Source organism: Paenibacillus marchantiophytorum (genome assembly GCF_014640555.1).
Classification (GTDB): Bacteria; Bacillota; Bacilli; order Paenibacillales; family NBRC-103111; genus Paenibacillus_E; species Paenibacillus_E marchantiophytorum.
The window spans coordinates 115,344-221,698 of record NZ_BMHE01000009.1 but is presented as its reverse complement, the minus strand read 5'-3'; the positions used below and the strand labels follow the sequence as shown (position 1 = coordinate 221,698).

Annotated in this window: 100 protein-coding genes and 1 pseudogene; 64 read left to right on the top strand and 37 right to left on the bottom strand. The window is 46.0% G+C overall.

What is annotated here, in order from left to right; translation table 11 throughout:
- The 5 genes from IEY34_RS12120 to IEY34_RS12100 form a co-directional block, all read left to right on the top strand.
- The coding region (locus IEY34_RS12120; protein ID WP_189011745.1) for a GrpB family protein at positions 1–215 on the top strand (215 nt) is incomplete at its 5' end.
- Between the two features lie 236 nt (positions 216–451).
- Positions 452–1,246 carry a 6TM ABC transporter family protein gene (locus tag IEY34_RS12115; protein ID WP_189011743.1) on the top strand — a complete coding sequence of 265 codons (795 nt, stop codon included), beginning with the start codon at positions 452–454 and terminating at the stop codon, positions 1,244–1,246.
- Positions 1,247–1,851: 605 nt separating this feature from the next.
- Positions 1,852–2,376, top strand: coding sequence for a GNAT family N-acetyltransferase (locus IEY34_RS12110; RefSeq protein WP_189011741.1), 525 nt, complete (start codon positions 1,852–1,854; stop codon positions 2,374–2,376).
- Positions 2,377–2,522: 146 nt separating this feature from the next.
- Positions 2,523–3,014 (top strand): nucleoside deaminase, encoded by a 492-nt coding sequence (locus tag IEY34_RS12105; protein ID WP_189011739.1) that lies wholly within the window; start codon positions 2,523–2,525, stop codon positions 3,012–3,014.
- A gap of 642 nt (positions 3,015–3,656) precedes the next feature.
- Positions 3,657–4,061: a GNAT family N-acetyltransferase gene (locus tag IEY34_RS12100; protein WP_079418176.1), complete on the top strand. Its 405-nt coding sequence runs from the start codon at positions 3,657–3,659 to the stop codon at positions 4,059–4,061.
- A 760-nt stretch (positions 4,062–4,821) separates the two neighbouring features.
- Here IEY34_RS12100 and IEY34_RS37820 read toward each other — a convergent pair.
- Positions 4,822–5,232 carry a DUF4179 domain-containing protein gene (locus IEY34_RS37820; protein WP_189011806.1) on the bottom strand — a complete coding sequence of 137 codons (411 nt, stop codon included), beginning with the start codon at positions 5,230–5,232 and terminating at the stop codon, positions 4,822–4,824.
- A 280-nt stretch (positions 5,233–5,512) separates the two neighbouring features.
- On the opposite strand from IEY34_RS37820, the gene IEY34_RS12090 reads away from it, so the two are divergent.
- The 5 genes from IEY34_RS12090 to IEY34_RS12070 all read left to right on the top strand — a co-directional run bounded on the left by IEY34_RS12090 (position 5,513) and on the right by IEY34_RS12070 (position 10,028).
- Positions 5,513–6,547, top strand: coding sequence for an aminoglycoside phosphotransferase family protein (locus tag IEY34_RS12090; RefSeq protein WP_189011737.1), 1,035 nt, complete (start codon positions 5,513–5,515; stop codon positions 6,545–6,547).
- A gap of 430 nt (positions 6,548–6,977) precedes the next feature.
- Positions 6,978–7,379, top strand: a complete 402-nt coding sequence (locus IEY34_RS12085; protein WP_189011735.1) for a hypothetical protein — start codon at positions 6,978–6,980, stop codon at positions 7,377–7,379.
- Positions 7,380–7,984: 605 nt separating this feature from the next.
- Positions 7,985–8,548 carry a MarR family winged helix-turn-helix transcriptional regulator gene (locus tag IEY34_RS12080; protein WP_189011733.1) on the top strand — a complete coding sequence of 188 codons (564 nt, stop codon included), beginning with the start codon at positions 7,985–7,987 and terminating at the stop codon, positions 8,546–8,548.
- Between the two features lie 107 nt (positions 8,549–8,655).
- Complete coding sequence (locus tag IEY34_RS12075; protein ID WP_189011731.1) at positions 8,656–9,159, top strand: hypothetical protein; 504 nt, start codon at positions 8,656–8,658, stop codon at positions 9,157–9,159.
- A gap of 2 nt (positions 9,160–9,161) precedes the next feature.
- Positions 9,162–10,028, top strand: a complete 867-nt coding sequence (locus IEY34_RS12070) for an SDR family oxidoreductase (RefSeq protein WP_189011729.1) — start codon at positions 9,162–9,164, stop codon at positions 10,026–10,028.
- A 101-nt stretch (positions 10,029–10,129) separates the two neighbouring features.
- Here the strand turns inward: IEY34_RS12070 and IEY34_RS12065 are convergent, their stop codons facing one another.
- Together IEY34_RS12065 and IEY34_RS12060 are read right to left on the bottom strand one after the other, a co-directional pair.
- Positions 10,130–11,899, bottom strand: coding sequence for a sensor histidine kinase (locus tag IEY34_RS12065; RefSeq protein ID WP_189011727.1), 1,770 nt, complete (start codon positions 11,897–11,899; stop codon positions 10,130–10,132).
- Positions 11,896–12,630, bottom strand: a complete 735-nt coding sequence (locus tag IEY34_RS12060; protein WP_189011804.1) for a response regulator transcription factor — start codon at positions 12,628–12,630, stop codon at positions 11,896–11,898. The genes IEY34_RS12065 and IEY34_RS12060 overlap by 4 nt, the downstream gene beginning before the upstream one ends.
- Before the next feature lie 302 nt (positions 12,631–12,932).
- On the opposite strand from IEY34_RS12060, the gene IEY34_RS12055 reads away from it, so the two are divergent.
- The 13 genes and pseudogenes from IEY34_RS12055 (at position 12,933) to IEY34_RS11995 (ending at position 23,605) form a co-directional block, all read left to right on the top strand.
- The gene (locus tag IEY34_RS12055; RefSeq protein WP_189011726.1) at positions 12,933–13,244 is read left to right on the top strand and encodes a YbjQ family protein; all 312 of its coding nucleotides are present in this window, start codon (positions 12,933–12,935) and stop codon (positions 13,242–13,244) included.
- Between the two features lie 521 nt (positions 13,245–13,765).
- Positions 13,766–14,176, top strand: coding sequence for a hypothetical protein (locus IEY34_RS12050; protein WP_189011724.1), 411 nt, complete (start codon positions 13,766–13,768; stop codon positions 14,174–14,176).
- Positions 14,173–14,646 (top strand): cache domain-containing protein, encoded by a 474-nt coding sequence (locus tag IEY34_RS12045; protein ID WP_189011722.1) that lies wholly within the window; start codon positions 14,173–14,175, stop codon positions 14,644–14,646. The genes IEY34_RS12050 and IEY34_RS12045 overlap by 4 nt, the downstream gene beginning before the upstream one ends.
- Positions 14,647–14,719: 73 nt before the next feature.
- Positions 14,720–15,172 carry a response regulator gene (locus IEY34_RS12040; RefSeq protein ID WP_189011720.1) on the top strand — a complete coding sequence of 151 codons (453 nt, stop codon included), beginning with the start codon at positions 14,720–14,722 and terminating at the stop codon, positions 15,170–15,172.
- A 25-nt stretch (positions 15,173–15,197) separates the two neighbouring features.
- Positions 15,198–15,443: a hypothetical protein gene (locus IEY34_RS37815; RefSeq protein ID WP_189011802.1), complete on the top strand. Its 246-nt coding sequence runs from the start codon at positions 15,198–15,200 to the stop codon at positions 15,441–15,443.
- A pseudogene (locus tag IEY34_RS37810) lies at positions 15,397–15,763 on the top strand (polysaccharide lyase family 8 super-sandwich domain-containing protein); the annotation flags it as partial. The gene IEY34_RS37815 and the pseudogene IEY34_RS37810, both read left to right, overlap by 47 nt.
- 30 nt (positions 15,764–15,793) lie before the next feature.
- Entirely contained in the window at positions 15,794–16,366 is a 573-nt protein-coding gene (locus IEY34_RS37805) for a discoidin domain-containing protein (RefSeq protein WP_373291234.1), read from the top strand.
- A gap of 190 nt (positions 16,367–16,556) precedes the next feature.
- Positions 16,557–17,345: a response regulator transcription factor gene (locus tag IEY34_RS12020; protein WP_189011714.1), complete on the top strand. Its 789-nt coding sequence runs from the start codon at positions 16,557–16,559 to the stop codon at positions 17,343–17,345.
- Positions 17,346–17,352: 7 nt separating this feature from the next.
- Positions 17,353–19,146 (top strand): sensor histidine kinase, encoded by a 1,794-nt coding sequence (locus tag IEY34_RS12015; protein WP_189011711.1) that lies wholly within the window; start codon positions 17,353–17,355, stop codon positions 19,144–19,146.
- Between the two features lie 120 nt (positions 19,147–19,266).
- The gene (locus tag IEY34_RS12010) at positions 19,267–20,211 is read left to right on the top strand and encodes an ABC transporter permease (protein WP_189011709.1); all 945 of its coding nucleotides are present in this window, start codon (positions 19,267–19,269) and stop codon (positions 20,209–20,211) included.
- A complete protein-coding gene (locus tag IEY34_RS12005; RefSeq protein WP_189011707.1) occupies positions 20,205–21,065 on the top strand; it encodes a carbohydrate ABC transporter permease in 861 nt (286 codons plus the stop codon). Before IEY34_RS12010 ends, IEY34_RS12005 begins: the two co-directional genes overlap by 7 nt.
- A 95-nt stretch (positions 21,066–21,160) precedes the next feature.
- The gene (locus IEY34_RS12000; RefSeq protein ID WP_189011705.1) at positions 21,161–22,699 is read left to right on the top strand and encodes an extracellular solute-binding protein; all 1,539 of its coding nucleotides are present in this window, start codon (positions 21,161–21,163) and stop codon (positions 22,697–22,699) included.
- A 102-nt stretch (positions 22,700–22,801) separates the two neighbouring features.
- On the top strand, positions 22,802–23,605 hold the full coding sequence (locus IEY34_RS11995) for a phytanoyl-CoA dioxygenase family protein (RefSeq protein WP_189011697.1): 804 nt from the start codon (positions 22,802–22,804) through the stop codon (positions 23,603–23,605).
- Between the two features lie 42 nt (positions 23,606–23,647).
- Here IEY34_RS11995 and IEY34_RS11990 read toward each other — a convergent pair whose 3' ends face one another.
- On the bottom strand, positions 23,648–25,285 hold the full coding sequence (locus IEY34_RS11990; RefSeq protein WP_189011695.1) for a GMC oxidoreductase: 1,638 nt from the start codon (positions 25,283–25,285) through the stop codon (positions 23,648–23,650).
- Positions 25,286–25,347: 62 nt separating this feature from the next.
- On the opposite strand from IEY34_RS11990, the gene IEY34_RS11985 reads away from it, so the two are divergent.
- The 3 genes from IEY34_RS11985 (at position 25,348) to IEY34_RS11975 (ending at position 26,978) form a co-directional block, all read left to right on the top strand.
- Positions 25,348–25,899, top strand: a complete 552-nt coding sequence (locus IEY34_RS11985; RefSeq protein WP_189011693.1) for a hypothetical protein — start codon at positions 25,348–25,350, stop codon at positions 25,897–25,899.
- A gap of 41 nt (positions 25,900–25,940) precedes the next feature.
- Positions 25,941–26,471 (top strand): GNAT family N-acetyltransferase, encoded by a 531-nt coding sequence (locus IEY34_RS11980; protein ID WP_189011691.1) that lies wholly within the window; start codon positions 25,941–25,943, stop codon positions 26,469–26,471.
- 174 nt (positions 26,472–26,645) lie between these two features.
- Positions 26,646–26,978, top strand: a complete 333-nt coding sequence (locus IEY34_RS11975; protein WP_189011689.1) for a hypothetical protein — start codon at positions 26,646–26,648, stop codon at positions 26,976–26,978.
- 140 nt (positions 26,979–27,118) lie between these two features.
- Here IEY34_RS11975 and IEY34_RS11970 read toward each other — a convergent pair whose 3' ends face one another.
- Genes IEY34_RS11970 through IEY34_RS11955 form a run of 4 tightly spaced genes read right to left on the bottom strand, consistent with a single transcriptional unit; the run spans position 27,119 to position 31,148 of the window.
- On the bottom strand, positions 27,119–28,213 hold the full coding sequence (locus tag IEY34_RS11970) for a GerAB/ArcD/ProY family transporter (RefSeq protein WP_189011687.1): 1,095 nt from the start codon (positions 28,211–28,213) through the stop codon (positions 27,119–27,121).
- 4 nt (positions 28,214–28,217) lie between these two features.
- Complete coding sequence (locus IEY34_RS11965; RefSeq protein ID WP_189011686.1) at positions 28,218–28,466, bottom strand: hypothetical protein; 249 nt, start codon at positions 28,464–28,466, stop codon at positions 28,218–28,220.
- A gap of 3 nt (positions 28,467–28,469) precedes the next feature.
- Positions 28,470–29,660, bottom strand: a complete 1,191-nt coding sequence (locus tag IEY34_RS11960; RefSeq protein ID WP_189011683.1) for a Ger(x)C family spore germination protein — start codon at positions 29,658–29,660, stop codon at positions 28,470–28,472.
- Between the two features lie 24 nt (positions 29,661–29,684).
- Positions 29,685–31,148 carry a spore germination protein gene (locus IEY34_RS11955; RefSeq protein WP_189011681.1) on the bottom strand — a complete coding sequence of 488 codons (1,464 nt, stop codon included), beginning with the start codon at positions 31,146–31,148 and terminating at the stop codon, positions 29,685–29,687.
- A gap of 256 nt (positions 31,149–31,404) precedes the next feature.
- On the opposite strand from IEY34_RS11955, the gene IEY34_RS11950 reads away from it, so the two are divergent.
- From IEY34_RS11950 to IEY34_RS11940, 3 genes are all read left to right on the top strand, one after another.
- Positions 31,405–33,231, top strand: coding sequence for a sensor histidine kinase (locus IEY34_RS11950; protein ID WP_189011679.1), 1,827 nt, complete (start codon positions 31,405–31,407; stop codon positions 33,229–33,231).
- Positions 33,209–34,357, top strand: a complete 1,149-nt coding sequence (locus IEY34_RS11945) for a response regulator (RefSeq protein ID WP_189011678.1) — start codon at positions 33,209–33,211, stop codon at positions 34,355–34,357. Before IEY34_RS11950 ends, IEY34_RS11945 begins: the two co-directional genes overlap by 23 nt.
- A 1,016-nt stretch (positions 34,358–35,373) precedes the next feature.
- Positions 35,374–36,219, top strand: coding sequence for an ATP-dependent DNA ligase (locus IEY34_RS11940; RefSeq protein ID WP_229757603.1), 846 nt, complete (start codon positions 35,374–35,376; stop codon positions 36,217–36,219).
- Positions 36,220–36,288: 69 nt separating this feature from the next.
- On the opposite strand, the gene IEY34_RS11935 is transcribed toward IEY34_RS11940, so the two are convergent.
- From IEY34_RS11935 to IEY34_RS11925, 3 genes are all read right to left on the bottom strand, one after another.
- Complete coding sequence (locus IEY34_RS11935; protein ID WP_189011676.1) at positions 36,289–36,510, bottom strand: alpha/beta-type small acid-soluble spore protein; 222 nt, start codon at positions 36,508–36,510, stop codon at positions 36,289–36,291.
- A 56-nt stretch (positions 36,511–36,566) separates the two neighbouring features.
- A complete protein-coding gene (locus tag IEY34_RS11930) occupies positions 36,567–36,728 on the bottom strand; it encodes a hypothetical protein (protein WP_189011674.1) in 162 nt (53 codons plus the stop codon).
- Between the two features lie 83 nt (positions 36,729–36,811).
- The gene (locus IEY34_RS11925) at positions 36,812–38,713 is read right to left on the bottom strand and encodes a sensor histidine kinase (RefSeq protein ID WP_189011672.1); all 1,902 of its coding nucleotides are present in this window, start codon (positions 38,711–38,713) and stop codon (positions 36,812–36,814) included.
- Between the two features lie 225 nt (positions 38,714–38,938).
- Between IEY34_RS11925 and IEY34_RS11920 the strand changes: the two genes are divergently transcribed.
- The 7 genes from IEY34_RS11920 to IEY34_RS11890 all read left to right on the top strand — a co-directional run bounded on the left by IEY34_RS11920 (position 38,939) and on the right by IEY34_RS11890 (position 52,885).
- Positions 38,939–39,394: a CBS domain-containing protein gene (locus IEY34_RS11920; RefSeq protein ID WP_189011798.1), complete on the top strand. Its 456-nt coding sequence runs from the start codon at positions 38,939–38,941 to the stop codon at positions 39,392–39,394.
- A gap of 317 nt (positions 39,395–39,711) precedes the next feature.
- Complete coding sequence (locus IEY34_RS11915; protein ID WP_189011670.1) at positions 39,712–45,714, top strand: fibronectin type III domain-containing protein; 6,003 nt, start codon at positions 39,712–39,714, stop codon at positions 45,712–45,714.
- Positions 45,715–45,882: 168 nt separating this feature from the next.
- Positions 45,883–48,093, top strand: coding sequence for a helix-turn-helix domain-containing protein (locus tag IEY34_RS11910; protein WP_189011668.1), 2,211 nt, complete (start codon positions 45,883–45,885; stop codon positions 48,091–48,093).
- Between the two features lie 213 nt (positions 48,094–48,306).
- Positions 48,307–49,842 carry an extracellular solute-binding protein gene (locus tag IEY34_RS11905; RefSeq protein WP_189011666.1) on the top strand — a complete coding sequence of 512 codons (1,536 nt, stop codon included), beginning with the start codon at positions 48,307–48,309 and terminating at the stop codon, positions 49,840–49,842.
- Positions 49,843–49,922: 80 nt separating this feature from the next.
- A complete protein-coding gene (locus IEY34_RS11900) occupies positions 49,923–50,831 on the top strand; it encodes an ABC transporter permease (protein ID WP_229757601.1) in 909 nt (302 codons plus the stop codon).
- Positions 50,832–50,844: 13 nt separating this feature from the next.
- Entirely contained in the window at positions 50,845–51,711 is an 867-nt protein-coding gene (locus IEY34_RS11895) for a carbohydrate ABC transporter permease (RefSeq protein ID WP_229757600.1), read from the top strand.
- Positions 51,712–51,862: 151 nt separating this feature from the next.
- Positions 51,863–52,885: an alpha/beta hydrolase family protein gene (locus IEY34_RS11890; RefSeq protein ID WP_189011663.1), complete on the top strand. Its 1,023-nt coding sequence runs from the start codon at positions 51,863–51,865 to the stop codon at positions 52,883–52,885.
- A 533-nt stretch (positions 52,886–53,418) separates the two neighbouring features.
- On the opposite strand, the gene IEY34_RS11885 is transcribed toward IEY34_RS11890, so the two are convergent.
- The 3 genes from IEY34_RS11885 to IEY34_RS11875 form a co-directional block, all read right to left on the bottom strand.
- Positions 53,419–55,155, bottom strand: a complete 1,737-nt coding sequence (locus IEY34_RS11885; RefSeq protein ID WP_189011785.1) for a DHA2 family efflux MFS transporter permease subunit — start codon at positions 55,153–55,155, stop codon at positions 53,419–53,421.
- A 12-nt stretch (positions 55,156–55,167) separates the two neighbouring features.
- A complete protein-coding gene (locus tag IEY34_RS11880) occupies positions 55,168–55,809 on the bottom strand; it encodes an HlyD family secretion protein (RefSeq protein ID WP_229757599.1) in 642 nt (213 codons plus the stop codon).
- Between the two features lie 77 nt (positions 55,810–55,886).
- Positions 55,887–56,447 carry a helix-turn-helix domain-containing protein gene (locus IEY34_RS11875; protein WP_189011662.1) on the bottom strand — a complete coding sequence of 187 codons (561 nt, stop codon included), beginning with the start codon at positions 56,445–56,447 and terminating at the stop codon, positions 55,887–55,889.
- A gap of 148 nt (positions 56,448–56,595) precedes the next feature.
- Here IEY34_RS11875 and tdh point away from each other — a divergent pair, with 148 nt between their 5' ends.
- From tdh to IEY34_RS11860, 3 genes are all read left to right on the top strand, one after another.
- Entirely contained in the window at positions 56,596–57,636 is a 1,041-nt protein-coding gene (gene tdh, locus IEY34_RS11870) for an L-threonine 3-dehydrogenase (protein ID WP_189011660.1), read from the top strand.
- 27 nt (positions 57,637–57,663) lie between these two features.
- Complete coding sequence (locus IEY34_RS11865) at positions 57,664–58,842, top strand: glycine C-acetyltransferase (protein WP_189011658.1); 1,179 nt, start codon at positions 57,664–57,666, stop codon at positions 58,840–58,842.
- Positions 58,843–59,028: 186 nt separating this feature from the next.
- Positions 59,029–59,781 carry a 6-phosphogluconolactonase gene (locus tag IEY34_RS11860; RefSeq protein WP_308423005.1) on the top strand — a complete coding sequence of 251 codons (753 nt, stop codon included), beginning with the start codon at positions 59,029–59,031 and terminating at the stop codon, positions 59,779–59,781.
- Between the two features lie 21 nt (positions 59,782–59,802).
- Here IEY34_RS11860 and IEY34_RS11855 read toward each other — a convergent pair whose 3' ends face one another.
- Genes IEY34_RS11855 through IEY34_RS11835 form a run of 5 tightly spaced genes read right to left on the bottom strand, consistent with a single transcriptional unit; the run spans position 59,803 to position 64,944 of the window.
- The gene (locus IEY34_RS11855; RefSeq protein WP_189011654.1) at positions 59,803–60,897 is read right to left on the bottom strand and encodes a GerAB/ArcD/ProY family transporter; all 1,095 of its coding nucleotides are present in this window, start codon (positions 60,895–60,897) and stop codon (positions 59,803–59,805) included.
- Positions 60,898–60,909: 12 nt separating this feature from the next.
- Positions 60,910–61,137, bottom strand: coding sequence for a hypothetical protein (locus IEY34_RS11850; protein WP_189011651.1), 228 nt, complete (start codon positions 61,135–61,137; stop codon positions 60,910–60,912).
- A gap of 12 nt (positions 61,138–61,149) precedes the next feature.
- Positions 61,150–62,346 carry a Ger(x)C family spore germination protein gene (locus tag IEY34_RS11845; RefSeq protein ID WP_189011649.1) on the bottom strand — a complete coding sequence of 399 codons (1,197 nt, stop codon included), beginning with the start codon at positions 62,344–62,346 and terminating at the stop codon, positions 61,150–61,152.
- Positions 62,343–63,431, bottom strand: coding sequence for a GerAB/ArcD/ProY family transporter (locus IEY34_RS11840; RefSeq protein ID WP_229757598.1), 1,089 nt, complete (start codon positions 63,429–63,431; stop codon positions 62,343–62,345). Before IEY34_RS11840 ends, IEY34_RS11845 begins: the two co-directional genes overlap by 4 nt.
- On the bottom strand, positions 63,424–64,944 hold the full coding sequence (locus IEY34_RS11835) for a spore germination protein (RefSeq protein ID WP_189011645.1): 1,521 nt from the start codon (positions 64,942–64,944) through the stop codon (positions 63,424–63,426). Before IEY34_RS11835 ends, IEY34_RS11840 begins: the two co-directional genes overlap by 8 nt.
- A gap of 176 nt (positions 64,945–65,120) precedes the next feature.
- Here IEY34_RS11835 and IEY34_RS11830 point away from each other — a divergent pair, with 176 nt between their 5' ends.
- The 15 genes from IEY34_RS11830 (at position 65,121) to IEY34_RS11760 (ending at position 77,845) form a co-directional block, all read left to right on the top strand.
- The gene (locus IEY34_RS11830) at positions 65,121–65,567 is read left to right on the top strand and encodes a tellurite resistance TerB family protein (protein ID WP_189011643.1); all 447 of its coding nucleotides are present in this window, start codon (positions 65,121–65,123) and stop codon (positions 65,565–65,567) included.
- Positions 65,568–65,680: 113 nt separating this feature from the next.
- Positions 65,681–66,280, top strand: a complete 600-nt coding sequence (locus IEY34_RS11825) for a TerD family protein (RefSeq protein ID WP_229757597.1) — start codon at positions 65,681–65,683, stop codon at positions 66,278–66,280.
- A gap of 39 nt (positions 66,281–66,319) precedes the next feature.
- The gene (locus tag IEY34_RS11820; RefSeq protein ID WP_189011641.1) at positions 66,320–66,901 is read left to right on the top strand and encodes a TerD family protein; all 582 of its coding nucleotides are present in this window, start codon (positions 66,320–66,322) and stop codon (positions 66,899–66,901) included.
- Positions 66,902–66,927: 26 nt separating this feature from the next.
- Entirely contained in the window at positions 66,928–67,515 is a 588-nt protein-coding gene (locus IEY34_RS11815; RefSeq protein ID WP_189011639.1) for a TerD family protein, read from the top strand.
- A gap of 71 nt (positions 67,516–67,586) precedes the next feature.
- The gene (locus tag IEY34_RS11810) at positions 67,587–68,846 is read left to right on the top strand and encodes a TerD family protein (RefSeq protein ID WP_189011637.1); all 1,260 of its coding nucleotides are present in this window, start codon (positions 67,587–67,589) and stop codon (positions 68,844–68,846) included.
- A 32-nt stretch (positions 68,847–68,878) separates the two neighbouring features.
- The gene (locus IEY34_RS11805; protein WP_189011635.1) at positions 68,879–69,616 is read left to right on the top strand and encodes a TerC family protein; all 738 of its coding nucleotides are present in this window, start codon (positions 68,879–68,881) and stop codon (positions 69,614–69,616) included.
- A gap of 66 nt (positions 69,617–69,682) precedes the next feature.
- Entirely contained in the window at positions 69,683–70,786 is a 1,104-nt protein-coding gene (locus IEY34_RS11800) for an HpcH/HpaI aldolase/citrate lyase family protein (protein WP_189011633.1), read from the top strand.
- Entirely contained in the window at positions 70,731–72,152 is a 1,422-nt protein-coding gene (locus IEY34_RS11795) for a phosphoribosyltransferase family protein (protein ID WP_308423004.1), read from the top strand. The genes IEY34_RS11800 and IEY34_RS11795 overlap by 56 nt, the downstream gene beginning before the upstream one ends.
- Complete coding sequence (locus IEY34_RS11790) at positions 72,125–73,258, top strand: cysteine protease StiP family protein (protein ID WP_189011631.1); 1,134 nt, start codon at positions 72,125–72,127, stop codon at positions 73,256–73,258. The genes IEY34_RS11795 and IEY34_RS11790 overlap by 28 nt, the downstream gene beginning before the upstream one ends.
- Positions 73,255–74,082, top strand: a complete 828-nt coding sequence (locus IEY34_RS11785; protein WP_189011629.1) for an HAD family hydrolase — start codon at positions 73,255–73,257, stop codon at positions 74,080–74,082. Before IEY34_RS11790 ends, IEY34_RS11785 begins: the two co-directional genes overlap by 4 nt.
- Entirely contained in the window at positions 74,079–75,101 is a 1,023-nt protein-coding gene (locus IEY34_RS11780) for an ATP-grasp domain-containing protein (protein ID WP_189011627.1), read from the top strand. The genes IEY34_RS11785 and IEY34_RS11780 overlap by 4 nt, the downstream gene beginning before the upstream one ends.
- A 253-nt stretch (positions 75,102–75,354) precedes the next feature.
- The gene (locus IEY34_RS11775; RefSeq protein ID WP_189011625.1) at positions 75,355–75,930 is read left to right on the top strand and encodes a hypothetical protein; all 576 of its coding nucleotides are present in this window, start codon (positions 75,355–75,357) and stop codon (positions 75,928–75,930) included.
- 24 nt (positions 75,931–75,954) lie between these two features.
- The gene (locus IEY34_RS11770; protein WP_189011623.1) at positions 75,955–76,563 is read left to right on the top strand and encodes a sigma-70 family RNA polymerase sigma factor; all 609 of its coding nucleotides are present in this window, start codon (positions 75,955–75,957) and stop codon (positions 76,561–76,563) included.
- Positions 76,564–76,602: 39 nt separating this feature from the next.
- Positions 76,603–77,247, top strand: coding sequence for a pentapeptide repeat-containing protein (locus tag IEY34_RS11765; protein ID WP_189011621.1), 645 nt, complete (start codon positions 76,603–76,605; stop codon positions 77,245–77,247).
- Positions 77,248–77,272: 25 nt separating this feature from the next.
- Positions 77,273–77,845 carry a 5' nucleotidase, NT5C type gene (locus tag IEY34_RS11760; protein WP_189011619.1) on the top strand — a complete coding sequence of 191 codons (573 nt, stop codon included), beginning with the start codon at positions 77,273–77,275 and terminating at the stop codon, positions 77,843–77,845.
- A gap of 10 nt (positions 77,846–77,855) precedes the next feature.
- On the opposite strand, the gene IEY34_RS11755 is transcribed toward IEY34_RS11760, so the two are convergent.
- The 4 genes from IEY34_RS11755 to IEY34_RS11740 are packed head-to-tail and all read right to left on the bottom strand — an operon-like array spanning position 77,856 to position 82,923.
- Entirely contained in the window at positions 77,856–79,157 is a 1,302-nt protein-coding gene (locus IEY34_RS11755; RefSeq protein WP_189011617.1) for an MBL fold metallo-hydrolase, read from the bottom strand.
- Complete coding sequence (locus tag IEY34_RS11750; RefSeq protein WP_229757596.1) at positions 79,157–80,812, bottom strand: ABC transporter permease; 1,656 nt, start codon at positions 80,810–80,812, stop codon at positions 79,157–79,159. Before IEY34_RS11750 ends, IEY34_RS11755 begins: the two co-directional genes overlap by 1 nt.
- Before the next feature lie 24 nt (positions 80,813–80,836).
- On the bottom strand, positions 80,837–81,922 hold the full coding sequence (locus tag IEY34_RS11745; RefSeq protein WP_189011774.1) for an ABC transporter substrate-binding protein: 1,086 nt from the start codon (positions 81,920–81,922) through the stop codon (positions 80,837–80,839).
- 38 nt (positions 81,923–81,960) lie between these two features.
- Positions 81,961–82,923, bottom strand: coding sequence for an ABC transporter ATP-binding protein (locus IEY34_RS11740; RefSeq protein ID WP_189011615.1), 963 nt, complete (start codon positions 82,921–82,923; stop codon positions 81,961–81,963).
- Between the two features lie 169 nt (positions 82,924–83,092).
- Here IEY34_RS11740 and IEY34_RS11735 point away from each other — a divergent pair, with 169 nt between their 5' ends.
- The 3 genes from IEY34_RS11735 to IEY34_RS11725 all read left to right on the top strand — a co-directional run bounded on the left by IEY34_RS11735 (position 83,093) and on the right by IEY34_RS11725 (position 85,992).
- Positions 83,093–83,992 (top strand): LysR substrate-binding domain-containing protein, encoded by a 900-nt coding sequence (locus tag IEY34_RS11735; protein ID WP_189011613.1) that lies wholly within the window; start codon positions 83,093–83,095, stop codon positions 83,990–83,992.
- A 104-nt stretch (positions 83,993–84,096) separates the two neighbouring features.
- Positions 84,097–84,960: a hypothetical protein gene (locus tag IEY34_RS11730; RefSeq protein ID WP_189011611.1), complete on the top strand. Its 864-nt coding sequence runs from the start codon at positions 84,097–84,099 to the stop codon at positions 84,958–84,960.
- A gap of 21 nt (positions 84,961–84,981) precedes the next feature.
- Positions 84,982–85,992 carry a hypothetical protein gene (locus IEY34_RS11725; protein WP_229757595.1) on the top strand — a complete coding sequence of 337 codons (1,011 nt, stop codon included), beginning with the start codon at positions 84,982–84,984 and terminating at the stop codon, positions 85,990–85,992.
- Here IEY34_RS11725 and IEY34_RS36735 read toward each other — a convergent pair.
- Positions 85,989–86,312: a hypothetical protein gene (locus IEY34_RS36735; RefSeq protein ID WP_229757594.1), complete on the bottom strand. Its 324-nt coding sequence runs from the start codon at positions 86,310–86,312 to the stop codon at positions 85,989–85,991. The genes IEY34_RS11725 and IEY34_RS36735 overlap by 4 nt on opposite strands.
- Before the next feature lie 786 nt (positions 86,313–87,098).
- The gene (locus IEY34_RS11720) at positions 87,099–87,947 is read right to left on the bottom strand and encodes a transposase (RefSeq protein ID WP_189011609.1); all 849 of its coding nucleotides are present in this window, start codon (positions 87,945–87,947) and stop codon (positions 87,099–87,101) included.
- A gap of 284 nt (positions 87,948–88,231) precedes the next feature.
- On the opposite strand from IEY34_RS11720, the gene yunB reads away from it, so the two are divergent.
- Complete coding sequence (gene yunB, locus IEY34_RS11715) at positions 88,232–89,005, top strand: sporulation protein YunB (RefSeq protein ID WP_229757593.1); 774 nt, start codon at positions 88,232–88,234, stop codon at positions 89,003–89,005.
- 14 nt (positions 89,006–89,019) lie between these two features.
- Here the strand turns inward: yunB and IEY34_RS11710 are convergent, their stop codons facing one another.
- Positions 89,020–90,039: a M23 family metallopeptidase gene (locus IEY34_RS11710; RefSeq protein ID WP_229757592.1), complete on the bottom strand. Its 1,020-nt coding sequence runs from the start codon at positions 90,037–90,039 to the stop codon at positions 89,020–89,022.
- A 117-nt stretch (positions 90,040–90,156) separates the two neighbouring features.
- Here IEY34_RS11710 and larC2 point away from each other — a divergent pair, with 117 nt between their 5' ends.
- Positions 90,157–90,645, top strand: coding sequence for a nickel pincer cofactor biosynthesis protein LarC2 (gene larC2 / locus IEY34_RS11705; RefSeq protein WP_189011605.1), 489 nt, complete (start codon positions 90,157–90,159; stop codon positions 90,643–90,645).
- Positions 90,646–90,673: 28 nt separating this feature from the next.
- Here larC2 and larC read toward each other — a convergent pair whose 3' ends face one another.
- From larC to larE, 3 genes are read right to left on the bottom strand one after another with little or no spacing between them, the layout of a single operon-like run.
- Positions 90,674–91,507, bottom strand: a complete 834-nt coding sequence (larC, locus tag IEY34_RS11700; RefSeq protein WP_189011603.1) for a nickel pincer cofactor biosynthesis protein LarC — start codon at positions 91,505–91,507, stop codon at positions 90,674–90,676.
- Between the two features lie 10 nt (positions 91,508–91,517).
- Positions 91,518–92,294 (bottom strand): nickel pincer cofactor biosynthesis protein LarB, encoded by a 777-nt coding sequence (larB, locus tag IEY34_RS11695; RefSeq protein ID WP_189011594.1) that lies wholly within the window; start codon positions 92,292–92,294, stop codon positions 91,518–91,520.
- A complete protein-coding gene (gene larE, locus IEY34_RS11690; RefSeq protein WP_373291231.1) occupies positions 92,291–93,139 on the bottom strand; it encodes an ATP-dependent sacrificial sulfur transferase LarE in 849 nt (282 codons plus the stop codon). Before larE ends, larB begins: the two co-directional genes overlap by 4 nt.
- A gap of 157 nt (positions 93,140–93,296) precedes the next feature.
- Here larE and lipA point away from each other — a divergent pair, with 157 nt between their 5' ends.
- Positions 93,297–94,172 carry a lipoyl synthase gene (gene lipA, locus IEY34_RS11685; protein ID WP_189011576.1) on the top strand — a complete coding sequence of 292 codons (876 nt, stop codon included), beginning with the start codon at positions 93,297–93,299 and terminating at the stop codon, positions 94,170–94,172.
- 42 nt (positions 94,173–94,214) lie between these two features.
- Positions 94,215–94,538 (top strand): YutD family protein, encoded by a 324-nt coding sequence (locus IEY34_RS11680; RefSeq protein WP_189011574.1) that lies wholly within the window; start codon positions 94,215–94,217, stop codon positions 94,536–94,538.
- A gap of 65 nt (positions 94,539–94,603) precedes the next feature.
- On the opposite strand, the gene IEY34_RS11675 is transcribed toward IEY34_RS11680, so the two are convergent.
- From IEY34_RS11675 to spoVV, 4 genes are all read right to left on the bottom strand, one after another.
- Positions 94,604–95,416, bottom strand: a complete 813-nt coding sequence (locus IEY34_RS11675) for an NAD kinase (RefSeq protein WP_189011572.1) — start codon at positions 95,414–95,416, stop codon at positions 94,604–94,606.
- Between the two features lie 11 nt (positions 95,417–95,427).
- Entirely contained in the window at positions 95,428–96,072 is a 645-nt protein-coding gene (locus IEY34_RS11670) for a flagellar brake protein (protein ID WP_189011570.1), read from the bottom strand.
- Positions 96,073–96,172: 100 nt separating this feature from the next.
- A complete protein-coding gene (gene glgP / locus IEY34_RS11665; RefSeq protein WP_229757591.1) occupies positions 96,173–98,773 on the bottom strand; it encodes an alpha-glucan family phosphorylase in 2,601 nt (866 codons plus the stop codon).
- A 1-nt stretch (position 98,774) separates the two neighbouring features.
- On the bottom strand, positions 98,775–100,013 hold the full coding sequence (gene spoVV, locus IEY34_RS11660; protein ID WP_373291230.1) for a dipicolinic acid transporter SpoVV: 1,239 nt from the start codon (positions 100,011–100,013) through the stop codon (positions 98,775–98,777).
- Positions 100,014–100,291: 278 nt separating this feature from the next.
- Here spoVV and IEY34_RS11655 point away from each other — a divergent pair, with 278 nt between their 5' ends.
- Positions 100,292–100,684, top strand: a complete 393-nt coding sequence (locus tag IEY34_RS11655; protein ID WP_189011568.1) for a globin domain-containing protein — start codon at positions 100,292–100,294, stop codon at positions 100,682–100,684.
- 46 nt (positions 100,685–100,730) lie between these two features.
- Positions 100,731–101,432 carry a DUF2225 domain-containing protein gene (locus IEY34_RS11650; protein WP_373291233.1) on the top strand — a complete coding sequence of 234 codons (702 nt, stop codon included), beginning with the start codon at positions 100,731–100,733 and terminating at the stop codon, positions 101,430–101,432.
- 66 nt (positions 101,433–101,498) lie between these two features.
- Here IEY34_RS11650 and IEY34_RS11645 read toward each other — a convergent pair whose 3' ends face one another.
- Genes IEY34_RS11645 through IEY34_RS11635 form a run of 3 tightly spaced genes read right to left on the bottom strand, consistent with a single transcriptional unit; the run spans position 101,499 to position 103,062 of the window.
- A complete protein-coding gene (locus IEY34_RS11645; RefSeq protein ID WP_189011564.1) occupies positions 101,499–102,620 on the bottom strand; it encodes a GGDEF domain-containing protein in 1,122 nt (373 codons plus the stop codon).
- A gap of 31 nt (positions 102,621–102,651) precedes the next feature.
- A complete protein-coding gene (locus IEY34_RS11640; RefSeq protein WP_189011562.1) occupies positions 102,652–102,894 on the bottom strand; it encodes a hypothetical protein in 243 nt (80 codons plus the stop codon).
- A 3-nt stretch (positions 102,895–102,897) separates the two neighbouring features.
- The gene (locus tag IEY34_RS11635) at positions 102,898–103,062 is read right to left on the bottom strand and encodes a YycC family protein (protein WP_189011560.1); all 165 of its coding nucleotides are present in this window, start codon (positions 103,060–103,062) and stop codon (positions 102,898–102,900) included.
- Between the two features lie 157 nt (positions 103,063–103,219).
- On the opposite strand from IEY34_RS11635, the gene IEY34_RS11630 reads away from it, so the two are divergent.
- A complete protein-coding gene (locus tag IEY34_RS11630; RefSeq protein ID WP_189011766.1) occupies positions 103,220–105,025 on the top strand; it encodes a M3 family oligoendopeptidase in 1,806 nt (601 codons plus the stop codon).
- Between the two features lie 59 nt (positions 105,026–105,084).
- Here the strand turns inward: IEY34_RS11630 and IEY34_RS11625 are convergent, their stop codons facing one another.
- Positions 105,085–106,335 carry a methyl-accepting chemotaxis protein gene (locus IEY34_RS11625; RefSeq protein WP_308423008.1) on the bottom strand — a complete coding sequence of 417 codons (1,251 nt, stop codon included), beginning with the start codon at positions 106,333–106,335 and terminating at the stop codon, positions 105,085–105,087.
- Positions 106,336–106,355 lie beyond the last annotated feature (20 nt).

The following is a 106,355-nucleotide window of genomic DNA, read 5'->3' as shown; positions in this document are numbered from 1 at the left end:
CTTGGCATCATCTATATGTCTGCACCCTGGATAACGTAGAGTATAAGCGTCATATCCTATTTCGAGACTATTTAAGAAGCCATCCAGAGGATGCTAAACAATATGGTGACTTAAAGGTGGAACTTGCACAACGATACCAGAACGACCGTTTGGCTTACACGAATGCCAAAGGCGACTTTGTCAGAGAGATACTACAACGTGCGGGTTTTAAATGATAAATAGTTCAGCCTAAGTTAGTACACTAACGTAAGAACGATAGCTCAATAAATTTCGAATCGGCTACCGCAGGATAAAGGACTACACTAACGGGAGACGTTTGTTCAATACACATCAACGGGAGGCTGCCGGCACGATCGGCAGCCTTTTGCTCACCTAAAAAAAGATTGACAACATAGTTACGATTTGAGATGATTGCGTAATTTCTATATGTAAATATGAGGTGATTACATTAATGGAGTCCATTCAATCTGCTGCTCAACGAATCAATTTAACTGTGCGTGATATCGTTTTAAAGCATATTAACTCTTCTTTTAGAGGATTGATAGTTCAGGGGTCGGCTATTAAAGGCGGTGTTGTTCCTGGTAGTAGTGACATCGATTACGTACTTTACGTGGATGATACTGGTCTTAATGAATTAGGAACGATACCTGCTGAAACCTGTATTAGTCTTCACAAAGCATTATCCGAAATAAACGTCCATCCGTTCCGTTATATTCAATTCAGCGTTATTACGCCAAAGACTAATAAATTTTTACCACCGATTCCTGGTAGTTATCAACTTTTAGCTGGGCAATTATTGGAGCTAGAAGCAACAAACGATCAAATTTTACAGGATGCTGTAGCCTCACTGGACAGACTAAAGCCAGAAGTCGCATTTCATCCGCATCAATTATTGGACCATGGGGAAGATCGGATTGAACGTTGCGCAAGGTTAATGTGCACGGTTGTATGGCCTGTGGTCTTTCAATTTCTGACTGTAATTCATTGTGATGGGATTCGTATATGGAATTTGAAAAAACATGACGCTGTCTTACTGCTCGCCAATGAACCCCAAGTAGGAAGCATATTGGGATCCTTCTTTCGTTCGGTACAATCTTACTATCCTCAGGAGCAATCACCGGAAAAGGCATTGCTGCTAATTGAAGAGGGTTTCGCATTTTTAAACACTGTAAAAAGCTTCTGGATGGTTCATCGTACAAGGCTCTTGTCTCGTGACGATACTTCGAACTGCTTAAACCAACTATGATTAAACTAACGGCGAACGTTAATTGAAGTTATTAAATTCATTTCATGGAGTAGTTTGTTAAAGGGCAATTAATGCGGGTTGAAGATCAGCTAAATTGGGTGGGATAACTTTGAAGTATATAATTAAGTCGGTTCCAGTTCTGTTTCTAACTATATTTTATGGATTAGTCGATACGATGATTCTGGAATATTCTATTTTTGGTGAGGGTTCTGACCCCCCAGTTATGATAAATTTGAAAGAGTTAATTTTATATCACTTAGTTTTGCCACTAATCGTTTTCTTCTTTGTTTTCATGCTCTATAGTGTGGTCTCAAAGTTTAGTATAAAGGTTTCTATTATAACAATTGCTATTTATTTTATAGTTTTTGAAATATGGATAATGAATATGGAAAATTACTACAATGGAAAAGTATGAGACAAAATCAATAACTACAAAAGTGCGGACCCTAACATAAGTAAGTAGTTATGGTTATTTCGCTAACGCGAAACGATAGTTAAACATCTGAAGGACTGCCGTGTAGTAGCCCTTTACTCCGCTGACTGGCAGTTTACTTCAATCCGCAAGTTTTATTTTGAACAATTTGATAAATGATCGGAAGTGACTAATGAACATTCGTCTATTGAATGACTCTGATGCCCAAGTGTATAGAGAAGTAAGGTTGCGTGCATTAAAAAATGACCCCAATGCATTTGGATCAACGTATGAGCAAGAAGAAACTAAACCACTGGGGCACATTATAGAAAGGATACACCATACAAAAGATCAATTTACATTGGGATGTTTTGACGACAGTAACACATTAGTTGGCATTGTCAATTTTTCACGTGAGAACAGGCTTAAGACGGCACATAAAGGAAACATTTACGGTATGTACGTAGAGCCTCAATTTCGAGGGCGGGGGGTAGGTAAAGCCCTTCTATTAGCCTTGATTGAAAGAGCAACAAAAGAATGTGAAGGGTTGGAACAGATTCATTTGACGGTTGTGTCTAATAACAAATCAGCAAAACGCTTATATGTCTCGCTGGGGTTTGAAGTTTACGGTAAAGAACCAGATGCTTTAAAGTTTGATGAACAGTATTTCGATGAAGACTTAATGATTTTAAGATTGCGACTTTTAAACTTAAGGTGAACTATAAGTGCAAAACAAGGGACAGATCGCCGCAGCCGGCAGCTGTCCCTTGTTTCATTGAAGTAAAGGGGCAGTTAACAGAGGAAGGTATAACTTCTATATTGCCGAATTAATATGATAAATACCGTAAGGGGGAGTTAGTAGCTATGGATATAGATCGATATTTCCTTGAGATTGCTTTAGAAGAGGCTGAGATAGCCTTTAGAGAGGGATCAGTACCAATAGGTGCGGTATTGGTTGATCCAGATGGTAATATTTTAAGCAAAGGGAGAAATAGAATTTTCACTAATAATGACCCCACGTGCCATGCAGAAATTGATGTAATAAGACAGGCTGGGGAGAAATTGTTAGACCCTACTTATAAAAATAAATGCACCTTATATTCTACAGTAGAACCCTGTCCAATGTGTTCAGGGGCATTAATTTTAGCCGATATCTCTAAAGCTGTCTGGGCATTAAGTGACGATTACTTGGGGGCTATGAGAATCATGAAGAAGGGAAATCACTTTAGACATAAATTCGATAAAATCTCTGTTATATCAATGCCTTATAAGGACTTGGCTATCCGTTCGCAGGAACTTCACCGCCAATGGGATGAACGTCGTGGAATAAAATATATAGTTAGTGATATTGTCTAAGTATCGTTCAACTAGGAAAATCGTTTGTTCAATAAGAAATCAGGACGAGGCTGCCAGCATGAATGGGAAGCCTAGTTAAAGTAACGGATAACGATAGTTAATGACAAAAGGAGCAGCTTTCGCGGCTCCTTTTGTCATTAAGCTATTGGGCAGTATAGTTCCAATATGTGGTATATTATTGTTATCTTTGTTAGGCAGAGGTGCTTATGACTCCTACAATAGAATTTATAGAAACTGGTTTAAAACTGTTTGTGTTTATAATAGCAATTTCACTATTCTTTAAGTTGGTAGGATTCCTAGTCAAATATATAAGTGACTTCTTTCAAGGTTTTTCAAGAATAATAATAAAAATATTTGGGTCAATTCGAAGTAATAGATAACAAAGTCCGCTATTCAACTAACGATAAACGTTAGTTCAAACAATTCTGGAGCAGTTTGCCGCGGCAGTTGCTCCTTTTGCTATTATGCTATTGGGAAGTTTAACGCTATAAGCTCTCAGGATTAGTATGTTTAAGCAAGAGAGGTGTTTTTATGAATTCTCTATGTAAATGAATACAAATGCTTCTTCAGTCAATCCATATTCTGTACATATTTTTAATGGTAATATAGGAGCCGTAGATAGTATGAAAGGAAGTTATAGGGATGAGTATTTATTACGCTTCAAGCATAGAGGATATCACTAAGGATGCACTCCAAGAGTTATTCCTTTCGGTAGAATGGGAGTCTGGCAAGTATCCAAATGAGCTTTTACAAGCAATAAGAGGGTCTCATTCAATTGTTACAGCTTGGGAAGGAGGGAAGCTTGTCGGTTTAATAAATGCTTTGTCGGATGGTGTTTTAACGGTATATTTTCATTATATGCTTATTAATCCGAGTTATCAGAGTAAAGGTATAGGTAAGGAATTAATGAATATGATGCTTGATAGATATAAAGGGTGTAAAACAAAAGTATTAATTTCTTATCCTCATGCAGTGGATTTCTACAATAAATTTGGCTTTAATACAGAGGATGGAGCCACACCAATGTTTATTTCAGAGCTGATATGATTTAACTAACGTAGAAACGATAGTTGAGCGATACGCAACAAAACACTTCAGTATTTATCAATTACAAAAACCCATTCTTACAGAAGATAATGCTATTATCAAAGCAAAAGAATATATTCAAGTAATCAACACCAAAATGAACGAAGATATAGATACACAGAAATCATCTGAATATTGTATGCTTACGAATGATACGGTTTGGAACAAAATTATAGGAAATAGGCAATGGTCTGTTATGGTTGATGGGTATGGAGTAACTATCCAGGCTAATACAGGAGAATTTGTCCAGATGATAGGACCCTTGGATGGAGTCATTTCGGAACTCCCACAATAATGGTCTCACCATTGAACTAGCGGGAGATCGATAGTTGAGGGGCTTGCCACCGGCAGCTCCTCTTTTTTTTATTCAAGTAACGGGCAGTTTGCGCAACGTAGCAGAATAATATGGTGTATATAAAGAGTAATTAAAAGGAGGGTTTTAATGGTTGGCGAATCAATTAATATTCGTGGGAAACTCTATATGTAGAGCATGTAGGTTTACAAGCGTTCTTTTGAAGCGGGAGTAAAGGCGGAATAGATATTCATCAAAACATTAGAGAACAAGATGACTTGAGTTAGGCCAGACAAGGGTTAAAGTCATTTAAATAAAAGACGAAGCCAATTATGGCTCCGTCTTTAGTAGGTTTGCATACCCTTTTAATCCTAGATAATAAGGTCCTTTTTGCAGATGAACTATTGCACCGAAAGTACGGTCTCTAGCTCAGAGATGTACTTCTTGACCATATCTTTGTCTTCCCACCGTCCTGAAACCCCAGCTGGACTTATCTATTGCCCCTTTATTGGCATCGGAATGCAGCGAATTAGGCTCCGAAGCCAGACGGTTTCCAGGAGTGGTTATGTTCATAAGAATTCGGGTCCTGTCAAATAACAACGTTGGAATATTCATAGTCACATTGCCATGGGTCACGCTTTGGTTTACGTTTGTGATGAAATCCTTGGCTTGTTGAACACCGGGATCTCCGTTTTTTTCGCCCCATAATGAATAGATTTGTCCTAGAACCGGAATTTGCTTGAATGCAACAGCCATCGCGGGCGATACAAAGCCGGAAGCAATAAGTGTAACTCCAAGGATTGCAGCGGCTGTAGTGGAAACCCACCATGAGCGGGCAATAGTTAGTGAATTAAGCTAACGGGGAACGATACTTCAATAGGGATCGCCGGCTGCCGCGCAGTCAGTAGATCTCTATTTTGCCTGAACGAAAGGGCAGAATAGTTATAACTAAAGTCTTCCCAAAATAAGGGATTACATTTGATATAATCATCTAAGAAGCAGCTGGTATAACGGCTGTCGTTTTCTCAATAGATGGGTATCTATGCCCCATAACATGATAACGAGTGTATCAAGGATAATACGCGCTACCTCATCGACAAAGAAGAAAATGGAGGAATAAATGAATATTGAACTTGAAAAGCTGATTTATGCTTTAAGCCAACGCTTCAAGACGAATATCATCTCCACCGACTGCCAAACTATACCATTACATGGCGGAACTGTGGGAAATGTGTGCCTGATAACGGGGATCGCCGAAACCGTGGATGGCGAAAAATTGCCTTACCGTATAGTGCTAAAAATCCAGAACAAATGGGAGCGTTACGGCGATCCGGATTCGTGGCGTCGGGAATATGATCTCTATTCATCTGACTTGGGAGCGACTTTCTCGCAAGCCCTTCGCTGGCCGACATGTTATTACGCTGAGTTTAATGCCGAAGTTAATGAATACCATCTGTGGCTGGAATATATCGATGGCGTAACCGGTTTAGACTTGACCGGTGACATGTATGAAAAGGCCGCGCTGGAGTTAGGGCGCTTTCAAGGCAAGCTGTATGCGGAGCAACCCGCCGTGTTGCAGAGCCTGACCAATCTGAGCCATGCGAATCTCATGAAGAATACGTATTTGCATTACCGGTCATGGCCGGTCGTCTACGATTATATACGATCGGAGGACTGCGAATTGCCTCTGCACTTACGGCAAATGCTCATCGACATCGATGAGCAAGCAGACGAGATATTCGCCCGTATTGAAAAATTACCCCTCGTGCTATGTCACCGTGACTTCTGGGTAACCAATCTTATCTATGCTGACGGGAATTTCGCGCTTATCGATTGGGATACCAGCGGATGGGGCTACCTGGGTGAGGATCTCGCAAGCCTGATCGCGGATGAACCGGATATCAATCACATGGTCGAACACTACCAGCGATGCATCCCTGCGTATTACAAAGGCTTTTCGGAGTATGCGGCTGTATCCCGAATCGCCGATCATTGTGTCTACGAGATAATCCTTCTCGTATTCGGGTACAGACTTGTAGAGGGGTATCTCCACACAGAGGCTGATGACGAGAAGACGAAGCATGTCCATACTCTCCAAAAAATCAATGAAATGAAGACCATACCCTTGTTGGTCACGTCGGGTCACATAGCCTAAACTAACGGAACGAGAGTTCAATAATAAACATGAAAAGGCAGCCAGCCCATGTGGATTGGTTGCCCTTTCTCAAGTAACGGGCAGGATTGCTCAATGATAACACTCCCGAAAGGGGATTATGAAACATATATGCCCTGTTTGTGGATATGATGATTTACAACAAGCACCATATGATGCAGATGGTAATGAATCGTTTGAAATTTGTCACTGTTGCGGTTTTGAATTTGGATTTGATGATATCCACGAGGGTCACACGTTTGAGAGTTACAGAAATAAATGGATGAGCGCAGGAGCGACGTGGTTTTATGAACAATCAAAACATGAGGTTTGGGAATTAAGTGGAGGAGTGAATACGGTCCATTCTCTCGTTTAGGTTTGTAGTTTCAGATCTCATGAGAAATACATAAGACTGTCGAAAAAAGGTGCAAATATGAAAATAAAAAAAAGATCTATATTTATGTTAGTTGCAGTATTCTCTTTGATGATACTAGTTTTTATAGGATTTAATTGGTTGAGAAATGTAACAGATCAATTCCAAAGTTTTTCAGTAACAATAAAGAACAAATCAGACTATGATATTGTTTTAATAGAGACTGGAATAATAAAAGGGGCTTCAAATGATATTTATACCAAGAAAATTATGAGTGGTGAAACTAGGAAAATTAACCCTTTATTAAATTTAAAAGGAGAAGGGGCAATATATATAAAATATACCGATTCAAGAGGAGCTACCAAAGAAGAGACTGTATGTGGTTATACAGAATATCTATCGGGAAATTCAAAGGTGACAATTAGTAATGATAAAGTAACTATTGAACAAAATTGCATGTAAAATTTTAAGTGTTTATTGATCCAAGGATATCTTCTCCTAATAGCGGATTCACATTGTGCCAGTTTTCTGGCTAGTATTTATCTGGATCTCATTAATTCCTGGTATCCATTAATGTTATTTCTCCACGGTATTAAAAAACGTGGAGAGGATATTCGTATGCTAGATGGTTACGGGCTGACTTGGATTCGCTTCAAGATCACCAGAACTATTTGCTGCTGCAGTTCCAATTTCTATTACTAAAAGATGTATCTATATGGGCTTTTCATTGTGAAGACGACGATATTGTTCCTGTTTCAAGAACAAGGGATATGGTTAAGGCTTTAATCATTGGTGATTAAGCTAACGAGAAACGATAGTTGAGCGATACGCAACAAAACACTTCAGTATTTTTTAAAAAAAGTGGTGAAAACCAATGGTCACCGTTATGCACGAGAGCAAAATGAATATAGGGCAAATATCTTTCTGGGAATATAAGAAGAAATTGACGAGGTTGTTTCTGAATATTTTGCTAAGCTTAAAAGCTAAATAATTTTCATTTTTTAGAAGGTAAATTTGAAGGTAAAAAATGTATTGACACAAAAGTAATTAGGAGCCATACTATATATATGAACAACAATAATGAACAAACAAATGACATTAATGCTATTCCCTCGCTTGTACAATCCAAGCGCCAGATTGATCGCTATAACCTAGACATAGACGCACAGGCTATACTCGTCGCGTCTAGGCTAATGGCAGCGGGAGCCAGGCTTGGTCATGCTTCGGAGATTCATTTCGCTAGATTCGGTTTATCAACAGGGCGATATCGTTTATTGGCAGACCTTGAAGATAACGAAGGAGAAGAGCTGCCTTCGCAATTAGCGGAGCATCTAGGTGTTACACGTGCTACAGTGACTGGTCTTATCGACATTCTTGAGCGAGATGGCCTAGTATCGCGACGATCAAGCTCAGAAGATGGCCGTCAGAAATCCGTCATATTGACAGAGCAAGGCGCGAAGAAGCTCCGTGAAATGGCTCCTGAGCATTTCACTCGGCTGGAAGCCATGGTGGGCTTACTTAGTATCGAGGAGCGCAGCGTTTTTCTTGATCTACTAGGCCGAGTTACACAAGGCATTTCAGCACTTACGGACGAACCGAGTGAACCAAAGCAACACATCAGTAATGAGTAGAACGGGCTAGTGAAGCTAGCCTATTTTTACCCTTATATAGTTAGGTTCCTAATTATATGTCACTGAAGCAAGCGCTGGACGATTTAAAAGAAGAAAGGAGCAACTAAATGAACAAAATGGAATACCCGAATCAGACAGATGGTGCTTACGAAATCAAGTCTGGTGGTTCTGGCGCAAAGGGTTTTGTGCTGTGGCGTGAAATACTAATGGCTTATGTTTCTCCTGCCATCATGGCAGGTATCGGGGGATTGGTTACTGCCGACAAGGGGCTCCAATTAGGGGCGTTGACCACAATTGGCGGAACATCGGCCTTGGTGGCTTGGATGCTTGGCCTTTGGCTGCGCAGCCGAGGAGTCCATAAACGGTGGATCAGCGGCGCACCTCACTTGGTTGTGGTTGGGCTGTTCGCGTTGATGGGAGCAATGTTTGGCCTATTCGCCGCATGGGCGACATCTGGTTTGCTAGAAATTATGATTCCTAGCAATGACCTAGCCTGGGTCGGTCGTGTCTGGATCGATTTCCCATTGTCTGGCTTCATAGCAAGCACGATAGTGATATGGCGGTGGCGTCTTGCCGTCACAACAAATTTTTCATCCAAAAGGAGAAGATAAAAATGATAGTTATTATTGGAGCAACAGGTACGATAGGCAGTGCGCTTTTGGAACGGTTGGTTGATCTTGGTGTACCCGCTAGGGCGCTGAGCAGAGAGCCTGAGAAATTGCGTAATCAGATCGGAGAAAAAGGCCGCTCGACTATTGAGGTCGCATCGGCTGATGCTTCCGACCCCGAATCGCTGCGCCGTGCGTTTGCAGGAGCTAGCCAGCTCTTCCTTGCCATGTCCAACAGTCCAAGACAAATCGAATTGGAAACTTCGATCATTCAGATTGCCGCCGAAGCTGGAATCAAACACATCGTAAAAATATCCAGTCCTGCCTTTGAGATAAGCTCTCCAGTGGCAGTGGCGGGCTGGCATCAAGAAATCGAGAAAGTACTGAGCGAATCGGGCCTCATTCACACGGTGTTGCGCCCTTATGCGTTCATGCAAAACTTGTTGCGCCTTGCACCAACGATCACAACCCAAAATGTTTTCTTCGGCTCCATGGGCCACTCCCCCTGTAACTTCATTGACTGTCGCGATATCGCAGATGTTGCCGCAGAAGTTCTGATCAACCGCGAGGTATCAGGCCAAGTCTATACACTTACCGGTTCGGAGATTTTCAGCTATCCCCAGATCGCGAGTCAACTATCCACTCTGCTTAATCGGCGAATAAGTTACATTAATATGGAGCCCCCAGTACTACTCCGCAATCTAATGGAGCACGGGCATATGCCTCCTTGGCTTGCGAACCACGTTGTGGAAATTCAAACTATGTCTACGGTGGTGCCAGAAAGTCCTAATGACACTGTGAAGCGTTTGCTTGGCAGAGCGCCCCGCACGCTAGACGCCTTTCTGCATGAGTATGTTGAAAATTTCCGGTAGAGACGGAGTCCATCTATTTTGAAAATTATGTCACTTAAAAGGCTACTCTTCCATCATTTAGTGATGAGAAGAGTAGCCTCTTTTACTTGATTTTTTGGATTTTACACCCGTGATACATCGGGATTTTTGGCGTATGCGGGCAGCAGGATCTCAATTTTCGTGCCTTGCCACACTTTGGATTGGACCTGGATTTCACCGCCGTGCGCTTCCACGATGGTTTTGGCGATGCTCATCCCCAGCCCTGAGCCTTCTGTGGATTCCTCGGTATTCGTTCCCCGGTAGTAGCGATTGAACAGATGATGCAGCGTTTCTTCGTCCATCCCTTTGCCATTATCGACTACGCGTATGCATGCCTTGTCGTTCATCCTGCCGACAGATACGGTGATGATCACGCCAGGCGGGTTATGCTTCACGGCGTTGGACAGCAAATTGTCCATCAGCCGCAGCAGCCAGGTTTCATCGGCCTGTATCAGCAAGGGACGCTCATCCCCAACATAGTGAAACTGATACTCGGACATCATGGTGTCGTTGACATACTTCAGTACGGAGCAGCGGACCAACTCAATCAAGTCGATCTCTCGAACCTTCATGATCGAATCACCCTGCTTGAGCTGATGAATCAAAGAAAAGTCGGAGATCAGCTCGAGCATATAATCCCCCTTCTCCCGAATCGTCGCGCCTATGATCCGCATCTCCTCATGGCTCCATTGCTCAGGCAAGCTCTCCAGCATATACCCATAACCTTGAATTGTGGCCAAGGGCGTGCGCAGATCGTGAGAGATTCCTGACATCCACTCCGCTTGCGCCTTCTCCAGCCGCTCCCGTTCCTTCTCGGTCTGAGTCAATTGATGAGTCATCTGATAGAAGGATTCGATCACTTCCTTATAGAGTCTATAGCTGATTCGCAACGTGCCGTTGCGGCGGAATACCTTGCGTACGTCCTTGGCGGTCAGTACCTGGTCGTATTGTCCCTTGCGCATACGATCGAACCAGCCTGCGAACAGAATCAGCGGCTGACCGTAGCGATAGCCATGCCAGATGGAGATCGGCAGCGCCAACAGCAGGATCAGTCCTGCAAACCAGACGAGTGCACGCGTTGCCGTTTCCATCACAGGATGCTTAAGAGGGGCTCCCGCTGTGTGGGTTGTATAGAGGATCCAGGTCATTCCGCTCAGCTTGTCCCGATGGGTGACAATATTCGTATCATAATTGCTGGGAGATTGCTGAATGGCCAGGATATCCAGCGGTCGATACGCCTTCTGCACATATGCGCCATCGCCGATGCTTTGTACGATCTGGCTTTCGGGATTGATCACCTCCAGATAACTGCCGCTTTGGCGCAGCCGCTGGTCCAAGAGGGGAACCGCCTCGCTACGCACGATTCCATGCTGTTCGTAAGCGTTGAACCAAGCCGTGAGCTGGTCAAGGTCAGGATTTTGGTAGCCCAACATATATAGAAGCGGCTCCTGGAAAGAAAAATTCAGCTGAGTGTGTACGGCATACGTCCCAAGCGTCCGTGTCTCCTGAATATCGAGCAGTTGAGCGATGGAGTAGGAGGCTGGTAGCGCATGATGCGGAGTTGTATTGACGGTGTAGATCACCGCTCCTTCGGCACTGACAACCTGCAGCCACATTCCTTTCTCCTCGATAAGCTTCTCCCACTCGGGGGAGATCTGAATCGTCCCGTCTTTGGAAGTAGCTTCTTGAGCGATCTGTTGCAGGACGCCAACCGGAAAGTTCCGGCGTATCTCATTACTCGTCATGTTCTGGAAAAATAGGATGCAGGCAACCAGAGTAATGGCCAGTATCAGCAGGGCGTAGAAAATCAATTGATACGTGAAATGGAATGCCATGCGCCGCTGGATCTTCATCGCTCCTGTGGCTCCTTCACCAGCTTGTAGCCGAGTCCGCGTACGGTAAGCAGCAGCTTCGGGTTGCCGGGGTCGATCTCGATCCGCTCCCGAATACGCCGGATATGCACCATCACGGTCGAGTCATCGCCCTGTCCGTTGATTCCCCAAACCTTGTCGTAGAGCTGTGTTTTGGAGAATACGATACCGGGAAACTTGCAGAAGTGCAGCAGCAGCTGGAACACCTGCGCTGGGCAAGGAACAGGCTGCCCAGCTACAATCAGCTCGCCCTCCGCCTCGTTGAGGGTGAAGCGGCCGAATCGGTAAACGCCCGGTTCGGTCCCCTTCACGGGACTGGTTGAGGGAGCTTCCGGCTCCAGACGGCGTATACGCGCCAGAATTCTCGCGGCCACCTCTAGAGGATTGAAGGGCTTCGTAATATAATCGTCCCCGCCCATGGCGAATCCTCGCAGGACATCAAGATCGGAAGCTTTGGCTGTCAGAAACAAAATATGCGGATTCCCGTATTCGCGGAGCTTGGAGATGAGCTCCAGACCGCTGCCATCGGGAAGCATGATATCGAGCAGGACGATATCGGGGGCTTCACGCTTTGCTACATCGAGAGCTTCGGCGCAGGTGGAAGCCGCGTACAGCTGATGAAACCCTTCCCTGCGAAGCACCATTTGCAGCATGGTGACAATCGAGGGCTCGTCGTCGACGATTGCGATTTTAATATCAGATAGACTTGTCATCATTTTCACCCTTTTCCATTTCCATAGTAGCATACTCACATGAACAGAACCTAAACGGCGGGAGCAAAATTAAGCTGATGTTTATCTAGCCGTTTAGGTTCTGTTTCATTGGGGCTGGTAGGATAGGGATGTGAAAACGATAAGGCCAACAAAGCGGGATCCTTGCATGCATATACCAACTCTTCGGATTGGGCAACCAAGGGGTAGTTCCATTGCTGGAGAAGGAAGGCTTCACGGTGGAAAGACAGTAGTACAAGCGTATCACCAAACCAAATAGTTAGGCCAATAGAGGAGGAAAATATATGATTATAACCACGACATCAACTATTGAAGGTTCCCCGATCAAACAGTATTTGGGCATTGTCACCGATGAAGTTATTATGGGAGCCAATGTGTTCAGAGACTTCAAAGCTTCAATTACCGATCTCGTAGGAGGGCGCTCGCGCGCTTACGAAGGCAAACTTCAGGAAGCGAGAGATGCGGCATTGGCTGAGATGACCCAGAAAGCTTCGGGGATGGGAGCAAATGGGATTGTCGGAGTCGATATTGATTACGAAGTTATTCGCGATGGCATGCTGATGGTCGCCGTAAGTGGGACGGCCGTGATCGTGTAAGCCACCTTACTAATGCCGCTACGTTCCAGGTAGTGGCATTTTTTATTAAAAAACATCCATAAAAGGAAATATAATCCAATAAATACTGTCAAAATGGTACCCCAGCTGCCTCGGCGCGGAGGTAAGGGAACTACAGTCCGCTATTCTAGCCAAAAGTGTCCTTTTCGCGAGGCTAAGGGAACTACAGTCCGCTATTTTTCTTTCTAGCGGGAAATTCAGCGCTTTTCGTGGAAATAAGACCCTGTAGTTCCGCTACGCCCCTCATATCCCATCTATTGCAGAAATAGCGCACTAGAGTTCCCATAGGTTTTGTCGCTACTGAGAAGCTGATCTCTCAAGGCGGCGATGCCGTTTTTTTACCTTAACAGTTATCTGAACTTGGTTAGCTAGGTTCCGCCTATTAAACTCTGGTGATGGGAAGAAATATTGGGTAACATAAATCTTGACAAAGGAGTCTGAAAGCGTAAACATCTGTTCGAGGAGGGAATGAGCATGATTCAAGCGATCCGGAGTTCATTGGAATGGAAGCTCATTCTCATTATTTTGCCATGATTTTTATGACGGTAACCGGGATCAGCACATTCAGCTTCATTAAAAGCTCTGAGGCGATCAATAATGATGTGGTGCGTTTCAGTAATCAGATTCTGAAGCAAGCCAACCTGAACTTGGGCCGATATTTAAGGGATAATGAACAGTTCTTTCATACGATTAGCGGAAGCAGAGAGTTTCAGGATTGGTTAAAGACTAGGCCCGATGATAAATATGATCTCTTCGATAGCTACCAAAAGATAGAAAAAAAATGGATTACCCCCTTTACCACCTATCATCCAGAAACTTTGTCCATCAAGTTGTATAACGAGAAGGGGAACGAGAGCACCTATCGGAACGAATATATGTGTGGGAATCCATTCTGGCACCTTAGTATTCGATGAAGAATGAATCGTGGCTGGAAAGTATGGATCTGACAGGAAAAATTTCACGCTATTATGCGATGAACGATCAGTACACCGATAAAGCAGGGAGTTCGATGAGAATCCCTATTTTAACTTATGCACAAAAGTTTCGTTTTGCCGAACAAACCGGTTATTTGGCAATCGATATTTCCCTTCATGCTAAACAGCAAATATTAAATGAAATCCAGCTGGGCGAGAACGGGCTTGGCATGATTATTGATCAATTGGGAACGATTGTATCCTACCCCGACCCTGGGCAAATCAATACAAAGCTGGATCCAGGCATTTTTATGAATATCAGCTCCAACCTCTCGGGCTCCTATTACAGCGCAAAATCGAAACAAATGTTCGTTTATCAAACGATCACAGGCACCGACTGGAAAGTTATTGTTATCGTACCTTACGGAGATTTGGCTAAAAGCATAGCGAATATTCGCCAGTTTCTGTAGAGCGATTATTGCCAGAAGGCGGGGCGCGTATTATCATTCGTTTCCCGTATCGATCCTAAGAGGGGGGTATAACATGATTCGAGTGCTTATTGTAGATGATTCCATGTTAATATGCAGCAGTTTGTCTAAATCCGTGTCGGGGTATAACGACACAACGGTCGTTTCGGGAACGGCTTCAAATGGCGTTATGGCGTTGGAATGGCTAGAAGACTATTATGCGTTGTGCATCACGGATATCCGAATGCCGGCCATGGATGGATTAGAGTTGATCGAACATATCAATCGGCTGTATCCCTGGATGAAGTACATGGTCGTTTCCAGCTACGACGATTTCCAATACGCGCAAAGCAGCATCAAGCTCTACGCGCTGGACTATATTCTGAAACCGATTGATCCGCGAGCCTTTCATGAGTCTTTGAGCTCGGCGATGGAGCGTATTATACAGGAACGAAATCATGAGGCTGCCCAATTGATTTTGCGCAAACTGCCTATGAATCGATCTTGGATGGGTATACGACTCGTATGAGCCATTTATCTACAAAGGTGCCCTGATGGATATGATCAGAGGCCGGGAAATTGGAAGAAATTATTATCAAGACCAGGTTTCAGGGCATAAAGTTATGGGAGGTATATTGCGATTGTCGCAGTCAGCACCACCCGCAGATAGCTTGAGAATGGCGAAGTCTGTGCTCAATGATTCGAATATCATTCCTAGAGGAGAAAAGGTTTTAAACGAAAGTGTATGCAGGTATGGACAGAGCTGTCCATCTGAAACCTGGCTTCGGATTCGGGGTTAGCATGTCGTCTAGCCGAATTGCTAATTATGAATCGGTTCTTTCACCGTTAGGGGATCACAGAAGGGGCAGATTTCTCTCCAACTGTAAACCTGTACTGCTTGCCCGGTACCACAGTGGATACGATGACCAGAGCCGATAATTCCAATACGAATTATTTAAGTCCCAATGCATGGACGGGGGGCAGCGAGCTTCTTAATCAATATGCGGCAGTGGGCATGGATTTGAAAGCCGTGAACAACACGCTTAAAGCGAGAAAAACCTGGTTTATGTTTGACGATGAAATCGTCGCCCTCGGCAGTGGAATTAACAGCACAGACAATCGGAAAATTGAAACGACCATTGAGAAGAGGATGCTGAATAAAGCGACCACTTCCAAAAGTATCGATATAGATTCTCCTGCTTCAACGCCAATTGCAAACGAGCCTCTGCGTCAGAAAGTGTATGCAGTAACGGACAGCAGCAACGACGGCAATGTGGCGCTGAATACACTGGACAATAATTTGGATTCCAGATGGACTTCCTTGGGCGACAATCAATGGATCCAGTATGACCTTGGCAAATCGCAGCCCATTGGTTATTTGGGCATTAACTTTCTGAGTCAGGCTTCCCTAGCAACTACATTCAATATTCAGGTGTCAAACGATAACTCCGTATGGACCAATGTATATAGCGAGAGTTCTATGGTTGGAGGAACATCTGCTGATATTAAGGTCTACGATTTTGCTGATGTGCAGGCAAGATATGTGAAAATTATCGGCCATGGCAACACGGCTAACCAATTTAAACACATTGTTGAGGTGCAAATTTATGCGCCTAATTCGCACCGGAAAGGATATTCCATTTGCTACAACGAACGCAGGGTATGTACAATTGTGGGTGAATGGAAGTACACTCAATGCGTACAGCCATTATGTGGAACTTGAAGTTTGGGCTCCTCCAGCACCTTAACCAACGCCACAGCAACGCCGCCACCACCAGCTAGAACAAGAAGCCCATCCAAACTTGAGATGGGCTTCTTGTGTGTTCACAACATTCTATATAAACAAAAGGTTAGATTATTGGTATTATTGTCATAATAGTGTGGGTGATTCCACTCATAAGGAGGAGGTCTACATGTCTATAACACCGATAAGTGTACTGATCATTGATGATGAATTGCCGTTAAGACAAGAACTCCGGTCTATGCCATGGCCTTCATTTGGGGCTGAACTGGTCGGAGAAGCGGAGAATGGAGAAGAGGCTTTGGAGCTGTGCAAGGTCTTGGAGCCTGATCTAGTTATCTCGGATATCACCATGCCCATCATGGATGGATTGGAATTGTTTCGCATCGCAAAAAAACAATTTCCACTCATCCAATTCGTGCTGTTAACCTGCCATAGCGACTTTCATTATGCGCAAGAAGCGCTGAAGTTAGGGGCTTTGGACTACTTTACGAAGCTATCGTTTGATGAAGCAGACATGAAGACAGCGATTGAAAAGGCGAGAGCGGCGATCAGACGTGAAACCGATTTAAGGGATTATGAGCAGGAACGAATACGCCGGGAGTTATCCAATCCGCAACAGACAGGAACAAGTGATGAACGGAGAATTCGAAAAGAAGTCAAACTGGCACAAAAAATTATCGTGAGCAAGCTGGGAGATCCGATTACGCTGACCTCCGTTGCGGATGAGGTGGGGCTGAGCTCGTATTACCTCAGCCGTCTGTTCCGGGAAGAAACCGGTGAATCCTTCAACGATTATGTCACTCGGATGCGCATGGAGAAGGCTGTGAACTTGCTTCAGAACACGCAGCTTAAAGTGTACGAAGTGGCCGAGCAAGTAGGGATTCCCAGCTACCGCTATTTTTCGCAGCTTTTCCGAAATTGGACCGGGGTAGCACCAACAGATTATAAAAAGGGCTGATGACAATATGAAAGCGCTTATATCCTGGTTTGGCAGTTGGGGCATGTTGGCCAAACATTTTCTTTTTTTATCACTGGGAACGCTTGTTCTGCTAGGAGGGCTTGGCTGGATCAACTTGCGCGAAGCGGAAGGATTGTTCCGGAGGCAGGTCGTGTCGGACGCCCAAATTATTATTGACCGAACCAATCTGTATATGAATGCTTATCTGGACAATGTGCAAAATATTCTTATGCTTATCTCGACCCGTGAAGATTTGTTGAACGAAGGCAAAGAGAAGGAGGCAGCGGATGTTCTGCGTTCGTATGCGAATATGAACAGAACGCTGTATAAATCGCTCTATTTGGTCGGTGAAGATGGTCATGTTATTTCCAACTCTCAAACCACCTTCGATATTATTGGCAATCCTCAAATTCCCATACTGCTCACGAAAGCCAAGCAAACCTACGGGATGTTTATCACTGAGCCCTATCAGTCCCCTATGTCGGGTAAAACTGTAGCCTTCGTTCTGCCGATTCAATCCTCTTCGACGAAATTATTCAAAGGGATTGCTGTCGTGGAAATCGATCTTGTTCAATTAACGAATCTAATCGCTCAATTCATGAATACGAAGAATCAAACATTTGCGATCATCACCAACAAAAAGAATGTTGTTCATTCGTTCGATGCCGGGCTCCCGCTTAGCTCCTACCGACTGCTTCCGTATAATACGTCTGTGTTCCCGCCGGAGCTGGATGCAGGCTTTGTCGACAAGGTGTCAGAACTTCCTCTAGGAGCAGCGGAGATTACAGGCTCGGAAGGCGATTTGGTTGCTGTGAAGTCCGGGATGAATAAGCTTGGCTGGTATTTTATTGCTTTCTATGAAAATAGTTTTTTTTATCAAAATATTCGCAGCCTTTACCGAAATTTCAGCACGGCGGGCGTTTTCTGGATATTCCTTGTCTTAATCAGCACCTATATGATAAGCCGGTATATTACGCTGCCTGTACGTACACTGGTTGCGAAGATGGACCGGGTTCGAGATATGGAAGTTCTTCACACCCTACACGCGACTGGAAATGATGAAATCGGCCGATTGGCCCGAAGCTATAACGCCATGATGGAGCGGATCCATCATCTGCTGCAGGAAACGAAGGAGGCGGAACGCCGCAAGAAGCATTTCGAGCTGAAAATGCTGCAGAGTCAAATCGCCCCCCACTTTTTGTATAACACATTGGCTTGTATTAGTTCTTTGGCCAAGCAGCACAAAATCGATGAGGTTCGGGAAACGATCAAGACACTTGTTGGCTTGCTGTCTTTCAGCTTTGATAAAAGCACGGAGTTCGTCACTTTGGCGGACGAGTTGGAAGGGCTGCGCATGTATGCGTACATTCAGAAGGTAAGATACGGTGATAAGTTCACGATGGAGATCGACGCCGCTTCTGAAACGCTATCCAAAACAATTCTGAAGCTAACCTTGCAGCCGCTTGTGGAAAATGCCATTTTCCATGGAATTGTTCCGCTCAAGCGTGAGGGAACGATCCGTATTCGGACGAAGTGCGTGAAGGATAAACTGATTATTACGATCAGGGACAACGGGCTTGGGATGAACTCAGAGGTCTTGAACAGTCTGTTTGAAGAGCGGCACAAAGCGCCGAGTAAACATAGATTCACAGGAATCGGGATTATGAATGTCCAAGAACGAATTGGGCTGCATTTCGGAACGGAGTACGGATTGTCTATTTTCTCCCGGCCAGAAAGCGGTACGTTGATTCGAATCGAACTTCCCGCTGTGGAACATGAACAGGTAGAAAAAACCAAATAAAGCGTTTGCAATAATTCGGACATTTTCGCAGGATCCCTGTATATTTTCCAAAGAAAGCGCTTGCTATACTAAATTCAACCCGTTAGTAAGCGAGTGAACAGATGGAAAAGAGGTGGCCGAATGGAACAGCAAATTGTAGCTGGGCAGAAAACAAAACTTAAATTAACAGCGAAGCAGATTTGGGCTTTTCGAGCTTTTTATCTCATGCTTTTGCCCGGTGTTATTTATTACGTTATTTTCCGCTATATTCCGATGTATGGTGTGATTATTGCGTTTAAGGATTTTCAAATATTGGATGGCATTCTCGGCAGTGGCTGGGCTGATCCATGGTACAAGCATTTTCAGACATTTTTTAATTCTCCGTATTTCGGACAGCTCATGGCCAACACTTTCATTATTAGTATCTATAAGTTGGTCTTTGGCATGGCCCCGCCAATTATTATGGCGCTGCTGCTTAATGAATGCAGGCTGCGCTGGTTTAAAACGGTCGTACAGACGCTAACGTACATGCCGCATTTCTTATCTTGGGTCATTATATACGGCATCTTAATCGCACTCCTTTCGCAGAACTCCGGGGTTGTCAACCGCTTTATCGAAGATGCCGGCGGACAATCGATAGGCTTCATGACATCGATCGATTACTTCCGGACGATTCTGGTAAGTTCCGAAGTTTGGAAAGATCTCGGTTGGGGCGCGATTATCTACTTGGCAGCGATGACAGCGATCGATCCGACCTTGTACGAGGCAGCTCGCGTGGATGGCGCAAGCCGTCTGCGGATGATTTGGCACATTACGCTGCCAGGCATTCGCAATGTGATTGTGCTTCTGCTCATCTTAAAGCTGGGTCATATTATGGATGCCGGGTTCGATCAAATTTATATTTTGTATAACATTCAAGTTTATCAAGTTGCCGACATATTGGACACCTGGGTGTTCCGGACAGGTCTGCAGCAGCTCAACTTCTCTCTGGGGGCAGCCGTTGGATTGTTCAAATCGTTTATTGGACTCGTTCTGGTACTCGGTTCCAATCAGTTATCCAAGAAATGGGGTGAGGGCATATGGTAAGAGGCTGGGAAGACCGGATCGTGAATACGATCGTTGTCCTCATTCTCGGGCTTGCTGCGCTAGCGGCCATAGTGCCGCTGATGTATGTGATAGCCGTATCCATCACACCTTTCTCTGAGGTACTGAAGAACGGCGGCTTCATCCTGATTCCGAAGTCCATCACCTTTAGCGCTTACCACAAGCTTTTCACCGAAACCAATATCCCAAAAGCTTTCTGGGTGACGATCTTCATCACCGTGGTGGGCACGCTGGTAAACCTGATCCTGACTTCGTTGATGGCTTATCCGCTTAGCCGCCGCAATCTCCCTGGCAGAAGCTATTTCCTGCTTATGGTCGTCTTTACGATGCTGTTCAGCGGGGGACTCATTCCGACCTATTTGGTTGTGAAATCGTTAGGGCTTCTGGATTCCGTCTGGTCCATGATTTTACCGAATGCGATTTGGAGCTTTAATATTTTGATCATGAAAAGTTTTTTTGAAAGCCTCCCTGAAGAGTTGTTTGAATCGGCTCGGATGGATGGCGCGAAGGAATTCCGGATTTTATGGCAAATCGTATTGCCGCTCTCTATTCCATCTATGCTCACGATTGGGTTGTTCTACATGGTGGGTCATTGGAATGAATTTTTCCAGGCGATTATGTACGTGACAGACCGCAATTTATTTCCACTGCAAGTCGTTATTCGCGAGATTCTCATGCTGACCCAGCAACCGCTGGAAAATGCCGAAAATATGCTTCCTACTGAAACGATGCAAATGGCGTCTGTTGTCTCTGCAAGCTTGCCGATCATTCTTGTATATCCGTTCATTCAAAAGCATTTCACCAAAGGCATGCTGATGGGCTCCGTCAAAGGTTGACCCCGTATGTTGAATGACTCAGGACTGCAGCCTGGTTCGTTCGGTAACGGCGACAATAGAAACATCTGTCACTTTCAAAGAAAGAAGGGGTATCTATGAAAAAGAAATTGCTCGTGCCAATTCTTCTCGCTATGACTTTCGCTGGTGGAACACTTATAGCTGGCTGCGGAGGAAAACCTGCTGCGGATAAGCCTATTGACTCAACTGCGCAGAGCAGCCCAACCGCAGCCAGCAGTAAACCGGTTAAGCTTGACATTATCGAAACGGGAAGCGGTCTTCCTTCTCCTGATCAGGATGTTATTAAGCAGGAACTGGATAAGGCGCTGGGCACGGATCTCAATCTGACCGTGTATGCATCCGGCGATGATTACAAAAATCAGTTGAACGTACGGATGTCATCCGCGAACTTCCCGGATCTATTCGCTGTAGACCGCCAGCAATTAAAGCAATTTACGGATCAAGGTCTCTTGCTGGACCTCACGCCTTATTTGGATAAGCTTAAGACGGTGCAAAACTTTATTGGGGCTGACAGTTTGAAGAAAGGGATGCTGAACGGCAAAACATATGCTATCGCCAAGTCGCCGCAAGTTCCCTACAATACGTACTGGATTCGGCAGGATTGGCTCGATAAACTGAATCTGAAAGTTCCTACCACCCCGGAAGAATTGCTCGAAGTTGCCAAAGCATTCACAGAGAAGGACCCAGACGGCAATGGAAAAAAAGATACGTACGGGCTCACTGGCGGCAAAGCGGGTGCATTTGATACTGTTTTCGGAGCTTATGGCGTAGGCATGGACGGCGGCACACCAAGCATTTATGTCAAGGATAATAAAGTAGTGAATGCACTGTATGATTCGGGGATGAAGGATGCGCTTGCTTTCGTACAGAAAATGATTGCTTCCGGCTCGGTGGATCCTGAGCTGCTGGCCAACTCAGGTCTTCAGCATCAACAAAAAGCGATTAAAGGGCAAGCGGGTATCGTCTATCTGGATTGGCCGAATGTTACGAAGGATCAATTTGTCGAGCAAATTAAAGCTGTGAATCCGAATGCCAAATGGGTACAGGTTGATGCAATCAAAGGACCAGGCGGCAAATATGCAAGCGCCTACGACATTGGGAAGGCAGCAGCGCTGTACGCGGTTCCGAAGTCGCTTGAGAAAAATCCGGAGAAGCTGCAGAAGGTCATTGACTTATTGAATTATGTTTCTTCGAAGGATGGTTCTTTGTTGGTGCAATACGGGGTGAAAGGCAAGCATTATAACCTCGATGGCAGTAAAGTTGTCCCAACAGACCTGATGGGCAAAGAAGGTGGCTATTTCTGGCTGTATCAATTCGCAGGCCGCCCGGAAATGGAGTATTTGACGGTGAAATTCGGACCGCAGGCTAAATTTATGGAATTCGCAAGCAAACAGCCGCACATTGATGGATTGGCTGGATTCGTTGATATGCCGAGTGGCTACAATGCCGCAGACGCGAGTCGCTATATTGAAGAAGAGTTCTCCAAATTCATGTATGGCAAGCGCCCGCTCAGCGAGTATGACAGCTTCCTGAAGACATTGGAAACTTCGATGAATTATAAAGCGTACTTAGATGCAGCGGACAAACGAATCAAAGAGCTCGGTTATGTGAAGTAGAAGTTGAGGAGAAGGAAGGGGAAAGTGCCTTCCTTTTCTTTTAAAAGATAAATTTACACGAGTAAAAAAGTGGCCATTATTTAATAGGAGGAGTGTATTCACATGACACAAACAAAACTGGATATTCCAGCGCTAATTCAACAATTTAACGAGAATGGTTATTTGATCTTGCCAGGTGTTCTGTCGGAAGATAAAGTTAATCGTTTGAATGCTGCCATTGACCGAATCGTTGCCGAAGAGCCGGAATCATTAGCTCATAACATCTATAACAGTGTAGAGCGTGACGATGAAATAGCTTCACTTATCGACGAGCCGACGCTGCTTCCGCTAATGGTGAATCTGCTGGGCTATAATATTCAGCTGCACATCTCACATTTGACCATACGCAAACCGAACCCGAACGATGTAAAAACGGAATCGCATAGTTTCATCAACTGGCATCAAGACGGTCCGCATCCACAGTTTCCGAAGCAAGACGGCATTACCTCTACCTATTATATTAAAACCTGCTATATTCTGAGCGACATGTCGGGGCCGGACCGTGGGAATACGAAAATTGTTCCTGGTTCGCATAATAAGCACTTTCATCCAGAGAGTCAGGATGTTCATGGTCAGATGGCAGGTGAAGTGCAAATATGCGGCAAACCGGGTGATGTGTTCATTTTCCCACAAAACCTATGGCATGCTGGGGCGCCTAATCGCTCGGAATTTACACGCCGGCAGTTGTTTCTGGGCTACAGCCCGATCTGGATGAGGCCTATTGATTATCGAACGGCTTCAGACAGGCTTTTGGAAAACGCTTCTCCTTATCGCAAGCAGCTTCTTGGCGTTATTGATGAGAACCCGTTTAAATACTATGTTCCCTCAGAATCTATGGTACCATTGAAGGAGCTGCCTCTCGGTTAACGGCGGGAATACATTTGGTATTTGATTATTCCTGTAAGATACTTATTTTAATTGATGAATAATATGGTCTGCCGTGCGGATCGCTAAGGCAACCGTTGTCAATGTAGGATTGGCGGCCCCGCTGTAGGGGATAACGCTATTGTCAGCCACATATAGGTTGGACATTCCGTGTATACGCCCATAGGAGTTCGTGGCAGAAGTGGAAGGGTCGTTGCCCATACGGCAACTTCCCATTTCATGGTAATCTTCTCCCGGTACGAATAAAGATAATTCGGGCTGGTGGTTTTTTACGGCGATGGATGCTTGTAGACTGGAAATCATTTTATTTGTAGCGTACAGCATTTGCCCAATAATGGTCTTATCCTTCTCGCTATAGGAGAAATGAATCTGTATTTCTGGTACCCCGTACGTGTCCAATCTATTGGGGGTTAGAGAGATGTAATTTTCAAACTGCGGCTCGACAACACCCAGGGTTTCGATTCCGATATCAAATTCTTTGAGGATTTGTTTATTTTCAAAAACCGGATACCATAAATATTTTTCTAGATCCGGACCATAGATGATCATTTGATAAGGATCACCAACTGTTCGAGGTTTCCAAATAAACAGCGTCCCTAACACATCTGGAAAATAGCTGCGGTCAATCTTTACGGTTGCAACTATTTTGGAGTGATTCATTAAATAATGACCGATGGCTTTTCCTGGTATTCCCGAATATAAGAGAAGGCGGGGAGTTTCCCAAGTACTCGCGGACACGACAATTGTTTTTGCTTTGATGAAGTAAGATTTTTTGTCTGGTGACATGACCCGTACACCTGTTGCGCTTCCATTGGCGGACAAGATCTGAACAGCGCGCGCATTTACGGCTAAATCAAACGGCCGCTGATTTAAGGCCGAACCCAGAAAGGCAATAGAACTGAATAGAGCGTTGGAATGGACTTGACCGAACTTCGTTGCCGAAAGGTCAATTGCCGTTGGCAGCTCTGTAACCTCAGGGAAACCGCTTCTTCTAAGTATTTCGAGCATCACCGTAGTAATCGTGGAATCTTGCGTATATCCTTTCGAAATATTCATAACCCGTTCAGCGGTATTATAATAGGGGGTCAATTCTTCGTAAGAGATTGGCCATTCCTTCATGTCTACGGGATGCATGCGAGGCGAAGCCGTCGACCAGAACAAGGTTTTGCCTCCCAACGCGAAAACTTGGGATGCTCCTGGATAGTCAGGTTGGGATTTTCCTAGCGGATGCGAAATATTTTTGTAGAAATCCCGTTTACGGGATGCATTCAACGTAGGAATATTCATACTATGCGTGGGAATTAAGAGATCTCCTCTCTCGACGATACCAATCCGTTTGCCGTTTAGTCCCCATTGCTCGCATAATCTCCATAGGACTGCAGGACCCCCGGCCCCGGCCCCGATAATAAGCACATCGTATTCTGTTTGGGACATTTGCTCTAATGAAGTTAAAGGAATCCACTGTTTTAGATCGGTTTCGGGAGGCTGAGGGGCAGCGATGGGAATAGGAATCATTCTTTTGAAAATCACCTTTTGCCCAGCGATGTAAGTATCGGGATTTTGAATGTGTGGATTGAGAGATAGTAGTTTGTGTATATCAAGCCGCAAACTATAGGCGATACTCCTTAAGGTATCACCCGTTTGTGCAATATAGGAATCCATAACAGGTCACATCCATTCAGCAATTATGATATATCTTATGAGCAAGAATTCTATTTATGAGGATGGGTTTTGCTGAAAAGGTCATTGAGAAAGGTATTTCTTTTATTAGTCAATCAGTTGGAGCTTTTAAGAATCTTTCTAGCTTGCAAGTCAACCAAGCTGAGGGAATATTATCAAATATTCGACAACTTAATCAATCGTTTGCAAGTAAAAGACAAGCAAACTATATAGAGTTGAGGATTGATTTAGAGCGTAGGATTAGACAATTGTTCATAGATAAAGGCGGTGTACCTAAGAAATCATTTCCTCATTACATGACTTTAGGTACATGCGATTGGCTAAAGGGATGGTATAAAGAAGGTGCAAGCTTGAGAATAGCGATTGAGAATCTGAATTTAAACGCAATCAGTTTTACATATGGTGACTCATTTCCAGCAATGCGCGTACAAGATGGAAAACCGTATAGGGGGCAAGTTTATACGTTTGAGGAGCTACCAAGACTACTTGAACTCTACGGTTTACCCCAAGTTTGGAATTGTGATGGCAGTCTAGCTCCAGAAAGATACATAGAGGCTCAGGTTTGGGATGATGAGGTACTTAAATACATAATGTAAAAGAGCAATTTCATTGAAAATAAGTTTAGAGGTGTTTAACAATGATTATAAGAAAAGCGGTATTAGAGGATGTATCAGGACTAGTACACGCCCATATAAACAGCTTGAAAACTTCACATAAGGGGATCTTGTCGCAAGATTTTCTTGATAACCTAAACCATAAATGGTCAACCCCACGGTTCACTGAAGCATTAAGTAATCCTAAATCTAAAGTAAGCATTTATGTCGCAGAGAGCCATAGTAAACAAATCGCTGGATTCATCTGGGGCGGTAAGCAACGAAAAGATGATGATGTTTATAAAGGAGAAATCTATGCGATATACTTATTAAACGAATACCAACGCTTGGGACTGGGAAGTAAATTAGTAAAGAGTTTGGTGAATGACTTAATGGACTTTGGAATTAACTCAATGCTTGTTTCAGTCTTTGCTGAAAATGCTTCGTCTCGTCAATTTTATGAAAGTGTTGGTGGGCAGAAAATTCTTGAGGGGACTGTTGAAGTGAATGGTCAAACTTATAAGGATATTACTTATGGTTGGACTGATATTAAATTAGTTTTCGGATTAAAATAGAATGCTATGTCAATAGAATATGGAATTTGTTTAAAACGATAGAATAATGTATTTCTTGAAAATTTTCGTAGGAGGAATTTTTATGACTAATGAAAGAAATGTTGTTGGTATTAACGAATCTAATATTGAAGATATTGATATGAATGAATTTTATTGGATATAAGCAGAATAAAATTGCATGAAGAATTGTCGGAGTTAGCACACTCCCTACACTTTCAAATAGAATCAAATGTTCCAATATTACCGTCTGAAGAAGGTATTTTGGTTTTCTATAATCAAATTACCGTGAATTCAATTGTTGCGTATTCGAATAACATACAGCGAAGATATAATGAATTACTTAAAGAACCGAGAATAATTGAAACATCACATTTTTATTATGTATTGGTTGAAGGTGATGCAAAAAGAAAGTATTTTAGACAGCAATTTAAAAATAAGTTTATTTCAAATGAATGGGATGAAAAAGGTAATATACCCAAAGCTATGATTGACAATAAACCCCTATGATTGGGGTTACAAACTAAAAGAGAAGTTTTATTAACAGGCATCATCACTGAATGGTGCTTTTTTCATGTCCATGAGAGCATCTAGAAACCTGTCAAAATGAGAAAGCAAGCTTTTGAATAAAAGCCCCCCAGGATACTTGCCTACTCAATAATCAACTTATTTTTCCTGACTAAATAAACGAAGTAAAGGAGCAAAGGAATGCCTAGCGCGCAGGTAGCATCCCAGAAAATATAATAGCTGACAATGGAATTGAAATAAACGATATTCGTGGTTATTGCAAAGGCAAGTCCAAAGATTACAAACCCAGCCGGAACCGATAGGATTCGGTAGTCGCGAAGGTTGAGTAATTGGGAAGTGCCGAGCAGTAAAGCATAGAAGTCCAAGATGCACTTAAAATAGGTGGATATAATCCAATTGATCGCAAGGATGGCTTCAACCCGTTGGACGAAATTACCGATGTTGATTTTCTGTGCGGTCAGATAAGCCGCATAAAGTTCAATGGATGCCAAGTTGGGTCCGATGACTGTAATGGTGAGCAGTATCGTTGAACTAATGGCAATACCGCCGAAAGTTACACCTAGTAGATAATCCCTTTGCGTATGATCTTTGGAGATCACTTGGGGAAAAATCATCAGAAACGTGCACAGCTCGCAAAATGTAAAGGTACTGCTGTATAAAGAGCCATGAATGATAGCCAGTATGCCTTCACCCATGAAGGGATGGAGCTTCTCGAATTTGACTTGGGGGATGAGCAAAATAAAGAGAGAAAAGAATAGCAGTAAATACAAAGGGAAGAAAGTTTCACTTGTTCGCGCAATTGTCTCCAACCCGCTTTTGACGCCCCAAACTAACAGGATGATCATCATAATATGAATGGCATGCAGTGGGGTTACGGTGAATATCTGCGTTTTCAAGAAGTCTCCTACTTCTCGGATCAAGATGGAGACAGAGGTGAGGAAATAATATAAATAGAAGATCGTGATGAAGCCGCCTGCCCATTTGCCCAGCAAGACACGGTTATATTGAACAAGAGTTAGTTTTGGGAATAAACGGCTAAACCGGAATAGGAGCCAGGCAATCGGCCATCCGACAAGAAATCCAGTGCCTCCCGATAGCCAAGCATCTTGTTTGGAAGCCGCAGCAGTTAAGGAGGGCAGGATCAGCAGCATATCACCGATAATAAAATAGATAACAAGTATGGCTAACTGTTTGGTGCTTATGATTCTATTTTCCATCCTATTAACCATCCTTTACGTTCAGTGCGTGCTTCATCCACTCATTCAGCGGTTTGTACATGAGTTCAGGCAGTTTCATTAGACTAGGAATTTGGATTTCATTTAGTGCAAATACGCTAAGAAGAGAGCCGATAATCAACACAATCGAATACGTGAATACATCTCTTCTACGGGATTGTCTAATTAATGCAGGGAGCTCGCATACAGCAGCTAGTATCGCCAACGTTGCCACGATGAGTATGGTATACAGCACGATTTATTTCTCCTTCATTCTTTTTTCCACGGAGTTGGTGATCATTCCTATGTTACGGATGTTAATGCTCGTTTGATATACGACTTTAAGATCCGCAAAATGGTTGTCCCAATCGTCTCCAATCGATTTCCATAATTTAGGGCTTGCTTCGTAAGTGGCTTGACCAAAACCGAAGATATCGACTTTATACTTTTTTTGCATCACTTCAACTGATTTTTTCATCAAGGCTTCCAGATCATGTTCAGCTTCTTTTTGCAACCACTCAATCGTTTGAGGTTCATTTAAATTGATGTGGCAGGTTACTTCGCCAATATTCACATCCATTTTAATCGCCACTTGCATATAGGGGTCCTCTTGTTCCATGAAGCTTTTGACATCCGTATGAGAACGAAGTACCTCCAAAGAGATCAATTTACCATCGGGACAGTGAATAGTGCCAACCGTGCTTTTTACTTGATTTTGGATGTAGTTATAGCCTTTGCCTTCATCTGTGGTGAGCCAACCAACCAATTTATCATTTTTAAAAGCGGCCAATCCGGAATATCGCAACTTGACAGGCGGATCAATATCCTCAACTTTGTTTTCAGCAAGGCCATGTTCAACAATCGAAATGCCGGGCAAAACCGGATTCATACCTTTGGTCATCAATTGGTCAATTAAGATATCGACGGTAACTTTCGTGATCGGAGCCCACACTTTGGACGAAGTATCAAGGGAATGAAACAAAGCTTCTGCTGGAATATTGTCCAGTGGTGTCAAGATTTTGAGAATGTTTTCGGCGGATGTCTTTCTCGCAACCATAACGTAATAGTCAACTCGAGTTTCTGGATTTCGGACTAGAAGGTCCAGTACCTTGGCTATTCCTTCCTGGGCTATGGCTTCACTCAAAATTAACACTCGTATGTGCGCCGTATAAATTTTTCGTGGACTCGTTTCAGTCAGTTTGCGGAAGGCCTCAAATAAGGTAGGGGCAGTTGCTTGAAATAAGGTTACCGGGGCGCCATATTTTCTTGCCCGCGTGCCTACTTCACCTGGAACGACAACTTGCACAGAGAGTTGATATTGATTACCTACTTTATCGATAGCAACCCCCGCAAGAATGCCTAGTTCATTCAATTCACGTCGATCCCAACAACTGGTCAACACCATGATAAGCAATATGCCGACTACAAGCCCCCTTGGTATTCGTATCATAGGCCTTCACCTCTGAAATTCGCGTTATTTGTGTTTAGAAGCTTGCTGACGAACTTTATCTTTTTGATTAAATAGTCTAGGGCGGGTAATCATCCGTGGCCATGCCAAGCGGAACAAAGTATCTTTCTGATCTTCGAAAACAATCGGAGCCAGCGGGCTCATATAAGGAATTCCGAAGGAGCGGAGACTGTTAAGATGAAGCGCCAGTATAATAATCCCGGAGAGTATTCCAAATAAACCAAAAGAAGCGGCTAAGCCCATTAATACAAAACGGATCATGCGTACAGAAATGGACATGGCATTCGCAGGGATTACATAACTTGAGATGGCTGTGATAGAAACGATGATCACCACGGCGGCTGATATAATCCCAGCTTCCACGGCGGATTGGCCAATGACGAGAGTGCCCACGATGGATACAGCTTGACCGACCGTTCGTGGCATTCGAATGCCTGCTTCACGTAATATTTCATAAATAATTTCCATCAACAAAGCTTCGATAAAAGCGGGGAAGGGTACACCTTCCCGTTGTGCAGCTAGATTCAATAGGAGATTGGTCGGCAGCATCTCTTGATGGTAGGTTGTAATCGCAATGTACATGGAGGGAACGAGCAGTACGATCAAGAATGACAAGTAACGAATCACTCTTATCAATGTACTGATGTCAGCCCGTTGATAATAATCTTCAGAGGTTTGCATGAAATGAACGAATAACGCCGGGACGAGTAATACGAAGGGGGTCCCGTCGATCAAGATAGCAATTCTACCCTCTAACAGGCCTGCGGCGATCGTGTCCGGTCGCTCCGTGTTATACACGGTAGGAAAGGGGGTGAACGATTTATCTTGAATAAACTCTTCGATGTAGCCGCTTTCCAATATGCCGTCTATATTAATTTGGCTCAGGCGGTGTCGAGCTTCTTGGATAATATGATCATCCGCAATTTGGCTTATATACATAATCGCGACGCTTGTTTTCGTAACCTCGCCAATTTCATGCACTTCCAGCCATAAGTGTGGATTTTTGATTCTACGGCGAATCAATGAAATATTCGTTTTGATATTTTCAGTGAAAGCATCCATGGGACCACGAATACTCGGTTGAGATGTCGGTTCACTGATCGTTCTCTCTTCGCGCCCTGTAACGCCGATACGCAGCCCCTCTGCATAACCGTCCATCAACAGGATGGCGTCACCTGACAGAAGATGGGTAAATAGCGAGCTCAGCTCTTGAATGGAGCCAATGTCGCCGACGGAAAGCGTTTGTTCTTTGAGGTAAGCGAGCGGGTTGTCTGCATCAATGAGATCGAACTCGGTGTTCAATTTTTTGAGATCAATTAGCGAGCCGATGATATCGGATTGAATCATGTCAATGTCTGTTAAACCATTCATATAAAACAAGGCAATCTGCCATTCATTGATCAAAACCATTTGTCTTATTATAAGATCTGGACTTCCTCCCAAGGCATTGTGAATCGTTTGAATATTCATGTCTAGGTCGATATCCAAGCAATCATGCGTAATCGAAATTGGTTGAATGGGAGCACAACTCCTATTTCCAGAAATTTATTATGGTTATATTGACCAATTGGAGGAAGAAACATACATGTCTGTTTCTTGTTTCTTTGTTCCCAGAGAGAATCGTGGACACCAGATAGAGAAAAGTGATATCCTGTTTTTGGTAGAATATTGTCGAACTACCCCATAAAATGGCTCGACAGTTCATAGATACATGAGGAGATGAGGCATGGACACGAAACAATGGATGTCGGTAACGCTTTTTATCGCAACAGCTCTGATGCTGTTCATCTCCTTCCTGTCTTATCGGAAACGTCATCTTCCTGTTGCCAAAACGATGATTTTTATTATGCTGGCAGCAGCTTGCTATGCGTTTGGTTATGCTTTTGAAGTGTTGAGCGGAAGCCTGAAAGAAGTGAAGTTGTCTCTTCAAATCGAATATTTGGGCATTCCATTCGTGACCACGCTTTGGCTCTTTCAAGTCATTCAGTTTACGGGGACTGCCTCACGTTACCGCAAGCAGCTCGCATTAGCGCTATTCCTTATTCCCATAACCGTCTTTGTCCTGCATGCAACGAATGAATGGCACCATCTTGTCTATAAGCGCTATGTGTTGAATGTGGAATCTTCGATTCCTTTGTATACGACAGTCAAAGGGCCTTGGTATGAAGTGCATACCATCTATAATTATTCTGCTTTACTGTATGGGATGCTGCTGTTTATTCCTATGTATTGGAAAGCTTTGCCGATTGTGCGCAAACAGATTGTAGTTCTTCTTTTGGGCGCGATTGCCCCGATGTTGTTCAATATGTTCTTCTGGTTCGGGGTGACCGTCGATTTGACGCCGTTCGGCTTTGCTGTTTCGGGAGTTGCTTATGTGTGGGGAATTCTTCGGTTTAATTTGCTCCGCCTAACACCGCTCGCTTACGCCAAAGTGTTCGAAACGATCCGTGACGGCGTCATCTTGTTCGATTATGAGGATCAAATTATCAGTTACAATAGAGCAGCGGAAAAAGTTTTTCCTGAGCTCGGTTTGACGAAACGCTATCCCGCCGATATGGCAATGGTTCTGTCAGCCAGTCCGGCTCTGATCCAACATATTCGTGCCGCTGGTGACGGGGACGAACGTTTCCCATTTCACCGAATGTATGCAAACCGAACCAGGCATTACAGTTGTAGTTTGTCGCTCATTTACGAATCCAGTACAGTCTTAATCGGTAAGATATTGATGTTCAACGATATTACGCAGATGAAGGAAAGCGAGGACCGACTCAGGGAGAATGCCCGGCAGTTATCCGACCTGAACGCTTTCAAGGACAAGTTGTTTACCGTCGTGGCGCACGATATTCGGGATCCGATCGCTCTGCTCGTCAGCTTGACTGAGCTGCTTGGCGACGAACTCACAGCGTCAGACTTTGAGCATGCGGAGTTAGTGCGGGAGCTGAAAGGGCAAGTGCAAAGTACGTTCCATCTAGTCGAAAATTTGCTAGACTGGTATCGTAGTCAGGAAGGGAAAGTCGTGTTTCGTCCGCTAGGCTGGAATTTGCAGCAAGTCGTGAGACAAGCCTTGCTGCTGGCCGGAACGAAAGCGGGTATGAAACAAATTCGACTGACAGAGCATATAGACGAGAAGCTCGGAGTTAGAGCAGATAAAGAGATGCTGGATCTGATTCTGCGGAATCTGCTTTCCAACGCGATTAAGTTTACTGGCATCGGTGGCAAGATTGAGATCGAAGCCAGGTTGGAAGGTAAAATGGTTATCGTATCCGTAAGCGACAATGGCGTGGGAATCGATGAACAGACCATGGAATTGCTGCTTAAGGAGGAACCGTTCCTAAAGGTTATGGTGAATGGAGGAGACTCGGGGGATACGAGGTTCGGACTGGCCCTGACACGGGAATTCGTCCGTATCCACGGCGGCAGTCTCTGGTTCGAGAGCCAGCCAGGCATCGGCACGACCTTCTCATTCAGCTTGCCTGCAACGGCAGGCTGGGTGGATGCATTCGACGATGGAGGATTGGAGGAAGACGGATATGAAAGTGATTATGGTGGATGACGAGCCGACAATGCATTTGATACTGCGCAAAATGCTAGCCAAGATGCCGGATGTGCATGTGGCGGCTGCGTTCACGAACACGAAGTCCGCAGCCTCCTTTCTGAGCGAGAATGCGGATATCAACCTAGCATTCGTAGACATTTCTATGCCGGGGGGAAACGGCATGGAGTTTGCCGCGGAGATCGAGCTTGCGGAATCTCATGTACAAATCATCTTCATCACGTCGCACAAGGAATATGCCTTGAAGGCTTACGAGCTGTCCGTACTGGATTATTTGGTCAAGCCTGTAACCCAAGAGCGGCTGGAGCGGGCCGTCAATCGTGCGCGGATGAACCAGAGAGGCGTGCTCTCTCCGTTACTTTCAACTGCCGCACCGACGAATCCGGGAAAGGTCGTTCTTAAGATGCTGGGGGATGTCGTCGTGAGCAATGAAGCGGTCCGCGTGAAATGGATCTCGCGGAAGTGCGCGGAGCTGTTCGCGTATTTGCAGCTGAATCACGGCAAACGGATTCCCCGTTCCAGACTGGTTACGGAAATATTCGGAGGAATGCATCAATCGAAGGCAGAGAGCTATCTGAATACGACGGTCTATCAATTGCGCAAGTCCCTGGAACTAATTGGCTTGCGCGAAGTCGTACGATCAGAGAATGATGGCTATGCGCTGGAATTAAAGGATCCTATGATCGATTATATAGAGTTTGAGAAGCAAGTGGAGGAACTACAGGTCATTGATATTGGCAATATAGAGAGAGCGCTGCAAATTGAACGTCTATATACGGGCGATTTGTTTGGGGATAAGGCGTATGTGTGGGCAATTCATGAAACGGAGCATTATGTGGAATTGTACGCATCATTCGTCAAGCGGCTAGCCGCGATGCTAATCTCATTAAAAGACACAGCCTCGGCGGCGAGATTGCTGCTCAAGCTCAACGAGCGCAATTCGTTGGACGAATCCGTCATTCACCTCCTTATGAGGATCCGGGAGATGACCGGAGACAAAAAAGGATTGACGGCTCTATACACGGATTATGTTCGACTGCTCAGCCGAGAGCTTGGCATCCGCCCATCCGAGGATTTGATTCATCTCTATAATCGGTTGGTAAGCCGATTCTCTGATAGAAAATGACCGCAGGCATTGCTTGCGGTTTTTTGACCATAAAAGGGATTATATTACACGCCATAATTTATATGTTTTGGAGGGAGTTCCACCAGCCGCCTCGCGCGAAAAGGAAGGGAACTACAGTGCGCTATCTACCCCTACTATTTTCCAGAATAGCGTCCTACAGTTCTCTTTGGATTATGCGTTGACACAGAGCGCAGTGTGAAAGGGAACTACGATCCGCTAATTGGCGGGAATCGGGGTAAAAGCAGCATGAAAGGGAACTGAGGTACGTTATTTTAGCGGAAGATGCTGATTCCGACGGGCAATTGGTGACATAGCGGATCGTAGTTCCCAGTGGAGTGGAATATGGCGGTTTTCAGCAATATAGCGGATTCTAGTTCCCTTTGGGCATAGCGATGACGCAGAGCGCAGCGTGAAAGGGAACTACGATCCGCTAATTGGCGGGAATCGGGGTAAAAGCAGCATGAAAGGAACTGAGGTACGTTATTTTAGCGGAAGATGCTCATTCCGACGGGCAATTGGTGATATAGCGGATCGTAGTTCCCAGTGGAGTGGAATATGGCGGTTTTCAGCCATATAGCGGATTCTAGTTCCCTTTGGGCATAGCGATGACGCAGAGCGCAGCGTGAAAGGGAACTACGATCCGCTAATTGGCGGGAACCGGGGTAAAAGCAGCATGAAAGGGAACTGAGGTACGTTATTTTAGCGGAAGATGCTGATTCCGACGGGCAATTGGTGACATAGCGGATCGTAGTTCCCATTGGAGTGGAATATGGCGGTTTTCAGCCATATAGCGGATTCTAGTTCCCTTTGGGCATTGCGATGACACAGAGCGCAGCGTGAAAGGGAACTATGATCAGTTCCCTTTGGGCATAGCGATGACGCAGAGCGCAGCGTGAAAGGGAACTACGATCCGCTAATTGGCCAGAACCGGGGTAAAAGCACGGCGTTCTTTTCCCTCCAAGTTCCTATAGGCAGATGAATGGCATTGAAGTATCATTTACTTAGGGTGATAGCCGATGTTCATTTCTCCTATGTTGCTGCAAGAAGCGAAGGATAACAAAGCTTTTCGCAGTAAAAACTATATTGCGGAACTCAAATTAGATGGTATGCGGTGTATTGTTTCCAATATGGATCGACTGTATGTGTATACGAAGCAAAGTGACTTGATTACCAATAAATTTCCAGAGTTACATAATTGTCCTATACCTGAGGGAACCGTGCTCGACGGAGAATTGGTTGTTTTGGATGATCAAGGCAGATCGGATTATGAAGCGATGACAGCGAGATTTTACGCCAGGAAAAATAAAACGCCAGTGATATTTTATGCTTTTGACATCATGAGATACAAAGGAATTGACGTGACCGCCCTCCCCTTGCTCAAGCGCAAAGAGCTGCTCGATCAGGCTTTCGTTGAAAATGAGAGCTACCGGAAGGTTAGCGTGCATGAGGGGAACGCCGTTGATTATTTTGAACAGATCTGTCGTGAAGGGCTTGAAGGCATCGTGATGAAGTCCAAGAAGGACAACTCCCGATATCAAACTCGCAAGCGTTCCAAACAGTGGCAGAAGGTGATTAACTGGACTTACGCGGATGTCTATATTTCAGGCTACAGGAAAAATGAATTTGCCTTGCTGGCTTCTATCGATTCAGCGAATGGCTCCAAAATTCCGGCCGGCGTGATTGAGATCGGTGTCACCGCGCTTCACAAAGAAACGCTAGAGCGGGTGAAACATCGCCTGGTGTTCAAAGAGGATCAGAATTTTGCTTATATGGAACCGCTGCTCATGGCGAGGATCAAGACTAGAAACTGGACGAAAAGCGGGAAGCTGCGTTCGCCAGTGTTTATGGAATTTGTTGTTTGAAAAAAAAGACTGGATCTCCTTGGATAGGTGGATTCAGTCTTTTCGTTATTATCTATCGTGGATGTGGAATTAGCGTCTTATTCCGCCGGACAATTGTTGTTCCGCAATCTGAATCAGTCTTCTCGTAATATGGCCGCCGATTGCTCCGGTGTCCCGAGTCGCCATGTTGCCATAGTAACCGTCCTGCGGAATTTGGATGCCTAATTCTTGCGCAACTTCATACTTCATTTGATCAAGAGCGGCTCTTGCTTGTTGCACCACTAAGGTATTGCTGCTTCTATTTCTTGCCATTTGGAATCACTCCTTTATTAGGTTAGGAGTATTTTGTGGATTATTTGGATTTTTATTCATTCATCGTCCAAAGATTTCAAGATCAAAGCCAAATCTATGCGAATATGTTGACAGGACAAGTGGATGTCGAATAGTTCTTCCCAACCTTTATCGATCTCGGCAATCATCTGGTCAATATCGCCGCTAGTGATCTTTCTTTCCTCTGTATGAGCTAGCACGGGAGTCCTCCTCCATCATGAATCCTATATTTCTTTCCTATAGAATTCGCTTTTGGATCCTGGTATGAGGGTGTGGGCAGCAATTAGGAACTTTTTTTGCGAATAGAGGGGAAGCGGATCATCACTTCTGTACCGACATTTTTTTGGCTGCTGAAGCGGATCGTGCCTTTCATAGCTTCAATGATTCGGAAGGTAACCATGAGACCTAGCCCAGTTCCTTTTACTTTCGTTGTAAAATAGGGCTCCCCCAGCTTGGATAATTGAGCAGGTTCAATTCCGCTCCCATTATCCTTAATAAGGATAATAACCTCATTCTGCTCTTCATAGGCCTTGATATGAATCTGTCCATCCTTTTGAAAAGCTTCAATGCTATTTTTGATGATGTTAATCAGCGCTTGCTTTAATTTGGGGGAATTCCCCTCCATGAATAAGTCACGAGGGATATGAAGATATACGTTGCCGCCGTGTGAAGTGGCTAAGGGAACGATGATGCCTTCAATTTGTTTCAATTCTTTGGATATATTGAGCTCGGTAAACTCCTCTTCTTGCGGTTTTGCAAAAGTTAAAAAATCGGTAATGATATCGGAAGCTCGATCTAACTCCCCGATAGCGATGCTAATATGGCCTTTGTTCTTCTCATTCGAGCTTTCTGCGACCAACTGTAAAAAGCCGCGGGTAACTTGAAGTGGATTTCTTACTTCATGAGCGACAGAGGCGGTAAGCGAGCTTATCATTTCCATTTTTTCTGACACCTGTACATGCTGGTTATAAAATTCAAGTTCTTTGGAGTAATTCATCAGCAAATCTTGAGAGGCTGCTAGTCTTCTTCCCAATATGACGATTAGCGTGCTGTTGAATCCGAGAATTCCCCATTTCCATAAAAAGAGCTGATGCGTCTGCGAACTGAGATAGTACCAAGTAAGATCGATCGTTGCTAACAAGGCGAACAGAGCAAAACCAAGTGAGAATATGACGGCATCTTTATTCCCTCTTTTCGCAAAGAGCACAGAAAGGGTGATCAGTAAAACAAATTGTATAATCATGATAAAGCCCAAGACAGTAGATGTCATAAAGTAATAAGCATTATTATACTTATAATCACTTAATCGATTAATAATCATGAACAGCAGATAAAAAGCGGAATAAAAAATTTGGAATTTTCGAAAACTTCGAAAGCGATGAAGTTGACCATTTTCGAAAACTTTTTCGAAGTAGTAACTTAGCGTAGGTAAGAATACAGCCAGAGCGATGTCGAACATATCCGAAAAAATAGCCCCGAATTGAGCAAAATAAATATAAGTCAGCGGTGTATTCGTAATAAAAATAATGCCCATAGTGATAAAAATAAGGCTTAGCGAAATCCAACTTGCGATTTGAATTCGCTTCAAATAAATGGCGCAAATGAACATAATGAAAGCAATAAAAATAAACGAACAGCCTATAATGACACTGACTAAGTCCTGCTTCAGAAATTGCCGCATTAACTGAGTATGATTGCCAAGTTGAATGTCAGAGTTAATGCCCAGGCGATCAAGCGTAGTTTCCAGTTTGAGATAAATACTCTTCCCGGCATCTTCTTTGTTAACAGGGATTAATATGCGTTGTACATCATATGGAAATTCGTAATTTACCTCTTGTACAAGTTCCTTGCCTAAATAAACCATCATATGTTGAGCGTATATTTCGTTTATTAGAATACTGTATTGACCGGGTAATTGGGAAGGTAAGTCCACTTTGGCCCAAGCGGTTGAGATCTCTTTGGGTTTCTGAGGAAACGCGCGATAGTCTGGGATACGGAGCCAATCGGAATGATTCGTCTTCAATATGCTATCAATGGAATTTGGTTCATTCCCCCAAATCAAGTTCCATTCGGTGATAATTTCTTTTTCACCCTGACTTTGAGCCTGCAGCTGGGATGAACTGAAACCGAGTCCAATGATCATCATAAGCACTGCGATCCAAAGCGTTCTATGTATGAATGTCATGAAACGGAAGTCACCTCTCCCAGTAATATTATTCTTCTAATTTCTACAAAATTCGACGTTTTCCTGCTTTGTGAACCTTTCCTTTTTTTGAATAATTTTGAGAATGTTCTACAATCGTGACAAATCTTAATTGACTCTAAGCTACATCGTTATATAATGCAAGTGTGAATGTCATTTTTTACAATCTGCTTGGCTGAAAGACATTTTAGCGGGGGGTGAACCGTCATCAAAGCAAAAGACATTATGGTTCGTCAAGTTTACAAAGTGAAGGAATCCGATCCTGTGCGTGTCGTGATTGAGAAATTCATTGAACACAGAATCAGCGGATTGCCTGTCGTTAATGACCGTAATGAAGTAGTCGCTTATATTAGCGATGGCGATATTATGCGTTACATCGGCAAGCACGATGATCATGTTTTCGCTTCCTATTATTACACAGCCGTGTTCAAAGGTGATAATGAAGAATTCCATGAAAGAGTTCACAGTCTGCTTCCTCTAAATGTTATGAAAATGGCCAGGAAAAAGGTCATTGCTGTTGACGCAGAAGAGGACATTGAGCAAATTGCGGCTATTCTGGGTAAAAAAAGAATAAAAAAACTGCCTGTGCTGCGCAGAGGCGTTCTAGTCGGCATCATCAGTCGAGGCGATGTAATCAGGCACTCTTTTCAGTTCATTTTATAACCGTGCTAAGATCAAGCAGTTCGAAGATCTGCTTGAGGACGATTTGAAGAATTAAGAGATGTGTCCATCCTAAGGTTGCCCAGCGGGCAGCCTTTTTGGTTTAAGCATTTTGGGGATAAGTAGGCTTAATTAAGGTTTTTCGAAGAAAGTTGATCTTTCTGCGGCATTTGCTAATTTACGGGCAAGTGGGCGTTTTTTTATGATGAACAGGAAGAAGGGAGGGAAGAGTCGTGTGCAGGAAAGCAGCGGAGAAATCACCTTGTCAGTAGGTATAGGAACAATCGTCTCAATCCATGAAAAGGAGCTGATTCATTAGAATGATGAGTATAAGATTACAAAAGCGAACGGCAGTAGGAATCGTATTACTGTTGATTCTCGGTCTGCTCGGTCCATGGTCAACAGCAGGTACGCCTATAGCCCAAGCAGCGTCCCCCTGGCCTCCCGCTGTGTTGTCTGGACTTCATATGCCATTCGGACCAGCGGATTCGCTGGTCACCTCACAGAACCCGCCTGATTTCAAGTGGCCAGCAGTTAGCGGCGCCGACAAATACGATCTTCAAGTCAGCCGCAGCGCGACCGTGTCGGAAGTGGTTTATGAGAATCAAACGTTGACGGTGAATTTTTATAATTTTCCTCATACTTTTGATGACGGCACTTGGTATTGGCGGGTCCGGTACCACACCGCAGCAGGCGGATGGTCGGAATGGAGCGACATTCGGAAGTTTCGCATCCAGGAGCATAATGTGCCCTTCGTTGTACCGTCAATAGAAGAATTGATGGGCCGAATCAGTGCACAGCATCCGCGGATATTTACGACACCCGATAAGCTTGCTGAATTTCGGAGTCTTTCCCAAACGACAGGGAAAGCTTTTTACGATGCGAAGCTAGCATCGCTAACGAATGTCGTCCCTGCACAGCCGACGTTCCCCTACGAATTATCACATCCTCGTGATGAGGAGTGGGCGAAAGCAACAACCACGCTAAGGAGTTATTCCGATAATGTCGTTAATCAGATGATGGATGCGGCATTCGTTTATCTGGTGTCGGGTTCTGCTGCTGTTGGACAAAACGCCAAAGATCGGCTATTAAGCATAGCGAGCTGGGATCCGAACGGCTCGACAAGCTATGAGATTCAGACTCAGGTTCACCGATATATCGCACTTTGCTCGGCCATGGCCTATGACTGGATGTATGATTTGTTGACACCTGTAGAACGAGCAAAGATCAAATCCATGATTCAGGTCCGGACACAAACCTTAGTCAATGACTTAGTTGTGACGCATTCTATTGCAAATAACCCTTACGACCCGCATGGTTGGACTGGCATAGGGTTCATCGGCATCATCGCCACGGCGATGCTTACCGATATTCCGGAAGCCGAGCAATGGTTCAAAGATGTTGTTCCGGCCTATATCAATATTTTGCCTCCCTGGGGTGGCGAGGATGGCGGTTGGGGACAAGGAACAGGCTATTGGCAGTGGTCATCCTTTTTCAACAAACAGTTTATGGATGTCCTTATGGCAGCAAGCGGAATGAACTTATATGCCAAAGCTTATTCGCGCAATGAAGGGATGTATCCGCTATATGCTTTCCCGAACGGAAGTCCAAAGGGCAACTTCGGAGACGATAGCGAACAAGCGCCTGGCAGTTCAAACGTAACGGTGTATAACCGTCTTGCTCAGATATATGGAGATCCGCATCTGAAATGGGCGGCGGATGCGATCGGCATGAAGCCTACAGCAGATTTGAACAATTATTTCTACGGAACGGAAACATTAACGCCAAGACCTCCTATGGACCTGCCAGATGCCAGGTGGTTCCAAGATGTGGGGCAGGTCGCGATGCATTCCGAGCTGTACGATCCGGCTCGGATTTCCTTCTATTTTAAATCCAGCCCTTACGGCAGCTTCAGCCACAGTCATGCTAATCAGAACGGCTTCGTCCTGAATGCTTATGGCGAATCGCTCGCCATTGACAGTGGATTCTATGATTCATATTTCAGCGATCATGATGCCAAATATGCGAAGCAAACGTTTGCTTCCAATGCCATTACCTTCGACCGCAAGCAAGGACAGCCCATTGATAACTTGAATGCCGACGGCCAAATCTTAGGATTCGTCACCAGTCCTGATTTCGACGCCACGAGTGGGGATGCGTCTGCCGCCTATATGGGCAAATTGGCGAAAGCTGACCGTCATGTCATCTATATCAGACCGGATGCCTTTGTCGTGATCGATCAATTGCAAAGCAATGATCCGAGCGGGAATGAATTCGAGTGGCGGCTTCATGCCGAAGACGAGCTCGATATCGATGCCGATCAGGCTGGTGCGACGATTATGAAACGGGATGCCGGGCTCAAGGTTCGGATGTTGGCGCCAGCGAATCTTCACGCGGCAACGGAAGATCAATTTCTGGATCAATACGGCATTGAACAGAAGCCGAAGGGGAGTTTCGCGAATGAAGAGCAGAAGCATGCGGCTTTCATCGCTCCCCGCACGACAGCAACGACGTTCGTGGCGACGCTTAACCCCTTCAAGCGAGGGACAACTCCGCCCAATGTGGTCTCCGAAAATCATGGCAATTATATGAAATTGACGTATGAAGATGGTTCAGTCGTGTATGTCAGGCTGACAATGAGTGGGGAAATTGACGCCGGGACGATCCGTTTTAACGGAGCGGCTGTGGCCACAAAGGGAGATACCGTGCTGCTTGTGAACGGCACCAAAGTGGTGAAGAACGGGAACACGCTGATCGAGAGCAGCCAGCCTTCCACGATTGTATATGGAAACGACCGCTTATCGGTATCCGGTTTGCAAGAAACGGAGGTTGCCGTGCAGGCTCCGGGACTAACGCGGCTTCGCGAGAGCAGCAGTGGTGAGGACATTCCGCGCGGAGGAGCCGTTGCAGGTGGGATAGCGGATCGCGGCGTTTATTGGGAGTTCGCCGGCAGTACGCTGACCCTACGTGTGGAGAAGGGTCAGCGGGCTTTCAAACTCAACAACACGCCGATGCCTCATCCGTTGAACGCTGCAACCCTGCAGACTTTGATCGGAGGCGTATCGGACACCGTTACGCTTCAAGTTTACAGCGATACGGAAGACGTCCCTGTCGCTTGGGGGAAAATCAACAACCCAGCCGGCCTTTACGAAGTGGAAGCAGCGCCTGCTGGATTCATTTTCGAAAAGCATGGACGCCCGAACAGTTTGTATTTGGAACAGAATGCGGCCATTATCAACCGTGGAGCAGGCGGGTTGCTCAAGCTGAAGCGCGTTGGCGATGGAGGTGCTGCAGAGACTTTGGTGTGGACGGATCCGGATGCCAAGCGGTCAGCGCTTTCTATGCAGTGGCAGGAAGCGGAGAATTTCGTGGCTTCAGGCGGTAAAACCTTCTCCAAATATACGACTAGAGCCTTCCTATCCGGAGGGATCGGGATTGGTGATTGGGATCAGCCCGGTCAATGGGTCACGTGGAAGTTTGACGTTCCCCAAGCAGGTAATTACGATTTCTTTCTAAAGTATGTAGCTGGCTGGAACCTTCCTGCGGGTCAGCAAACTGCTCGTTATGCAATGATCGGAAGCCAGCCTTACTATTTTGAGGCGCCAAAAACGCAAGATTATGGAACGCAATCTGAATATTGGCGAGGACTCAGGCTGAAGACTGGGCAGCCACTGCCTGCTGGTCCCATCGAAATAACGATGTGGAACGCGGCGGGAGCGATGAATCTGGACTATGTTGGGATCATACAAGTCAAGGATGATGAGTATGTTCCTACAGTCCCTGGCAACTTGGCGTCTGCCGCCCAAACGGAAACAACGGCAGCATTGTCTTGGAGTGCTTCTACAGATAATGCAGCTATCAAAGCATACAATGTCTATGTGGATGGTAAACAGAAACTAGTAGTTCCCAGCGGTACGCTTTCTGCCACAATTACAGGACTAGAAGCAGGGCATACGTATTCACTAACAGTCAAGGCAGTGGATACGAGTGATAATCTTTCCTCGGCAAGTGCTGCGCTGAGTGTGACGACCAATGATTCGGCAGCGCCTGAATGGGGAGCGGCTGCAGCCATCCGCGCACCGCAGCTATTCACGCAAACAGCAAGGCTGGAGTGGGATCAAGCGACGGATAATTCCGGTAAGGTCGCAGCCTATACCATCTACCAGAAACAGGCCGGGCAAGCAGCTTTCACGCAAATAGGAACTTTCAATGAACAGCATAATGATGTATCAGGCTTGCAGCCTGGGGAGACGTATACCTTTATGGTGAAAGCGAAAGACCCCAAAGGGAATGAATCTGCAACCGGACCGACGACTACCGTGACGATGCCTGCAACTTTGACTAACAACAGCTACTATGAAACTTTTGATAACTGGACGAATGCCAATGTGACAAGCCCGACCGGCAATTGGAGCTTCTACAAAGAGCATGGCACGACGATTGAAATTGTGCCGCTGCCAGGCTCCAGCAGCAAGGCCTTGAAGATGTTGGATAATTGGTACGATACTGCGAATGAATACGGTGAAAGCACAGCCATCGGCAGAGACAATACACCGCTTAATGGCAAAGTGACTTTCGAAACCAAATTTATGTTTAGCAAGGTGGATGAGTACAACTACGGAAACGTAGAGATGTATCTGAGTGGAGGCGGTAAAGATGCGGTGCGCTTCACTATTTTCAGCGACGGGACCATAGGTTATCGCAAAAAGGTGAACAACGCAGATGTGAATGTCAAGATTCCAATGGAAAAATTTCTGATACCCAAAGACCAATGGATCACATTGCGTTTCGATTTGGATACGGCTTCTAAGACGTATGTGATAAGGATGCAGACGCAGGCACTTATTAATGAGGGAGGCTTGGCTTTCAGCGGGTTAGACCCTTCCACAGGTGTGTATCAGTCTGGAGTAATTCCATTCTTTGAAAGCAATTTTACCGGTACGGCATTAAATAAGTTCTCTATTCGGCAGTACCGGTACAAGAGCAGCTTCTTGTTTGACTATATAACGATGTACGAACGGACAGAGCCCGTCCTGCTAGCTCCGGGGAATGTGCAGTTGGTCTCCCAAACCGATGTGTCAGCAACCGTGTCTTGGAGTCCTGCGACAGGTAATACGACTGTAACGGAGTATCAGATTTATGCGGATGGTACGCAGAAAGCGATCGTCCCAGGAAACACGCTTTCCGCCACATTGGATGGTCTCGAAGGTGGGCATACGTATGCCGTTACGGTGAAGGCGATCGGCAGCAACGGCAGTCTGAGCGCCACGAGCAGCCCGTTAACGGTGCTGATGAATGATAGTACGCCGCCGACATGGAGCGGGGCAGCTTCGCTCCGCTCGGTCCAACTATTCCCTAAGACGGCAAGGCTGGGCTGGGATCAGGCGACGGATAACTCAGGTACAGTCACCGCGTATTCGTTATACCAACTGAACGGTTCTCCCGCCACAGCTGTGAAGCTGGCGACAGTTTCCACCAATACGTATGATGTGAAAGGGCTCCAGCCGGGGGCAACGTATACCTTCAAAGTGGAGGCTGCGGATGCCAAAGGCAATGAATCGTTGAATGGACCGACGTTAACTGTAACGCTGCCTACAGCTAGCAGCCATGGGGAATATTATGAAACGTTCGATGACATGGCGATTGGGAACTTAGGAAACAGCGGCAGCTGGTCGACGAATACGTCACCGGGCTCGACGGTAACCATTGAGCCGCTGCCCAGCGGAGGCAAAGCGTTAAAGCTGGTCGATAATACCTACAGTTCTACGAATGAATACGTAGAAATGCCTATGGTGAAGAGGGCGAATACCCCGCTAGGCGGGGCAGTCACCTTCGAGACCAAATTTATGTTTAGTCCCTTGAATCACACCGGAGGAAATCTGGATCTTCTGCTGCGCAGTGCTTCATCGGATGCCGTCCGGTTCACGTTATTTTCCGACAGTTCGCTGGGCTACTATAAAATGGTGAATGGCGTCAATACCGCTTTCCGAATTCCCAAGAGCGGATTCACACTGCCGAGCAACCAATGGGTCACCCTGCGTTTTGATCTCGATATGACGGCCAAAACGTACGCGGTTGCCATGCAGTCAGATGCCTTCCAAAGCTACACGGGAACGGCGGATGCTCCTGGCACACTCGATCGTTCAACCGGGATTTACCGGATCAATGCTATCCCGTTCTATAACAATAATTTCGCGATAACGGAGATCGATGCCGTGCGGATTAGTGCTTATCGGTTTACGGGGAACTACTGGTTCGATGATCTGACGATGTACAACACGGAGGCGTCATTGCCAGCCTCAGTGCCGATATCGATCAAGTAACGCTCACTTATCATTGCTAAGATCACATACTTAAGGGTTATCCCGAAGTCCGCAAGGATGAGGGATAACCTTTTTCTTTACAACAATTATATTATTTGTTTTAATAGGAACTAGATAGGTACCAGACAACATAATGTGGCGAATCTAACATAAGAGGTGGAGGCCCGAATGAAGAAGCTTCAACCTATTTATTTATTAATTCGTAATCGGTCGAACTCTTTATTCCTGCGATTAGTTGCGGGTTTTTTGTGCATCATCATCCTTTTAGTTTCCCTCACACTGTATTCCATTTCCGTCTCCAAGTCCAACGTCCGCAAGGAAATTGTGCAATATAACACGCTTATGTTGAACAGTACGATGGACAGCTACGAGAAGCATTTCGAGATGCTTAATAAGCAGATGCATCTATACCTCTATAACGAAGAAGTCCAACGGCTTCAGTACAACCCCCAATACATCAATTATCCCATTCTTCAACGTGAAATGAATACCTGGGTGTCCAACTCCTATTTGTTCATCGATAATATCGTGTTGTATGCCAAGCGTGATGCGTTCGTGCTGGAGAAAGGCACAAGCACCGACGCGTCCACCATGTTCAATGTGTTCCATGTCAGTCCAGACTATCCGCTCGAATTCTGGCAGAAGCAGTTCGAAGAGAACTATAGCAGCCGCATATTGCCATCCGCCGTTTTCTATAATGAGATGAATAGTTACCGCGCCGCAAGCAGCAAGCTGATCCCGATTGTGTATAAGACGAAGGGAAACAACGAGTTCATGATCATTGTGTTTCTGGATGCGGATAAAATGTTCAAGGCTTTTCACGTAGCGCCTAGCGACGACTTCGTCATGTACAATGATCTGGGACAAACCATTTTCAACAGCGGAGGGCCAAAACCCTTCATTGCATTAAGCGATTTGCAGAAGGATAGCAAGGCATTGATTCGTCATGGCGATTATCATTTCTATGGCTCAGGCAAAGTGAGCGGATTTACCTACATTCATCGTGTTCCGGTCGACAAGATTGTATCCCAGACCCGGCTGAATATCACACTTGTTGCGATTCTCGTGCTCTCGGTGACGTTGAGCATCATCGCCGCTCTGCTTATTGCCGCCCGGATTAACAATCCGCTGCAAAAAGTGATTAGATCAACCCAGGAAGGCAGACCGCTTAGGTCGAGCATTCGGGAATTCGATCTCATCAGCCATCAATTGTACGATAAGAAAAAAACGGATCAGCAGCTTGCCTTATTCAACCATTTGAAGGCGATTCGGCAGGACGATACGACTTCAGCGCTGCTGGATTTCAGGGAAAGAAGTTATGTATTCGTACTCTTTCATGTAATGGGCAAGAAAAATTACGACTGGGAGCATGTCTCATTCCAGAAATGGCTCTATTATATGAAAGCCTTTATTGAAAATGAACTGAACCAAAGTTTCCCGGATTCCCTGACCTTCCAGATTGAACATAATCAAATCCTCAGTCTTGTATTCAACGAGCGCAGAGATCAGTTGGACACTTTACTTGAACGGATGAAGGAGACTTTCGGACAAGATCGGGAATATGGCTTGATGACCATGGCTGTATCGAGCGAATACCGTCATTCGGAGCATATCGCAACTGCGTATCAAGAGGTGCAAGGCGTGCTGGGCAAGCGGAGATTAATCGACGCTGTTCAAATCGTATCAGCCCCGCTCGATATGTATCCTTCGCCTGTTTTTACGACCAATCAGGACAAAGAATTTTGTGTGAATCTGCGTGAAGGCAATGTTGAACAGTTGGAGACTTTCATGACGCGCTATTATGCTAGATGGGAAGGGGAGCAGATGAGCGCTGCGACGTTAGCCCGCTTTGCTGATATGCTGCTGGATAAAATCAAAAGCGAAGTTTCCAATGTGTTGGACAACCCTGGCACGATGCAAACCCTTTTGGAGCAAACGCAGAATAAGGTGCAGGAATGTGTCGCCGTCAGCGAATTGGAGCTGCTGTTGCAGCAAGCAGTCGCCCAGGCTGCCCAAGCGGTCAGGGAGAAGAAGCAGCAAACGGAACAGAAAGATCCAGTCACAGTGTTCATCATGGATTATGTGAACGAACGATACGCCGAAGATTTGTATTTGGATGTGCTTGCCCAACAGCTGAATTTGAGCGGCGGCTACCTATCCTCCTATTTCAAGGAGAAAACCGGCATGAACATTGTCGATTATATCAATGAAATTCGCATTGGCAAGGCGACCGGTATGCTCGAACAAAACAAGTTGAAAATCCATGATGTCGCCGAAGCGGTCGGTTATCGGAATATCACTTCATTTAACAGGATGTTTAAAAAGTATACAGGGATCACACCAAGTGAATTTCGCAAAAAACCATCGCCCAGATCCTAGTCAGAAGCTTCGCGCCAGCGGGGCTTTTCTTCATTTCTGCGCCATATGACTCTGAGAAACTAAACACTTTTATCGAAACTTAATCGTATTTTTAGGTATCTGAATAAAGTTGATGTTTTCGCGGCTTTCATTTATTTACCGAATAGCAGCCTTTCCCTATGATGAAGGTGTCAAGGATCGCAAATGATTTCACACACAGAAAGGGGTTACCAAATGAAACAAATGAGGAAAAGTACGCTAGTCCTGTCGGTGATTGCATCATCGCTCTTGATGGCCACGGCGTGCAGCAGTGAAACGGGCAAAGGGACAGACAAGGCAACCACTCAACCGAACACAGCGTCTGATGCTGCAGCAAGCAAGCTGCCGGAACCGGCGACCCTTCGAGTATTTACGGAAAATCAGACGGCATGGCCGGCCAAAGCGGACTGGGGCACCTGGAAATGGGTCAAGGAAGAAACGAACATTACGGTTAAACAGGAACTGGCTACAGGCCCGGAATCACTCTCGCTTTCCGTATCATCGGGAGACATGCCGGATGTCCTGTCTGTTTTTCCAAACGAGGTTCAGAAGTTCGGTCCACAAGGAGCGTTCTTGGATTTATCCAAATACATGGATAAAATGCCGAATGTCAAAGCCTATCTTAAAGCGAATCCCGACATACGCGAACGGATTACGATGCCAGGCGGAGAAATTTACAGCATTATTAACGACGGAGCGGGCGCTGGCAGTCAGATGGTGTGGTTTTATAGGGAAGATATTTTCAAGAAGAACAATTTGCAGGTACCCAAAACATGGGATGAGCTGTACGAAACGTCAAAAAAGCTGAAAGAGCTATATCCGGACAGCTACCCGTTCGTATTCCGTCATGGCATTGCCACTCTGGATACGTTCAGCCCTTCTTTCGGCTTCTATCCAAGCTTCTACCAAGATCCGAAAACAGGGAAAATGGACTATGGCATGAAACAACCGGCTGCCAAGTCGATGATTACGTATTTAAATAAATTTCAGAAAGACAAATTGATTCCGCCAGATTGGCTCACAATGGACTACAAAGCATGGACACAATTCATGTCCTCGAATAAATCGTTCATTACTGTACAATTTATCGGTCAAATCGAGATTATGAACAACCAACTTAAAGAAGGCAATTTGAAATTCATGGCGCCGCCAGTCGGAGTGGGAACTCAGCCGTATTTGCCAAGAGGCGGTACGGAGGAATTTGGATTCGCAGTCGCTTCCAAGACGACGAAACAAGATGCCGCTCTTCGCTATCTGGATTACATTTATTCGGAGAAAGGCAAGGACATTCAGAGCTGGGGAAAAGAAGGAGAGACGTATACGATCGAAGGCGGCAAGCGAAAGTTCAAGCCTGTTTACAAAGAAGCCAACGATTTGCGCCGAGAATCCGGGATTCAAACAGCAGGAACCTACGGATGGTTTGATTTTAACGCCTGGCTTGCGCTAGTCAAGGAAAGCGAGCAGTTCTCCTATCAGGAGGCTCCCAAATATCGGTTCCCAACCTATAATAGAATGCCTGTTCTGACCCAGGAGGAAGCGGCTTCTATCGCCGTACCGGGCGACCAACTGTTCAAATTCTACACGTCTTCGCTCAGCAAGTTTATTTTGGGAGAAACACCGCTGACCGAATGGGATAAATTCACCCAGGATCTGGATAAATATGATTTGAAAAAAATGCTGTCAACGTACCAGACTGCCTTGGATCGGCAAAAAGCAAATGCAAGTAAATAAGCAATGATCGATAATCGTTGGGTCATATTCCCGCTGAGACAGGCATATGGCTCAACCATAATAAAAGAGGAGGCACCGTCTTGAATCAAACGATCTTCCAGAGATTGATGCGGGACCGAGTCTACTTTCTGCTGCTTGCCCCCGCACTGCTCTACTATATTCTGTTTCGTTATGTGCCTATGTTCGGGATTATTATTTCCTTCAAGGACTATAATCTGTTCAAAGGCGTTTGGGCGAGCGAATGGGTGGGGCTTAAATATTACCGGATGTTTATTAGCAATCCCGATGCGTTGATCATTATCAAGAATACGATTGTATTAGGCGGATACCGACTGCTTTTCGGTTTTCCGGCGCCTATCATTCTCGCGCTGTTATTTAACGAAATGAGATTTAAACGGTTTAAAAAATTCGTCCAGTCTGTCAGCTACATGCCTTATTTTCTTTCGACTGTCGTTGTTTCCAGCATTCTCATCATGATCTTGTCGCCAAGTACCGGCGTAGTGAACAATATCATCCAGTCCTGGGGGCTCGAGCCCATCAGTTTCCTGCAGAAACCGGAATGGTTCCGGGCTATCTATGTCACCTCGGATATTTGGCAATCGGCTGGCTTCGGCACGATTATTTATCTAGCCGCCTTGGCTTCGGTCGACCCTCATTTATATGAAGCAGCGGAAATTGATGGCGCGGGCAGGTGGAAGCAAACGCTGCATGTTACAGTGCCATCCCTTATTCCGGCGATGGTCATTATTTTCATTTTACAGATGGGCCAAGTACTTGATTTGGCTTTTGATAAAGCGTTCCTGCTGGGGAATGCAGCGAATTTGGAAACGGCCGATATCATTCCTACTTATGTGTACAGGATTGGTATCTTGCAAGGAAGCTTTAGTTACGCGGCAGCCATTGATCTTGCCATGGGAATTGTAGGATTTATTTTCGTCTATTCCGCGAACCGGATTGCCCGCAAAGTAGGAGATACCAGTTTATGGTAAAGGAGATGAGCGATTGTCCAGGCGCATAGGCGTTTTTGATATCATCAATGTTTTGCTGCTCGCTCTGGTTGCTGCAGCAGCGTTGTTCCCTTTTATCCATATGGCTTCTGTCGTGTTAAGCACGCCTGATCATGTGGTCAAGAATGAAGTTGGTCTTTGGCCAAGAGGCTTTCAATTGGATGCCATCAAAGCGGTGCTTAGCGATCAGCGTATCTGGATCGGTTATAAGAATACACTCATTTATGTCGTTCTTGGCACCATCATTTCTATGTTTATTACCGTAACGGGCGCTTACGCGCTATCGAGAAAGTCGCTGGTATTCGGCAAAAGCATCATGCTGATGATTGTCTTCACAATCATGTTTAATGGCGGTGTTATCCCTTTTTACATTGTGGCACGTGGATATGGCTTGATGAATACAATTTGGGCGATGGTGCTGCCTAACGCACTGAATACGTTTAATCTCATCATCGTCCGCACGTTTTTCCAAGGATTTCCTAAGGAGATTGAGGAGTCTGGCAGGATCGACGGCTTGTCCGACATCGGGGTATTGACGCACATGGTTATCCCATTATCGAAGCCAGTTCTAATGACAATCGGCTTATTCTATTCCGTTGAAATCTGGAACTCTTTTACCGGTGCGCTGCTTTTTCTGCGCGATGCCAGTTTGCACCCGCTTCAACTCATCATCCGCAACATGGTGATCGTGGGCCAAGTTGGTGACATCGTGGAAACCTCCACAGCGAGCGGACAACATGTTGTATTGGAATCCTTACGGTACGGCGTTATTCTGATAGCTGCGCTGCCCATTATCTTGGTGTATCCTTTTATCCAGAAATATTTTGAAAAAGGCGCCTTGATCGGATCTGTGAAAGGATAATGACAGGGTTGTTTTGCGAGAAAGGGTACAATTTTTAGCTTTAAGCAAAAAAGTTGAGTCTTTAACAAAAATGATAGTACCCAGGCCGCTCCAGTGCCGCTACTATGAATGAAGGAAACGAACAGAACCAATGAATTGAGGTTATCCACACATGGCATACAACTTATCGCAGTTGAACCAAACGGGCATGCCGCCGCTTCTGCAAGGCATCGAGAGCATCATGCAGTGGGAAGAGAAGCTAAACGGTATTCGCAGCACTTGGCTGGAATATATAGGAGAATTGCCCCAGAGGGAGCCTGTGAAGCTGCAGGTTCGTTCCCAGAGCAAACAGTCTGGTCATACCCGTCTGCATGTGGCCTATGATACGGTTTATGGCGACACGGTTACAGCTTATCTGCTCGTTCCAGAGGCACAAGCGCCAGGGCCAGCCGGATATCCGGCCGTGCTCGCGCTGCATCCGACGCATGAGCAGGGGAAGGACGATATTGCCATGTCCTCAGGTCGCAAGAATCGGATCTACGCCCTCGAATTGGTGGAACGGGGGTATGTTGTGCTCGTTCCGGATGCACTTACGGCGGGGGAACGCATTTACCCGAATAAGCCAGCGTTTAACAGCGAGCCTTTCTATGAGCATCACCCGGGCTGGTCGACCGTTGCCAAAAATATAACGGACCACATGCAGGGCGTGGATGTGCTGTGCGCGCTGGATTATGTAAATCCATCAGCTATCGGGGTGATCGGCCACTCGTTCGGCGGCTACAATTCTTACTTTCTCGCAGGCATCGACAAGCGTGTGAAAGCCGTCGTTTCCAGCTGCGGTTTCAGTCCCTTTACGGGTGACCCCTATCCAGCACACTGGAGCTACCGGAACTACCCCTATACGCACATTCCGCAAATATCGGCAGATTTGGCTATAGATCAAATTCCATTCGAGTTCCATGAGATCGCTGCGTTATGCGCCCCGGTACCTTTTTTCAACTATGCAGCTCAGGCGGATACCATTTTTCCCCATTGGAAAGCTGTAGCAGAAGGAATGCTGGAGCTCTCGAAGCTGTACGGCTGGTTAGGCAAAGCGGACCGTTTCCGATCCTATCTCGGGGATGGGGGTCATGATTTTCCTGCGGAGATCCGCCTGTTGGCTTATGCCTTTTTGGATGATTGGCTAAAGCATTGAGGGCTCCTCATGCTCTGTGACGGTACAATGTCACGGGGCATGATTTTTTTGCTCATGATGCAGCATTTTTGTGGAATAGGCCATTTCTGCTCAAAAAAGCAGCAGTGGATGACAAAAAGAAAGGAGCTGCATACAAGCTGCTTAGCTCCTTTTTTTGCGTGAACGAGGAGTTACCCCCCGGCTTATCCCCGGCTATCCCCGGCTACCTCGGCTACCTCGGCTACCCGGCTACCCCGGCTACCCCGGCTATCCCCGTCTACCCCGACTATCCCGGCTATCCCCGCGCGGAGATAAGGGAACCGTAGTTTCCCTCTGCACTATGCGATGACACAGAACCTAGCGTGAAAAGGAACTACGATCCGCTAATTGGCGGAAACGGAGGTAAAAGTAGCATGAAAGGGAACTGAGGTACGCTAATTAAGCGGAACATGCTGATTCCGGGCAGGAAATGGTGAAATAACGGATCGTAGTTCCCACTGGCGTGGAATAAGGCTGTTTTCAGCATTATAGCGGATCGTAGTTCCCTTTGGGTCTCACGAGGGCTGTTTCACCCGACTAATGAAAAACGAAAGAATCAGCGCCACAGCAGTAATCCCCGTCGCTATCAGAAAGGCATCATTGATGCCGTTAATCGTTGAATCCTTCACCGAAGTGGCATACAGCAATGTGGAAACAAGCTTCGTTCCCGCAGCTACCGGAATATGCGCCATAGCCGCTATGCCGTTGCCTAATCGGCTGAGCTCGCTCAGGGTGAAGGGATTCGTTGAGGTGAACGTGCTGCTTTTGTTGCCCAAATGGAAATCAGCCCTGGAGCTCATCACCGTGACCAGAAGGGCAGTGCCCAGCGAACCGGCCACTTGCCTGAGCGTATTCGACATCGCCGTTCCATGGCTGTGCAGATGCCGCGGCAGTTGATTCATGCCCTCTGTCATGATGGTCATCATCATGAAGGACATGCCGAACATGCGCAGACAATAGAGCAGCAAGATATGATTGTACGTGGTGTCAGCCGTCAATTGGCTGAACTCCCAGGTCGTGGCCGTGGTGATGAGCAGCCCAACGATGGCTAGCAATCGAACGCCAATACGGTCGAAAATCATCCCGGCAATCGGCTGCATGACCCCCATCAGAATAGCGCCCGGCAGCAGCAGCAAGCCGGAAGCCAGCGGGGTGAAGCCGCGAATGTTTTGCAGGTAGATGGGAAGCAGGATCATAGCTGCGAACATCGCCATATTGATAATGGAGCTGACGATCGTCGTCAACGTGAAAATGTTGTAAGTGAACACACGCAAGTCGATCATAGGTTCTTTCACTGTCAGCTCCCGCCAGACGAAGAGGATAAGACTGACGATGCCGACAAGCATCGTGCCCAGCACCTTCACACTCAGCCATCCGGCAGAGCCTGCTTCGCTGAAGGCAAAGAGCAAGCCGCCAAAGCCGACAGTGGAGAAGAGGAAGCCCCAGAAATCGAACTTCACCTTCGACATCTTGGTCACATTCCCCATGAGAAAGAAAGCCAAGATGATATCGATCAACCCGATCGGCAGAACGATATAAAATAAGAGTCGCCAAGTGTAGGTTTGCACGATCCACCCGGAAAGCGTAGGGCCAATCGCCGGTGCGAAAATCATGGCAATGCCCATCGTTCCCATAGCGCTGCCCCTTTTTTCAGGAGGAAATACGGTCAAGAATACCGTCATCATCAGCGGCATAATAATTCCAGCACCTGATGCTTGTACGACTCGGCCTGCCATGAGGATGGAGAAGTTAGGTGCAACAGCGCAAATGACGGCTCCGGCAGTGAATAAAATCATCGCAGTGAGGAACATAAACCTGGATCCATAGCGCTCGATGAGAAAGGCGGTAATGGGAATCATCACCCCGTTCACCAGCATATAACCCGTCGTGAGCCACTGTACAACATTGGCCGAAACGTTGAAATCCGTCATGATATGGGGAATGGCAACGTTGATCAGCGTCTGATTCAGAATCGAGACAAAGGCGCCCAGCATAAGCACGGTCAGCAGCTGTCCGACTTTGATTTCTGCCTTCTTTTCTAGATCGGACCGCACCGCGGATTCACCGCCAGATTCGAATTGACCACTCAATTCATCGGACATTTCGACGAGCAAGTTGGACGGTTCTGGAATCGGGGTATAATGGCCAACCGGGAGCGGGCTGCGTTTCTTTCTATTTCTGACGTAGATCCAATTCACGGCGAAGAGAACGAGCAAACTGAATAGTCCGTAACCGGCTGCATACATATTCATCATGGTGCTCCCTTACTTATGGATACGTGCCGTAACACTCATGCCTGGAATAATCCCCAATCCCCGATTGCCCTCTAACGAAATGGTAACAGGAATAACCTGTGTCACTTTCGTATAGTTGCCATTTGCATTGGACGAGGGCATCAGCGAGAAGGTCCCCGCTGTCGTTAATCCCAGCCGCTCCACTCTGCCCCCCAAGGTAGTTCCTGGAAAGGCGTCCACATACACGTCTACGGCTTGTCCAACCTTTACGTCATTTAAATCCGTTTCTTTCACATTTGCGGTCACCCATAGCCGGTCCAAATCGTAGATGTACGCTAGCGGTAAACCGGGTGATACCATCGCATCGACAACGGCGCTTTGTTGAACGATCGTTCCCCCCTTAGGCGCTGTGATATCAACAGAACCAGTCGAAGTTAATACACTTCCTAGTCGATCTCCGGACGAAGCCTTCTTGCTCACATCTCCTGACCAACTCGTCAGTTTGCCGGCAGCCGAAGAGCTGACGACAATCTGCTCACCACTTACCTGAGCATTATTCGTGCTTAAATAGTTAATCGACCGATTGTAAAAGTAATAGCCTAACCCTGCCCCTCCGATAAGAATGATCAGGAGAACAATATTGAGAACAATCATCTTGATCGTACCCTTCATGGATCAACCGCCTTTTCTGTGAAATAGGTGCTAACACAAATAATATTCCCCTATAAAAAAGGGAATATGTGAGGGGGTTATGAAGAGGGATAATAAATCAAAGTTTTGTAAATGGCTTTGGTATCAGATACATTTCGATAGGTATGAGGCCGATCCGCTGAGAAATGAATCGCATCTCCGATGCCAAGCAGGTAGCTTTCTTGCGCAATGGTCAGCTCCAGCTTCCCTGCTACCATGAGGATGTACTCCTCAACGCCGTCGTTATGAGGTTCGGATGCATGCGAGCAGCCTGCTTCCATTTCGACCGTGTATACCTCAAAGCTTTTTTGCGGATGAAAAGGGAACAAAGGATACGCGCGGTACGCGCCGTCTTCCTCTTCGAAGGGTGAGAGCTCCGCAGCTCGAACCACCGTAATTTTCGGTTCATCATCTTCGATAAGGCTCGTAAAGGAAATTTGCAGTCCACTGACAATTTTCCAAAGTACGGATATCGTAGGATTGGAATCCCCTCGTTCGATTTGACCCAGCATCGCCTTGCTCACTCCGGTCAATTCCGCCACCTGATCCAGGCTTAATCCCCGTGTTTTGCGTATGTTCAAAAGCTTTCTACCAACCATTTTATGTATGGGCTCGTTCATTGTACATCCTCCTAGATCATGGGAAAATTATTTCCTGGTTTTTGAAAAGTGCCTATTTACAATATAACATACATTCGTGTAATATCGTATACATAAGGATTAAAACGCACAAATGTATGTTATAACAAACGAGATAGGGGGGGACGGCATGGGTGGAACGATGGTTGGATTAGTGAAAGAGCAGAGAGGGCCTGGTGCTGTTCTGAAAGAAGTTCCTGTTCCGATCTGCGGAGAGGATGAGGTGTTGGTTAAGATCAAAGCCACATCTATCTGCGGAACGGACGTGCATATTTACAAGTGGGATGCATGGGCAGATCAAACGGTGCTTACACCTAATGTGTTTGGACACGAATTTGCAGGCATTGTAGTGGAAACGGGCGCGAGGGCAACCGGCGTTAAAATAGGTGATCACGTATCGGCTGAAGGTCACATCGTATGCGGCATTTGCAAAGCTTGTCGAACCGGTAACGCTCATGTCTGCCCGAATACCAAAAGTTTTGGCATAACGGCACCAGGCTGTTTTGCTGAATATGCGGTGGTGAAAGCCAGCAACATTATTCACAACGATGCCACTTTGCCTTTTGAAATCGCTTGCTTGCAAGATCCGCTGGGCAATGCAGTGCAAACCGTGCTGTCTGGCGATATCGTGGGGAAATCGGTCGCTATCATTGGCGTAGGGCCGATTGGACTCCTCGCGATTAAAGTGGCCAGAGCCTGCGGAGCAGGGACGATCTATGCGGTCGATATCAATGCCAATCGGCTGCAGATGGCGATGGATATGGGAGCGGACCACGGCATTCATGCTCTGGAAACGCGAACATCAGAAGCGCTGCTCGCTTTGACGGATGGGGAAGGCGTGGAAGTTGTCCTCGAGATGTCCGGCAGTCCGCAAGCGATTGCAGAGGGTTTTCAGGCTGCAGCCAAAGCAGGGCGTGTTTCCTTGCTGGGCATTCCGACCCGTGAGGTAAGCTTGGATGTGACGAATCATATTATCTTCAAAGGATTGCGGGTTGAGGGAATCACCGGTCGCAAAATGTATGATTCCTGGTATCAAATGAAAGGCTTGCTGAATCAAAAGCGCATCGACCTTGCCTCTGTGATTACCCATCGATTTACACTTGATCACTATGAGGAAGCATTTCGTTTAATGGCCGAAGGGCAATGTGGGAAAATAGTATTTAATCATTAATCGGTTAAGCGATTGGAGGAGAAACTTATGGGTTATTTGGACGATTTAGCTTCGGATATTGATGGTTGGAAAAGGGATGGACGATACCGCAAGATCAAAGTCTGGGAGAGCGGCTCAGATACTTGGATGACGCTGAATGGAAGACGAATTCTGCAGATGTCATCCAATAACTATCTGGGACTTACTCATCATCCTAAGCTGAAGGAAGCTGCTAGTCAGGCTATTGACAAATATGGCGTAGGCAGCGGCTCTGTACGGACAATTACCGGTACGCTCGATATTCATGAGGAACTCGAAATCGAACTGGCCACATTCAAAGGAACAGAAGCAGCGCTTGTATTCCAGTCTGGCTTCACGACGAATCAGGGGGCTCTATCTTCGATTCTCGGACCTGATGATGTGGTCATCAGCGATGAACTGAATCATGCGAGCATCATTGACGGTATCCGGCTGACCAAGGCGAGCCGCAAAATTTATGCTCATAAGGACATGGATCAGCTGGAAGCAGTCTTGAAAGAAACGCAGCACCACCGCAAACGTGTTGTCGTTACTGACGGTGTATTTAGTATGGACGGTGACATCGCTCCGCTTCCAGCAATTGTTCAACTGGCGGAAACTTATGACGCAATTGTCTATGTCGATGATGCGCATGCCAGTGGAGTTCTCGGCAAAAATGGCAAGGGTTCGACCGATCATTTCGGTCTCCACGGGCGCGTACACATTCAAATTGGTACGTTATCCAAAGCAATCGGTGCTGTCGGCGGCTATGTAGCTGGCGCCCAACTGCTGAAGGAGCATCTGATTCATACGGCGCGGCCGTTTCTATTCAGTACATCGCAGCCTCCGGCTGTTGCGGCGACTTGTTTAGCCGCGATTCGAGTGCTGCAGGGGAGCGCGGATTTAGTTACCCGGCTGTGGGACAATGCCAATGATTTTCGAACGCAGTTGAAACAGCTAGGCTTCGATACGGGAGCGAGTGAAACGCCGATTATTCCGATTATTGTCGGTGATCCAGCCCGTACGATGCGCTTTTCGGATCGACTGCTGGAAGCAGGCATCTTCGCCCAGGGAATTGTGTATCCGACGGTTGCTATGGACAAAGGCCGTGTGAGGCTCATCGTGACAGCGCAGCATACGAAGGAAGATCTTGCCTTTGCGCTTAATGCCTTGCAGCAGGTGGGGCGGGAGTTTGGATTGATTTCTTAACACAAGAAAAGCGACAAAAACAAAAGACAGTCCCAGAAGGCCAGACAAGGTCTAAGGGATTGTCTTTTTTTTCTTCATAAATACAAAACATGCAACCAAAAGATACGCAATGTACATAAATCTGGTATAATTGGTGAAATCATCAATATGTTGAAGAGGATTTGAACGAGGTGAATAAAAATGATCATGAAAACCAGTGTTGATGCTTTGAATATCCATATTTATTCGGATCGCAGGACGATGGGAGCGGATGCTGGCGCTGATGTAGCTGCCAAGATCAAAGAACTGCTGCTTGTTAAGCCGACGATTCGGATGATTTTTGCAGCAGCGCCATCGCAGAAAGAACTTTTAAGCTATTTGACAGAGGATCAGGAAATAGAGTGGTCGAGGATAACCGCGTTTCATATGGAAGAATATCTGGGATTGCCCCAGGATGCTGCGTATATGTTTCGTCACTTCTTACACAAGCATCTTGTCAGCCAAGTCAATCCGCAGATTGTGAATTGGATAGACAACGCTAACGCAAGCGATATCGAGTGTCTTCGTTACACGCAGTTATTGCAGGAAGCGCCGATTGATATCGTGTGCCTCGGAATCGGTGAGAATGGACATCTTGCTTTTAATGATCCACGGGTTGCTGACTTTAAGGACCCTGAACTTGTGAAACAAGTTCAATTAGATGATGCCAGCCGGCAGCAGCAGGTCAATGACGGCTGCTTTCCATCCTTTGATGACGTTCCTACACATGCCATAACCTTAACGATTCCCGCATTGCTGGCAGGCGAATTTCTGTTTTGTATGGCGCCCAGCAAAAGCAAGCATCAAGCTGTGAAGCGGACATTGAATGAACCGGTTTCTCCCAACTGTCCATCCACCATACTCCGTCATCATCCTAATTGTACGTTATATGTTGATCGCGATGCCTACGGGCATGTCTAGTTCATAGCCATAGCAGAAGGATCAAGATGATCCTTTGCGATTTCGGTACTTGGCCACCCCCCACATCAGGAGGGGCAAGGCAAGCATATGAAGGGGAAAGAAGAACGGATTCGCGATCTTTTGCGGGAAGAAAATGGAACTGTCGATAAAATCACGAGGAACAAGTGCTAGCAGCAGGACAGCTGGCGCAACGAACCACATCATTTTGCGCCATTTCTGAATGCCAATCCATTGCGCTGTTCCGTAGGTGCATACGAAGAAATAAAGGGATACTTTAACGAAAACACCGACAATCCACATGGCGATCACGATGGAATCCAAGTTCTGAAAGAAGTCAAAGTAAGAGATATATCGAACTAAATTAAAATAAGGATAGGTATGGAGAGCAGCCGATTCATTACCAAAGACGGAAATAATTAAAAAAGTAGAAACACAGGTCAAGAAACCCGCGGTACCTACCCCAAGTAATGCCGGCTTAACAGCGGATCTAGGTACGGCAACAAAACCAAAGAGCATGAGCAACATGATGCAGTCACCTAGAAATGTGGAAGAGGGCAAGGCGCCTTTCAGAATGATCATAGGGCTGCTATCCGCGTAAATCGGAAGAATATTAGCAATTTGGATATTCTTGATGGAAAGCAGGAGCGGGATGGTTATACCTAGCAAAGCAAGCGGACCCATTAGTTCGCTGCTCCTAGCGATGGCCTCAATGCCCGAGTAGGTCACATAAACAGCAACTAACAGCATGCCAATCATTGGGATGATGACAGGTGTTCTAGGCAGTATGGTCGCTAGAATGAACTCTGCGTACTGCCGTAGAATGATGGCAAGGACAGAATACCAGAAAATGAAATAAATAAAGATGATCACGTTTCCCAGCGCACGGCCAAACAAGATCTTGGCATATCCTGTGAACGTTTGCCGAGGATAAATCAAGCTCATCCGAGAGCAAATAAAAGCCACGCATACGCCTACGACAGCCGCGCAGCCCGTTGAGATCCAAGCATCCTGTTTGGATACTTGAATGCTTGGATTAATTGTTAGCAGGATGGTCATGCCGAGTTGCATCGTAACCATCAGCCAGAAGAGTTGTTTCCCGTTAATCCTCATGTCCATAGAGGGGCTCCTTTATTTATCGATGAGTTTGCCGATCGGACGGAAGAGCGAATCCACCATCTGGGAAGGGCCGGGCAAGGTGGGGTTTACGACCAAGGAAATGGCAAGAATCCAACATAAAGCTAGGATAGCGATGTACGTGATTTTTTCATTTCTCGGAGTGCCTTTTAGCCGGAACCACTGATATAGGGTGAGGACCAAACACCCTGCCATGAATAAGGGGATACCTTTACTTGTCATTTCGCAGTCTCCTTATTCAGGTTGAGTCGCTCTAATACTAGAGAGGCCGGGGCGAAGCATTTTGGCATCGGAGTGGATCGCAACCTCGACGGTGGGAAATAATTCGTCCCAGCGTTGTTGATTTTTTTTCCACTCCTTGGGATATGCGCGATGGAATTCTCCGGCAAAACCGAAAATATCTGCTTGTAAATCATGCTGCACTTTATCCAAAGCGGATCGAACACGGTTCTCAATGTCATCGTTCAAGGCTTTCTCCACCGTTTTTACAGCGTTCGGATCTTCTACTAAATTGAGCTTTGTCGTATTCTGAAGCGCGTCGTCTTCGGTATGAATCCAAACATTCATCCGCCATTTCCCATTTTCGATGATAGGTTCAAGGGTTGTCTTGCTTTTGATTAAGTTTGCCGAAACGGTTCCTTCAGTGCCCTCGGGCACAACGGTGACCACAGCTTGTTTGATCTCATTTCGCAGCCACAAGGCGCCCCTTGTCGTGCTATCGTCAATTTTACCGATCATTTTGTCATTTTTAAAAATAGCTGTAGCATTAATGAAGCTCTCGCTTTTATCCGGATTATTCAATGATAAGGGGGCTGTTAACTCCATATAGGGCAAAGCAGCCGCATGGGAACCACTCCCGAGCATTTGAGCCAGATCTGCCAAGGTTACGCTTAGCGTGAGTTTGCTTTTTGAGATTTCACGCAAAGACTCCGCTGTATTGCGTTCAAGCTTGGTATTCAGTTCGAGAATGTTACGCGCTTCCCCCTTGCTGACATACATGTAAGCTCGTTCCCTTGGCTGAGGGGCTCGCATGAAGTAATCGAGATCGTCGCGAATACCGCTTCGTGCAATGGCTTCTCCGAAAATAATAACCTCGGCATGTCCCCAGAAGAGTTTTCTAGGCAGCTTTTCTTGCAAGTGGGAGAGGGCGTCAGCAAGATTTACGCCAACGGCTGATTTGACATACGATGACTGACTACTGCCGCCGCTGCCTTTTAATCCGTTATCCATCGAAATATTGCTTGAACCCCGCGGCACGAAGATCTGTACGGTCAGTTCAATCGTTTTGTTGTCATGCTTATCAATGGCAGCCCCCGTAATTAATGCTAAATCATTGACCTCGCTCCGATCCCAGCATCCCGTGAGCAGAAGTGCCAAGAGTCCCAATCCCCAGCTTAACCGCATCGTATGTCCAAAGCTCCAGATGATCATCGTTTGAAAGCCCCTTTAACTGTAACTAGAAGGAACAGCATGCTAGGAACGACGACTTGCAAAAGGAGTGAGAAGAAAGGCAAGCTGGTTCCAAGATAGTGTTTCAGCTGCTGGAAATTAGGTGATACCCAGATACTGAATAGAATAGTGAGAATTCCGCAAGGGATAATCAGCGGACGATAATCGGCAAGCTTGAGCAATTGGGCAATCCCCAAAACGGTTGCATAGTAGATAATGGCTACTTTAATGAATATGCCAATAAGCCAGATAGCCATAAGGAGTGATTCTACATGTTCCAGGAAATCCGCAATGGAAATGTAACGAACCGCAGCCAGAAAAGCATAATTCAATCCTTCGGTTAGTGTCCCGAATAAGAACAAAATGGAAAGATTGATTGCTAAAAGAGTTAGCAGCACAGAGGCAACGCTGATAAATCCCCATTTCAATATCTTCTCTCCATGACTCACATAGGGAAGGAGATAGGCAAGAACGAAAAATTGAGAAAACCAGGAAGAGGGGACGATTGAACCCAGCAAAGGCGGAATCAGTCCATTTCCGAAAATCGGAAACATTTGTTTAAGTTCGAAATCGGGAATCATCAAAATAACCATAACGAAAATAATCAACACAGCCACAGGGATCAAAATCTGCGCTGTGCGGCTGAGAACCTCGAGTCCCGCGTGAATAGCGTAGGCACAGACGCTCACCATGCAAATAATAACAATCAGCATCGGCGTTTCTTGCAGGAAGCTGCCACTAATGAATTCGCCGTATTCGCGGAGCACAAGCCCATTTGTAAATAGGAGTGCCCCTAAGAAAAGAATCCCAATAGCTTTTCCGGCATAGGGGCCTAGAAGCGTTTGGGAATATTCAATAAAAGTAAGACTGGGATATGCCTTGTTCAGTCGGACAACAACGTAGACCATCCAGAATCCTACAAGTGACGCAATGAGGGGCGTCATCCACATATCGATGCCCGCTGTGCGAATGGTAATCGACGGAACCGAAAGGGCTGCCGTAGCCAAAATTGTAGGATGCATCAGAATAGCTAGCTGCAGAGGCGATATTTTACCTTTTTCAATCATCAGATTCATTCCCTTTGGGCTTTTCCGGCTTTTGTTTGGCAGGTAGTCGGGTTGAATTCGATTTCCCGGTAAATTTCGGACGTGTTCGCATAGCCCAGATGGGGGCGCGAATTAGCACATCCTTCAGCTCGGCTCCCTTCATTGGGGCAATTGGCTGCAGGTAAGGGACCCCCAGAGAGCGCAGAGAAGACAGATGAATCACGATAACGATAAATCCGAGCATAAGCCCAAGCAGTCCTAGCATGCCGGACAGGAACATAATCGGGAATCGCAGCATCCTCAAGGCAATCCCTGCCGAATATTGCGGCATCATGAAAGAAGCGATTCCTGTAATCGCTACGACCATGACCATAGGCGCGGAGACCAGACCGGCTGAAGTAGCTGCTTGTCCGATAACTAAAGCGCCTACGATACTGACAGCTGCACCGACTTGCTTCGGCAGTCGAACCCCAGCTTCGCGGAGGGCTTCGAATGAAACTTCCATCAGCAGCGCTTCGATAAGTGCAGGAAACGGGATGTCCTCTCTGGATTTTGCGATACTGAGCAATAACGATGTAGGGACCATTTCTTGATGATAGGTCAGAATGGCCACATACAAGGAGGGCAGCAGGAGTGTGATGAAGAAAAATAAATAGCGCAGCCACCGGATAAAAGTGCCAATAATAAACCGTTGATAGTAATCCTCTGGCGATTGCAAGAGCGAGAATAACGTTGCAGGCGCTACAAGGGCAAAAGGTGTCCCGTCGACTAAAATAGAAACTTTTCCTTCCAATAAGGCTGCGCAGACAACATCGGGTCTTTCTGTCACTTGAATTTGTGGAAAAGGCGAGAAGGGATTATCCTCGATCAGCCCCTCGATATAGCCGCTTTCCAGAATTCCGTCAATCTGGATATCTGCAATCCGCTGCGAGACTTCTTCAACTAGCGAGGCATTCGCGATCCCTTCCATATAGATGAGAAGGACTTCGGTTTGTGTATGTTTGCCTACGGTGTAAGCGACCATTTTCAAGGAGGAACTCTTGATTTTCCTGCGAAGCATAGACGTATTCACACTCATCGTTTCTGTAAAACCTTCACGAGGTCCCCGAATAATGGACTCAGCGGAAGGTTCTTCAATGCTTCTTTTTTCCCATTTGGCTAAACCTAGAGCGAACCCTTTGGCCACACCGTCAATGAAAAGCCCTACGGATCCTGAAGAAATAGGGGCAACCATTTCTGTTAAAGTCGCCATCTCCCTGATATCAGAAATACTAATCAAGGAGGACAAGTCCTTCTCCGTGTACTTCCACTCTTCTGCGGATTCTGCAAGTAAAGGAGTCAGGACATTTCGATCCAATATCTCCAGATTCACCATGCCCTCGAAATGTACCACGAAAGCTTTGGTGGTCCCCCCAATGATGAATTCGTGGAAATGAACATCCTTGCATTTATCGTAAATGCTTTTTAGCATCTGAAGGTTAATATCTATCGAGGAGGAAACGGCTTCTGATGAATCCGAAGAATATGTATCCATAAGAGTGCTCCTTAGCAGTGATAATTATCTGTTTGTCCAATAATGTGATTAGCTAAACAATTGCCAATATTTGAAAACGGATAGTTAATCATATAAACTGAGGATATAGAGCTATTTTGGTGAAAAATGTAGCCTATAGTCAAAGTCTGTAACTAAATCATATAGGTGGTGCCCAAATGAGTACATTTAAATCTTGGTTTTCAAGTGCCAAAACAGGCTTAACGGATCAAGTGAAGAAATTTCAAAACAAAGATTTCCTGGACGCGGTCGTTGCGGGATGTGCGATTGTAGCCGCTGCTGATGGAAGTATTGGAAACGAAGAGAAAGAGAAAATGGTCGGTTACATTAGCCGCAGCGAAGAATTGAAAGTATTTGAAGTGAGTAACGTGATTGCTCGTTTCAATCATTTTGCCGGCGGTTTTGAGTTCTCCAATCTTATTGGAAAACAAGAAGCGCTTAAAGTGATTGCCAAGTTCAATAATAAGCCGGAAGTTGGCCGTATTATTATTGCTGTTTGTTGTGCCATTGGTGCTGCAGATGGTGACTTTGATGAGAATGAGAAGCGTGTTGTAAGAGATATTTGTACCACACTGAACCTGAATCCTGGCGAATTTAGTCTGTAAAGGTCGAAAGTATAAATATTTCAGTAGAATTGTGAAACGTGATGGACATTCATCCGTATCAGAATAATAGGCAAGACAAAAAACAAGCAAAACTGCGAAAGGAGGTGACCACGTTGACAATCAATCTGGTCAAAGGTCAGAAGATCGATTTAACGAAAGGAAACGCTGGTCTATCTAAAGTAGTTGTAGGGCTAGGCTGGGATCCTGCTGTCGTTGAGAAAAAAGGTTTTTTCGGAACCAAAAAAACAACCGTAGAGATTGACTGCGATGCTTCCGTCATTATGTTGGATGAGAACGGCAGATTGACAAAAGAGAAGAACGTCGTATTCTTCGCAAATCTGCAAAGTCCAGATGGTTCCATCGTTCACTCCGGTGATAATCGTACGGGCGAAGGCGATGGCGATGATGAACAAATCGCTGTTAATTTGGGTCAAGTGCCTGCGGATGTCAGTAAAATTGTATTTGTTGTCAATATTTATGATTGTGTAAATAGAAAGCAAGATTTCGGACTCATTCAATCTGCCTATATCCGGATTTTGAATGATTCTAACCAAGCTGAATTGGTTAAGTTCAATTTAACCGACAACTATTCAGGTAAAACGTCTCTGATCGTTGGTGAGATGTATCGTCATAGCGGAGAATGGAAATTTACTGCAATTGGCGAAGGCAGCACGGATACAACAATTGGACAATTAGTGAAACGCTATAACTAAAAACAAACCAAATCCCAATTAAAAGTGAGGTTAACTACAATGGCAATTTCTCTATCTAAAGGTCAAAAAGTAGATTTAACAAAAACAAACCCAGGTTTAACAAAAGTGATCGTTGGTCTTGGCTGGGACACGAACAAATATGATGGCGGTAAAGATTTCGATCTAGACGCTTCTATCTTCTGTGTGAATGCTACGGGCAAGGTTGGATCTGAATCCGACTTCATCTTCTACAACAACCCTAAGAATGCGAATGGTTCTGTTGTTCACACAGGTGACAACCGTACAGGCGCAGGTGACGGAGACGACGAGCAAGTTGTTATTGACTTGGCGGCAGTTCCAGCTGAAACAGAAAAAATTGCTTTCTGCATCACGATTCATGATTCTGAAGCAAGAGCGCAAAACTTCGGACAAGTATCCAACGCTTACGTGCGCATTTTGAACGATGCTTCAGGCGCAGAGTTGATCCGTTTTGATCTAGGCGAAGACTTCTCCGTAGAAACAGGTGTTGTAGTAGGCGAGTTGTACCGCAACAACGGCGAGTGGAAATTCAGCGCTATCGGCAGCGGATACAGAGACGGTCTAGGCGGATTGGCTCGTGACTACGGCTTGCAAACTTCTTAATCATTAAACAGTAAGGAGATGCCCAAATGACAATTAGCTTGTCCAAAGGTCAAAGAATTGACTTAACCAAAACGAATCCAGGTTTAAGCAAAGCCATTATCGGATTAGGCTGGGATACGAACAAATATAGCGGCGGTCATTCCTTTGATTTAGATGCATCGGCGTTCCTGCTTCATGCCGATGGCAAAGCCAAAGGAATTGATGATTTCATCTTCTACAACAATCTCGTGGGTGCTGGTGGTTCTATTCAGCACACCGGCGATAACCGAACAGGTGACGGAGATGGAGACGATGAGCAAATCAAGGTTGATTTCTCCAAAATACCGGCGCATATTCACCGAGTCGGCATTGCGGTAACGATTCATGACTCGACTAATCGGAACCAGAACTTTGGACAAGTGTCCAATGCGTTCGTTCGGCTAGTCGATGAAATTACGAATCGCGAAATTCTGCGTTACGATCTAGGGGAGGATTTCTCCGTTGAGACGGCGGTTGTTATTTGTGAGTTGTACAGAGACAGCCAAGGTCAAGATTGGAAATTCCAAGCTGTTGGCAGTGGTTTTCAAGGCGGTCTTCAAGCGTTATGCAAAAACTATGGGCTTGATGCCGAGTAGTGTTTAGTACTACGGGTGGTGCGTGCAAGGCATCACCCTTCCATTTTGGCACGGAAAGGTGACCGTCCTTCATGCACATCTCTCTTATTAAAGGCCAAAAGGCCGATCTTACAAAAACAAATCCGGGACTTTCCACGATTGGTATCGGTATCGGTTGGCAGGCTCCTGCACATGTGGACCTGGACACATCGGCATTCTTATTAGGTGCCAACGGCAAAGTCGATCATGATGATCAATTAGTCTTCTATAACAACCCAACCAAAAATGGCGTGAAATTTATTGATCAACCTTCATCTGGACAAGATCAGAAACAATTCGCAATCCAATTCTCTGAGGTGCCAACGAATGTTGAGAAGATAGCGATCACCTTGACGATTTATGAAGGGGAGAAGCTGAAACAACAATTCGGTTTGGTTAATCAAGCGTATATCCGGATTTTCCACCAGGGTACAGGGCAAGATATTTTGCGATATGACTTAGGAAATCAATTCTCCGTTGAGACAGCGATTGTTGTTGGAGAAATATATAGATACGGCAGTGAATGGAAATTCAGTGCTATTGGATCTGGTTTTTCGGGCGGCCTCAATGCGTTGTGCGGTAATTTTGGCATCGAAGTGAAGGACGAGCCTACTGCTCCTCCGATAACGAATCCGACGCCTGCGCCGACACCTGCCCCAACTGCAGCACCAATTCCTAGCAGTACGCCTCCGCTTATCCCTCCCGCTCCCATTAATCTGAACAAGATTGAGTTGAAAAAGAAGGGAGATCGGATCAGTCTAGAGAAGAAGAGTGCCGGTCAGCTTGGAGAAATTCTCATTAATTTGAATTGGAATCAGAAGAAGTCAACAGGCTTTTTTGGCAAAAGCAAAGGGATTGATTTGGATCTTGCCTGTTTGTATGAACTGAAAAATGGTCAAAAAGGTGTCATCCAAGCGCTTGGCAATCAATTCGGTGCATTAAACAAAGAACCGTATATAGCCTTAGATGGTGATGACCGCACTGGCTCAGTAACCACAGGTGAAAATATACGAATCAACGGTAATAAGTTGACGGAATTTGAACGAATTCTTATTTTCACTTTCATTTATGAAGGAGCAACAACGTGGTCTGAAGCCGATGGTGTCGTCTCCATTAAGCAGGATGGCGGACCTGACATCATCGTGAAATTGAACGAGCATGATAATCGTCAAGGGATGTGCGCTATTGCTCTTATTCGTAATCAGAATAATGAAACATTCAGTATTGAACGTCTTGTCCAATATTTCTCCGGTCATAAACAGCTGGATGAAGCCTTTGGATGGGGTATGAGATGGGTCGCAGGCAGTAAATAATGGATTGAAAAATGTTACAGGGGGTCACAGGCATGGTAGATTTTTTTCAGAGTTTTATTAACAACTTTACCAACTTTTTTAACTGGGAAGTGCTTTCAGCCACGCTTTCAGACCCGGTCAACTGGGGAATTATCGGTACGCTGGTTATCCTAGAGGGCTTATTATCCGCAGATAACGCTTTGGTCCTTGCCGTTATGGTTAAACATTTGCCCAAAGAGCAGCAGAAGAAAGCTTTATTTTACGGATTGCTAGGAGCTTATATATTCAGGTTCATCGCTATTGGGGTAGGTACTTTCCTCGTACAGATTACCTGGATTAAAGTGCTCGGTGGTGGGTATCTCTTATGGATTGCCATCAGTAATCTCTTCTTCAAGAAGCATGAAGAAGAAGGTGAAGTTAAGAATAAGGGACTTTCCTTCTGGCGCACGGTGCTAGCCGTAGAAATCATGGATATTGCTTTCAGTGTGGATAGCGTACTTGCTGCCTTCGGTGTCAGTGACCAGGTTTGGGTGTTGTTCCTTGGTGGTATTATCGGCGTATTAATGATGAGAGGCGTTGCGCAAGTCTTCTTGAAGCTCATTGACAAGATTCCAGAGTTGGAGAAAGCAGCTTTCATCCTAATTATCGTCATCGGTCTTAAGATGATTGCCGGAGCCTTCGGGTTCCATGTCTCCCATGTTATTTTCTTTAGTATCCTTATTGTCATCTTTGGTGGTACGATTATCCTAAGCTTACTTCGCAAGAAAAATAAACCAGAGTCTGCTAACTAAACTTAACATTCACAATCCCTCCTATATGGAGGGATTGTTCTTTCACCAAATGAGGGAGGGATCGGATTGCGATATTTTAATTATTTAACAGCCGATGAAGAAAAAGCTTTATTTTATATTCCGCCCACCTCTTTTTATAATCATTCGAACCAAGATATTTTAGCTCATTCTATTGGTGCCGCACTTTATATGCCTGCTACACGTCCTACCTTTGCTGAAGATATTGCTTTTGGCAAAATTGAAGGGCTTGTCTCCGTCGTCCTTGATTTGGAAGATGCGGTAGGGGAGAACGAGGTGCATGACGCTGAAGAATCGTTAGTGAGTCAAATGAACAAATTGGCTGCATTGGTTGAAGTCGGTATTCTGAGCGCGAACAACCTCCCATTATTATTTGTTCGAGTCAGAAGTGAGAATCAATTGAATTATTTGATAGAGCGTTTAGAAGAGAATGTCACACTGCTAACCGGTTTTGTATTTCCTAAGTTTACGATGGCGAACGGCGAGGCCTACTTTCATATTTTAGAAACTTATAATGATGAGAAACCAGTGTCTGCTCCTAAGTTATACGGTCTTCCTATTCTGGAAACCGGCGCAATTATTTATAAAGAAAGTCGTTTTCAAACGCTGCAAGGAATTAAAGATATTTTGACCAAATACAAAGATCTCGTTCTGAATGTTCGGATAGGCGCTACCGATTTCTCCAGTTTGTTTGGCTTGAGACGAAGTTCGGAAATGACCATCTATGACATTACGCCGATCCGTGATTGTTTAGCTGATATTATAAATATATTCGGTCGTGTGGACGCTTCGTTCGTTATCTCTGGTCCTGTATGGGAATATTTTCCTCAGAAGGGGCTAATTCGTGAAGTGATCATGGATAAAGAAAACGGGCTGATTGGCAAAACCATTATTCATCCAACACATATCAAACCTGTGCAATCGCTGTATGCCGTAACGCATGAGGAGTATGCGGATGCGACAAGCATTATTTCCAATAATAATGGCGATCATGGTGTGATCAAGAGCGCATATGCGAATAAAATGAATGAAATTAAACCTCATTTAAGCTGGGCTAGACGGATTCTTTTACGATCACACATTTATGGGGTGCTGAATGAACAACAACAATATTTCGGATTATTGTCCAAACAAGATCGGGCGTACGTATAGCATTGCCGGAGATTTAGAACTTCAAGTGAACGTGACTTCAAACCCCTATAATATTCCTCTCGATCAATTGTTTGCGATGGCGGCAAGAATCAATAAGAAACGCTCGTTTCTATTCGTCAGTAAGGTGCTCGGCAAACACATTCCTGTTCAACCGTATGTTTCTTTGTTAAGTGGAGTTTCGCTGGCTCTCATGCTGCAGCAGGCTCTTCATGGTGAAGTGGCGAAAGATTTGCTGCCGCTTGCGATTCAAGGTATGACGGAGCCACTTCAAGCAGAAGCCGCGTATAAAGAAATCATGTCCCATCGTTTATCTCTGCCTCAATCTGTAGCTTTTATTGGTTTCGCCGAAACGGCTACAGCGATAGGACATGCTGTCTTTCAGACCTTTGGACATAACGGAAGTTATATCCATACAACGCGCGAGGTGATTGATGGATTACCGTCCATCATCAGCTTCAGCGAGGAGCATTCCCATGCGGTTGCACATTACTGCTATGCGCTGGATGCTGATCTGCTAACCCAAGCTGATCTGGTAGTCCTTGTGGACGACGAAATAACCACGGGCAAAACGTCCTTGAATATCATCAGAGATATGCAAGGGAAATTCCCTAAGAAGGCTTATTACGTTCTGGCGCTGCTGGATTGGCGCACAGAGAAGGATCAGGAGCAATTCAGGAAGCTGGAGTTGGAACTGGACATTTCGATTCACGTTATCTCTCTGATCAAAGGTGAGGTAGAGGTTCAAGGTTCATCCGAAAGCATCCCACGGCAGGAACATGCGCGTCTGCAAGCAGCAAACCAAAACGACAGCATTGATTTTATTTATGTGGATCAGCTTTTTAGACATGTTCCGCCTGCTGCGAATGAGCGCCCTTATTTGCGGGATAGCGGCCGTTTCGGTCTTACATCAGAGGACTGCCAACAATCCGATCAAGTGGTCACACAAGCTGCTGAGCTGTTGAAGCAGGCTCGGAAAGGCACCACGACATTGTGCGTGGGAACCGGCGAATTTATGTATCTGCCAATGCGAATTGCCGCTGAGATGGGCGAAGGCGTTGTCTACCAATCGACGACGAGAAGTCCGATCCATTGTATTGATCGAGAAGGCTACGCGGTTCAAGTAGGCTATCCGTACCCAGCGCCGGAAGATCCGGACGTTACGTATTTTCTTTACAATATCAAAGAAGGCCAGTACGATGATCTTTTTTTATTCATGGAAAGAGAAGTGGACCACGCGGCGATGCAGCCACTGCTTGAGATTCTTCTGACGCGGGGGCTGAAACAGATCCATATTGTGATGTTCTCGCCCCAGACGACAGCTTGGAAGGAGCATGCTACATGGCAGACTGGCGCACTCGGCCAATAAACGATCCTGTCCGTTTGGGCAGTTACCCCACATCCGATGTAATCTTTCTGCTCAAGGATTTGAGCGAGGTGAACCTAGAGAAGTCGCTTGATGCCAGAGAACGCGCGATTCAGTCGGGTACGCACTATTCAGAAATGCTTCCCGAAGAGAAGCAGCCTACGGCTGCCTATTTGGAGCTATATCAAGAGACGCTCAAGCAGTCAGCCGAGAAAGTTGCACTCGCTGTTGGCATAACGGCTGAGCTGATTCTGCATAGAAAGGGACCTGGTACCGTTCTGGTTTCTTTGGCGAGAGCAGGGACACCGGTTGGGATTCTGATTAAGCGCTATGTAGAAGACATTCATCAGCACGTGCTGCCACATTACAGCATTTCAATTATTCGTGGCAAAGGAATAGATGAGAATGCGTTATTTTACATTCTGCAGAAACATCCAGGCGCCAAACTGCAATTCGTTGATGGGTGGACCGGCAAAGGGGCTATCCGCAACGTGTTGACGGAGGCTTGTCAGAAGTTGGATCAAGAGCATGGGATCAAGCTGGACGACGAGCTTGCGGTGTTGGCGGATCCAGGCCACTGCACGGATATGTTCGGAACGAGGGAGGATTTCTTGATTCCGAGCGCATGCTTGAATTCCACGGTATCCGGCTTAATGAGCCGAACGGTACTCCGTGAGGATCTTATCGGACCGTATGATTTTCATGGTTCCAAGTTTTATCAAGATTGGCTGGATCAGGATCTATCGAATCATTTTATTGCTGAAATTACGCCGTTTTTTGGCGGAATTGTTGAACAAGCCGAGCGGGGAGCCAATGAATTCCTAGCGAATCCCCCCGAAGTTACCTGGAAGGGTCTGCACGATATCCAGGCAATTCAAAGGGAATATCACATACCAGACATCAATTTGATCAAACCTGGCGTCGGCGAGACGACACGTGTACTGCTCCGTAGAGTTCCGTGGAAAATCCTCGTTGATCGCCTGGATAATCCGAATATCCGCCATATCCGCCTCCTGGCAGAAGCGAGGGATGTGCCGGTGGAAGTATACCCTGGGCTCACGTATTCATGCTGCGGCATTATTAAATCAGTGAAGGGAGATGCCGAATGATTTTTGCAAGCGACTTGGATCAGACGCTGATTTATTCACAGCCGGCAGAGCGAGCGGAAGAGCTGGGCAGTCGAATTCTTTTGGCGGAGCTGATTGACGGCAAAGCAAGATCGTATATGTCTGCCAGCGCCTTCCAGCGGCTTCAGGCGTTGATGGCGGAGCTGATCTTCGTTCCGGTGACGACAAGAACGATTCAGCAGTACTTGCGCATCCATTTGATTAGTCAAATGGTAAAGCCCCAATACGCCGTGACGAGCAACGGCGGGAATATTGTTGTGGCTGGGCATCCTGATCCCGACTGGCAGGCAGCCATCGCAGCCCGCGTCAGTGAAACTAGCGTGCATGTTCAGGATGTCCTTACGCTGACGGACAAAGTGTTGAATCCAGCATGGGTCATCAGCTCCACATACTGTGATGATTTTTTCTTTTCCCACATCGTGCATCGGGATAAGATGCCTTTGCAGGAAGTGAGGGATATGAGCGCAGAGCTTCACCAGATGGGTTGGAGCACTTCCATTCAGGGAAGGAAGGTTTATGTCGTACCGCATGCGGTGAATAAGCGAGATGCCGTAGCCTACATCAAGCAGCTCCTAGGCGAAGATAAAGTTGTAGCTTCCGGTGATTCGCTGCTGGATCAAGTGTTGCTGGACTTCGCTGACTACTCGATCGCGCCTAGACATGGCGAGTTATTCCGGCAGCAGCAGCATGCTCCGACAGGGAACTATACCTTTACTGAGGAATCCGGTATTTTTGCAACCGATGAAATTTTAAGCTACGTACAATCTGTCACTTCAGCTCATCTCGAGATAAAGGAGTCCTCATGAAAAAAGTATGGTTTAACCGTTGGTTTTCCGTTGCTTATCACTATATGAACAGCATTCGCAATAACGAAGATGGCGTGCAGTTCAAGATGTATGGCACACATCCGGATCGTTCCCACATGGCGCTGCAAGCAGCTGATTTCGCAGATACAGAGCCAGTCTTAGGGGATGACGACTATGTGGAATTTGCTTTGAATTTCTGCAAAAAGCACGGCATTGATGTCTTTATTCCACGCCTGCACATGTACGCTATCGCCAAACATATAGATGCTTTTGAAAGCGTAGGAACGAAAGTGACCGTTTGCCGGGATTTGGAGCTGCTAGAGAATTTGCTAGAGAAGCAGAAATTCTATGAAGCCATCCGGGAGAAGAATATTCTCGCGATTCCGGACTACCATGTCGTGAACACTGCTGATGAATTCATTTCGGCTTACGAAGTTACAAGTGGAGCTGGACATCAGGTTTGCATGAAGCCGACGAATGCGGAAGGCGGAATGGGCTTTCGGATCATCAGCAACAAGCGCGACACCTTGAGCGATTTGTTCGGAACGGTGACACCGTATCTGTCTACGGATCAGGCTTATCAAATTTTATCATCCGTGGATCGTTTCGATGATCTTATGGTGATGGAACTGCTGAATGGGTACGAATACAGCATTGACTGTTTGGCTACTGCATCGGGTGAACTGCTGGCCGCTGTGCCCCGCAGAAAGGCAGATGGACGCCTGCGTTTGCTGGAAGAAGTGCCGGAACTTATCGAAATCGCTAATCAAGTCGCCGCTACGTATCGAATTCCGTTCAACTACAACATCCAGGTGAAATACAACGAAGGTGTTCCCAAGCTGCTGGAAATTAATCCGCGGATGTCCGGTGGCCTGCATGTCACGTGTTTATCCGGGATTAATTTCCCTTATTTAGCGGTTAAATCGATTCTAGGCAGGCATGTGGACGTGCAAAAGCCTAATTACGGCATACTGGCCAGCCATATCGAAAAATACATTATTATGGATCTTGGTGAATAAATAAGGCTGCCCATCATATCTTGAGTATAGATGTTCAAATCTGTCGAAGAAGGTGCAGAGTATGATGGTAGGCAGAATTATCCTATTCGGCATAATCGTCGTTCTCATTGTCATCGCCAGTGCTGAAAAAGCCGAAATTGTGTCCAAATATATAGATAAATAGACAACTTTGAAACCTGAAAAGGTTTCTTTTTTTTGATCCGATTTGGTAGAATGGAAGATAGGGTTTGCATGCTCAGGAGGGGGATGTACATTGCTAGATTTTAGCTTTGAAATTATTGATGCCTACACGATTAACACCAAAATTTTGTACGCCAATGAATGGTTTACTTTCAATATATATGAAAAAGATCAGGTTTGGACGCTCCATCCGTTTGATGGCATGTTGATTCGCAATAAAGATATGTGTCAGCTTGTCATGAACGAACTGCTCAAGAACAAATATTTTCATGTGATGTGCGCCAAGGAAAACATTCTCTTGTCTGAGATTAGAACGACTGTAGATTTGAGTGATCGACCAAGTCCAGCCATGCCGGAGCGCAATCCGCGCGAAGAACGACCTCCCCAGGACCAAGATGAGCTGGAAGACGTTCAATCTTTTATGGACTATCACAGTCTTGAAGAAATTATGGAGATCGAAAGAGCCATCATTCATAAACGATTGTCTTTTTACAAACGGATGCTAGAGGTTATGTTTATGCAAGGAGCCGGACCTGCAGATAAGGAATTCATGCAGATTCAAGCCATTTTCACGACTTGGAAAGAGGCCTATGAGAAGATGAACGGGTTCAGTGAGCCCGATGAATCTGGTGGAAAGAAAAGATGGTAGCCTTCATCAAAAAGGAGTTTAAACATGCTGCAATTAAACGATAGTCAGCTTGCCGCCTTGTGGAGTCAAGGGGATTCTAAAGCGTTCAATCGTCTTCTAGAGCTTTATAAAGACAAAATATATCGTTTAGCCTATCGTATGCTGCGCAATAAATCGGATTCGGAAGATGTCGTGCAAGAGACGTTTCTGCGCGCTTACCTGCACTCCCATCGGTTTGACACTACGAAAAACTTTTCCAGTTGGATTTTCAGCATTGGTAAAAATGTGACGATTGACGTTTTGCGCAAAAAGAAGTCTGAGCTGTCCATGGATACGAATCCGAATCCGTTTCAGGATTCCCTTCCTTTTTATGAAAAGCTCACCAGTCAAGAGAAAACGCCAGAGCTTCAACTAATCGAGTTGGAAACCGCGGCGCAAGTAGAGCGGATGATTCAAGATTTGCCTGATAAATACAAAAACTTGATTGTATACAAGTATTACTTGGATATGTCGCTGGAGGATATTAGCAAAGAAGTCAATCTGCCTGTATCGACGATCAAAACGAGATTATTCCGCGGCCGGAATTACATCAAACGAAAATGGGGATCCTTGTTTTTCTTGGTGCAAAGCCTGACTTCTGTCATAATTTTCTAAAAGCATGATCACATTATTTGAGGACAGAGGAGTAACGGAATGAGCCTTCCCAAAATTGAAGCACCCAAACTACCCAAAGAATTACCCGAAATTAAGCTGCCGTACGAGGAACTCGAATCCGAGGAAAGCTTTCATACAGGAATAATTAGCGATTGCACGATTGACAATCAATCAGGCTACAAAGTCGCTTTTGATAAAATTATTTTTCGCAATGTGACGTTTACGCGCATTTCAATGAAGGAAATTGAACTGACCGATGTGATTTTTGATCGCTGTGATTTATCCAACGTTGATTTTGGAGAAGCTACTATACACCGGACCGAATTCCGTAATTGCAAAATTATCGGGATGGATCTGACGGGTGCCACGGTCCGGAATGTGTTGTTCCACGCTTGTTTAGCTGATTATGCCACTTTCCGTATGGCTAATTTCAAGCAAATTAATTTCCAGGATTGCTCGCTGTTAAGCGCCGATTTCTATGAGTCAACGCTGCAAAAAACGCATTTTGAGGCTTGCCAACTGGATCGGGCGCAGTTTACTGGAACGAAGCTTGCAGGGATTGATATCAGCAGTTGCGAGTTCACGAGTCTCGGTGTGAGTATGGATGACTTGCGTGGTTGTATCATTTCCAGAGGACAAGCTTCCGTGTTTGCAAATTTGTTTGGACTCGTATTGAAGGAATAACGAGATATGAAATGAGGACGTAACGGTGAAATTTGGTTTTGATATTGATGATACGCTCATCAATCTGAGGGAACATGCTTTTCATATTTATAATGATAGATTGCAGCAAAATGTTGGACTCGATGTCTTTCACGCCTTGCCTTCGATGGAAATCCACAGCGCCTTTGGTCTGACCAAGGAAGAGGGCGGGAAGCTGTGGTCAAGCCTCCGGGATGACATTTATTATTCCAAATGTGGGGTATTTCCTCATGCCAGGGAAGTTCTGCATGCTTTAGTCGACCAAGGCCATGAAGTTTATTACATAACGGCCAGAGCCAAGGAGCATACAGATCGAACCCGTGAATGGCTTATTGCCAATGATTTCCCGGTAACGGATGGCCATTTCTATTGTGGCATGAGCGATTCCGAGAAGGTTCATATTATTGATGAGCTGAAGCTGGACTATTATTTCGACGATAAACCCACGGTCTTGGAGACCTTGTCCCATCTGCCTGTGAACGTCTACGTCAAAGACAGATCCTACAATCAGCATCTTCAAATACCGCGGATCACCGCTTGGGATGAACTTCTCGACATTATAAAAACAGAGGCAGGATAGGCTTCCTGCCTCATAGATGGATGATGTCACCGGGCTGTAACGACAGCAAATCACGATAACCTTCCGACTCAAGCTGCTCAAGCAGGATATCCGTATCCCGTTTGGGCGCATGAACCAGCAGTGTAAACTTGCTGTTCATAGCTTGGGTCATTTTGCGTACATCGGGTTTACCCTGATGAATCTTGTATCGAACAACCTCCATGCGACAGCCGCGTTGCGCTTCACTGAGAGCCAACAGCCGCTCGGCCATCGTCCCCTTGGCAACGTGGCCGGTAATTAGGATGCCGCTCCCGGCATGAGCCCGTAGCTTTTCATAGTACCACTGAGATTTAGCTGACTGCATCATGCCATCGTTCGTAAACCATATGGCCGCTCGCCCAGCAGCCATGTCCTGCTCTAGCAGATGTGCGCGCTGCTCATCACCGTGCACAATCTCAAAGCTGCTGACACGCAAAGCATCAGCAAGCACATGATCCATGCCAGGCCTCAGCCAGCTGGCATGTTCAAGCATGAGCTCCATCGCGTCGATGAGCTCGTGTTCGACCCGGATCGGCGTATCAGGGAACCGCCGCCGCAGAAGCAGCAGCAGTTCCTGCCCTCTGCCGGAAACGGGAACCGGCATGAGCAGCTGCCCGCCTGCTGATAGGATATTCGCAGCAGCCATATAGAGCTGCTCCAGCTTTTCTGGTTGATGCTCCGCATCTGTGCTGTAAGCGGCATCTACGATGGCCCCATGCAAATGCGCAAGCCCGCGAATTTCATCCTCCGGCGTGTCGGTTCCCAGCAGGAACGACTCCTCCGTGTAATCCCCTGAATAGAATAAGCGTTTCCCTTCTAATTTAATGAGCAGCCAGATGGACCCTAACATATGACCGCTGCGCCCCCAGCAAATCTGCAGCGCTGGCGACAACGCTGCCCATTGCAGCGGCGGAACTTCATCTTCGATATAGGCGTATTGGATGGCTGCGAGATCTTCCTCATCATAAGGAAGCATCCCTCCTTGCTGACTGACATAGTTTGCCCAGGACGCAAAATACCCTGGCAGCTGCATGGCCGTAAGGCTCGTGGTCCACACCTTCCCGGTATAGCCCATTTTATATAGCCAAGGGATCGTGATCGAATGATCTTCATGGGCATGCGAAAGAAAAACGGCGTCCAAACGAGCAATTCGCGTAGGATCCAACAACGGATACTCACCGCATCCTTCTCGTTTTACGCCGCAATCGAGCAAAATGCTCGTATGATCGTTACCGATCCAATAGCAGGAGCGTCCGTGTTCACCGGCGCCGCCCCATACATGTAGTTCCATCATTACGCATTCCACTTTCTGTTCGAATTCATGTTGTTGACAATTAACAGCAGGCCTGTGGTGAGGCCGACTGAAACGACGGCCATCGCCATCCCAAGTGACAGTTGCCCCTGTTCAAACTGAGCGAAGATGTAGGTGGCTGACGTCTGCATGGACGGAGGCAGCACCATCAGCGAGGCGACCAGCTCTCTAAGCGAGATGGTGAAGGTCATCATCCAGCCGGCCAGCATACCCGGCAGGAGCAGTGGCAATACAATACGTCGGAACACGTACCAGGGCTTCCCACCGAAAACTTGCCCGGCTTGCCGCAAGGATTCGTCCAACTGCCCGTTGCGGGCTTTGACGTATTGAACGGTGTACGGCAGGAAGAACACCACATAAGTGAGGACGACCATGCCGTAGGTGTTGTAGATATGGATCGGCATCCATGGCGCGTTCCATACCATGATGAGTCCGACGACCAGGACCATATCAGGCACCGTGTTCGGCAGCAGGCTGAACATATCCGTCATGCGCTGCGGCAACTGCTTGGCGCGGCCGATGCTCAAGGCGAACCAAGTGCCGAGCGCGACGGCTAGGCAGGCGGCGAGCAGGGCGAGCCCCATGCTGTTCGTCAGCGCCTTCATGCTCGGTGAGCCCCATGTCAGAAGCTCCCCATAATGGTGCAGCGTCAGGTTGGTCCAGGCGAGCCCATTGCCCCGGAGCTTCATCAGCGAAGCGGAGACGATGGAGAAATAGGGAATGCCAATGGCTGCACCCAATAGCAGTATGACGTACACCCAAGCAAGCGCTTGCTGCCAGCCGCGATGCCCGACGATTTTCTCACGGGAACCTTTGCCGCCTACAAGGTTATACGAATGCTTGCGGACGACGATCGACTGGACGTACCAAAGTGCAAGGCAAGCCAGAAGGAGAAGGGAGGCCAGCGAGGTAGCTTTGCCGAAATCCACAGGCCAACTGGAGATTGAAGCTTGAATTTCCGTCGTTAACACGAAATAACCAATGCGCCTACCGAAAGTGGCGGGTGTGCCGAACTCGGCCAAGGTTTTCACGAAGATCAGCAAAGCGCCCATCACATAACTTGAAAAAACAAGCGGCAGCATAACGCGCCTTACCGTATACATGAAGCTGGCCCCATGCACAGCAGCGGCTTCTTCTTTATTTCCGCCGATTTGTAGAATCGCATTGCGCAGAATCAAGTAAAGAAAGGGAAATAAATGAAGGCTCATGATCGTAATCATGCCGAATAGGCTAAAAAAGTGACTGCTGACCCACTTGGCCCCTGGAAACAGCTGCTCTAGATAACCACGAGGCTGCATGAACAAAATCCAACCCATAGAACCTATGTATGGCGGTGTCATGAAGGGGATGAGCAGCACAATATCAAGCCAGCGGTGTTTACGCAGCGGTGTTTTGGCCATTAGCCAGGCCAGAGGCAGAGCCAGCAGCGTGCATCCTGCAACGACACTGACGCCTAATATCAAAGAGTGACTGAACACGCTAGTTAAATCTTTTTCCAAAACAGTTCGAATAGGTGCCAGCAAGTCCAGCGTCCCATTGATCCAAATACTTTTGAAAGATACCCATAAAAGAGGAAGGACGACTAGCACAGCCAAAAGCAGCAGTGCCAAGAACGTCCCCATACGTTTGATTCTCATCTGACAGTCATCCCCGTCCGGCGCTTACTTTTTGAACAATTGGGTGAATTTCTGTGTAACGGCAGCCTGGTTGTCATTCATCCAATTCCAGTCTACTTGAATCGTAGGAATATCCTTCGCGCTCATTCTACCTTGGACTTGCACATCACTGCGACCGGAAAGCAAGTAAGCATCCGTCACCATTTTTTGAGCTTCATCCGAAAGTAAATATTCAATAAAGGCTTTGGAGCTATCAACATTTTTACTTGTTTTCATAATCATGGCAGGTCTAGGGGAAATAACCGTTCCACTTGCCGGATAGATCAAATCAATAGGTTCTCCTTTTGCTTTGGAAGCGTAGGTCATATAATCCACACTTGCCATAACAATGCTTTTTGCTCCGGAAATAACGGGATCCATGGCTTCTTGGTTCGCTCCGGCAATGATAGCGCCATTTGCTTTCACTTTACCGAATAAATCCCAAGCAGCGTCGCCATTTTTGTTCGTATAGCCTGTCATGAAATCAAGCGCAGAACCGGATTGAGCGGGATCCGGAATATTTACCATGTCTTTCCACTCCGGCTTCGTTAGATCGCTCCACTCTTTCGGAGGATTTGTAACCGTTTTGGTGTTATAAGCAATTCCCAGTGCAGATAGGCTATAGCTAAAATAGTTGCCATCCTTATCGCTGTAGGCAGGGATTAGCTTGTCGGCATTTTTCGCTTCTTTGTAAGGGAGTGTCAAACCACTTTTTGTCATCCCAATCGCGGAAGGTAGGGAGGCTAGTACCACGACGTCAACAACGGGGTTAGCTTTTTCAGCTTCCATGCGGGCAAGAATTTTACCAGTCGTACCTTGGAACATTTCAACTTCTACACCTGTTTTGGCTTGAAAGGCTTTTTGGATTTTCAAAGCTAGATCAGCCGGTCCAGCACTATATACAACAATTTTACCGCTAAGCTTTTTCGCCTCTGGTGTTGCTGTAGTTGTGACAGCAGTAGCAGCAGCAGCGGGAGTTGCAGTGGCTGCATTGCCATTCGAAGCTGGTTTTGCTGTTCCACAACCGGTCAAACTTACACCTACCAGAACAGTCATTAGAGCCAAGGAACTAATATTTAACGATTTTTTCATTGATGTTTTCAATTACGAGCACCCTCTCTGAGTTAAAATTAAAGTACATGAATCTGATCTGATGAAATATAAAGCCTAACTTGATCTCCTACTGCCAGTCGTGATGGATGGTAGGCCATCCAAACATTTCCATCCTCTAAGCACACAGTAATTTCATAGCGTTCACCGATGTAACTTACCGTTTGAACTGCACCAGAATAAGCAAGGTCATTCGCTGAACTAGATGTCCATCGGACATGCTCGGGACGAACGAGCCGCTTATCCGCTTCCAACCAATTCGTTTTTCCGATAAAGCGTGCTGTGAAAGCGTGAGTGGGTTTACTGTAAATGATCTCAGGCGCATCTTTTTGTAAAATGCGGCCGTTTTGCATGACGACAATCTCGTCGGACATCGACATGGCCTCTGTCTGATCATGAGTGACATAAACGGCCGTAAACCCAATTTGGCGAACCAGTCTCATCAGCTCTACACGCATTTCTTCTCTTAAAAGAGCGTCCAAGGCACTCATAGGCTCATCGAAAAGGACAAGCTGTGGGCGAACAACAATCGCTCTGGCCAAGGCAACACGTTGTTGTTGACCTCCGGAGAGTTGGTGTGGAAACCGCTTCTCCATACCTCGCAATTGGACTAGCTCAATGGCCTCCATAGATCGAGTACGCCAGTTGGTTGTGTCCCCTTTTGCTTTCAAACCGAAAGCCACATTCTCCAGCACCGTTAAGTGCGGCCATAGAGCAAAATCCTGAAAAACCATTCCGAAATCACGATGATGAACAGGACGATTGATCCTGCGGGATTTGGAGAACAGGCACAACTCTCCTAAGTGAATGTCTCCCGCATCCGGCGTTTCCAAACCGGCGATGATACGCAGCAAAGTTGTTTTGCCGCATCCAGATGGGCCAAGCAAAGTTGTGAATTTCCCTTTTGTCACAGTCAGCTCGATAGCTTCCAACGCAGGCGACCCACTAAATGTTTTGTTGATACCGCTAAGGTGTAAAGGCATTTTAGGCATCCTTCCGTTCTTAGGAACTCAACTTTAGTTTAGAATCTTATAATCAGCAGAGTGTCAACGCAAAGTAAATAGATTGTTAAGTTTTTGTTTGTAATCTATTCAATTGCATAGATTTTTTCTATAATGGTCACGAACGATACCCAAAAGGAGAATCATGCCGATGAACTGGAATTTGATTAAGCTTCAAATCATTGAATTAATAGATAAACACAAACGAATTACAACCGTTGCTGATGAATTGGGGCTGAAACAACCGACCGTATCCTTTCATATGAAAAATATGGAACAAGAGCTGGGCGTCGGACTGTTTTACTCCAAGGCAGGGAAAGTTCATTTGACAGACGCAGGACAATCCTTGAATCATTACGCCAAAAAAATTAACGCACTTGCTCAGGAAGCAGAAAGAGTAGTGAAAGAATTTGATGAGAGGGGAAGCGGACATTTGAAAATAGGGGCCAGCTATGTGCCGGGGACTTACGTCCTGCCAAGCATTCTTAGCGCATTTTCCAAACGTTATCCGCATATTTCCATTTCACTTACCGTGAGAACCTCCCCTATTATTCAGGAAATGCTTCTCAATCATGAGATTGATATCGGTGTGATGTCTGCAGAACCATTTCAATGGGCACCTTTAATTGGTGAAACCTTATGTGAAGACGAGCTTGTTTTCTTCTTCAGCCCAGATCATCGTCTGGCTAGGTATGAAACTCTTTATCCCGAATTTCTAAAAGATGTGCCATTCATTCTACATGGTCAAGAATCCACCACGCGCACAATGACATTAAAATGGGCAAAAAACTTGGGGATCGAACTTAGACCTGTCATGGAAATGGATTCACTGGAAGCTATTAAACAAGCTGTACTTACTGGAGACAGCGTCTCCGTTATTTCTAAGATCGCTATCGCCAAAGAAATAGAGCACAAAGAGCTGGTCTATCATGTAATTCCGCATAATCCGTTTAAACGCTACATCTATTTCACATACAATGAGGACCGAATTCGTTCGTCCTTTTTCGGTAATTTTTTTGATTATCTGCGCGATTCCGTGAGGACATACTGAATTTTTTTACAAAAACTACACGTGCAGCTGATCATCCAAAAACAAATCTCATTTAATCTCAAGTCTGTAGGGAAAACCTTTCCAGATGATGAGGAGATGAATTGATGTTGAAAAAGAATGTGTTGAACATCGTTATGGCTGCCGTAGTAGGAACCACATTAGTAACTGGTATCGGAAGTGCGCCGCAACAAGCAGAGGCTGCCAGCAATATGGTGCCGAATTATGAAGTGAAGCTGCTGCTGAATCCAAGTGTCGTTCTGGGATCAGACTTCAAGCTTACAAGCAGCGTGAAAACGGCTTTTGGCATGCCGGACACGGTGACCAAAATGAACGTCCAGTTCCTGGATACGAATGCCAAAGACATTTATAACAATGGTTGGAGCACACGGATTCGTAAAACAGAAGGTGAAAATGACTTCGAACTCAGCTACAAGAAGCGCTATGCAGTGACAGGCAGTGATATTAACGGGGCTTTGACCTTAGCCAATCAAGAAGGTTTCAATTCCGGTGACACCGGGTACGAAGCTCAGATAGAGTGGGGATATCAAAAGAAAACGCTCAGCATCACACGGACCAAAAGCGGCAGCAAATCAGGCTACAGCGGTATGGATTTAACAAACCAAAGCGATTCCAGAAGCCTTCTTATCAATAACTCGCCGGATAAATTTAATAATTGGGTGTCCAGTGGTTGGGGGACAAGCAAACTGTCTTCTTCTCGTATTTATGGGCCTGTTTTGGCCAAACGCTCCATTGGTACCTGGAGTGGTCAGCAGCTTTACATCGAAGTTTGGCCAATACTTAATGCTGCTGGTACAGGCACAGAATATGTTGTGGAAGCTTCTTTTAAAACAGACAGTCAAACAACAGCATCTACCAAGCATGATGAGCTAATTACCTATTTGCAGAACAAAGGATGGTTCCTGGCTCAAGATTCTTTAAAAACACAACTCATTATGGATCGATATTAGACTATTTAAGGAGATGAGCGAATGTTTCAAGCACTGAACAAAACATCCAAACTGGTTCTGGCAACAACAGCCGCAGCAGTTCTTTTGGTAGGCGGGGTTTTCTCCCCGCAGCAGGCTTCAGCAGCAAACGGTACGCCTAGCTATGAAGTTAAACTCAATCTAGCTCCCGCAATCGTAGCTGATGCCAGTCATAACCTTGTCAGCAGCGTTCGCAGCCAATTCGCTACAGGTTCTTCGGCGAAAAGCTATCGTGTACAGTATATGGATACAACTGCACGCTCTTTGGATGGTCTGGGATGGAGCGATCGTATTCGCAAAAGAAGCGACCAAAACACCCATCAACTGCAATTCAAAAAGAGATATCCCGTTTCAGGCGGGGATATTAATGCTGCTTTGACTACTGCAGCGGGGGATGGCTTAAATAGTTCCGCTGCCGGCTTTGAGTTTCAAGTCGATTGGACATTCAGCAAACAAACCTTGAGTGTACAATACGAGAAAGATGTCACCGTTTCTGGGTACAGCGGAACCGGCTTGAATGTGCCAAATCTAGCCACCTCGCGTTCCATTTCTATCGCCAATGCGCCAAGTAAATTCAGCAATTGGACCAGCGCGGGCTGGGGAACATCGCAATTAAACAATGCAGTTATTTACGGACCTGTCGATTTCAAAAGATATAAAGGCGAATATAAAGACCTAGAACTAGATATCGAGATTTGGACAATACTCAACGCTGCAAAAACGGGCACGGAAGACATCGTCGAGGCTTCATTCAAAACAGACAGTTTGAGTGAAGCGACAAGTGTGCGTACTGATTTAATAAACTTGCTCCGTTCAAAAGGTTGGCTTGTTGAATCAGATATCCTTAAAACAAGCCTAATCATGGAACGCTATGCGCCAACAGCGCCAACACCAGATACTGTTGCGCCAACAGTCCCGACTAACGTAACAGCAACCCCTACCTCCAGCACACAAATTCAAGTGGGGTGGACATGTAACGTGAATGGAAGCTCCGTTTCGTATATTGAAGCTTAAACGTATACGTCAAAAAATGGAACATTTATAGTTACGGCATGTGCAACCTGCTCAGGTTCCAGTTGCATGGAAAAACCAAATGTTTCAGGTGATAGCGATACGAACAACCTGAGATACGAATTTAACATTGCAGTTGATTCCGGCAGCAGCAAACAAGTCACAACAGGCGGCTCCAGCTGGGCATGGAAAAAGCCGAAACGGGTATACACACGCTGTATATCAAAGTAAGAGGACGGTGCACGTGTGATAAAATCGCCCTCAGCAAAACAAGCAGCACGCCAAGCGGTCTTGGCGGAACCTCGCTGGTTCCTGCTTCTCATTAAAAGCATCCACATATCTTGAGGTCCAAGCCCTTTAAAAGCTTGGAGCCACCTTCATTGAAGGTGGTTTTTATCTGCTTATATCAACCTCAATCCCAACCCCAGGCCGACGCGAATTGACCGCCTCCGCCTCCTGCTATACTTTATTCTTGCGTGCTATAAGGACAATCCCATCCCCTCAGAAAGTGCCTGAACTTAATTAATTAGATATGGTCTTTTTTTGAAATGCTAAGTAAGAAACGAGATAATAAACAGAAGAAGTAGGAAGGGGAAAATAGTAGAAAGCAATAAAGCAAATGGTAAAAAAGTGAAAACAAACAGAAGGATGTACAGCAGAATGGAAAGAAGAACGGACAGAGAATGAGCAAAAGAATGGACAGAAGAACGGACAGAAGAACGGACAGAGAATGAGTAAAAGAATGAGCAGAAGAACGGACAGAGAATGAGCAAAAGAACGGACAGAAGAACGAACAGAAGAACGAACAGAAGAATGAGCAAAAGAATGGACTGAAGAATAACAGAACAACAGAACAACAGAAGAACAGAACAACAGAACAACAGAAGAACAGACAGAAGATTAAGCAGTAAAAATGAGCAAATAATAAACATAACAACACAAAGTAACGCAGTCAAAAGAACAAACTGGAAGTACAAACAGCAGAATAATTAAAACAAGTTGTTGTTGTTGTTGTTGTATAAAGATAAAGTATGAAGTCGTGTTCAAAGTACTCGAAGAATACATAGTAAACCTAAGGGAGACACAATGAGCGCACAACGTACATATTTTCAGGGATATATGCTGAAACAAAGCTTTACTAAGCGAGGAAATAGGGAAATATTTTTAGAAAAAAGGCTGAAACGAAGAATAAATTCCTCAAGGTATAATTGGAGATGAGTGGCGCCAAGACCATGGAATGTCGTATTAATCCATTGGGAAGCTTGTTTAGTAATTGAAAGTAAAGGTCGGAGTCGCTTGGGAGTATACAGTCCAGTAGTAATTGAAATATTTTGTGCGGATGAGTCAATATGTTGGGTTTGAAAGTTAATAATTTCAGAACGTGTAATGTGTCTGGATGTGGGATTGTGAGGGATAACATGCTTAATTTTGAGGAAGGTGGTAGTTTCTTCTGTGTGGTTAGGAGATGCAGCGATAAGAAGAAGGTGCTCTCTTGGGTGTTTGTGAACGGAGGGATTGAAGGGGCGTCCATAGACGGCTGAGTTAATGCTTATGGAACCAGTCAGTGGAATTTGATTATTTGATATATGAATCATAGAGCGGATTTTGTGCAAGATTGACCATGCTGTTTTATATGTAACTTGAATGATTTTGGAGAGCTCAACTGCGGTTGTCCCCTTTTCTTGACGGGCGAGCAGAAAAAAAGTAAGCATCCATTTGCGTAGCTCCGTTCGACTGCCTTCCATCACGGTACCGGAAATAAGGGAAACTTGAAATCGACAATAACAACATTCATATAGTGGAAGTCGACGAGTAGAAGTTACATAAGCATGACGATGAGAACAACGAGGGCATACGAAACCTTGAGGCCACCTAACACTAAAAAGGTAATCGACGCAGCTATTTTCAGTTGTGAATTGATTGTTAAATTGCTCAAGTGACATATTGGAAAAGTCCATGAGAGCCTCCTGGAAATAGGTTTTAGAACAAATGTTCTTATTTATATTATACCTAATAATTAATCAATTATCAAGATAAAATACTATTTATTTCCAACTAAAAAGCAATCTTTCTGAACTGAGGGATGGGGATAGCAGGCATAGGAGGTTGTGAAGCAACGATAATAAGATGGAAGCAGGAGATCGTCTGCATGGGATAGCAGGTCGTGGAAAGTGTCCTTCTTTTTCAATTCATGTCCGCATAAGGTAGTACTAATGAACAACGGGCTGGGGGAGGGAATGAGATGCTGCAAAGGCGACGGTGGAAAAGCAGGCCTTCAGGGAAAACGAACCGCAAGAAGGTACTGTTGATTGCTCTTGTCATCTTTGTCTTATTTGGTGTGCAATTTTTCATTTTCGTTGAACGCAATCTTAGGCCGCCATTGATGAATTTGGCCAAAGTGCGGATAAAGCAGATTGCCACACAAGCTATTAATACGGCCATAGCGGACCATGTGGCTGGGAGTACGAATGCCGAGCAGTTGATTGACTGGAAGATGGATAAAAATGGGAAGATTACAGGCTTTATGCTGAATTATAATGAACATATGCGGATTACTTCCGAGACGATTAAAACGGTGCAGGGAGAGCTTAATAATTTACAAAGTATTTCTGAACATATTCCCGTTGGGCAGGCGATGAACAGTGCTATTCTATCTTCTTTTGGCCCAGACATTCCGATTCGGCTGCTGCCAGTTGGCAGTGTGAAGGTTGATTTGAATACTCGTTCGCAAAATGCAGGAATCAATATGGTGATGTTTGAGGTGTATGTCCGAATTATTGCAGAGGTTTCTGTGATTATTCCGTTTGATTCGGATACTGAAATTGTGGAAACGGAGATTCCGATTTCTTACTCATTAGTGGTTGGCGATGTGCCTACTTATTATTATGACAATAAAGGTAACCCTGTTGGAGGCAATAAAGACTCCGGATTACCCAGTATATCCATTCCCCAGCTACCCAATGCAGGTAAACCAATCACGCCGACGGTTGAACCAGAGGCAGGGACTACCCATTAAGGGCTTATCCATGCTTAGTTTTTTCGTTTACTGCGTTCTTCACGCTCCCATTTACGAAGAGAAGGGTAGGGATCGAAGCTCCACTCTGTGAGTCCATTGTCCCGATAAAGTCCAAAGTGAAGATGAGGCGGGAATTTCCCGGACGTCCCTGGTTTGCCATAGCCGGAGCTGCCTACCCAACCGATGATTTGTCCGGGTTTTACGACGTCGTTTTCTTTGATTTCTTTTTGAAATCCGGAGAGGTGGGCGTAGTAATGATAGATATTGCTGGCATCTCGAATGCCTATCCGCCAGCCGCCGTAGGGATTCCAGCCTTTTACTTCAATTATGCCATAACAGGTGCTTCTTACAGGCACGCCATACCTGGCGAACAGGTCGGTTCCTTCATGAGAGCGATGCCCGCCCCATCCACGGTTATCTCCCCATGTGCTGCGATAAGAGTAATCTGCATTCACGGGTAACGGAAATGCATGCTCTCCGACATCAAGTGTGTTTAATGTGCCAAAAATGGTTGCGAATTGTTTGATGCGCTCAACACTGCGTGAGTTTTGATAATAATTCCAAAGGTTGATTTGTAAATTTTCTTCCTGTGTACCGTTTTTGGTCATGAGTTGAGCCATAGCTGCAAGTAGGTCTAGATCATTGTTTCGGTCTGCGATGCCGTCCCCTGAGCCATCACGGCCAAAGCCATGAAAGAAGGAGATGCTCTTAGGACTGGTATCTTGCTGATCTGGATTTAATAAGCCAGTCCACTCAGAGTCGGTAAAATAAATGTTGGTTATTCTTTGATGAACGTTTCTTTTTTTGGCAACATTCATTGTTCGTTCATATTGATCAACAGCTGCAAGGTAAGTCCATGGAATACCGGATACGAGACTTGTTTTCTCGAAAAGTTCTTTCCGCTCCGCGTTAAGGTTCTGAGGTGGTTTGATATCTGCAATGGATGCAGCTTTGCTTGAAAGACTCCCGGATTCGGTTGCTGATAGGAGGAGGCTAAGAACAAGAACCCGCGACCAAAACGGTGTGCTTTTCATCTCTATCATCCTTCCTGAAATGTTAGTTCTTAGGATGTGCTCTTCTGGGAATGTTTATCCACTTGGTCTTCCGTTGAGTTCTATTTTTTGCTATGATGCCAGTAAGAGGTGAGGATTTTGAGTTTTAATCACAGGGATGAGCATATTGATGAAAATATGCTGTTAATTCAGGCGAATTTGGATGATATGAATCCCGAGTGGGTTTCTTATATTATGGATAAGCTCTTTGAGGCTGGCGCTAACGATGTGTATGTTGTGCCGATTATTATGAAGAAGGGCCGTCCCGGAATTATGCTGAATGTATTGGTAGAAGACGGACGCTTATCCGATATCGAGGGTATTATTTTTAGCGAAACGACAACGCTTGGCATACGCTATATGCATGCTTCTTGCCATAGATTGGCTAGGGAATTTGAAAGGGTAGAGACTCAATGGGGAACAATGACTGTGAAGGTGGGTTACCATGGAGGGAAATTGGTTCAATTCGCACCGGAGTTCAAGGAATGTGAACAGATAGCGAAAGAATATCAAGTTCCATTGAAGTTGGTTTACGAAGAGGTTCGTGCGAGTTTCAGGCTGCAAAAAATAAAGAACGCCTCCTCCTGAATGATCAGGAAGAGGCGTTTTGACGTTATTATTGATCGTGATGATGATGGTGATCATCATGGGTGTGACCATGACTGTGTCCATGCTCTTGGGCAAGATGTTCGTGGCCTACTTGCCATTTGCCGATATAAGGATCGACCTTCCCTACTACGACACGAAGCACGTTAGGCTGGTTAGGTAAATCTCTTGTACCAGCACCATAGCCAATTGTATCGACGATCATGGGAGGAAAGCTTTTGGAAAATTCGTCGACGATACCGGATATAATTCCGGCACCTGTCGGGGTCGTCATTTCTAGGCTATAGTTGGTTGAAGCGATAGGCAAGCCTCGCATCATTTCTAATGTAGCCGGAGCGGGTACCGGATAAGTCCCATGATCGATATGAATGGTACCCGAACCTAAGGGAACCGGGGAAGCAAAGATACGTTCAATTTGCAAAGAATCAACGGCAAGAGCAACACCGACGATATCAACGATGGAATCGATCGCTCCGACTTCGTGAAAATGTACCTTTTCAACCGGGATGCCATGGATTTTGGCTTCGGCGATTCCGATCTTCTCGAAAATAGCTAAGCTTAAAGCTGTTACTCGCTCATTAAATCCAGCTGACTGAATCACTTTGACGATTTCCGAGTAATGACGATGCTGTTTGGGCGGATGGCTCGGATCTAGGATGACATCAAGCTTGAGGGCTGAAATTCCGCGTTTGACGACGCGTTTCCATTCCAAGTGATAAGGTTCCAGCTTGATTTTGGTTAGTTCTTCTTCAATGTAAACTCGATCTGCCCCTGCATCTACTAACGCGCCGAGAGTCATATCGCCGCTGATACCTGAAAAGCAGTCTAAATATAGAATGCGCATTGTGGGAACCTCACGCTCGTTTCGACATATTTTTGTTGATGAGCCCGGCATAGTAACCGGCTCCGAAGCCGTTGTCGATGTTAACGACGGATATACCCGGCGAACAGCTGTTGAGCATCGACAACAAGGGCGCGATACCTGCAAGATTCGCGCCATAGCCTATACTCGTCGGCACAGCGACGATGGGCTTGGACACCAGCCCGCCAACAACGCTGGCGAGCGCGCCTTCCATGCCGGCGACGACCACAATTGCGTTAGCACCGCGAATGAGGTCCAGCCGGCGGAAAAGCCTGTGAATGCCTGCTACGCCCACGTCGAAAATTCGTTCGACGTGGCTGCCCAGGCATTCTGCTGTAAGAGCGGCCTCCTCCGCCACAGGGAGGTCGGAGGTGCCTGCGCACACGACGGCAATGTAGCCGTCGTGGACTTTGAGCAGCGGTCGCTTGAACCAAGTGAGCGACCGGGCGGTTTCGTGGTAGGTGACGCCTTCCACGGCAGCGACAACATGGGCGGCTTTGACAGCGTCGACCCGCGTAGCGAGTACGCGATCGGTGTGCTCTGTCAGCCGCCGGAAGATGGTCTCGATCTGCTCGGCGGTCTTGCCTTCTCCGAATATGACTTCGGGGAAGCCCGTTCGCTTCTCGCGATCGATATCAAGCTGAGCAAATCCAAGATCAAGGTTGCCTGGCCCATGGCCGACGCCATCCTTGATGATTTGCTTTTTGGCTTCTTCTACGTCCAGATCACCTGTCTGGACAAGCTTTAAAATCTTTTCCAAGTCCATCATAGGGATGCTTCTTTCACCTTATCTTTAGTTTCTTTGGACAGCACTTCGTTCATACTGCCAGTGCGATAGCCTTGCAAGTCCAGCGTGACGTAGGTAAAACCGAGCTTGCTAAACTTTTCATAAATGGCGTCACGGTGTTCCACGACTTTATGTAGTTCATCCGGCATGACTTCAATCCGGGCAATTTTTTCGTGGTGACGCACACGTACTTGATACAAGCCAAGCTGAGACAGGAAGTATTCTCCTTCATCCAGTTGGTCAATTTTCCATTTCTCGATCTGTGTTCCGTAAGGAATGCGCGAAGACAGACAAGCAAAAGACGGTTTATTCCAAGTGCGCAGACCCAACTCTTTGGAAAGTTGTCTGATCTCGTCTTTGGTCATGCCGGATTCCTGAAGTGTACTGCGAACGCCTTGCTCGTTCTTGGCTTGAAGTCCCGGTCTATAGTCACCGAGATCATCCATGTTGGAGCCGTCCAGAATATAAGGGTAACCTAACTCTTTGGCTAGATCCTGCAAGTGAGAATAAAGTCCCGTTTTGCAATGATAACAGCGGTCTGGATTATTGGCGACGAAGTTCGCGTTCTCCAATTCTTTGACCTCTGTTTTGTACAGTGGGACACCAATTTGTTCTGCAAGTTCAACGGCTGCATCGAATTCCCGTGAAGGGAATGTTTCGGATGCGGCGGTGACGGCTAGGACTTGATCGCCAAGTTCTTGCTTTGCGCGTTTGAGGACAAATGTACTATCGACGCCTCCTGAGAAGGCGATTAATACACGGCCCATACCACGTAAAATTTCTCCCAGCTTGCGGTCTTTCTCTCGTGTTACTTCTGGTATGCTCAAGTTTCTTCCCTCCCATACAGCCTTTATGTCATAAGCTGAGCTGTTTTGGTGCATCTAGATTAGTGTATCACAACTGACTGGCAAAGTGGATTGTTTTGTCAGTCATTCATGTTATAATAACAACAATGAGAAACCAACAAAAAAGGCGGGATTTATAGTGCCTACAAAGCCATTAGAGAGAAAACCGGACTGGTTAAAAATTAATCTCAAGACAGACGAGAATTTCAAAGAAATAAAGTCAATGATGCGTTCCAAGACGCTGCATACGGTTTGTGAGGAAGCCAAATGCCCGAATATTCATGAGTGCTGGGCCAATCGCACCGCAACTTTTATGATATTGGGAGATATTTGTACCCGAGCTTGCCGCTTTTGCGCCGTGAAGACAGGCCTTCCCACAGAACTGGATTTGGAAGAGCCGGAACGTGTTGCTGATGCTGCTCTCCAAATGGGATTGCGTCATTGCGTCGTTACTTCTGTTGCACGAGACGATTTGAAAGATGGCGGCGCCATGATCTTCGCAGAGACGATCAAAGCAATCCGTCGTAAATTGCCGCTGTGCACCGTTGAAGTGCTGATCCCTGACTTCTTGGGGCGTGAAGAATCACTAGTGACGGTTCTGGAGGCGAAACCGGATATCCTGAACCATAACATGGAGACCGTTGAGCGCATGTCTGATCGCGTCCGCTCCAAAGCTAAGTATCATCGCTCGCTGGAGCTGCTTGAACGCTCCAAACGTATTGCTCCGAACATCCCGACCAAATCCAGTATCATGATTGGCGTAGGGGAAGAGTGGGACGAATTGCTGCAAACGATGGACGATTTACGTGCCGTGAACTGCGATATTATGACGATTGGGCAATATTTGCAGCCGTCAACCATTCATTTGGCTGTATCTCAATATTATACGCCTGAGCAGTTTGCCTTGCTGAAAGAGGAAGGCATGAAGCGTGGCTTCAAGCATGTGGAGTCAGGGCCATTGGTACGCAGCTCTTATCATGCTCATGAACAAGTGCAAGCCGCAACTCATGTTTAGATGAACTTAACGGATCATAAGAAAGGAGAGCTTCCTACCATCATGATTCATATCGCTAATAAAACATACGAGCTCGTAACAGATCACAAGAATGGCTGGAATTTTGAAGTGTTCAAAGAACGATTCAGTGAAGTGCTGGAACGTTATGATTATATCGTAGGTGACTGGGGATACAGTCAGCTTAGGCTGAGAGGTTTTTTCAAAGAAATCCACCCCAAAGCGACGAAGGAGTCATCGATTGCTTCACTACAAGATTACTTGAATGAATACTGCAACTTCGGCTGCGCATATTTCATAATTGAAAAAGTGAATGGCGCAAAGCAACAAGCGCCTTCTGAAGTGGCTGCAGCTGCAACGACCCCATAACATACTAGTGTTCAAAAGCAAAGACGCCGCTCTCTCTTCCGAGATGGGGGCGTCTTTGTTTACTGTTATTTGACTTCTAACCCTACGAAAGCTTCACGAACCCTGTTCCAGAAGGGGAACGGGCGGAATCTGGCGAACTTTACTTTCACGTTAGAAGCAACACGGCACCGAATAGAGACGACATCGCTGCGCTGCATGTACAAATGATCGAGGGAGAGGAGCATGTTCTGCTGCGCTTTGGGGTAAATATCACAATGGTGATGTTTGGGCAGAATCATTGAAGAACCTAGCGTTCGATAAACACGGTTGTTGATCGAAGCGATTTCTGCAATCTGGATGGCCTCCAGCGAAGGGTGAACCATAGCCCCGCCTAAACTTTTGTTATAGGCGGTACTGCCCGCAGGAGAGGAGATGCAGATGCCGTCTCCGCGGAACATTTCGAACATCTCATCGTTGACGTGCAAGCGAGCGACCAGGGAAACCTCGATTCCCCGCAAGGTGAATTCGTTGAGAGCAAGATGGGTCTCAATGCCTTGTTCTGTCGTGATTTCAATTTCTACAACGGGGTACTGAACGACATGCAGCTCCTCGGGTGTAGTTACGCTAAACATTAAGGAAGCAAGGTCATCTAATTCATGAGGTTTCCAATCCGCGAAAAAACCAAGATGGCCAGTATGAATGCCGACAAAAGCGATATGATCTAATTGCTTTGTATATTTATGAAAAGCTTGCAGCATCGTGCCGTCTCCGCCAATGGAGAGGACGATATCGGGATTCTCTTCATCCCTAGGCATGCCCTGTTGTGCGGCGAGAGTGTGGAAGCGCTCTGTCAGTTCCTTGGAGATGTCATCTCCACGTTCAATGACGTTGTATTTCAATGGTGTTCCTCCTAATCCAACGAACAGTATTTATCAATTTCTTGCAGAATGGAATCAGGTGTATGACGGAACTCTGTCGCGACACGATAGGAGTCATTGCTGAAGTTCGACACTCTGACAATCTCACCATAAGCGGTAATGGGATGTGGAAACCCGGGCAAGATGAAGCTGAATTCTAAGAATAAAGGGTAAAATAGCCGATTTGTTGTGACAAAAGAAAGACCACCCGCGCTAATATCAAGCAGCTGTCCGGAGAAAGCGACGCCTTTGCGTGCAGATAGGCCGCGAATGCCGACAATTTGAAGTGTAATCGGTGTACGAAGGGAGAGTTTAACTCGGTTATACTGTCTATTCTGATGCTGATGAATTTCTTCGGGAATGGATAATGTGAGGTAGCAAATCGACTTTTTTACCTCAAGCTGGAGTAAATCGACATACGTGTAATATAAAATTCCACGTTCTCGGAAAGAAAATTCAATGAATGAAACGTGTTCAAGTTTGTCAAATGGAAAGAACACGGATAGTTCTAAAAAAACAGTGAACGAATCTTCACCAATTTTATCGATCGTGAATTTTTCTTCGTAACAGAAGGGTTGTCCATCTTTGGATTCTCCTACAACGATCAATTGACAGTCTGTATTCTTAGTCCAATCCATAGCATCACCAATTGGTTAGATTTGCATTCCCTTTTCATAATAATTTATAAAAGAAAATAAGAAAAGCCCCAAACGGGGCTTTATGTCGGAAAATCGGGATTTATTGCCAAGATAAGGTGCTTGTGACGAGCGAAAGCTCAAAGGAATGGGCGAAGTTTGCGGAAATCGGTCGAACACGAATCGAAAAATGCGGGCCGTGTACTAAATGACTAGGAATCGTGGCTTTGAAGCTTTGCTGTTGTTCAATAAGCTCACCAATAGGTTCCATAGAAATAATTTTTTGCTCCCAAGAGTCGCCATGTTCTTCATAATAAATGACTTCAACCGCGGTATCTTGCGGCCAAATAGGGCCGAAGTGGATTTGGGCTGTGACGTCCTTCATTGATGGTTTTATTTCATGAAGCGGTACCTCTGTGGACAATTTAGCCGAGCGATCATCAATCCCGATAATTTGGACGTGATACCAGTTATTGCGGATGAACTGTTTGTAGTCAGCAACTTTGGTGGCCACATCATATTGGTTCGTGACGAAAAGTCTGGCTCTTTCGGCTGTGGGGAGGTAAGCTTTTTCCGTGTAATCCTGCACCATACGATGTGTGTTGTAGGTGGGACTCAACGATTGAATCGAGCGTTTCATACGACTGATCCATTGATGAGGAAGTGCCCCTTGATTGTAATAGAGTGGAATGATCTCCTTCTCTAAAATGTGATAGATGGCATGTGTGTTTTCTTTCTCTTGTGTGGCCCAATCCGCGGCTCCCGTTGACCCAATGGCCCAACCATTGGTCCCGTTGTAGCCTTCCTCCCACCAACCATCAAGTACACTAAAATTAAGCACGCCATTCATCGCAGCCTTCTGACCGCTGGTACCGCTGGCTTCGAGCGGTCTGCGAGGATTATTCAGCCAAACGTCTACGCCTTGGACGAGATAGCGAGCCATATTCATATCGTAGTTCTCAAGCATGACGATTTTGCCGACGAATTCTTTCATCTGAGAAACACGGTAAATTTCACGGATCAGTTCCTGGCCGGGGTAATCGGCGGGATGAGCCTTGCCGGCGAATATAAATTGGACCGGTCTTTCCGGGTCATTAATGAGCTTCTTAAGCCGGTACAAGTCATTGAAAATCAGATTCGCCCGCTTGTAGGTGGCGAATCGTCTTGCAAATCCAATAGTCAGTGCTTTGGGGTTCAAGTACTGCCTGACTTCCTGAATCCGCTCTTCAGATTCGCCGTTGCGCCTGCGTTGTTCCAGTAAATTCTGACGAGTGAAACGCACCAAATCGTCTTTCAACTGCTGGTGGACCTTCCAGATGGACTCATCGGGAATGACCTCAACCTGCTGCCATTGATGCTGGTTGGCTTGTTCCTCGCGCCATGTTCCAGGGAGGAAACGATCGAACAGCTCTTTCCACTGCGGGGCTGTCCATGTATCCAGGTGAACACCGTTGGTGATGGAGCCGATAGGGACTTCACTGGCATCGATATGCCCGTGAAATTCTTTGAACATTTCACGGGATACTTGGCCGTGAAGCTTGCTGACGCCGTTGCGCATGCCGGCTGTATTCATGGCTAGATGGGTCATATTGAATTGACCCGAATGATGGTCCAGACCGAGAGCAACGATCTCTTGCTTATGGCGCGAAAGCTCTTGCAGCAAAGGGCCGAGATAATGCTCCACCATCTCGATAGAGAACGTATCATGGCCTGCTGGTACAGGCGTATGGGTTGTGAAAACCGTTGCAGAACGAACCGTTTCGACCGCTACGTGAAACGGAAGACCCAGATGCAGCAGCTCTTTCAGCCGCTCCAGCGTGAGAAAGGCTGCGTGGCCTTCGTTAATATGGTACACGTTGGGGTAAACACCCAGCGCGCGAAGCGCTTTGACGCCGCCGATGCCAAGGACCATTTCCTGGGCAATCCGAGTATCTTGATTGCCCCCGTACAGCTGAGCGGTCAATTCTTTGTCCGCCGGCTGGTTCGCTTCATGATCCGCATCAAGCAGATAGATGGGATTACGTCCAACGCGAACTTGCCACACCTGCAGGGTGATGGTGCGTCCGGGCATATCAATCGACACGGTAAGCTGTTGATCATTGTGGATCACTGGCTCAATCGGCAGCTTGGCGAAGTCATACGGATATAATTCGCTTTGCTGACCGCCGGAGGCATCGATTTTTTGGGTGAAATAGCCCTTCTTATACAGGAGGCCTATCCCGATTAAGGGGATGCCGAGATCACTGGCTGATTTCGTATGATCGCCAGCCAAGATACCCAGGCCGCCCGAATAAATAGGCAGTGATTCATGGAAGCCGAATTCTGCGGAGAAGTAAGCAATTTGCGCATAGCCGCGATCGGCATAGGTTTTTTGAAACCAGGTCGTGCCGTTTAAATAAGAATCAAAGGCGCTAATAACTTGATGATAGCTTGCTATAAATTCCGTATTCGTACTTAGGGCTGCTAGTTGGGTGTCTTCCAAGTCATGCAGTAAACGAACGGGATTATGGCCGGACGCGGCCCATTTGACAGGATCGATTTGGGCAAAAAGCTGCAAGGCTTCATGGTTCCAACTAAACCATAAATTGGCGGCCAACTCGTTCAATCTTTCAATGGTCGGAGGCAAATGTTTCACTGTTTGCGGGAAGGCTGCTTGCATATCCTGAGGTTCTCTCCCTTTATTAGCGTGATCGTGATTACCCATATTATCTTGTTCCACCAACCTTTTCATACACGAGTTTAAGTAAGGAATATGCAGCGAAGAGCCCTGCGATGACAGTAAAAGCTCCAAAGATGACCGATACGCTGACCGGCAGCATGAGCTTTAAATAACTGAGAACCGGAGATGAAGGCTCATATTGCGGGAAAAAGGCCGCTTTGGCATCGCGGAACGCCTGCATAGGCTCCCAAATTACGAGCACAATAGCCGCGGAGAGCAAGGCATGAATAAGCCGAGCAACGAAGAATGGCAAGTAGCGCAAGTTCGTATGACTTAGCAGGCTTACGATTTGAGCGTGAACAGACATGCCCCCCCAGGACAATATGAAAGCGCCGATGGCGACTTTGCTGGAAAGCGCCAGCGCAGCCGGGGCGTTACCGGCAGCTTTGGCCCCTAGCGTCACCTCAAACAAACCATTCATGACCGCTTGCGATAATTCGCTGGGCAATCCAGTAAGCTGTAGAACGGATGAGATGAGAACATATATCATATTCATAACGTGAGCCGAGGTTAGCACTTCCAAAACAACGGAGAAGAAGACGACAAGACCGCCTACAACGAAAATGAGGTTAAGGGAATGTTTAATGGATTGGCTGAGCAGCGTTCCGAGCGACCTGCCATCCTGAATTCGCGCAGTATGCATGGCATTAAAGGCTCTTTGCAAGATCCAGCCGCCGCTCTTGCTTTTCTGTGGCGTCGGCAGACTCTTGCGGCCGTGGAAGCGCATCATGAGACCAATCAGCAGGGAGCCTCCGTAGTGAGCTACAGCGAGTATCATGGCCAATGAGGCATCGTGGAAAAAGCCGATAGAAACGGCCCCGATCAAGAAAATGGGATCGGAGCTTGTGGTGAAGGCGACAAGCCGCTCGCCTTCCTCGCGGTTCACCAACTGCTGCTCCCACAGTTGGGAAGTTAATTTGGCGGCAACAGGATAGCCGGCTGCGAAACCCATCGCCATCACGAACCCGCCGATGCCGGGAATGCGAAAGACAGGGCGCATCATCGGGTCGAGCAGTGTCCCGAAGAAATGGACGATACCGAAGCCGAGCATAATTTCCGATATGACGAAGAACGGGAACAGCGCGGGGAAAAGCACATCCCACCAAATGGAAACGCCGCGCAATGCGGCTCGAAGGCCGTCATGAGGGAACGCAAATAAGCATAGAATAATGGCAATCACCACAAAGGCCATCAGCAGCGCAGCAGTGAAGTTTCGTTTCTGCACGGATAAGACACCTCCTTCTCTTCAACTATATGAAGAGAATGGGACATACATGCCGTCCCAAAAAACTTGGACTTTGGTACTGTGCATGGCATGATTTTATGGTAAAATAGAACTAGTCAAAGTCTTATATCCTAGGCAGTGGGAGTGATTCTAATGACAGGTATCATTGCCGGTTTGTTCGTTTGTATGTTTGTGTTTGTCATTCGGGAAACACTTATGCATGCAGGGGATGAGGATTTAGAAAACTATTAAGAACCAAGAGTAGAGAGGTCTTTCACATGTCAGATCGTGAACGCAGCACGTTATACGAATTGATGGGGGGCGCAGAAACCGTTCAGCGAATTGTTGATGCCTTTTATCCAAAAGTGCAGCAGCATCCTTTGCTAGCGCCACTGTTCCCTTCCGATATAGAGCCCGTAATTGAGAAGCAATACCTATTTTTAAGCCAGTTTTTCGGTGGCCCAACCTTGTATTCGGATGCCCATGGACACCCGATGATGAGAGCCAGACATATGGCTTTCCCTATAACAAAGGATCGAGCAGATGCTTGGTTAGGCTGTATGGCTGAAGCTTTGGCAGAGGTAGGACTACCCCCGGATTTACGGGATTTTTTATTAGAACGGCTTAAAGGCTCTGCCTATCATTTTATTAATACAAGCGAAGAAGAATAGTTCTTAGCTCCTATACCATTTTTTTGAAAAAAGGCGGGGTTGCATGATGGTTGAACCTTTATATGAAATTACAGTCAAGTGCACATTTTGCGATAAGGCCTTCAAGACAATGAAGGTTCGCCCCAGCTTCAAAAAAGCGAGTAAAACGGATGCGGATTTCTGTGTTCATTATAAAGACATCAACCCCGATTATTATGTAGTGAGGATCTGTCCGTTTTGTGGATATGCGCATTCGGAGAACTTTTCGGATAAATGGAAGCCGGATCAAAAGCAAGCTTTCTACACCGATGTGTCGCAGAAATGGACGATGCGCGATTATTGCGGAGAAAGAACGAGGGAAGATGCTTTGCAGAGCTACAAGCTTGCTCTCCTCAGTGCGCAGATCAAAGATGAGAAAGCGCGTGTCATTGCTGGACTCCTTCATCACTTGGCATGGTTGTACCGGGCGTCTGGAGATTGGGAGCAAGAGAAGCGGTTTCTGGCTTTTGCCTTGGACGCCTATGTCAGTGTGTTTGAGACGGAAGGAATGGACCTGAATAATGCCAGGCTCATGTATTTAATGGGTGAGCTGAATCGCAGATTAGGGCGCTTCCATGAAGCCGTGAAATGGTTCTCGCGGATCATCAATGATCGCAAAATCATGGATGCCGCCATGATCAGAGCAAGCCGTGAACAATGGGTCATCGCCCGTGAGGATATGCTGGCCATTCGTATGGAGCTCCCGGAAGAGATGAAACAAGCTACATAATGTACGCCTTTTAATTTAAAATGAACGCTTAACTGTTCTTGGGAAAAGGTAAATCCCTTGAAAGGTTTAAGCGTTCTTTTTGTGATTGGCTATAGGTGCGCTTGCTGTTTGCATGTCGGTGTAGAGTGTTGAACGATTCTTACCGGAATGCTTGGACTCGTATAGAGCTTGATCCGCTTCGAAGATGACTCGTTTCAGATCGGCCTCAGGCGATTCAGCCGTTGAGATGCCGATGGACACAGTGATCGATGTTAAATCATGTTGGCGCTTATGGAGAAACGCTTCAATTACAACGAAGCATAACCGCTCTCCATATGCTTGAAGCCGCTGAGGATTGGTTTCGGTGCTGAGCAGGATGAACTCTTCCCCGCCATAACGGGCAATGTAATCCTGTTCATCAATATGCTGCCTAAGAACACTACTGACGTCTCTCAGCAGTTGATCGCCCTCCAGATGGCCGAACTGATCATTGTATTGTTTGAAATTATCCAAATCAATCATCATGATAGAGATTCTTCGTTTGTGAAGCGCATTCGCAGCGATCGGCATAAAGCTGCGCAAGTTAGGCAGCTTCGTTAAACTATCTTGATTCGCCTGCAGTTCCAATTGGCGCTGCAGACGCCAGCTCTTGTTCTCGTCATTGACCATGACGGTGATGACGATGAAGGCAGCTGACATAATAGCTAGCATAAATAACTGATCAATTGCGTAAAGCCATGTTAACTTGCTCGCAAGGAATCCATAAATGACAAGTCTAAGGAGAAAAACGTAGGAGCAGATCTGGAGTGCATGGCGGATAGGGATGTCCAGGAAGCCGCTGCGGTATTCTTTATTATGAAATAATGAACTGATTAACGCGGGAGCAAGCAGGTCTTGAGCGATGATGAACCAGGCATGGTCTTCGTGCGAAATGAAACTAAATCCAGAAGGCAACACCGTGGACAACAAGGCAACCGGCAGCCCATAGCGCAGCCCCGCCATGAAGATTGGCAAGGAGCGTAAATCGATCAGCCCAAGCGCCTCTGGCAAAGGTTCGAGCATCATAATAATGCAAGCAAGACCTGTGAGCAAGGGGGCAAGGAACTGCTCATAGGAATCGAAAAGCATCCTGCTGCGCACTTTCATGGCAATGTAATTAAGTGTGACTAAAGTACATGCGCTTGTCAAAGGAACGAGGTACTCATTCATAAGGGATCTGTTTACTCCTTGCGCTTGAAAGCTACGATTGATGATTCCGAACTGCGGTATCCGCCAATAAATAATCGCGGTCTGTATCAACGAGCGTCAATTTACTATGACAACAAGGGAACACAAGCAGCTTTTTCTTGCCTTCGTGAATGGACTTCAGTTCGTGGAGTTTCAGCGGCAGCAGCACATTAGGGCTTTGGCAAAAAGGACATTCGGCCACATAAATGTCCTTCATGATAATGTCATAGGGCCAAGTATTAGCAAATGGGATCAAAGCTTACTTCGATTCTGGATCGCTAGTTTCCGTTGCGGAAGATTTCGCGAGCTCTGCTAATTTTTGAAGTAAAATATGTTGTGGCATATGCATGAGATGTTCTAAAGGTACTTTCAGTTGCTCAGCCAGTTTGACGGCTGTTTCAGGCGAAATTTGTAACGGTTTCATACTTGTCATTCACACCATTCTGTTCCTATTTATGTGGAAGGAACTTACTTTATTGAATCATACTTTTTAGCTAGAAGCAATGAGGAAGATTACGATCGTTGCCGATCGCATATCGTTTATGATTTAATAAAAGAGGAAAGGAAAGGTGATCACTTTGCTGCATGTACCGCTTAATCAAACATGGGATTTAGAAAGCTTTTTCCCAGGTGGGAGCGAGTCTCCCGCATTCGCAGCTCATTTGAAAGAGCTGCAAGCTTCCATCGCTTCTTTTCAAGAGCAAGTATTGGCTACACCTTCCCCGCAGAAGGCAGCAGATTCAGATTCGTTAGTGAAATTAGTTGACTTGCTGCAGCATAATTTGACACATATTCTGGAGGCTGATTCCTTCGTTGGTTGTTTGCTGGCAGATAATCAGAAGGACAAGAAGGCCCCTGTGCTCAGCGGCCAAGTGAAAAGCTTGTTTGCTGAGCATTTGTCATCTCTTACGCGCTTCGACCAAGTGCTGACAGGAATTCCGGATGAGGTATGGTCAGAAATTCTCAGACAAGAGCCATTTGCAGCTATTGCCTTTTCACTGGAAGAGCGTCGTACTCTAGCGCAAGAAAAGCTGCCGCCCGAGCAAGAGGCTCTAATCAATGATTTGGCCGTAGACGGCTATCACGGGTGGGGAGATTTGTATAATTCGACCGTTGGTCAATTTCGCATGCCGGTTGAAGTCGACGGTGAACAGGTAGAGCTGTCTGCCGGTCAAGCTTTCAACAAGCTGCATACAGAGAACCGCGAAGAACGCCTTGCTTTATTCGAAAAATGGGAAAAAGCATGGACGGATAAAGAAGATTATTGCGCCGAAGCACTCAATCATCTGGCCGGTTTCCGTCTTCAAGTGTATAAATACAGAGGTTGGAAAAGCATACATAAAGAACCGCTCGCGATCAATCGGATGAAAGAGAAAACGTTGAATGTGATGTGGGAGGTTATTGACCGCAACAAAGGGATTTTCGTTGATTATTTGAACCGCAAAGCGAAGCTGCTTGGTGTTGAGAAGTTAGCTTGGGTCGATGTGGATGCGCCGCTTGGGGATTCCTCCAAGAAAATATCGTACGATGAGGGCGCAAGTCTCATTATCGAGCAATTCGAGCGCTTCAGCCCTAAGCTTGCGGCTTTCTCCACAACAGCATTCGAGCAGCGCTGGATTGAAGCGGAAGATCGCGCAGGCAAACGCCCCGGAGGCTTCTGTACGTCCTTCCCTGTAGCGGGAGAGACCCGCATATTCATGACGTATGGCGGAACCTTAAACAACGTCTCTACGCTCGCCCATGAGCTTGGGCATGGCTACCATCAGCATGTCATGACGGATATGCCAGCTCTGGCGCAGGAGTACGCGATGAATGTGGCAGAGACCGCTTCTACTTTTGCTGAGATGATTGTCGCGGACGCGGTAGTAAAAAGCGCCTCGACAGATGAGGAACGAATTATTCTGCTCGAAGATAAGATCCAGCGTGCGATTGCTTTCTTCATGAACATTCACGCCAGATTCATATTCGAAACGAACTTCTACGCAGAACGCAGTCAAGGCCTTGTAAGTGTAGAGCGATTGAATGAACTGATGGTGGATGCCCAGAAGCTGGCTTACAAAGATGCTTTAAGCAGCTATCATCCGCATTTCTGGGCGGCTAAGCTGCATTTCTATGCGACGGACGTCCCTTTCTATAATTTCCCTTACACGTTTGGATACATGTTCAGCGCGGGAATTTATGCTAGAGCGGCACAGGAAGGCGCAGCTTTTGAAGACAAGTACATTTCTTTGCTTCGAGATACAGGCAGCATGAACGTGGAAGAGCTGGCGCAAAAACATCTTGGCGTTGATTTGACGGAGTCTGATTTCTGGCAGAGCGCAGTCGATATGGCAGCGCAAGATGTGAAACAGTTCATGGCATTGACCGAATCGAAAATCAACGGCTAAAAAAAAGGCTTTCCCTCGCATGTGTGAGGGAAAGCCTTTTATGGTTTGGAGGAGACGGTTTATAATTTGAAAACTTGAATCGTTTGCTGCAGTTGCGTGACGACGCGGGTCATTTCTTCAGCCTGGGAGACAATGCCTTGTACCGTGGCAATTTGCTCATTCATGGAAGCTGACACTTCCTGTGTGCCTGCTGCTGATTCCTCGGTAATCGCCGAAATGTTCTCCATTGCCGAAGCGATTTGTCCGGAGCTGGCTAACATCTGCTCGCTCTCTTCCGCGAAGCGGGTAATCTCTTCAGAAATAAAGCCTACGCTGCCAACGATTTCTGCAAAAACAATTTCGGTTTGATCGATCAAAACCGTCTGTTTCTTAACAACATCTTCATTGACTTGAATGCTGCGAATCGCTTCTTGGATTCCTTGCTCAATGCTTTTGACGAATCCGAATACCTCACGGGTGAGGGAGGTTGATTCCTCAGCAAGCTTGCGAACTTCCTGAGCAACCACCGCAAAGCCGCGGCCGTGTTCGCCTGCTCTTGCCGCTTCGATGGAAGCATTGAGCGACAACAGATTCGTTTGTTCGGCAATTTCAGAAATCGATCGGGTTACCGTCGAGATGCCTGCTGCTTGCTTGGCGAGCATGTCGATTGTATCAGACACTTGCTGCGTGACTTCTACATTTCGCTTCATGCCAACGCCCTGGCTTTCCACAGATGTGCGGCCTTTATCAACCAGCGTCATCATTTGATCTGAACGCTCTTTCATTTCTTTGGCGGAGCTTGCGTAGTTGACGATGCGCACTTCAATGTCTTTGGATGTAATGGAAACGCCGGATACTTCCTCGGAGATTTGTCCGGCACCAGAGGCAAGCTCATGGGCCGAAATGCTTACTTGCTCTAGGACCGTGCGAAAGTTTTCATTTTTCACATAAATATCGCGGCTGGTTTGAAAGACTTGCTTCGAAATAGAACCTGTATCTCTCAGAATATCGCGGAGCTTATCAATCATTTTGTTGAAGGATTGCCCCAATTGTCCGAGTGTATCATCGGAGGTGATGGTCACTTTTTGAGAGAAGTCACCTTTGGAAATATTAAGCGCAATGCGGGAAAGATCGGCCACAGGCTCTGTTAGCTGGTTCTCGAACCACCTAATGAAAGGATAACTTAATGCAAGAATCACAATCAGGAAAATAATTCCTAGTAAGCGGTTCCAATCCGATGCAAACGTTAGAATCAGCATGAAAACACAGTTTAATCCAATCAGTGCATAGCAACCTAGCTGCAGCTTCTTTCTAAACGATAGGGTTGACATTTTATCCAATCTGACCGACT

What these genes read in the sequence shown, in the direction of transcription:
- IEY34_RS11780 (WP_189011627.1), top strand. Translation starts at nt 74,079, where the DNA reads ATGAAAAAAGTATGGTTTAACCGTTGGTTTTCCGTTGCTTATCACTAT.
- IEY34_RS12045 (WP_189011722.1), top strand. Translation starts at nt 14,173, where the DNA reads ATGAAGAATGAATCGTGGCTGGAAAGTATGGATCTGACAGGAAAAATT.
- IEY34_RS12055 (WP_189011726.1), top strand. Translation starts at nt 12,933, where the DNA reads ATGATTATAACCACGACATCAACTATTGAAGGTTCCCCGATCAAACAG.
- IEY34_RS11650 (WP_373291233.1), top strand. Translation starts at nt 100,731, where the DNA reads ATGGTTGAACCTTTATATGAAATTACAGTCAAGTGCACATTTTGCGAT.
- IEY34_RS11735 (WP_189011613.1), top strand. Translation starts at nt 83,093, where the DNA reads ATGAACTGGAATTTGATTAAGCTTCAAATCATTGAATTAATAGATAAA.
- IEY34_RS11875 (WP_189011662.1), bottom strand. Translation starts at nt 56,447, where the DNA reads ATGAACGAGCCCATACATAAAATGGTTGGTAGAAAGCTTTTGAACATA.
- IEY34_RS11720 (WP_189011609.1), bottom strand. Translation starts at nt 87,947, where the DNA reads ATGGACTTTTCCAATATGTCACTTGAGCAATTTAACAATCAATTCACA.
- IEY34_RS12050 (WP_189011724.1), top strand. Translation starts at nt 13,766, where the DNA reads ATGGAAGCTCATTCTCATTATTTTGCCATGATTTTTATGACGGTAACC.
- IEY34_RS11790 (WP_189011631.1), top strand. Translation starts at nt 72,125, where the DNA reads ATGGCAGACTGGCGCACTCGGCCAATAAACGATCCTGTCCGTTTGGGC.
- IEY34_RS11950 (WP_189011679.1), top strand. Translation starts at nt 31,405, where the DNA reads ATGGACACGAAACAATGGATGTCGGTAACGCTTTTTATCGCAACAGCT.
- larB (WP_189011594.1), bottom strand. Translation starts at nt 92,294, where the DNA reads ATGATGGACTTGGAAAAGATTTTAAAGCTTGTCCAGACAGGTGATCTG.
- IEY34_RS11955 (WP_189011681.1), bottom strand. Translation starts at nt 31,148, where the DNA reads ATGAATATTCAAACGATTCACAATGCCTTGGGAGGAAGTCCAGATCTT.
- IEY34_RS11670 (WP_189011570.1), bottom strand. Translation starts at nt 96,072, where the DNA reads ATGGATTGGACTAAGAATACAGACTGTCAATTGATCGTTGTAGGAGAA.
- IEY34_RS11840 (WP_229757598.1), bottom strand. Translation starts at nt 63,431, where the DNA reads ATGATTGAAAAAGGTAAAATATCGCCTCTGCAGCTAGCTATTCTGATG.
- IEY34_RS11645 (WP_189011564.1), bottom strand. Translation starts at nt 102,620, where the DNA reads ATGAATGAGTACCTCGTTCCTTTGACAAGCGCATGTACTTTAGTCACA.
- IEY34_RS11970 (WP_189011687.1), bottom strand. Translation starts at nt 28,213, where the DNA reads ATGGAAAATAGAATCATAAGCACCAAACAGTTAGCCATACTTGTTATC.
- IEY34_RS12080 (WP_189011733.1), top strand. Translation starts at nt 7,985, where the DNA reads ATGAACAACAATAATGAACAAACAAATGACATTAATGCTATTCCCTCG.
- IEY34_RS11820 (WP_189011641.1), top strand. Translation starts at nt 66,320, where the DNA reads ATGGCAATTTCTCTATCTAAAGGTCAAAAAGTAGATTTAACAAAAACA.
- IEY34_RS11885 (WP_189011785.1), bottom strand. Translation starts at nt 55,155, where the DNA reads ATGAATATGTATGCAGCCGGTTACGGACTATTCAGTTTGCTCGTTCTC.
- IEY34_RS11890 (WP_189011663.1), top strand. Translation starts at nt 51,863, where the DNA reads ATGGCATACAACTTATCGCAGTTGAACCAAACGGGCATGCCGCCGCTT.
- IEY34_RS12090 (WP_189011737.1), top strand. Translation starts at nt 5,513, where the DNA reads ATGAATATTGAACTTGAAAAGCTGATTTATGCTTTAAGCCAACGCTTC.
- IEY34_RS12105 (WP_189011739.1), top strand. Translation starts at nt 2,523, where the DNA reads ATGGATATAGATCGATATTTCCTTGAGATTGCTTTAGAAGAGGCTGAG.
- IEY34_RS12040 (WP_189011720.1), top strand. Translation starts at nt 14,720, where the DNA reads ATGATTCGAGTGCTTATTGTAGATGATTCCATGTTAATATGCAGCAGT.
- IEY34_RS11925 (WP_189011672.1), bottom strand. Translation starts at nt 38,713, where the DNA reads ATGACATTCATACATAGAACGCTTTGGATCGCAGTGCTTATGATGATC.
- IEY34_RS11765 (WP_189011621.1), top strand. Translation starts at nt 76,603, where the DNA reads ATGAGCCTTCCCAAAATTGAAGCACCCAAACTACCCAAAGAATTACCC.
- IEY34_RS37815 (WP_189011802.1), top strand. Translation starts at nt 15,198, where the DNA reads ATGGATATGATCAGAGGCCGGGAAATTGGAAGAAATTATTATCAAGAC.
- IEY34_RS11835 (WP_189011645.1), bottom strand. Translation starts at nt 64,944, where the DNA reads ATGGATACATATTCTTCGGATTCATCAGAAGCCGTTTCCTCCTCGATA.
- IEY34_RS11755 (WP_189011617.1), bottom strand. Translation starts at nt 79,157, where the DNA reads ATGATGGAACTACATGTATGGGGCGGCGCCGGTGAACACGGACGCTCC.
- larC (WP_189011603.1), bottom strand. Translation starts at nt 91,507, where the DNA reads ATGCGCATTCTATATTTAGACTGCTTTTCAGGTATCAGCGGCGATATG.
- IEY34_RS11860 (WP_308423005.1), top strand. Translation starts at nt 59,029, where the DNA reads ATGAAAACCAGTGTTGATGCTTTGAATATCCATATTTATTCGGATCGC.
- IEY34_RS12075 (WP_189011731.1), top strand. Translation starts at nt 8,656, where the DNA reads ATGAACAAAATGGAATACCCGAATCAGACAGATGGTGCTTACGAAATC.
- yunB (WP_229757593.1), top strand. Translation starts at nt 88,232, where the DNA reads ATGCTGCAAAGGCGACGGTGGAAAAGCAGGCCTTCAGGGAAAACGAAC.
- IEY34_RS11815 (WP_189011639.1), top strand. Translation starts at nt 66,928, where the DNA reads ATGACAATTAGCTTGTCCAAAGGTCAAAGAATTGACTTAACCAAAACG.
- IEY34_RS11635 (WP_189011560.1), bottom strand. Translation starts at nt 103,062, where the DNA reads ATGAAACCGTTACAAATTTCGCCTGAAACAGCCGTCAAACTGGCTGAG.
- IEY34_RS11980 (WP_189011691.1), top strand. Translation starts at nt 25,941, where the DNA reads ATGATTATAAGAAAAGCGGTATTAGAGGATGTATCAGGACTAGTACAC.
- IEY34_RS11710 (WP_229757592.1), bottom strand. Translation starts at nt 90,039, where the DNA reads ATGAAAAGCACACCGTTTTGGTCGCGGGTTCTTGTTCTTAGCCTCCTC.
- IEY34_RS12020 (WP_189011714.1), top strand. Translation starts at nt 16,557, where the DNA reads ATGTCTATAACACCGATAAGTGTACTGATCATTGATGATGAATTGCCG.
- IEY34_RS11750 (WP_229757596.1), bottom strand. Translation starts at nt 80,812, where the DNA reads ATGAGAATCAAACGTATGGGGACGTTCTTGGCACTGCTGCTTTTGGCT.
- IEY34_RS11745 (WP_189011774.1), bottom strand. Translation starts at nt 81,922, where the DNA reads ATGAAAAAATCGTTAAATATTAGTTCCTTGGCTCTAATGACTGTTCTG.
- IEY34_RS11960 (WP_189011683.1), bottom strand. Translation starts at nt 29,660, where the DNA reads ATGATACGAATACCAAGGGGGCTTGTAGTCGGCATATTGCTTATCATG.
- IEY34_RS11985 (WP_189011693.1), top strand. Translation starts at nt 25,348, where the DNA reads ATGGGTTTTGCTGAAAAGGTCATTGAGAAAGGTATTTCTTTTATTAGT.
- IEY34_RS11945 (WP_189011678.1), top strand. Translation starts at nt 33,209, where the DNA reads ATGAAAGTGATTATGGTGGATGACGAGCCGACAATGCATTTGATACTG.
- IEY34_RS11905 (WP_189011666.1), top strand. Translation starts at nt 48,307, where the DNA reads ATGAAACAAATGAGGAAAAGTACGCTAGTCCTGTCGGTGATTGCATCA.
- IEY34_RS12115 (WP_189011743.1), top strand. Translation starts at nt 452, where the DNA reads ATGGAGTCCATTCAATCTGCTGCTCAACGAATCAATTTAACTGTGCGT.
- IEY34_RS12065 (WP_189011727.1), bottom strand. Translation starts at nt 11,899, where the DNA reads ATGAAGATCCAGCGGCGCATGGCATTCCATTTCACGTATCAATTGATT.
- IEY34_RS12000 (WP_189011705.1), top strand. Translation starts at nt 21,161, where the DNA reads ATGAAAAAGAAATTGCTCGTGCCAATTCTTCTCGCTATGACTTTCGCT.
- IEY34_RS12110 (WP_189011741.1), top strand. Translation starts at nt 1,852, where the DNA reads ATGAACATTCGTCTATTGAATGACTCTGATGCCCAAGTGTATAGAGAA.
- tdh (WP_189011660.1), top strand. Translation starts at nt 56,596, where the DNA reads ATGGGTGGAACGATGGTTGGATTAGTGAAAGAGCAGAGAGGGCCTGGT.
- IEY34_RS11990 (WP_189011695.1), bottom strand. Translation starts at nt 25,285, where the DNA reads ATGGATTCCTATATTGCACAAACGGGTGATACCTTAAGGAGTATCGCC.
- IEY34_RS12070 (WP_189011729.1), top strand. Translation starts at nt 9,162, where the DNA reads ATGATAGTTATTATTGGAGCAACAGGTACGATAGGCAGTGCGCTTTTG.
- IEY34_RS11770 (WP_189011623.1), top strand. Translation starts at nt 75,955, where the DNA reads ATGCTGCAATTAAACGATAGTCAGCTTGCCGCCTTGTGGAGTCAAGGG.
- IEY34_RS11655 (WP_189011568.1), top strand. Translation starts at nt 100,292, where the DNA reads ATGTCAGATCGTGAACGCAGCACGTTATACGAATTGATGGGGGGCGCA.
- IEY34_RS11935 (WP_189011676.1), bottom strand. Translation starts at nt 36,510, where the DNA reads ATGGCAAGAAATAGAAGCAGCAATACCTTAGTGGTGCAACAAGCAAGA.
- IEY34_RS11880 (WP_229757599.1), bottom strand. Translation starts at nt 55,809, where the DNA reads ATGAAGGGTACGATCAAGATGATTGTTCTCAATATTGTTCTCCTGATC.
- glgP (WP_229757591.1), bottom strand. Translation starts at nt 98,773, where the DNA reads ATGGGTAATCACGATCACGCTAATAAAGGGAGAGAACCTCAGGATATG.
- IEY34_RS11625 (WP_308423008.1), bottom strand. Translation starts at nt 106,335, where the DNA reads ATGTCAACCCTATCGTTTAGAAAGAAGCTGCAGCTAGGTTGCTATGCA.
- IEY34_RS37805 (WP_373291234.1), top strand. Translation starts at nt 15,794, where the DNA reads ATGCTGAATAAAGCGACCACTTCCAAAAGTATCGATATAGATTCTCCT.
- IEY34_RS11940 (WP_229757603.1), top strand. Translation starts at nt 35,374, where the DNA reads ATGTTCATTTCTCCTATGTTGCTGCAAGAAGCGAAGGATAACAAAGCT.
- IEY34_RS11725 (WP_229757595.1), top strand. Translation starts at nt 84,982, where the DNA reads ATGTTTCAAGCACTGAACAAAACATCCAAACTGGTTCTGGCAACAACA.
- IEY34_RS12100 (WP_079418176.1), top strand. Translation starts at nt 3,657, where the DNA reads ATGAGTATTTATTACGCTTCAAGCATAGAGGATATCACTAAGGATGCA.
- IEY34_RS12060 (WP_189011804.1), bottom strand. Translation starts at nt 12,630, where the DNA reads ATGACAAGTCTATCTGATATTAAAATCGCAATCGTCGACGACGAGCCC.
- IEY34_RS11785 (WP_189011629.1), top strand. Translation starts at nt 73,255, where the DNA reads ATGATTTTTGCAAGCGACTTGGATCAGACGCTGATTTATTCACAGCCG.
- IEY34_RS11995 (WP_189011697.1), top strand. Translation starts at nt 22,802, where the DNA reads ATGACACAAACAAAACTGGATATTCCAGCGCTAATTCAACAATTTAAC.
- IEY34_RS11850 (WP_189011651.1), bottom strand. Translation starts at nt 61,137, where the DNA reads ATGACAAGTAAAGGTATCCCCTTATTCATGGCAGGGTGTTTGGTCCTC.
- IEY34_RS11855 (WP_189011654.1), bottom strand. Translation starts at nt 60,897, where the DNA reads ATGGACATGAGGATTAACGGGAAACAACTCTTCTGGCTGATGGTTACG.
- IEY34_RS12085 (WP_189011735.1), top strand. Translation starts at nt 6,978, where the DNA reads ATGAAAATAAAAAAAAGATCTATATTTATGTTAGTTGCAGTATTCTCT.
- IEY34_RS11845 (WP_189011649.1), bottom strand. Translation starts at nt 62,346, where the DNA reads ATGATCATCTGGAGCTTTGGACATACGATGCGGTTAAGCTGGGGATTG.
- IEY34_RS11805 (WP_189011635.1), top strand. Translation starts at nt 68,879, where the DNA reads ATGGTAGATTTTTTTCAGAGTTTTATTAACAACTTTACCAACTTTTTT.
- IEY34_RS11795 (WP_308423004.1), top strand. Translation starts at nt 70,731, where the DNA reads ATGAACAACAACAATATTTCGGATTATTGTCCAAACAAGATCGGGCGT.
- IEY34_RS12010 (WP_189011709.1), top strand. Translation starts at nt 19,267, where the DNA reads ATGGAACAGCAAATTGTAGCTGGGCAGAAAACAAAACTTAAATTAACA.
- IEY34_RS11830 (WP_189011643.1), top strand. Translation starts at nt 65,121, where the DNA reads ATGAGTACATTTAAATCTTGGTTTTCAAGTGCCAAAACAGGCTTAACG.
- IEY34_RS11865 (WP_189011658.1), top strand. Translation starts at nt 57,664, where the DNA reads ATGGGTTATTTGGACGATTTAGCTTCGGATATTGATGGTTGGAAAAGG.
- IEY34_RS11810 (WP_189011637.1), top strand. Translation starts at nt 67,587, where the DNA reads ATGCACATCTCTCTTATTAAAGGCCAAAAGGCCGATCTTACAAAAACA.
- IEY34_RS11740 (WP_189011615.1), bottom strand. Translation starts at nt 82,923, where the DNA reads ATGCCTTTACACCTTAGCGGTATCAACAAAACATTTAGTGGGTCGCCT.
- IEY34_RS11915 (WP_189011670.1), top strand. Translation starts at nt 39,712, where the DNA reads ATGATGAGTATAAGATTACAAAAGCGAACGGCAGTAGGAATCGTATTA.
- IEY34_RS11730 (WP_189011611.1), top strand. Translation starts at nt 84,097, where the DNA reads ATGTTGAAAAAGAATGTGTTGAACATCGTTATGGCTGCCGTAGTAGGA.
- IEY34_RS11910 (WP_189011668.1), top strand. Translation starts at nt 45,883, where the DNA reads ATGAAGAAGCTTCAACCTATTTATTTATTAATTCGTAATCGGTCGAAC.
- IEY34_RS12015 (WP_189011711.1), top strand. Translation starts at nt 17,353, where the DNA reads ATGAAAGCGCTTATATCCTGGTTTGGCAGTTGGGGCATGTTGGCCAAA.
- IEY34_RS36735 (WP_229757594.1), bottom strand. Translation starts at nt 86,312, where the DNA reads ATGAGAAGCAGGAACCAGCGAGGTTCCGCCAAGACCGCTTGGCGTGCT.
- IEY34_RS11680 (WP_189011574.1), top strand. Translation starts at nt 94,215, where the DNA reads ATGATTCATATCGCTAATAAAACATACGAGCTCGTAACAGATCACAAG.
- IEY34_RS12005 (WP_189011707.1), top strand. Translation starts at nt 20,205, where the DNA reads ATGGTAAGAGGCTGGGAAGACCGGATCGTGAATACGATCGTTGTCCTC.